The following is a 115,343-nucleotide window of genomic DNA, read 5'->3' on the forward strand; positions in this document are numbered from 1 at the left end:
CAGTTGATGAATGCCCTGGAACAGGCCGCCCGCCAGCACAAGCGCGGGCTGCTGTACCTGGACACCGAGGCCGGCTCCGCGGCGGAAGAGTTCTACCGCGCCCTGGGCTATACCCGGGTCGGCGAACTGCCCAACTACTGCCAGAGCCCGGACGGCACCTATACCGCCACCGCCATCTACTTCAAGACCCTGGGACAACCCCTATGATTCCTGGCCAATACCAGATCCAGCCCGGCGAGATCGAACTCAACGCCGGGCGCCGCACCCTGCGCCTGAACGTATCCAACAGCGGCGACCGGCCAATCCAGGTCGGCTCCCACTACCACTTCTTCGAAACCAACGACGCCTTGACCTTCGACCGAGCCGCCAGCCGCGGCATGCGCCTGAACATCGCCGCCGGCACCGCGGTGCGCTTCGAACCGGGCCAGACCCGGGAAGTGGAACTGGTGGAACTGGCCGGCAAGCGCCGGGTATTCGGCTTCGCCGGGCGGATCATGGGCGACCTCTGATCCCTCGACCCTACGCACGTAGGAGCCAACTTGCCGGCGAATGCAGTCTTTCGGGCCCCTTCGCCGGCAAGCCGGCTCCTGCAAGACCTGTTTTTGTAAGGAGCTGCGATGAAGATTTCCCGTGAAGCCTACGCCGACATGTTCGGCCCCACCGTGGGCGACAAGGTGCGGCTGGCCGACACCGAGCTGTGGATCGAAGTGGAGAAGGATTTCACCACCTACGGTGAAGAAGTGAAGTTCGGCGGCGGCAAGGTGATCCGTGACGGTATGGGCCAGAGCCAGTTGCTGGCCGCCGAGGTGGTGGACACCCTGATCACCAACGCCCTGATCATCGACCACTGGGGCATCGTCAAGGCCGACGTCGGCCTCAAGGACGGGCGCATCGCCGCCATCGGCAAGGCCGGCAATCCGGACATCCAGCCCGACGTGAACATCGCCATCGGCGCCAGCACCGAGGTCATCGCCGGTGAGGGCATGATCCTCACCGCCGGCGGCATCGACACCCATATCCACTTCATCTGCCCGCAGCAGATCGAAGAGGCGCTGATGAGCGGCGTCACCACCATGATCGGTGGCGGCACGGGACCTGCCACCGGGACCAACGCCACCACCTGCACCTCCGGGCCCTGGCACATGGCGCGCATGCTCCAGGCGGCGGACGCCTTCGCCATGAACATCGGCTTTACCGGCAAGGGCAACGCCAGCCTGCCCGAGCCGCTGATCGAACAGGTCAAGGCTGGGGCCATCGGCCTCAAGCTGCACGAGGACTGGGGCAGCACTCCGGCCAGCATCGACAACTGCCTGAGCGTGGCCGATGAATACGACGTGCAGGTGGCAATCCACACCGACACCCTGAACGAGTCCGGCTTCGTCGAAACCACCCTCGGCGCCTTCAAGGGACGGACCATCCATACCTACCACACCGAAGGTGCCGGCGGCGGCCATGCCCCGGACATCATCAAGGCCTGCGGCCTGGCCAACGTGCTGCCCAGCTCCACCAACCCGACCCGGCCCTTCACCCGCAACACCATCGACGAACACCTGGACATGCTGATGGTCTGCCATCACCTGGACCCGAGCATCGCCGAGGACGTGGCCTTCGCCGAAAGCCGCATCCGCCGGGAGACCATTGCCGCCGAGGACATCCTCCACGACCTCGGGGCCTTCTCCATGATCAGCTCCGACAGCCAGGCCATGGGCCGGGTCGGCGAAGTGGTGACCCGCACCTGGCAGACCGCCGACAAGATGCACAAGCAGCGCGGCCCGCTGCCGGGGGATGGCCCGGGCAACAGCAACTTCCGGGTCAAGCGCTACATCGCCAAGTACACCATCAACCCGGCGATCACCCACGGTATCAGCCATGAGGTGGGCTCCGTCGAAGTGGGCAAGTGGGCCGACCTGGTGCTCTGGCGCCCGGCGTTCTTCGGGGTCAAGCCGACCCTGATCCTCAAGGGCGGGGCCATTGCCGCCAGCCTGATGGGCGACGCCAACGCCTCGATCCCGACCCCGCAGCCGGTGCACTACCGGCCGATGTTCGCCAGCTTCGGCGGCAGCCGTCATGCCACCAGCCTGACCTTCATCAGCCAGGCCGCACTGGAGGCCGGGGTGCCGGAGCAGTTGGGGCTGAAAAAGCGCATCGCCGTGGTCAAGGGCTGTCGCAACGTGCAGAAAACCGACCTGATCCACAACGACTACCTGCCGGATATCGAAGTCGACCCGCAGACCTATCAGGTCAAGGCTGATGGCGTCCTGCTGTGGTGCGAACCGGCGGACGTGCTGCCCATGGCCCAGCGCTACTTCCTGTTCTAGGGCCGGCCCACCACTGGGCAGAGTGGCTGCTGAAATGTTCGATTAGGCGCTAAGATGCGTCTCGGTTTTCCACTCACTGCCCAGTAAGGTGCCCGGCTATGCGCCTGTCCGATTTTATCGTGCAGCACGTTGATCGAATCGTTGATGAATGGGAACAATTTGCCAGGAGCCTCGCCCAGGACTCCCTGACCCGCACGGACCTGCGTGACCACGCGCGCTCCATCCTGCTGGCCGCCGCCCGGGATATGTGCACCGCCCAGAGCCCCGGGGAACAACGGGCCAAGGCCAAGGGCGAAGGCCCGGAAAAAACCCCCAGCCTGGATGCCGCGGCCGCCAGCCATGGCGAGCTGCGCCATCACGTGGGGTTCGACCTGGTGCAGATGACCTCGGAATTCCGCCACCTGCGAGCCTGCGTGATCCGCCTGTGGGTGGCCAGCCTGCAGACACCGGACCTGGCCTACCTGCAGGACATGATCCGTTTCAACGAAGCCATTGATGAAGCCCTGGCCGAGTCCACCGCGGCCTATGCCGAACAGGTCAGCCGCTCGCGGGATATCTTCCTGGCAATTCTTGGCCACGACCTGCGGGCGCCGTTGCAGGCAGTGAGCATGTCCACTGAAATGCTGGCACGCAAAGTCGCCCTGGACGGCGACGCCCAGGCCTTCGTTTCACGTATCAAGAGCGGCACCCGGCACATGGGCGCCATGGTCAGCGACCTGCTGGAGTTCGTGCGCAGCCGCCTGGGCAGCAGCCTGCCTATCGAACCCGCGCCCATGGACCTGGCCAGCGCGGCCAAGGCGGCCATGGACGAAGCCTGCGCCGGGCAGCCCGATTGCACCCCGCTGATGAGCTTCGAGGGCGACAGCCATGGCATCTGGGACCGCGGGCGCATCGAGCAGATGCTGCAGAACCTGATCGGCAACGCCCTGCAGCACGGCAACAACCGCCGCACCGTGACCGTGACCATCACCGGTGGCGCGGAACAGGTGCTGTTGACCGTGCACAACTACGGCACGCCGATCCCCCCGGAGGCCCTGGGCACCCTGTTCGACCCGTTGGTGCGCAGCGTCGACGAAGAACTGGGCAACCCCAGCACCAGCCTTGGCCTGGGGTTGTTCATCGTCAAGGAAGTGGTGGTTGCCCACCAGGGCAGCATCGAAGTCAGCTCCAACGCCAGCGATGGCACCACCTTCACCGTGGTCCTGCCGCGCGTCTCCCGCGCCAGTGCCTGAGGCGCTTTGTAACCGCTGGTGCGTTTGTATCGTTTTGTAGCCGCTGCTGAGCGCCAGCGAAGCTGCGAACGAGGACGCAGTCCTCGCAACGCGCTTTTTCCTGACACACCGCAGTCGCCTGTTTATACGGGCGCTGCGCGCCCGGTCGCAGCCTCGCTAGCGCTCGGCAGCGGCTACAGGCCTACACACCCTCAGTCCACCAGCAGGCGGCCCAGACGCTGTTTGAGCATCTGGTTCTCGGCGCGCAGTTGCCGCACTTCGTCCAGCAGGTCCAGGGCCAGGGCCACGCCTTCCCATTCCAAGTCCAGGTCGCGGCGCAACTTCGCCGCGCGCTTGGCCAGGGACAGCTCATAGTCGTTGAAGCGCCAGTCCTTGGGCGCCCGGCCCTGAGGTTCGAGGATGCCGTGCTCGACGATTTCGATCACGTAGGCCGCCGACAGGTCGGCCACTTCACAGAACTCTTCCATGTCCAGCTGAACGATCAGGGTGCTCATGATCAGCGCCTCCTAGTGTCGAATCAGAAATTTTCCCGGGGGTCGAACGCTGCCTTCTTCGCCAGCTCCTGCCACAAGGCCTTGACGTCGTCGCCCGCCTGCTTGGGCATGACCGCCTTGAGTTGCACGAACAGGTAGCCGCGCTGGCCGGCCTTGTTCAGCAGGCCATGGCCCTTGGCGCGCATGCGCTGGCCATTCTGGCTGCCGGCCGGAACCTTGAGGTTGATCTTGCCGGTCAGGGTCGGTACCGCGACCTCGGTCCCCAGCGCCAGCTCCCAGGGGGCCAGTGGCAGGGTGATGATCAGGTTCTCGCCTTCGACATCGAACTTGGGATGCGGCGCGAAGCGAATGGTCAGGTACAGGTCGCCATTCGCGCCGCCGCCCACGCCCGGCGCGCCCTGGCCCTTGAGGCGGATGCGCTCGCCGTCGGTGACACCTGCCGGAATCTTCACGTTCAGGCTCTTGCTGGTGTTGCTGACGTGTTGGCCATTGGCGTTGTACTGCGGCACCTGGAAGCTGATCTTCTTCGACTCGGTGGACAGGGTTTCTTCAAGAAAGATCGGCAGTTCCATTTCCACATCCTGTCCACGACGACCGCTGCTGCGGCGCTGCTCCGGGCCGCCGAATCCTGGCCCCCGGTTACCAAAGATCGAACTGAAGAAGTCCGAGAAATCGCCACCGTCCTCGCCGCCGCCAAAACCGCCACGGCTCTGCCAGCCCGGCGGGCCCTGGAAGGGCTGGCCATGCTGGCCGTACTTGCGCAGGTCATCGTACTCGGCGCGCTTGTCGGCGCTTTTCAGCGCTTCATAGGCTTCCGAGGCGTCCTTGAACTTGGCCTCGGCATCCTTTTCCTTACTGACGTCGGGGTGGTACTTGCGCGCCAGCTTGCGATAGGCGGCCTTGATCGCCTTGTCGTCCGCTGTCGGCTCCACGCCGAGAATCTTGTAATAGTCTTTGAAGTCCATCGAGGGAATCACCATCCGTTATCAAAGTCGCGCGGCGTGCAGCACAGCATGCTCGGTCTGGCAGCATGAGAATTGATCAATCTCAATTCTCTGACTGAACGGCGCATCAGAAGTTTATCGGCAGCCTCGGGCGGATCTTGTGATCCCGGGTGGCTGCGCGGCCCATGCCTGCAAGTTTGGGGGTAAAGGATAGTCTTTCAAGGCACGACAGGGGGTGATTTAGCAGATAGTCGGCCTTTGCAAGGCGCGAGGACTGGCGTACGCTGCGCGGCCGTTTTTTTCACCGGATCCAAAGACATGAACAACGCCACCCCGGCCCGTGCCTGCGGCATTGACTTCGGTACCTCCAACTCCACCGTCGGCTGGCTGCGCCCCGGCGAGGAGACGCTGATCACCCTGGAGGACGACAAGATCACCCTGCCTTCGGTGGTGTTCTTCAATATCGAGGAACGCCGTCCGGTGTACGGCCGCCTGGCGCTGCACGAATACCTGGAAGGCTACGAAGGCCGGCTGATGCGCTCGCTGAAAAGCCTGCTGGGTTCCAAGCTGATCAAGCACGACACCAGCGTGCTGGGCACTGCGATGCCGTTCAAGGACCTGTTGGGGCTGTTCATCGGCCAACTGAAAAGCCGCGCCGAAGCCGCCGCCGGTCGGGAATTCGAAGAAGTGGTGCTGGGGCGCCCGGTGTTCTTCGTCGATGACGACGCCGCCGCCGACCAGGAAGCCGAAGACACCCTGGTGGAAGTGGCCCGCAAGATCGGCTTCAAGCACGTGTCCTTCCAGTACGAACCCATCGCCGCGGCCTTCGACTACGAATCCACCATCGAGCGCGAAGAGCTGGTGCTGATTGTCGACATCGGCGGTGGTACCTCTGACTTCTCCCTGGTGCGCCTGTCCCCCGAGCGCCGTGGCGTCGATAACCGCCACGACGACATCCTCGCCACCGGCGGTGTGCACGTGGGCGGTACCGACTTCGACAAGCAACTGAGCCTCCAGGGCGTGATGCCGCTGTTCGGCTACGGCAGCCGGATGAAGAGCGGCGCCTACATGCCCACCAGCCACCACATGAACCTGGCGACCTGGCACACCATCAACTCGGTGTACTCGCAGAAATCCCAACTGGCCCTGGGCAGCATGCGCTACGACATCGAGGACACCGGCGGCATCGACCGTCTGTTCAAGCTGATCGAACAGCGCGCCGGGCACTGGCTGGCCATGGAAGTGGAAGAGACCAAGATCCAGCTGACCCACGCAGAGAACCGCCTGGTGGCCCTGGACCGGATCGAGCGCGACCTCAGCGTGGACCTGAGCCGGGCCCTGTTCGAATCCTCCATCGACGGTTTGCTGGAGCGCATCCGCACCAGCGTCACCCAGTTGCTGAGCGACGCCAATGTCGGTGTGGGCCAGGTCGATACGGTGTTCTTCACCGGTGGTTCCAGCGGCATTCCGGCGCTGCGCCAGAGCGTGGCGGCGATGCTGCCCAATGCCCGGCATGTGGAAGGCAATATCTTCGGCAGCATCGGCAGCGGCCTGGCCATCGAGGCCAAGAAGCGTTACGGCTGAAACAGCTTCGCCGGCCCGCCGGCTCCTACAAGGTTCTGTAGGAGCCGGCGGGCCGGCGAACAAGGTTCACACCAATCCCGCCAGCTTCAACTCGCTCTTCAGGTACGCGTAATAGATCGGCCCCGCCACCACCCCGGGCAGGCCGAAGGCGGCCTCGAACACCAGCATCGCCAGCAGCAGCTCCCAGGACTTGGCACTGATCTGCCCGCCAACGATCCGCGCGTTGAGGAAGTATTCCAGCTTGTGGATAAAGATCAGGTAGCCCAGCGCCGCCACCGCCACCCAGATCGACAGCGACAGGCCGACGATGGTGATCAGTGTGTTGGAAATCAGGTTGCCGATCACCGGCAGCAGGCCCAGCAGGAAGGTCAGCACGATCAGGGTCTTGGTCAGCGGCAGCTTGACCCCGAACAGCGGCAGGATCAGCGCCAGGAAGATCCCGGTGAAGAAGGTGTTGAGCAGGGAGATCTTGATCTGGGCGAAGACGATGTTGCGAAACGCCTGGACTAGCAGGTGCAGACGGTCGAACAGCGCCGCCGCCAGAGGCTTGCGCTTGGTCAGGTCGGGGACCCGCTGCAGGGCAATGATCGCCCCCAGGACCATGCCGATCAGCAGGGTCACGAACATGTGCGCCGCGTCCTTGCCTACCAGTTGCAACTCGCTCAGGTGCTTGCTGGCCCAGGCACCGATGGCAGCCTGGAACTCGGCGGCGCTGGCCGGCAGGTAGGAATCGAGGAACGGCGGCAACTGGCCCCGGGCCTTGTCCACCACCACCATGAACTTGCCCAGCGAGGCACCCGGGTTCTCCGCCTCATGCAACAGGAAGCTGATGGCCCCGGCGAACAGTAGGGTCAGCAGGCTGACCACCAGGGTGCCCAGCAGGGCCACCGCCAGCCAGCGCGCACGCCGGCCTTCGATCAGCCGCTGCAGTTGCGGGGTGAGCATGTTGACCAGCTCGAACACCAGCAGACCGGCCAGCAGGCTGGGCAGCAGACGCAGGGGCAAGGCCAGCAACAGGCCACCGAAGATGATGATCCAACTGATGAACAACAGATGACGCTGTGAAAACGCTGGCATATAGCCTCAAGACAGACAGCGGGGAAAAGACCGGCAGTCTGCCAGCCTTCACCCCTGAGGAATAGTGGCAGGCGCCGTGAGGACGCGGGCTTACAGGGTACTGGAGTGTTGTGACAGGCGAAGGTTCAGTCGGCTTTGGCCTGAGGCACCTGGGCCGAAGGGGCCGGCAGCGGTACGTCGTAGCCGCAGTAGTGCAGGCGAGAGTCCAGGCGCTGGTTTTCGTAAACCAGAGAGGGCGCCATGCAGCCGCTGATCCCCCAGACAACCACAGACCAGGGCAATCCCCATGGCACCGCGGATACTCACAGACACCTTCACTTTTTGTATTTGCTGATAAACGAATACCTGATGCCCGCTGCTTCGACGATGCTGCGCATTTCCTGCTCTTGCCCAGGTTCGCCGACAAAGAACAGCCAGACCCGAGGAAAGCGCTGACCACTCAGTGCGCCGCCGACAATCGCCTTGTCCAGTGCCGGGTTGGCCCCGAACATCAGGAACCTGCCGTTGGGGCTTTCGGAAACCTTGGCGAACATGTCACGCACATTGAAGCGCTCAACACCCCCGCCTGCCACAATCACCAGGCGATCTGGAAGCAGCCCATGGCTGTTGATCTGCGTGACAAGCAGTTGCAGATCCTGACGCTCACCTGAGCCACCGCTGTCCCTCTGCACCACATCAGCGACCTCAGACAGGACCTGGTCATGGTCCTTGGATACCGGCTGCGCAGCACAACCAGCCAGGGCCAGCAGCATCGCAATCCATGTCCAGCTTTTCATCTCCATCTCCTTATGCACTGTTGGCTGATGGGCTTGGCAGCGAACGCCTCCCCTTGGAACAGGCCCGAAGGTTCAAGGTGAAGGCGCCTTGAGATCGGGCAGCGGCACGTCGTAGCCGCAGTAGTGCAATTGTGTCCGGATCAGTCGCTGGTCGGGGTAGTCACTGCCCCAGGGCAGCTTGCGGTCGTAGCGCGATTTGACATGGGCACAGACCCCTTGGATATCAGCCCGTGCCTTGGCCAGCACCGGCGCCGGCAAGGGGTTGATCTTCAGGCTCTGGAAGAACGGCACGATGAACACCTGATCCAGGTCGTAACCCTTGCTCCCCAAGGGCAAGCGCTGGCCTGCATGCACATAGAACGGCTGTTGCAGGCCGCTCTCCTGCTCCCAGCACCAGTACTTGACCTTGTCTTCGAGAATGCCCACTGCGGTCCCTTCCCAACGCTCGTAGGAGCGCAGGCATTGATAGCCCTGCATGTTCACCCAGTCGAGACTGCTGGGCTTGACACCGGTATGGGATGGCCGTGCCTGCCTGGCCAGCAGATCCTCAAGAAAGGCCTGCTTCGGATAGAGCAGACCATCCCCCCAGCCATCGAGAAAGCTGTTGACCCGCATATAGAGCCCGGACGCCGTCACCTGAATGTCCCCATAGAAGAAAGATCCTGAGGTGCCGACCGACAGCGCGTCACGGCCCTTTTCATAGGTGAACCCGCCAGTGATGGTTCCGCACTGCGCATGCCGATAAGGCCCGGGCAGGTCGAAGGAGTAACGCTGCATCAGGGTGACCCGCTTCGCCCCCTCCTGGCACAGCATGCGGGAATCCAGACGAGCATTTTCATAGACCAGGGGTGGGCCGCCGCACGCCGGCAGCAACCCACAGGTCAGAACGATCAGCGCTATCTGTGCAGCCTTCATTGCGAGCCCAGTAATTTGTCGTTGCCGTGCTGATCGATCAAGGTCGGGACGATGTACTTGTTGCTGTTCTTGAAGGTCTCTTGCAACCCGCTGCTGGCTCCGCCACAAATGTCCTTGGCCACACACAAGTAGTTGGAGTGAGGACTGTCCGCTGCCAACAGCTTGCCTGACGTAGCCGCGGCCCCGAAGAATCGGGCGACCGTATCGGAAGAGCGCCATGCATTGAGCCCCAACAAGTCGGACACCGTATCGGTCACCGGCAACGTATTGAAGAACATGCTCGAGGTCGGCCGGTTGACCTGGAAGAACGCTCCTTCACTGATGTCGAACCCGGCATTCTTGGCCGCCTGGAAGAAGTCCGTCGAAGCGACGGGCGCGCCCGACAGCTGGATGCTACCCGCATTGCCGTTGGCATTGAAGTTGAGTCCGGCAATGGCCCGGTACGTCAGCAAGCCGCCCTGGCTGTGGCCGAATACATCCAGCTTGTTGCCCTGGTCGAGCCCGGCCCCGAGGAAATCGCTGAGTTGCCGTGCGTTGCCCGAACGAACAGCCCCGCCCAGTACGACATCCCACAGGGACTCCACCAAGTCGCCCAGGAAACCATGCTCCGGGTTATAGGCCTGGATAAAACTGTCCTTCCCGGTTTGCATGCCGCCGTTGACCAGGGCTGCATCCAACGAGTTCTGGATTCCATTGGTGAACACCGCAGCGTCGTCGTCAGGTGTCAGCAAACTCTGCAAGCTGTTGCGTGTGGCGTCCACATCCAGGACTGGCTTGCCCGATAGCGGGTCGATAAAGACCTTTCCATTGGCATCCTTTTTGTACTCCATCTGCACACGATAAAAGCTCATGTCCCCCGTGAGCAGCGCCGGGACCTGGGTGACCACGCCGCCATGACTGATGACACCTGGCATCACGCCACCGGTGTAGAAGGCCGACTCATCCATGACTTTCTGCAGAAACCCCGGTATCCACGCCAAAGGTGCCAACGCCGGGTTGTCTGCCAGGGCCTTGTCCGCCGCCTGGGTCAGATCGCCGTACTGGGTGAACGCCGCGGACGCATTCTTGCCATAGTCCTTGAGCCCCTGGGCCCATTGGTTGAGGGTCTGCAACGGATGGCCCACCGCATCCAGGGACGACTGGGACACATACAGGTCGGTACGCTTTTCCTTGTCCTTGGTGATTTCATAGGCCAGGGCCACATCGCGGTTCAGGCCCGCAGTGGAGTCGGCGCCAGTCTTGGCGTCGTTGCGCACGGTGATGGTGCCCGCGCCCACTGTGGCGCGCACTTCCTGCTCACGCTCCTTGCGGTAGTCATAGCCGCTGACGCTCCAGCCGGACGCCCCGGTCTTGCCCTTGCCTTCCTGGCTCTTGTCCGTGGTGAAGGCCACGTCCTTGCCGCCGGTGGCCTTGGCGCCATCGCCGCCGCCCCAGCCAAAGGTGCCGCCCGCATTGACGTAGTAGCTGTGCTCCTTGTCCTGGCCGGAGATATCGCGGAAGCCCAGGGTGCCGGTGTCCAGCTTGAGGTTGCCGTTGTCGGCGGCGACCAGCGCGCCGTCGAGCTGGGTGTGCTTCTCGGTGCGGATGTCCACCCCGTTCTTGCCGGTGATGCTGGTCTGCTCCTGGACCCAGTTGGTCTTGCCGGTGGTCTTGCCCATGCCCAGGGAACCGCTGACGCTGCCACCGCCGCCCAGGCCGATGCTCACGGTGACACTGGCATCCATTTCCTTGCCGCTGACCTTGCCGGTGTCCGGCACCGAGGACACGGTCAGGTCACCGCCAACCCGGCCGATGACCTCACCACCGCGCAGGGTGGCGCCGGCGATGGTGGTGTCCTTGCCACTGCTGAAGCGCAGCTGGTCGCCGGCTACCAGATTGGCGTTCTGCTGCCGCTGGTTGTCCCGGTCCAGCTGGCCCTTGCCCATGTCGACGCTGGCGTAGACCGAGATGAAGTCCTTGCCGCCCACGGCCAGGCCCACTTCACCACCGCCGCTGTGGCGGCTGGACTCGCTGCTGGAATCGTTCTGCGCGGCGCGGATGGTCAGGTCGTTACCGGCGCCCAGGTCGATATCGCGCCCGGCCTGGACCTGGGTTCCGATCAGGGTCAGGTTGTTGCGCGCCTCAAGGCTGACATCACGCCCGGCGAGGAATACCGACGGGGTGTTGGTGCCCTGGTTCATCTGCTCGCTGGACACACCGTTGCTGCCGCCGATACCGGCACGGGCGCTACCGCCGCCGCTCTGGCCATTGATGCCGCCCTGGCTGCGGGCGGTCTTGCTCTCTTCGGAAACCGAACCGCGGGCCACATCCACATTGATGTCACGGCCCACCAGGGTGATGTCGCGCCCGGCGTCGAACTGACCACCGCGAATGTTGATGTCATTGCCGGCCACGGCGCTGATATCCCGCCCGGCCCCCAGGCTGGCAGGGCTGTTGCTGTGCACTTCCTGGCGCGAGCTGCTGGACTGGCTGGCCGTACCGAAATGGGTCGCGGTGGTCGGGCCCGAGGTGAACTGGTTGATCGCATCCACGGTGCTCAGCACGCTGGAGGCCTTGCTGGTGTTGTCCTCGCCTTTGCCGGTGCCCTTGAGGGCGTCCATGGTGTTGCCGTAGTTGTGGCTGACATTGACCGTCAGGCCATTGCGGTCACGGCTTTTGCTACGTTCCTCGATCGAGGTTTCCTTGCCCGCGTCGATGCTGATATCGCGCCCGGCCTGCAGGTTGATATCACGCCCGGCATCCACTCGCGAGCCTTCCAGGGTCAGGTCACGTCCGGCCTTGATGGTTGCATCCTGCCCGGCCAGCAACTGGCTCGGCGCCACGGTCTGCTCGGCATTGCGCGATTTCTGCTTGAGGCCTTCGCTGCCCAGGAACGCGGTGACGCCATTGCGATCGCTCTCCAGGGACAGCCCCACATGCTTCTCGGATTTCCAGTTGCTCTGGTCCGAGCTGTTGCTGCCGGCCAGGACGTTGATGTCGCGTCCCGCCCCCACATTCAGGTTGCGCTCGGCTGCCGCCGTGCTGCCGATCATGTTGACGTCACGGGATGCCTGCAGGGTGGTGTCACGCCCGCCACTGACCACGCTGCCGACACTCTGGGATTGAATGTTTTCCTGGCCGGATTTCTTCGAGGAGGCAATCGAAGTGAAACTGCCGGAACTGGAGAACCCCACCTTGCTCTTGTACTTGTCGCTCTGGCTGCTGGAGGTGTTGGCCGCGTCCATCAGGTTGATGTCGCCGTTCTTGTCGATCAGCCCGGCGCGCACTTCGGCATCGCGCTTGGCTTCGATGGAACTGGCCGAAAGGTTGACGTTGGTCCCGGATATCACCACCGCGTCATTGCCGGCACTCAGCTCGCTGCCCACCTGGGTGGTGCTGCTGGAGGTGCGGCTGTTGCCGCTCTTGCTCAGGCCGAAGCTGCCTTTCTTCTTCTGGCTGTAGGCGCTGTCCTGCTGCTCCTGGGCCGAGACCAGGCTGACGTCCCGGGTAGCGCCCACCAGCAGGTCGTTGCCGGCCTTGAGCTGGCTGCCGACCACGGTGACGTCGCGTCCGCCGTTGAGGCTGATACGGCCGTCCTTGTCCTGGCTGACGTTGACCATCAGGTCGTGCCCGGCGCTGATCTCGGAGGCCACGTTGGTGGTGGAGGAATCGGCGCTGCGGGTGGTCTTGCTCTTGCCCCAGGAACCTTTCTTCTTCTGGTAGAAGGTCGAGGACTGCTCGTCCTGGGCCGAAGCGATGACGATGTCGCGCTTGGCATTGAGGGACAGGTCGTTGCCGGCGCTGACCTGGCTCGCTACCACCGCCAGGTCGCGCCCGGCATTGAGTTCCAGGTTGCCGCCGGTGGTCACGCTGGAGCCAAGGGTCTGCACCGTGTCGTTGGTCACCAGGCCGCGACGGATCGCGCTCTGGGTGAAGGTGTGGTCCTGCACCGCCAGCAGGTCGATGTCGCGACCGGCGCTGAGCTTGGCATCGCCGGCACTGGCGAGCTGGCCGAGGTTGGTCAGGTCGCGACCGGCGCTGAGGTCCAGCTGCTGGCGCGCGGTGATCTGGCTGCCCTGGTCGAGGATGGTGCGATTGCCCGAGCCGTAGCCGACGGCCACTGCGGTGCGGTCGTTGATGATGTCGCCCTTGATCGAGGTGACGCTGACCTGGTTGCCGCGGATTTCCCCGGCCAGGGCGTTGCGCACGCTGTCCTGGGCCATCAGGCTGACCCGCTCGTTGGCCTCGATCAGACCGCCCTGGTAGAGGCTGCCGCCAGCATTCACGCTCAGGTCGTTGCTGGCCCGCAGGGTACCGACGTTGGTCAGGTCGCCGCCGGCGATCAGGGTCATGTCGCGCCCCTGTATCAGGCTGCCACCGCGCAGGTTGCGGGTTTCCGCCTGGGCCAGGTAGAGCACCGGCACCAGCACTTTCTCACCCTGCACTTCGCGGGTTTCCATCCACACGATGTCATGGGTCAGCGAGGCCACCTGGGCCGGGGTCAGGGACACGCCGATGCTCAGGTTCAACTGGTCCTTGGAAGCGATGGCGTTGTCCATCAGGTAGCGGTACTGGTCGTAGTCGCTGGTCAGCCCGGCCGCCAGGAAGCGCTGGCCGGTCTGGGCCAGCACTGCGTCGCGAATCAGCCGGGTCTCGTACAGGCCGTCGCCCAGGCGGCGCCAGGTCTGGTCGGTGTTGTAGTTGAGGTTGCCGAGCATGTAATCCGAGCTCATGAAGCGCGACAGGTCGGTGAAGGTCGGATTGGTCTCGATCAGGTAGCGGCCCTGGGGGTTCTGGCTCTTGACGAACAGGCCGTACTCGCCCTGAGGCACGCGGAAGCTCGACAGCGAGGTCGGGTCCACGGCGGCGAACGGCACGCCGGAGAAATCCACCGGGACGAAGCTGACCTGGGTGGTGCCGTCGGCGCCGACCTTCTCGATGCGTTGCACATCCTTGGCCACCTGGTTGGCCGCCGCGGAGCTCTGGGCATTGACCGTGATCACCTGGCCGCCCACCTGGGCCAGGTTGTTCTGCAGCGTCTGCCCGGTGAGCTGGGCGCGGCTCTGTTCGCTCTGCACGCCGTTTTCAAGGGTGCCGCTGACCTGCAGGTGCAGGCGCTGGCCGGCCTGCAGGGTGGAGGCGTAGGCGCTCTGGGAACCCGGGGTGATCACCGTGTGGCTGGCGGGTTCGTAGATCGGGTACTGGGTCACCACGGTCGGCAGCGGGTCCTGCTGGCCCGGCGCGCGATTGGCGTTGGCGGCGTTCCAGGCGATGGTGGCGCGCTCGGCGGCGCGGAACGCGCCCTTGGAAACCCCGTGCAGGAAATAGCTGATGCTCTCGACCCGCTTGTTCAGGGTCAGGCCCCGGTTGTACAGGTTGTTGGCGGTGATGGAGACATCGCGGTTGGCGGCGATCAGGCTCTGGTCGTTTTCTACCGTATCGGCATTGATGGTCAGGTCACGGTTGGACACCAGGCGGGCGCCAGCGGAGTGCTCGCCCATGGTGCCTTCGTAGGTGGTGTTAACGATGTAAGTGGCGGTGTGGTAATCGCCGGAACAGTCGGTGCAGTTGATCACGATATTGCGCTGGGTGATGGTTTCGCCGACCTGGTACTGGTCCATGGCGTTTTGCAGCAACGCCACGTTGAGGTTCATGTCGCCCTCGCTTTCGATGGTTCCGGAGCGGTTGCTCAGCAGGGCCGCGCGGCCCCCGTCGAGGGCGGCGAAGCTGAGGTTGCCGGCGCTGTAGATGTCGCCGTAGTTGTTGGCCAGGCCGTTGCCCCGCAGGAGCATGTCGCCGCCGCTGTAGATCAGGGTGTCGGCCGAGGTGGTGATGCCGTTGCTGGAGCGCAGCTGCATCTGCCCCAGGGCGCCCAGGGTGCCGCGGTTGTTGATCTGCCCCGCCGACACGTAGAGGTTCTGGCTGGCGATCAGCCGGCCCAGGTTGTCCAGGGTGCCGCGCAGGTTCAGCTCGGTGTCGCCGCCGCTGGCGATACGACCGCCGTTCTGGTTGAGGTCGCTGGCGCCCACCGTGAGCTTGCCCCGGGACGACAGCAGGCCGCTGTTGTTCAGGTTGCCCCCCAGGTCCAGGGTCAGGTAGCCGTCACTGGCCAGTTCCCCGGCGTTGTTCAGGGTGGCGGCGCCCACCCGCAGGCCGCTGGCGCTGGCGATACGGTCGCCGGCACTGAGGTTGAGATCGCCACCGGTGCTCAGGTCCAGGGCGCCGTTGAGCTGCATCAGCCCGCTGCGGTCCACCCAGCCGATGTCCCAGTCGCCCCGGCCCAGGCCCGTGATGCGCCCCTGGAGGCCCGAGAGCCCGCCCAGGTCGAGTTTGAACAGGCCGTTGCCAGCGTGCTCGATGCTGCCGCCGACGTTGTTCAGGTTGCCCGCATTCAGGCTGAAGGCGTTGGAGCCCAGGGCCAGGCTACCGCCCTGGTTGTACAGGCTGCCGCCCAGGCTGATCCGGCTTTGCTCCCCGCCTACGGCGCGGATTCGCCCGCCGGCGCTGTTGTCCAGGTTGCCGCCCACCAGCAGCAGCGAGCCGGCCGACTCCACCAGGCCGCCCTGGTTGTAGAGGTTGGCCGCGGTGGTCAGGTCCAACTGCTGGGCGCTGATTTCGCCGCCCCAGCGGTTGTCCAGGGTCTGTCCGGAAGCGCTGAGCAGGCCGTTGGCGTAGAGCTTGCCTGCCTGGTTGGTGAGGCGGTCCACCACCAGCTTCAGGTTGCCGGCCTGGCTGCTGATCAAGCCGGCCTTGCCGTTCAGGGCACTGTTATCCACAGCCCCGGCCGTCACCGCGAGGGTCGCGCCCTGCAGGGTGCCGCCACGGTTGTCCAGGCTGCCCTGGCCCAGGGTGACTTCACCATGGCCGCCCTGGGCCAGGATCATCCCTTCGGCGTTGTTCAGGCCCCCGGCCACCAGGTTCAGGCCGTCGCTGCCAGCGAGCAGTTGCCCCTGGCGGTTGTCCAGCGCGCCGCCATCGACCTCCAGGCGCTTGCCCTTGAGGGTGCCGCCCTGGTTGTCGAGACGGGCCAGCTGGGTGACCTTGAGTGCCTGGTCACCGGCGTCGATGACCCCGGCGCTGTTGTTCAATACGCCATTGTTGAGGGCCACATGCAGCCCCCCGGCCTTGGCCACCACTGCGCCCCTGGCGCTGTTGTCCAGGCCCGCGGCGTTGATCCCGACGCTCTCGCCGAGGATCACCCCGCCACTGTTGTTCAGTTGGCCGCCGTTGACTTGCAGATGCCCGTCGCTTTGCAGGCGCCCCTGGCTGTTGAGCAACTGCCCCGGGGTGGCGCCGTCGGCAGTCAAGGTCAGCAGCAAGCCGTCGCTGCCCGCCGCCAGCAGGCCTGCGCCCTGGTTGTCCAGGCGCTGGGTGCTCAGGCTCAGGCGGTCGCCCACCAGTTGCCCGCCACGGTTGTCCAAAAGGCCGTTGTTGGTCAGCAGCAATTGATTGCCCACCACCACGCCGCCCTGGTTGTTCAGGCTGCCGGAGCCGATCTGCACATCGCCGTTCTTGGCCTGCAAATGGCCCAGGGCGTTGTTCAGATGCTGCTTGACCGTCAGGGTCAGCTGGCCGGCTTCGGCGCTGAGTACCCCGCCCTGGTTCTGGCTGAGGCTGTCGAGGTTGGCAGTCAGTACGTTGCCGATCACCTGGCCCTGGTTGTTGGCCAGGTCCCGGGCTTCCAGCAGCAGGTTGTCCTTGCCTTGCAGCAGGCCGCCCTGGTTGTCGATGTCCGCGGTGTGCAGCTCAAGCCCGGTGGCATCCACCGTGCCGCCCTGATTATCGAGCTTGCCATTGCTGGTGAGGGTCAGTTGCGGAGCAACCAGGGTGCCAGCGCGGTTATCCACGCTGGCGGACTTGAGGCTGAGCAGCGATGTGGCCTGGAGCTTGCCACCCGCATTGATCAGGTCCTGGGCGAGGCTCACCTGCAACTCGCCCTTCTCGGCGCTGACCAGGCCCTTCTGGCTGTTGTCCAGGCGCGTGCCAGTGATCTTGATCTGGTCGGCCAGCAGCTTGCCGCCCTGGTTGAGCAACTCTGCGCCCTGGGTTTCCAGCAGGGTCTGGGCCTGGAGCTGGCCACCGTTGTTGTTCAACTGCTCGTTGACCTTGAAGGTGGCGCTGCCCTGGCTGGCCCCGATCAGGCCCTGCTGGTTGTCCAGCCGCCCGGCGCTGATCTCTACCCGGTCGGCAATCATCGAGCCTTTCTGGTTGCTCACTTCGCGGGCCTTGAGGGTCAGGTCGGCGCCCGCCACTTCCAGGCGCCCGCCGTTGTTGTTCAGGCTATCCAGAGTGAGCGTCGCGGCCTGCTGCTCGCCAAAGCGGATCAGGCCGCCCAGGTTGGCGATGGCCGGGGTGGTCAGCACCAGCTCGTGCTGTGCCAGCACCCGGGCCTGTGCGCCCTGGTTGACCAGGCGCGCGGTCTTGACCTCGACCTTGGGCCCCTGAATCACCCCGTTCTGGTTGTTCAGGGCCTGGCGCGCGGTCAGCTCCAGGTTGCGGCTGGCCAGTACGTTGCCGCGGTTCTCCAGGGTGCCGGCGGTCAGCTTGACCTCGCCGTGATCGTTGCGGCTGTTGTCGGTGTTGACTCCGGCTTCGATGATGCCGTGGTTGACCACCTGCGCGGCGTCCACCACCTGGACCCGGTCCCGGGCCGCCAGGCTGGTCTGCACCTGGATCTGCTCGGCGGCCTGCAGGGTCGCCTCGGTGCCGGCGTAGGCCTTGCCCTTGAGCTCGATGCTCTGGGCCTTGATGGCGATGGCCTGGTTGGCGCCCATGCCGGCGACCGTGACCTTGCCGTTGGCGTCGATCTGGATATCACCGGTGCTGGCCGCCATTTCCCCGGACATGTTCACCCCAACGCCCTTTTCCGTGCCCACCAGGCGGATCGCCCCGGCGTACATGCCGCCCAGGGCCGAGCTGTCGATGGCCAGTTCCGGCTTGGCGCTGGCGTCGGCATCCCGGGCCGTGACGCTCAGGTCATCGGCCTTGACGTCGTTGCGCCCGGTGATGACGTTGAGCTTCTTGGCGTACAGGTCGGCATTGAGCTTGGTACTGCGGGTGATCAGGTCGAACTGGTCGATGTTGCTGGCGTTGAGGCCGGCGCCTTCGATGCTGATGTCGCCGCCATCGACCTGGAAGCGATCGAGTTTCTGCCCTTCGATCACCGGCTTGCCGGTGGTCAGGGTGGCCCGTGGGGTGTTGATGAAGCCGCAGCCGTTGCAGGTGATGCCATGGGGGTTGGCGACGATCACCCGGGCCGACTGCCCGGCCACTTCGGTATAGCCCGCCAGCTTGCTGCGATTGCTGCCGGTGACTTCGTTGAGAATGACCTGGGCCGCCTGCCCCTTGAGGTTGGGGTTGCCCATGATGTAGCCGCCCAACTGCGTGTTCTGGGTCGAGCCGGTACCGTTATTGAGGATCAGGCCGTTGCTGCCGACGTTGTATTCGCTGAACTTGTTGTGGGACAAGCCGGCGCCGTTGGCGGCGTTGATGTTGACGATGGGTACGCCATTGCCGGCCGCGCCGATGGTGGCGTTGCCCCCCGCGGCCGGGTCCAGGGCCAGGCCTGCGGCCACGCTGACGATCGGGTTGAGAAACAGGATCCCCGACAACGACAGGGCAATGCATTGGGCAAAAGGCTTGCGTACGTCCATGTGCGAATCATCCATTCAATAACGTTGCGGGCGAGTCAGAAGAACAGGTCTACCCGGAAGTACACCGGGTGCTCTCGCCTCTCGATAATTGCCGGTCGCTCCAGGGAGCGTGCGAAGCTGACGGATGCAGCCAGGTACTGGCCGCGGGCATTGAGTTCCAGGGCATTGCCGCTCATGCGGCCGCGGGCATCGTGGTTGTAGCGATCGCCCTTGATCACCCCCACGTCATACGCAAAGGCCATGCCGTATTCCTGGACAAAAGGCTGCAACGCCGGCCAGGTCACCGCACGGCGCCAGCGCAGTTGGTTGCGCCAGTAGCCGCCGCTGTTGCCGGACAGGGTCTGGTCCTGGAAGCCACGCACCGAGTTGAGGCCGCCGAGGCTGATGCGCTGGGGGCTGAAGAGCACGTCCTCGCTGCGCTGCCCGGTGGCCAGGCTGTCGAAGCTGAAGTTTTCGTTCCACAGGCGAAAGGGCTGCAGGTAGCTCAGGGTCAGGCTGTATTTGTTGTAACGGGCCACCGGCTCGCTGCCATGGGGATTGCCGCTGCCCTGGGCATCCAGGGCGCCGATGCCCTGCTGCCAGCCAATGTCGGCGTTGACCAGGGCATTGCCGATGCGCCGCCCATGGTTGAAGCCCAGCTGGCTTTCGGTGATGCGGTTGCTGGACACGTCGATCAGGTTGTCATCGAGGTAGTTGCGCGTGCGCAACTGGCTCAGGCCCAGGCTCATGCCGGTCTTGCTCAGGTTGTCGCGGTGCAGCACCCGTTCGGCGCGCAACTGCTGGTTCTTGCTTTCGCCGTCCATGGTGAAGTCGAAGCCGGTGCTGTCATTGCGGGTGCGGTAGTAGCTCTGGCTGTAGGAATAACTGAGGGTCCACCAGCCCCAGGGCAGGCTGTAGAACAGGCTCTGGTTGTCGGAGTGGCGCCAGCGGTCACTGACCGTGTCCTGGTTGGCCCGCAGGCTGAGCTGGTCTGCCAGGCCCAGGGGGCTGTCCCAGTCCAGGCCGAGGCCGGCCTGCTGCTCGCCGGTGCTCTTGTCGCCGCTGTTGTTGCGGGTGGCCGATACCCGCCAGGGCTTCAGACGCTGGCCCTTGAGCCCGACACGGCTGTCGCCCAGTTTCTCTCCCGGGGCCAGTTCCAGTTCCACCTGGCGCGAAGGCAGGCGAGTCAGCTGGTCCACCAGTTGCTCCAGCTCCCGCAGGTTGAGCACCTCGCCGGTGGTGCCGGGAAAGGCCATGGCCAGTTCCCGCGAGCTGGCCAGGGCGGAACTGTCCAGGCTCTCCAGGCGGCCTTCGACCACCACGATGGTCAGTTGCCCCGAGGCCAGCTCCTGGGCCGGCAGGTAGGCCCGGGTGGTGACATAGCCCTGCTGCAGGTAGTGATGGGTGATGGCCTTGAGCAGGGTGTTGATCTGCGTCACCGACAGGCACTGGTCGCGATAGGGCGCCACCAGGCGCTCGCGATCGGCGGCGGAAAGATGATCGGCCCCCTTGAGAATCACGGTCTTGATGGTGAAGCAGCGCTGCTCGCCCGGTTGCGGGGCAGGCTCGGGGGGCAAGGTCTTGCCGGGGAGTTGCTGGAGTTCGTCGAGGCGCTTCTGCTGCTCTTGCAGCAACTGCTGCTGGCGATCCCGAATCAGGTCGCGATCACCCGGCGTCTGCAGCGGCGCGGCACTGAGCGCGAGCGAAGCAGACAAAGCACAAAACGCTACTACAGGCCTGAACAAGCCAAAACGCGACATGCTTTCCATTCCCTAGAATCACGGATTTTGGCTGGCCAAACGTCCGCGTGGTGCGTCCCGGCACCTGTTTTCGAAGGGAACAAAGTGTAAATGTAAAAAAATTTACATAACAAAAAAGCGACGAGCGGTAGCTGCCAGACCTATCTCATTGAAAGCTAATGGTTTATGTGCTGCGAAACTCTGAAAAACCGATGCAGGCCAAGGTCCTGTAGCGCGCGCGATACCTCGGCCCCATCGATTCAGGCTCATTTCTTCTTCAGGCAATCACTCATGAACGCCTTGCGCGCATCGCCCTTGAGCGCCTGGGTGGTGGCCGTGGCGTTGCAGGTCTTCATTCTTTCCTGAGGCGTGGACGGGGTAGCCGCAGCTGCCGGGGCCGCCTTGAGGCAAGTGCTCATGAAGGCTTTGCGCTCATCGCCCTTTAGGGTCTTGGCGGTGGCCTCGGCATTGCAGGTGGTCATCTTGTTCTGCTGGGCGGTGGCGGCAAAACCCTGGGAGCACAGCAGCAGGCCCACCATCAACAACGGAATACGCAACATCTTCATGGAGTTTTCTCCTTGTCACCGCGCCGACGGGCACGGCCTCCAGCGCAGTGTAGACAAAGCCTGTTACACCTTCACCTGTTCTGCAGGCCGGCCCGGCGATACTGCTCCGGCGTGCTGCCAGCCTGGCGCTGGAACATCGCGATAAACGCCGAGGCGCTGCTGTAGCCCATGTCGAAGGCGATTTCCTGGATGCTGCGCGAGCTCTCCAGGGCCTCGATGGAGGCCAGGAAACGCTGGCGCTGGCGCCATTCGCCAAAACTCATGCCCAATTCGCGCACGAACTGCCGGGCCAGGGTCCGCTCGCTGACATGGGCCAGCCCCGCCCAGTGGGCCAAAGGCTGGTTGTTGCCCGGTTCGGCCTGCAGGGCCTGGAGCACCCGCAGCAGGTCGAGGCTGCTGGCGTAGGGCAGGTAACAGGTATGCACCGGCGCCTGGCGCAACTGGTCCAGCAGCACCTGGGCCAGGCGCTGGTCGTCCTCGCCCTCGGGGATCTGCACGTCACGGGCGGCGAAGTCCTTGAGGATCGCCTTGAGGATCTCGCTGATGGCCAGGGTACTGCCCCCGGCCGGCAACTCGGCACACAGCTCCGGGGCCAGCAGTACGGCGCGGTAGTTGATCGGCTGCGCGGTGTAGAAACTGTGGGGCGTCTGTGGCGGCACCCACACCGCATATTGCGGAGGCGACATGAAACGCTGGCCGGCAATCTCCATGTGCATCACGCCGTGGGCCGAATACTCCAGGCAGCCCCAGGGGTGGCGATGCTCCAGGGCATGGCTGTGGGCGGCGAAGTCGGCATAGCGGAAGTACACCGGCGCGGGCAGCCCGTGGAAATCCAGGAGATCGATGTGTTTTTTGCTCATGCTGTCCGGATGTCGGGGCGGGTTGTCCGGTTCGCAGTATAGGCATTGATCCGGACAAGAGGATAATCAGCCTTCATCAACTGTCTGGTTGTCTCCATGCAATACGCTTATCCACTGCTGGCCATCTTTATCTGGGCCGGCAATACCGTGATCAACAAACTCGCCGTGGGCGCGATCTTTCCCGCGGAGATCGGCTTCTATCGCTGGTTGCTGGCGGGCCTGCTGTTCACCCCCTTCATGCTCAAGCCGGTGATCAAGCACTGGCCGGAGGTCCGCCCCAACCTCTGGCGCATCGCCATTCTCGGCGTGCTGGGCATGGCGGTGTACCAGAGCCTGGCCTACTTCGCCGCCAGCCTGACCTCGGCCACCAACATGGGCATCATCCTTTCGCTGATGCCGCTGATGTCCCTGGCCATGGCCATCGCGGCCCTGGGCCAGCGCCTGACTGCCGGGGCCCTGGTGGGCGCCGTGCTGTCCTTCGCCGGGGTGCTCGTGGTGGTGTCCTCCGGCAGCCTGGCCGCGCTGCTGCAACACGGGGTCAACCTGGGGGACGCGATGATGCTGGTGGCCACCCTGGCCTACGCCATCTACAGCACCCTGCTGAAGAAATGGCAGCTGCGCCTGCCGCCGCTGGTGCTGTTGTATCTGCAGGTGCTGGTGGCGGTCGTGGTGCTGCTACCGTTGTTCCTGGCTTCGCCGAAGGTAGGCCCGACTCTGCAGAACATTCCGCTGGTGCTCTATGCCTGCCTGCTGGCTTCGATGCTCGCGCCCTTGGCCTGGATGCAGGCGGTGGTGCGCCTGGGGCCAAGCCGGACCACGCTGTTTTTCAATCTGCTGCCGTTGATCACGGCGCTGATTGCGGCAGTGGTGCTGCATGAGCAGTTGGCCTGGTTCCATTTGGTGGGTGGCTTGCTGACCTTGGGCGGGGTGATTCTCTCGGAACGCTGGACCACCGTGCTGGGACCGCTCGCCGGCAAGCCGGCTTCTGCCGGGCAACGCTGAGATCAGAGGCCGGCGGCCTTGAGGCGCCGGGCATGTTCGACGAACAGGCGGATCGGCTCCGCGCCCTTGCCCACCAGCCCCAGGGACTGATTGACGATATCGAAATGGTCCAGCGGGTAATCATCGCCAATGACCTGCCCCAGGTGCGAGCTGTAGCGCCCCACCATGCCGTCGCACTGGCCGGCTTCACGGACGAAGGTGCGGGCGAACAGCCGGCAACTGCGGTTGGTGCCGTCGAACAGGTTACGCCCGCGGTTGGTCTTGCCCGGCTGCAAAATGCCGGACCAGGAGTAGTAGTGCACACCGTCGACCTGCGCCGGCCCTTGCCCGCCCCATTCCTGCGGCAACCCCTGGGGGTACTGGCGGTTGAACAGGGCCACGCCCTCGGTGGTCAGGGACTGGTGCGAAGCATGGATATCCACCGGCTGCTTCGGTCCGCGATAGCCGGTTTCCAGCAACCGCATCAGGCTTGAAATCCCCCTCAGCAGCAGGCTCAGCACTCGCCCCCGCAGGCTATGGGCGGGTGAATGCCGTTGCAGATAATCCGCCAGCTCGGAGCCATGGTTGGGCCCCGCCACCGACGTCACCGAGGCCACCCAGTCCGGGCGCCTGGCGGCGGCGTAGCGCGCGGTGAGCGCGCCCTGGCTGTGGCCGATCAGGTTGACTCGGGCTGCGCCGGTCTCGGCCATGATCCGCTGGATCTGCGCCAGCAACTGCTCACCGCGCACCTCGCTGGAATTGAGCGGCGAGACCTGCACCGCGATCACCTGCGCCCCGCCCCGGCGCAAGGCCGGAATGATCCCGTACCAGTAGGGGTACAGCAGCAGGCGGACAAAGCCGAGCATGCCGGGCACCAGGACCAGGGGGTAACGGGTGGCAAGCTCTTGGGACATGCGGCGACATCCTTGTGCGAAGGCAGCGGGGCTGGCTGAAAGCTAGACCATAACCGGGGCCGTCGTCAGCCCCCATGACGCTTTGGCGACAAACCGGTGACAGCCCGTTTCTCCCGACAGCTACTTCAGCCCGGCCACCCCCGCCACGATCAGCCCCACCGACACCAGCTTGACCGCCGTCAGGCTTTCTCCCAGCAGCAGGCAGCCCAGCAGCACCGTGCCCAGGGAACCGATGGCGGTCCAGATCGGGTAGGCCACGCTCACCGGCAACTCGCGCATGGCCAGGGTCAGGAAATAGATCCCGCCCACCGCCGCGACCACCGTCAGCAGCGACGGCCAGGGCCGGGTAAAGCCCTCGGCGTACTTCATGCCCATGGCGAACGTGACCTCGAAGGCCGCCGCCAGCAGCAGGAACATCCAGGCCATGGCGCCGCCCCCTCAGAAACTCTGCGCCAGGACCAGCAGGCGCTGCTGGGCTTCGCCACAGGACTGCGCGAATCGCTCGGGCGCCGACTCCTCGCCTTCCGCCGCAACCACGGTGACGTCTTCGATCCCGATAAAACCCAGGGCCGTGCGCAACCAGCGGTCCGCGTGGTTCATCGCTTCATGCTCGCCCCCCGGGCCAAAGCCGCCCCCGCCGCGGCTGGTAACGATCAACACCTTCTTGCCCTGCACCAGGGGCTGGTACTGGGCCACGCCGTTGTCCTGCTGGGTGTTGAAGGTCAGCCCCAGGCGCACGATGTGATCGACCCAGGCCTTGATCCCGCTGGGCACGCTGAAGTTGTGCATTGGCGCCGAGATCACCAGGCGCTGATGGCCAAGCAACTCCGCCACCAGTTCGTCGCTCAGGGCCAGGTCGGCCTGCATCGACAGAGGCCGCGCCTCGGGCTGTGGATAAAACGCGGCGGCGATAAAGGCTTCGCTGACGTGGGGCAAGGCACCCCGGCCAACCTCGCGCCGGGTCAACTGCCCCTGGGGATTGGCCGCTTGCCAGGCCTGGAGGAAGGCGTCGGCCAGGCGCCGGCTGTGGGAACGCTCGCCCCGTGGGCTACCGTGGATCGCAAGAACTGTACTCATCTCATCTGCCTCAGACGGGTTGCTGATGGCGGCCTTGAAACCAAGGCCGGTCCGCGCTAAAGCTAAGAGGACAGCCGCACTGCAACAAATGAACAGAATTTCTTCCAGATGAATTTACCTCAGCCATGGAGCACTCGATGTTCGCCCACCTGCCCCTCACCGCCCTGCGCACTTTCGAGTCCGCCGCGCGCCTGCTGAGTTTCAAGGCCGCCGCCGAGGACCTGTCGGTGACGCCCACCGCGGTGTCGCACCAGATCCGCAGCCTGGAGCACTGGCTGGGGGTGGCGCTGTTCGAACGACTGCCGCGCCAGGTGCGCCTGACCGAGCCCGGCCAGCGCTTGTTTCACAGCTTGCACGGTGCTCTTTTGGAAGTGACCCAGAGTGTCGATACGCTGCGGCCCACACCCAGCAATGCCCAACTGACCGTTTCCACCACCGCGGCCTTTGCCGCCCTGTGGCTGGTACCGCGGCTGGGGCGCTTCTATGCCCGGCACCCCGGCATCAGCCTGCGCCTGGATACCCAGTGCGAGGTGGTGGACCTGCAACAGGACGCCAGCATCGACGTGGCGATCCGCTACAGCCAGGAGGGCTACCTGGACCTGCACGGCCTGTGCCTGTTCGACGAACGTTTCGCAGTCTACGGCTCGCCCCAGCAGGTGGCCCTGGCCCGCCAGCAGGCGCCGACCCTGATCAGCGTGCACTGGCGCAACTCCAGGCTGTATGCCGACGGTTGGCAGGCCTGGTGCGCCCAGGCCGGGGAAAGCTGGTTCGATGACGCGCCGCTGATCCGCTCCTACGACGAGGAACAGTACGCCCTGCAAGCGGCCATCGCCGGCCAGGGCCTGGTCCTGGCCAGCGACATACTGGTGTCCCAGAGCGTGGCCAGCGGCCTGCTGCAGCCCTACCGACCCGAAGTCCAGGTGGACGGCGCCGGCTACAGCGCCCTGTGCGTGCCCGGCCGCGAGCGCCATCCGCCGGTGCGTGCCTTTCTTCAATGGCTGCAGCAGGAATCATTGCTGGCCGGGCACCCGCCACTGGCACGCAGTTGACCGCCGGGCACATCCGATAAAACTTTTTGCCGCCGCCGCGACTCACAACCAAGGTAGCGATCAGGCCAACAGAGCCTGGCGTAAATCGGATTAGCCTCCAGGAGATCGAGATGAGCGACATGCATTTGTCTGATGTGAACACCCTGCGCGAACGGGCCCGCCAACACGTGGAAAACGGAGCCGTGACCGAGGGCTACAACGCCGATCGCGAGGAGATACTGCGCCTGCTCAACGAGTCGCTGGCCACCGAACTGGTCTGTGTGTTGCGCTACAAGCGCCACTACTTCATGGCCAACGGGATCAAGGCCAGCGTCGCCGCCAGCGAGTTCCTAGAGCACGCCACCCAGGAAGCCGAGCACGCCGACAAACTGGCCGAGCGCATCGTCCAGCTCGGTGGCGAACCGGAGTTCAACCCCGACCTGCTGTCCAAGCACTCCCATGCCCAGTACGTGGCCGGCAACACCTTGAAGGAAATGGTCTACGAGGACCTGGTGGCGGAGCGCATCGCGGTCGACAGCTACCGCGAGATCATCCAGTACATCGGTGACAAGGACCCCACCACCCGCCGCCTGTTCGAAGAGATCCTGGCCCAGGAAGAAGAACACGCCGACGACATGGCAGACATCCTCAACGACCTGTAACGCCCTATCCCCCAAGCCCGCCCTGCCTGCAGCGGCGGGCTTTTTCTGGCCGCGCGCCCAGGCCCTTAATGAGTCGGTTTCACCGTCACCGGTGCCTTGCCCGAGCGCATCTGCTGCAACAGCGGCGCGCACTGGTTGGGCTCATCGCCGCTGGGCGCCACCAGCGCCAGCAGCCCCGCCGCCGGCCCGGCGATCACCCCCAGGGCCACCATGCCGGCACCGCGCAGTACCAGGGGCACGGCCTTGACCCCGGCACTGGGCTGGATGAACTTGCCCTGTACATAAAGCGGCGAGCGCAGGGAGAACAGGCGCAGGCCCTTGGATTCCGGAGTGATGGTCAGGTCCAGTTGCTCGCTGGCCATATTGGCGGTGCCATCGATGTAGATGATGGCGTTCTCGGTGTCGAAGACGAACAGCCTGGAAGTCGCCAGGCCGCTCTTGATGCCGAAGTCGGCCGCTGCGCAATTGATCTTCACTTCCTTGTCGCCAAACATCTTGCCGACCACATAGTTGCCGACGTTGAGCCCGGCGATTTCCATCAGGCTGCGGCTGATGGCGCCATCGTTGATCAGCATCTTCAGGTCACCGTTGGCGCTGCCCAACAGGGCCGCCACCGAGTTGCCGCGACCGGCGATGTCGGCATCGCCATTGAGCTCGCCAAAGCTGGTCTTCATCGGTTCGAAGGTGGGGAACAGTTGCTTGAGCTTGAAATTGCGCGCCGTCAGCCTGGCCCGGCCCTCCAGCGGCGTGGTGTGGCCGTTGAGGCGGATCTGGGCGTCGAGCTTGCCGCCGGCCACGCCGAAGCGCAGGGGCTCCAGGCTGAGCTGGCCGTCGTTGAGCACCAGGTGGGTGTACAGATCGGTGAACGGCAGCTCGGCGCTGTGGACGATGCGCTTGCCGGTGAATTCCACATCGGCGTCCATGTCCCGCCAGCGCTCGGTGCGGAACTCTTCCACCGGCAGCACCTTGTCCGCCGGCTGCTTGCTCTCGCCGCCCCGGGCCTTCTGCTTGGCGTTGGAGTCGGCGCCGATCAGCGGCGCCAGGTCGCTCATCAGCAACTGGTTGGACACCAGCGCGCCACTGAGCTTGGGCCGTGGCTGGCTGGCCACGTAGGTCAGGTTGCCGTGGATGTCGCTGTCGCCGATCTTGCCGTTGAAGTCCTGGTAACTGAAGGTCGCGCCCGCCGGATCGTGCAGCTTGGCGGTCAGGTGGCCGTCGGTGGAATAGGGCGGCGAATCCGGCAGGGTCACCCCGGTCAGCGGGTAGAGGTTGCCCAGGCTGGTGCCCGCCAGCTTCAGGCGCAGGTCCAGGGCGCCGAGGTTCAGCGGGTCGGTCAGGCTGCCGCGCAGCTCCACCTTGGTGTCGCCGATCTGCGCCTGGGCCTGCAGCGGAAACGGCTTGCGGGAATCCTGCAAGGCCAGCAGGCCGCCGATCTTGCCGGTGCCGGCGAGCTTCTGCCCGTGATACTGGCCCTTGACCTTGAGGGCGAAGGCATAGGCCTGGGCCTCGGCGCCTTTCTCGGCCACCTTCTTCGCTTCACTTTCACCGACGATATCGCTGAACGGGATCGGCTTGCCGAGCAATTCCACCTGCAGGTCCAGCTGGGTCTTCAGGCTCTGGTCATCGAGGGTCACGTGGCCCTTGTCGAAACCGATGGCACCGATGTCCACCGTCCAGTTGGACGGTTCGGCGTTCGGGTCCTTGGGGTCGAACTTGAAAGTCCAGTTGGCGCGCCCGTCGGCCAGGCGCTGCAACGCGGCGTCGGGCTCGGTGAGGTCGATGCGCGGAATGCTCACTCGTTGCGCCAGCAGGGCCAGAGGCGAAATGCGCAGCTCAACCCGCTTGAGGCTGACCATCTGCGGCGCCTTGGACCAGTCCGGGTTGCCCAGGGTCAGGTCCTGGGCCACCACGTGAGGCCAGGGCACCCAGGCCCGCCAGCCACCTTCGTCAGGTTCGCGTTGCCAGACCACCGACAAATCGCCATTGATCGCGAAGGGCCGGTGCAACTCCTCGGAGACCTTGGCATTGAGCGTGGGTTTGATCCGGTTCCAATCGAAGAACGCGATCACCAGTACCAGCACCGCCAGTAGCAGTATCAGGCCAGTGATGGACCAGGCGAGAATTTTACGAGTGCGCGTCATTGCACGAGGCTCCTGAAGACAACTGAGCGCCCAACCACGACGCATCGATGAACTGCCGATGGAAAAATCACCGGCCATGAAAACTACGACTGACAAAGCCCCCGCAGGTTTAATCCGGCTACCCGATCCGCTGAAAAAACCTGCTTTCCTGATCACTCGGACAGCTTTGTGTTACCTCGAGCCGCCCCTCCCTGAAGCGGCAGTGAGTCGAAAATACCCACCCTGGTGCAAAAGCAATCGGCGTTAACGCCCGAGCTAGAGCCTTCGCGGCAAACAATCAATTCCGTTGATTATTACCATTGTGTTTATGAACTTTTATATCGATTTAGCGGCGGTAACATTAGCTCCGTACCCAATTTATCGCCCTACCAAGGAGCAACCCATCATGAAACGCCAACTTTTACTGAGCCTCGCCTTATCTGTTCTGGCTGCCAACGCCTTCGCCCTGCCAGCCGCTGAACAAGCCACTCCACAGGTCAAGGCCAGCCACAGCGTGTTCACCCAGACCCTGGCCGAAGGCGGTTCGGATCGCCTGATCGAACGCAACAAAGTCGCTGCCGACGGTTATGACCGTACTCCACAAGGCCAGAGCGTTGCCGAAGACGGCTATGATCGCACCCCTCAAGGCCAGAACGTTGCCGAAGATGGCTACGACCGTACACCTCAAGGCCAGAACGTCGCCGAAGATGGCTACGACCGCACCCCACAAGGTCAAAACGTAGCTGAAGGCGGCCGTGATCGCCTGGAAGAGAAAGGCCTGGTGGAAGATGGCTACAGCCGTACACCTCAAGGTCAGACCGTTGCCGAAGGCGGTGCTGATCGCCTGGCCGAACGTCATCAAGCTGCGAGCTGAGGCCATGCTGGCCCTGGAAAAAAGCCCGATCCCTGGATCGGGCTTTGACTTTTATAGCAGTTGCATTTTTCCCCCTGCCTCTCCCTCCTGTCTCTGACAGCAGTTCGACTCCGGCAAAGTTGATTTGCTAGAGTGCGCCGCTCCCATTGAGCAAAGAACGCCCCGCCGATGCTGCCCCGCGCCGAACAGAAGCAACAGACTCGCAACGCCCTGATGGATGCCGCCCGGCACCTGATGGAGTGTGGCCGTGGGTTTGGCAGCCTGAGCCTGCGGGAAGTGGCGAAAGCCGCGGGTATCGTGCCCACCGGTTTCTACCGGCACTTCAGCGACATGGACCAACTGGGCCTGGAACTGGTCAGCGAAGTCGGCCAGACCTTTCGCGAAACCATCCGCCTGGTGCGCCACAATGAATTCGTCATGGGCGGCATCATCGATGCCTCGGTACGCATCTTCCTCGATGTAGTGGAAGCCAAGCGCTCGCAGTTCCTGTTTCTGGCCCGAGAGCAGTACGGCGGCTCACTGCCGGTTCGCCAGGCCATCGCCACCTTGCGCGAGAACATCAGTTCGGACCTCGCCGCCGACCTCACCCTGATGCCCAAGCTCCAGCACCTGGACGCCGCCGATCTCAGCGTCATGGCCGACCTGATCGTCAAAAGCGTGTTCGCCACCCTGCCCGACATCATCGATCCCCCGGCCCAGGCCCTGCCCGAACACCTCACGCCCCAGGCCAAGATCACCCAGCAACTGCGCTTCATCTTCATCGGCCTCAAGCACTGGCAAGGCCTGGGCAGCACCGAGTAACTCGCCCGCACCGCTCCCCCTTCACACTATGCGCCCCGCTCTGGGCTGCGCGTTTGCGCCTGCCTGCCCGCCGGGCACCGGATTGCAGCAAAAACATTTCCCGCGCACCAACTCAGTGCTATAAATCAGCTCAGCGCATCAATTTGTAACAAGATGAAACAAGGTTTTGCCCCTTTTTCAGGCGCAGTTCCGGCATCGAGAAAGGGTTTTTCCTCTCCACCGAGTGATTGGCAAGGCCCTTGCTCTGGCTTGTGCATCGCTCATAGCTGGAAGCTTTCCGATGCTGGTGATCCACCGCAGAACCGCCCCCCAAGCCACCTGGTCCGCCGAACTGCACCTGACTTACGAGGCCCGCAGCAAAAGCCGCCTGCGCTGTTTCAGTGCCGCCGGTGAAGACGTCGGCCTGTTTCTGGAGCGGGGCCAGCCACCGCTGCACGATGGTGAGTTCCTGGAGGCCGAGGACGGGCGCATCGTCAAGGTCTGCGCCCGCCCGGAAGCCCTGCTGCACGTCACCTGCCGCAACGCCTTCGAACTGACCCGCGCCGCCTATCACCTGGGCAACCGCCACGTGGCCCTGCAGGTGGGTGACGGCTGGCTGCGCCTGCTGGACGACTATGTGCTCAAGGCCATGCTCGAACAGCTGGGGGCCAGCACCGCGCCCCTTGAGGCACCGTTCCAGCCCGAGCATGGCGCCTATGGCGGCGGCCACCATCATTCGCGCCACGGCGATGAAGACTTCAACTATCCGCCGCGCCTGCACCAGTTCGGCATCCGCCCATGAACCCGGCCTGGGCCCTGCTGCGCCTGGCCAGCCCGCAGTTGCCGATTGGCGGCTACAGCTATTCCCAGGGCCTGGAAATGGCCGTGGAGCAGCAGCGGGTAAATGATCAGGCCAGCGCCCGCCGCTGGATCAGCGATCAACTGCTGCTGAACCTGGCACGCTTCGAAGCACCGCTGCTGCTCGCCCACTGCCAGGCCGCAGCCGACCAGGACTGGGCCCGCTTGCAGCAGTTGAGCGAGGAACATCGGGCCAGCCGCGAAACCCGCGAGCTTTACCAGGAAAGCCGGCAGATGGGTTATTCCCTCAAGCAACTGCTGGAGGGTTTGCCGGAACTGGACAGCGATGCCAGAGAACTGCTGACACACCAGGACGAACCACACCTGGCCCTGGGCTGGGCCCTGGCGGCACGGGCCTGGAGCATAAGCCCGGCGGACGCCCTGGCCGCCTGGCTGTGGAGCTGGCTGGAGAACCAGCTGGCGGTGCTGATGAAGACCCTGCCCCTGGGCCAGCAGGCCGCCCAGCGCCTGACCAGCGAGCTGCTGCCACTGTTGCAGCAAGCCCAGCACAACGCCGCGAACCTTGACCCCAACCATCATGGCAGCGCCGCTTTCGGCCTGTCCCTGGCGAGCATGGCCCACGAGCGCCAGTACAGCCGCCTGTTCCGTTCCTAGGAGAAACTCATGAACGCACAACCTCTGCGCGTCGGCATCGGCGGCCCGGTGGGCTCCGGTAAAACCGCCCTGACCCTGGCCCTGTGCCTGGCCCTGCGCGAGCGCTACAACCTGGCGGTGGTGACCAACGATATCTACACCCGCGAAGACGCCGACTTCCTGGTACGCAATGAGGCCCTGGCGCCGGAACGGATCATCGGCGTGGAAACCGGCGGCTGCCCGCACACCGCGATCCGCGAAGACGCCTCGATCAATCTGGAAGCGGTGGACCAGTTGAACCGGCGCTTTCCTGGGCTCGACCTGATCCTGGTGGAGTCCGGCGGCGACAACCTCTCGGCCACCTTCAGCCCCGAACTCTCCGATCTGACCATCTATGTGATCGACGTTTCCGCCGGTGACAAGCTGCCGCGCAAGGGCGGTCCGGGCATCTGCAAATCCGACCTGCTGGTGATCAACAAGATCGACCTGGCGCCGCTGGTGGGGGCCTCCCTGGAGATGATGAACAGCGATACCCAGCGCATGCGCGGCGGCAAGCCGTTCGTCTTCAGCAACCAGAAAACCGGCCAGGGCCTGGCGGACATCATCGCCTTCATCGAACGCCAGGGCCTGCTCACCGCTGCCTGATCCCCGAACCCAATCCGCTCAACAAGGAAAACCACTCCATGACCCTAAAACGCATCCTCGGGGCCCTGGCCCTGCTGCTGACCCCGGCCCTGGCCTTCGCCCACCCGGGCCATGGCGACAACGGCCTGATGGCCGGTATCAGCCACCCCATCAGCGGCCTCGACCACCTGCTGGCCATGCTCGCTGTCGGCCTGTGGGCCGCCCAGCAGCAAGGCGCCGCGCGCTGGGCGCTGCCTTGCACCTTCGTCGGCACCATGCTGATCGGTGGTGTGCTGGGCTTCGAGGGCCTGGAGTTGCCGGCCCTGGAAAGCGGCATCGCCGCTTCGGTATTGGCCCTGGGCCTGGCCGTGGCCCTGGCCGTGCGCCCGCCCCTGAGCCTGGCGATTGCCGCCACCGCGCTGTTTGCCCTGTTCCATGGCGTGGCCCACGGCCTGGAACTGCCGGACATGTCCAGCCCTTGGGCCTATGCCGCCGGTTTTGTAGCGGCCACTGCGGCCCTGCATGCCGCCGGCTATGCCGTGGTACGGGTACTGCCTCAGGCGGCAGCGCCGCTGGTGCGCCTGGCCGGTGCGGCCTCGGCCGCTACGGGCGTCTGGTTGCTGGCAGGCTGATCCCTGCTTCATCTGCAGGAGCCGGCGTGCCGGCGAAGGCGGTCCTGCGGGCCGCCTTCGCTGGCAAGCCAGCTCCTGCCAGTATGTCGTGCTCGGCGGGCAAGCCGCCTTGTGGGGCTTCTCTGGTAACATGTCGCGCATTCAAAACTGCCGTGACGACGCCAGCCAATGCCAGATGTATCCCGTTCCGCCGCCTCGCCTGAACCGAGCGCTCTGTTCAACGCCATGCAGCAGCATTTCCACAAGGTGATAGTGCCGCTATGGCAGGGCCCGGGCTGGAACCCGCAGTTGGCGTTGCCCTATGAGGCGCTGGACGCCGAGCATCGGCCGCTGCCACCGCAGCGCTATCGGGCCATGGCTTGCGCCCGGCAGTTGTATCTGTTTTCCCAATTGATCGGCGATGCCGCCGCGCCCTTTGCCCAGGAGCGCGCCGCCGCGCTGTTCCGCTCGCTGCAACGGCACTTCCACGACGCCGAGCACGGTGGCTGGTTCTACAGCATCGACCCTGAAGGCGCGCCGCTGGATCGCCGCAAGGACCTCTATACCCACGCCTTTATCCTCTTCGCCTGCGCTCATTACTGGGCCAAGGTCCGCGAGCCGCTGGTGGAGTCGGTGCTCAACGCCGCCCTGGAAGTGGTAGCCCAGCGCTTCGCCCGCGGCGACGGGCTCTACGAAGCCAGCCTCGCCGAGGACTGGTCCATATTGGGTTCGGGGCCGCTGCAGAATCCACTGATGCACCTGGCCGAAGCCTTTCTCGCGATCCTGGCCGTACGCGAGGACGCTGCGGTCCAAGCCGCGTTGCTGGAACTGTGCCAGGCCATGCAGCAGCAGTTCATCGCCCCCCAGCACGGGGTGATGATGGAGAAGCCCCTGGGAGCTGTGGATAACTGGTTCGAGCCGGGGCACCAGTTCGAGTGGTACTTCCTGCTGGCCTCGTCACAGTTACTGCGCGGCAGCGCCCTGCACGCTTGCGTGGAACGAGCCTTCGCCTTTACCGAGCAACTGGGAGTCGAGCCCGAGAGCGGCGCCGTGTGCGCCATGCTCGAACTGCCGCCCCGAGCCGGCGTCAAGGACGCCACCCAGCGCATCTGGGCCCAGGCCGAATACCTGCGTGCCCTGACCTTGCGCCCGGCTGGCCAGGCGCCCTTGCTGCGTCAGCTAAAAGCGCTGCAAGCGCATTTCCTGCATGCAGGGGGCTGGAATGAATGCCTGGATGCCAACGGCGCGGTCAGCCGGCGGGATATGCCGTCGACCACGCCTTATCACCTGGCGACCTGCTATCGCGGGCTGGCGGAATATTTTGCCTGAGGCCCTTGGCCGGCAAGCCGGCTCCTACGCGGTGTTGTAGGAGCCGGCTTGCCGGCGAAACAGGCGCCGCCCCTCAAGCGATCCACTTGCGATCCCCGGTAAAGCTGATGGTCAGCCAGCGCGCTGCGTCGGCCTCTCCCAACTGGCTGGAAATCTCCTCGCGCAAGCGGTCCAGAGTCGCCACATCCTGCAGCGGATAGTGCGCCGGCAGGACGATATGGATCTCGATGAACCGCGCCCGACCGTGCTTCTGCACGTAGCTGATGTAGTCGTCGAAACCATGGGCGGCCTTGGCCTGCTCCATCACGTTGCGGACCTTTTCGTCCAACTGGTCCGGGGCGATCCCCAGCACATCACGCAGGGCCGGGCGCAGGATCTTCAGCGCCAGCGGCAACATGCTCAGGGCCAGCAGGATCAGGATCGCCGGGTCGACATACACCGCCCACTGGCCGTGCCCGTACTGCTTGAGCAGCAAGGCGATGATGAAGCTCACCAGCAGCCCCACCGAGAGCATCGCGTCCACCAGCCAGCTGATGTTGTCGAACTGGATCAGCGACGACTTGAGCTTGCGGTTACGCCGGCGCACGTAGAAGAAGTAGGCGAACTCCGCCACGGCGAAAAACGCCGCATAGAAAATCACCAGCCCCAGCTCGACCTCGCGGCCACCGTTGATGATGCCGAACACCCCATTGAGGAAGGCGTAGATGGCGATGAGCATCAGGAAGCTGCCTTCGATCAGCAGCACCATGGGTTCCAGGTGCCAGAAGCCGAACTGGAAACGGTGGTTGCTTTCCTTGGCGATCAGCTTGGCGGTGATCAGCATCAGGACCTTGATGAAGGTGGCGATCAGCGAAAAAAATCCATCGAACAGGATGGATTGGGCGCCAGAAACAAAACCCGTGACGATACCGGCGATCGCCACGGCGAACATCAGTACGGTCGATTGTTTGAGCAGAGCCTGCTCACCTCGGTTACTCACGATTCCTCCTATCGAACTTCAAAAACGCCGCCTTGTGTGAGGCAGCGGCGAAATTTCTGGCGGGAATTCTAACCTGTCAGGGCTGACCACAAGCTGAAACGAATCAGCTTATGTGTATCCGAGTACAACTGTAGCCGCTGCCGAGCGATGGCGAGGCTGCGACCGCCTCCGCAGGAGGCGCAAGATCTTGCGGGCGCCGGAGGGCCCTGCGGCCCTGTCGCAGCCTGCGACAGCGGCTACAGGAGGCTCATGACTTGGCGTTGCGTTCGATGGCGAAACCGGCCCAGGTCTGGCTCACAGGCATCAGCTCCAGGCTGTTGATGTTGACGTGTGCCGGGGTATTGAGCACCCAGAAAATGGTGTCGGCGATGTCCTCGGGCTGGATCGGCTCGGCCCCGGCGTAGGTGGCGTCGTAGCGTGCCTGGTCACCGGCGAAGCGCACCAGGGAGAACTCGCTTTCGCACAGCCCCGGCTCGATGTTGGTGACGCGCACGCCGGTGCCCTGCAGGTCGCAGCGCAGGTTCAGGGAGAACTGTTTGACGAAGGCCTTGCTCGCGCCATAGACGTGGCTGCCCGGGTACGGGTAGTTGCCGGCGATGGAGCCCAGGTTGACGATGCCTGCGCCGCGACCGTGGGCGATCAACCGTGGTAGCAGCAGGCGGGTGCTGTACATCAGGCCCTTGATGTTGGTGTCGACCATGGTGTCCCAGTCATCCAGGTCGCACTTGGGCGCCGGGTCCACGCCCAGGGCCAGGCCGGCGTTGTTGATCAGCCCGCGCAGCTTGCTGAACGAAGGCGGCAACTGGGCGATGGCCTCTTCCATGGCCTTGCGGTCGCGCACATCGAGCACCAGGCCATGCACCTCGGTCTGTTTGGACAGCTCCGCGCACAGGGCGCTGAGGCGCTCCTCGCGGCGGCCGGTCAGTACCAGGGACCAGCCGGCTGCGGCAAAGCGCCGGGCGCAGGCTTCGCCAAAACCGGAAGTCGCGCCCGTAATGAACAGTGTGGAAGTCATGGTGTTCTCCTTGCTGGGTGGCGAGCCGCCGTTTCGATAAAAAACGCTTCGCAGCATGCCCGGGCCGGCTCCTACCGGCAACCGCGCCGTTGGCCGTAAAGAGCCGCAAGCGGTGAGCGCGCCCGATGTTCGCTGTACAAAAAACACTCACCAGGCGCCAAGCCACGGGTTACATGGCCTGCAGCCATGTGCACGCACCTTATCCACAGGCCGGTCCACAGTCTTTGGGGGCAAGTGCAAAGGGCTGAAAGCCGCTATCCACAGGGCCTGCGCGGGTTCAGCAGAAGTTTTTTGCTTGACCCGGACCGCGGGTCCATGCAGCCGGCCCGGGCAAAGATGACCGCACGGTCAAGGTTGACAAGGCCAGAGGCCAGTAACTACGCCGCTCAGAGCCGTCTTTCCAGAGTTTAATCACAGACTTATCCACAGGCTTATCCCAACCCTTTTCCAGGTACAGCTGCGACAATAAAAAGGTTGACAAGCGCACCTTCAGCTCCCACAAAAAGCACCGATCAAAAAACAACCAATCGCCTGCAAGCCACGTGGTTAAAGGCTTGCAGCCAGCTACACCCACGTTACCCACAGCCCGCTCCACAGCAAACGGGGACAAGTCAAAACAGTGGAAAAACAACTGTTTGCAGCGTCTTTATGCCGCGTTAAAGCAGCTTGCCAGGAATGTTTTCCACAATTACCGGACACAGGCTTGGTGCAGGCGCAAAGCGCCAGTCGGCGCTCGGTGAAATCAGAAAGGCGGTCAGGCGGCCCCCTTCGCTGGCAAGCCAGCGCCTACAGGGGAGGACGGGATGGGGTGGGCATAACAATGCCCCGGCGGCGCGGGCCGGCGGGGCATGCTTTATCCACAGAGCGGACGGTCAGTGGCCGCCCAGGTAAGCGTTGCGCACCTCCTCGTTGACCAGCAGTTCCTTGCCGGTGCCGCTCAGGCGGATCTCGCCGTTGACCATCACGTAGGCGCGGTCCGAGAGCTTCAGCGCGTGGTTGGCGTTCTGCTCCACCAGGAAGATGGTCATGCCGGTGGCCGCCAACTCCCTCAAGGTGGCGAAGATCTGCTTCACCACGATCGGCGCCAGGCCCAGGCTCGGCTCATCCAGCAGCAGCAACTTGGGCCGGCTCATCAATGCCCGGGCAATGGCCAGCATCTGCTGCTCGCCGCCAGACATGGTCATGGCCCGCTGGGTACGCCGCTCCTTGAGGCGGGGAAACAGCTCGAACATGCGCTGCATGTCCTCATTGGCGTACTTGTCGCCAATGGGGATGGTGCCCATCAGCAGGTTTTCCTCCACGGTCATGTCGGGGAACACCCGACGCCCTTCCGGGGACTGGGCGATACCGTTGGAGGCGATGTAGTGGGACGACTTGTGGGTGATGTCCACACCGCGATAGAGAATCTGCCCGGACTCCGCCCGGGGCTGGCCGAAGATCGACATCAGCAGGGTCGACTTGCCGGCACCGTTGGAGCCGATCAGGCTCACGGTTTCCCCTTCGTTGATGTGCAGCGAGACTTTCTTCAGGGCCTGGATCGGGCCGTAGTACACGTCCAGGTCCTTGAGTTCGAGGATAGGTTGAGTCATGCCAGTTCCTCTTCGTCGGCACCCAGGTAGGCGGCAATCACTTTCGGATCATTGCGGATCGCCTCCGGGCCGCCCTCGGCGATCACGTTGCCGTGGTCGAGCACCACGATGTGGTCGGAAATACTCATCACCATGCCCATGTCGTGTTCGATCAGCACCACGGTCAGGTCGTGCTCGTCGCGCAGCAGCCGGATCATTGCGCTCAGCGCTTCGGTTTCCTGGGGGTTGAGGCCGGCGGCCGGCTCGTCGAGGCAGATGATCTGCGGCCGGGTACACATGGCCCGGGCGATCTCCAGGCGCCGTTGCTGGCCGTAGGACAGCTCGCCGGCCAGGCGGTTGGCGCAGTCCACCAGGTCCACCACCTCCAGCCAGTAGAAGGCATGGTCCAGGGCGGCGCTTTCCGCCTTGCGGTAGCCCTTGGTGTTGAGGATGCCCGCCAGCAGGTTGCGGTTGACCCACATGTGCTGGGCCACCAGCAGGTTTTCCACCACGGACATTTCCTTGAACAGGCGAATGTTCTGGAAGGTCCGCGCCAGCCCGGCGCGGTTCACCAGGTGGGTGCCGCCGAACATCTTGTAGTACAAGCGGCTGGCGAAGCTTTTCGGCGAGACGAAGTCGGTGGCGCGAAAGGGCTCGCCCAGGAGCTTGATGACGTTGGTCTGCCGGCCCCGGGTATTGAGCTCGATGCGCCCGCCGGAGGCCTTGTAGAAGCCGGTCAGGCAGTTGAACACCGTGGTCTTGCCGGCGCCGTTGGGGCCGATCAGGGCGAAGATCGAGTTGCGCTTGACCTTCAGGCTGACGTCGCTGAGGGCCTTGATGCCACCGAAGTGCATCATCAGGTTTTCGACCGAAAGAATGTATTCGCTCATGGCGCGTTCCCCTCAGTCAGAGCACCTTTGCGTGGAGTGACGCCGGTGCGGCTGATGCGGATCAGCCCTCGCGGTCGCCAGATCATCATCAACACCATGAGAATGCCGAACAGCAGCACCCGGTACTCGGAGAAGCTGCGCAGCAACTCCGGCGCCACAGTCAGCACGAAGGCCGCGATCACCACGCCCACCGTCGAGCCCATGCCCCCCAGCACCACGATGGCCAGGATCAGCGCCGATTCGAAGAAGGTGAACGACGACGGGTTGACGAAGCCCTGGTAGCTGGCGAAGAACACCCCGGCCAGGCCGGCGGTGGAAGCACCGATGGTGAAGGCCGAGAGTTTGACCAACACATGGTTCAGGCCCATGGCGCGGCAGGCGATCTCGTCTTCACGCAGGGCTTCCCAGGCCCGCCCCACGGGCATGCGGGTCAGCCGGTGCTTGATGTAGAGCACCAGCAGCACCACCAGGAACAGCACGATGTAGATGAACAGGAATTTCAGGTTGGGGTTGTATTCCAGGCCGAAGAACTCATGAAACGGCACCCCGCCGTCCTTGGCCTTGCGGCCGAACTCCAGGCCCAGGAAAGTCGGCGACGGCACCGGCATGCCGTTGGGGCCACCGGTGAAGGACAGCCAGTTATTGAGCACCAGGCGGATGATCTCGCCGAAGCCCAGGGTCACGATGGCCAGGTAGTCGCCGTGCATCCTCAGCACCGGGAAGCCCAATATGCACCCCGCCAGGGCCGCGGCAATCGCCGCCAGGGGCAGCACGGTCCAGAAGCCCAGGCCCAGGTACTGGTAGCCCAGGGCCAGGCCGTAGGCGCCGATGGCGTAGAACGCCACGTAACCCAGGTCCAGCAGGCCCGCCAGCCCCACCACGATGTTCAGCCCCAGGCCCAGCAGTACGTAGATCAACCCGAGAATGACCACGGTCAGCAGGTACTTGTTGGCGAAGAACGGAAACACGATGGCGATCACGATCAGGGCCGGGATGATCCAGCGCAGCCGCGACTTGTAGTCCGGCGCCAGCACATGCACGCCGGAGCCGGTGCTTTCAAAGCCCTGGAGAATCTTCAGGCCCTTGGGGGTTTGCAGGAACAGGCTCAGGGCCAGCCGGCCGGCCATGACAATGGCTACCAGCCAGGCCACGCGAGTCGGCTGCAGGTTGAAACTGTAGCCATCGAGCACCACACCCACGATGGGGCCAAACACGATCAGCGAGATCAGCCCGGCCAGCACGGCGTCGATGACGCTCTTTTTGATATCAATCGGTTTATTGGCAGCAGACATACTTACACCTTCGCCACGAGTGGGCGACCCAGCAGGCCTTGGGGACGGAAGATCAGGATCAGCACCAGCAGCGAGAAACTGAACACGTCTTTGTAGTCGGAGTTGATCAAGCCGGAGAACAGCGACTCGGAGATGCCGAGGATGATCCCGCCGAGCATCGCCCCAGGCAGCGAGCCGATGCCGCCGAGTACCGCAGCGGTGAACGCCTTGATGCCGATGACGAAGCCGGCATAGAAGTCGAACGTGCCGTAGTTCATGGTGATCAGCACCCCGGCCAGGGCCGCCATGGCCGCGCCGATGACGAACACGTAGGAGATCACCCGGTCGGTGTTGATGCCGAGGATCGAGGCCATCTTGCGGTCTTGCTGGGTGGCCCGGCACATACGCCCGAGCTTGGTGTACTTGATGATGTAGGTGAGCAGCGCCATGCCGGCGAACGCCGCCACCAGGATGAAGATCTTGGTGTAGGTGAGCTGCACGAAGCCTGTGCCGATATCGACTTTCCAGGCCCCGGCCAGCAGGGTCGGAACCCCTTGCTGCTTGGCGCCCTGGCTGATCTGCGCGTAGTTCTGCAGGATCAGCGAAATGCCGATGGCGCTGATCAGCGGCGCCAGGCGGGTGGAGTTGCGCAGGGGTTTGTAGGCCACGCGCTCGATGACCCAGCCATAGATCCCCGTCACCACGACGGTGAAGATCAGCGTGCCGAGAATGAGTAGCGGGAAGGATTCAATGCCGAAATAGGCCAGCAGAGCCAGACTGATTGCCGCGAGGTAGGCGGAAATCATGTAAACCTCGCCGTGGGCGAAGTTGATCATGCCGATGATGCCATAGACCATTGTGTAGCCGATGGCGATCAGACCGTAGACGGACCCGAGGGTCAGCCCATTGATCAGTTGCTGCAGGAAAATACCATCCATAACGCAATCTCACGGACTTGAGAGACTGCACAGGCCGTCGACGCCGGACAGGGATCACCCGTCTGCGCAACACGTCCGTTGTGCAGCTCTACGAGAAAAGGCAAGTACTGCACGAGCAGGGACCGGTACCAGGGGGTGGTACCGGCCCGTTCGGACTCATGTCACTTCTGTTTTTCCAGCTGGTGGTACTTGCCGTCCTTGTCCCACTGATAGACCACGTAGTCGGAAACCTTGAGGTCACCCTTGGCGTCCCAGGACTTCTCGCCCATCACGGTTTTCACCGGATTGGCCTTGAGCCATTTGGCCGCATCTTCGCCCTTGTTGGACTTGGCGCCGCCGAAGCCGGCCGCCAGGGCCTGGATCGAGGCATAAGCGTACAGGGTATAGCCCTCGGGCTCGGTGCCGGCCTTGCGGAAGGCATCCACCACGGCCTTGCTGTCTGGCAGCAGGCGCGGGTCGGCGCCGAAGGTCATGTACACGCCGTCAACGTATTGCGGGCCACCGGCGGTGGTCACCAATTCGTCGGTAACGATGCCGTCGTCGGACATGAACTTGACGTCCTTCAGGCCCTGCTCGCGCAGTTGGCGTACCAGCGGACCGGCTTCCGGATGCAGGCCGCCGAAGTACACCACGTCGGCGCCGGCGGCGCGGATCTTGGTCACCACGGCGCTGAAGTCTTTCTCGCCACGGGTCAGGCCCTCGTACAGCACCGGGGTCACGCCGCGCTTGGTCAACTGTGCCTTGGTGGCATCCGCCAGGCCCTGGCCGTAGGTGTCCTTGTCGTGCAGCACCACGACTTTCTTGCCCTTGAGCACATCGATGATGTAGTCACCGGCGACGATGCCCTGCTGGTCGTCACGCCCGCACATGCGGAACATCGCGGAGAGGCCACGCTCGGTGACCTGGGGGTTGGTGGAGCCCGGGGTGATGGCAATCACACCGGCGTCGCTGTACACCTCGGAAGCCGGAATGGTCGACGAGGAGCAGAAGTGCCCGACCACGCCGGCCACCTTGTCCTGGTCCACCAGGCGGTTGGCCACTGCCACCGCCTGCTTGGGTTCACAGGCGTCATCGCCCTTGACCAGGACGATCTTCTCGCCGTTGACCCCGCCCTTGGCGTTGATCTCGTCAGCCGCTGCCTGTGCACCCTTCATGTACTGCTCGCCAAATGCCGCGTTGGCGCCTGTCATGGGACCCGCTACACCGATCTTCAGGTCGGCTTGAGCAAACGCAGAAACACCCAGCGCAGTTGCCACTGCGAGGGCCAGAAAGCCTTTCTTGTAAAACGTCTGGGACATGAGGTGGTGCTCCAAGGTTTTTTTAGTTGGCACTGCGACTTCACTAAGGTTGCTCAGAGCAAGCGCCGTGCCAGTGGTTTTTTATTCTGAAAAAAGTCGCTGTCTTATTGTTATTTCGACTGTTTCGAGCCCTTTTTTATTGGGCGTGCAACCGTCTAAACCGCGGAAGGTAAAACCCTGCTTTTTAATGGGCGCAACCCATGCGTGCCATCATTGCAACCGCGACACAATTCAACGTGCAACCCTGCTGTAACAGCTCGCGTCACCGAACTGCACACTGCTGGTGCGAGACTGCTACGAGCCGCACCATTACAGGCTAGTCGCTGCATCGAAAAGCGTCGTCGGCCGCCCACTATTTCCTTGTTCAGATCACAATTCGCAGGCACTGGCCCGCGTGGTAGAGGGAGAAGCCGGCTTCGTACAGGCAACTGCGCAAGCCCACGCCGGCCAGGGGCTGCATGGCTGCGAAGGGGATCGGCAGGGCCTGGGGGTCGCCGTTGCACAGGTAGTCGGCGAAGGCCTTGCCCACCACGGTTCCGGTGGTCACGCCCCGGCCGTTGTAACCGGTGACAGCCACCAGGCCCGGGGCCGGCTCGAACAGGCGCATCAGGTGGTCGGGGGTGAAGGCGATGCAGCCGGTCCAGGTGCATTCCCACTCCACCGGCTTGAGGTACGGGAAGTAATGCTGCTGTACGCGGTCGGCCCAGGCCTTGAGGAACCACAAGGGCTTCTGGCTGCCATTGCCCAGGCTGCCCAGCAACAGGCGGCCCTCGGCATCCCGGCGGATGCTGCTGAGCACCTGTCGGGTATCCCAGGAGCCCTGGCCCCCGGGCAGGATCTGCCGGGCCGCTTCTTCGGTCAGGGGCGCGGAAGCCACCTGGTAGTAGTAGCCGGGGAAGAAGTTGCGCCGCAGCTCGGTCCAGTCGCCTTCGGTGTAGGCGTTGGAGGCGATCACCACCTGCTCGGCCAGCACCGAGCCCTGCTCGGTCTGCACCGACCAGCGCTGGCCCTGGCGCTCCAGGCGGGTGACCGCGGAATGGTCGAACAGACGCCCGCCCAATTCCGTCGCCGCCCTGGCCAGGCCGCTGACGTAAGCCATGGGGTTGAGGGTTCCCGCCCGCCGGTCGAGCAGGGCCGCGGCAATCTTGCGAGTGCCGGTGGCCGCTTCGCACGCCGCGCCGGTCAGCAACTCCACGGGGGCCCCGCGACGTTTCCACTGTTCTTCACGGCTGCGCAGATCGGCCTCGCCCCGGGCGTTGTGGGCCATGTGCAAAGTGCCTTCGCGGCGCAGCTGGCAATCGATGTGGTACTTGTCCACCAGGCTGAACACCAATGACGGCGCCGCGCCGAGCATGCGGTTGAGCTGGCTGCCCACCTGCTCGCCGAAACCGGCCTCGATCTCGTCCGGCGGGATCCACATGCCGGCGTTCACCAGCCCGACGTTGCGCCCTGAACCGCCGTGCCCCGCGCGGTGGGCTTCGACCACACAGACCCGCTTGCCCTGCTCCAGCAAATGCACGGCGGCCGACAGCCCGGTGAAGCCGGCGCCGATGATGCACACATCCGCCGTCAGCTCGCCCTTGAGCGGCGCCCTGTCAGGCCGTTGCGGGGTGAGTGTTTCCCACAGACATTGTTCTTGTAGCGCCATTGCCAGACTCCGAAATCAACGAACCACAGACGCTGAAACGCACTTGCCGCTGTTCGCCAGCAAGCTGGCTCCTACAAACCTCCCCGCAGGAGCGAGCGTGCTCGCGAAAAGACTCAATCGAAGGTGATGCCCTGGGCCAGCGGCAGCTCCCGGGAGTAGTTGACGGTGTTGGTCTGGCGCCGCATGTAGCCGCGCCAGGCATCGGAGCCGGATTCGCGACCGCCGCCGGTTTCCTTCTCGCCGCCGAAGGCGCCGCCGATCTCTGCGCCGCTGGGGCCGATGTTGACGTTGGCGATGCCGCAGTCGCTGCCCACCGCCGACATGAACTGCTCGGCCTCACGCACGTCGGTGGTGAAGATGCAGGACGACAGGCCCTGAGGCACGGCGTTGTTCAGGCGCAGCGCTTCTTCGAAGTCGTTGTAGCCGATCACATAGAGGATCGGCGCGAAGGTTTCGCTGCACACCACCTCGCTCTGCTCGGGCATTTCGACGATGGCCGGCGACACGTAGTAGGCGTTGGGGAACTGGTCCTGCAACTGGCGCTGGCCGCCGAAGACCCGGCCGCCCTCGCTCAGGGCCTGCTCCAGGGCATCCTGCATCGCCTCGAAACTGTGCTTGTCGATCAGCGGGCCGATCAGGTTGCCTTCCAGCGGGTGGCCGATGCGCACCTTGGAATAGGCCGTCTTGAGGCGGCTGATGATTTCCTCTTTCACCGACTCGTGGGCAATCAGGCGACGCAGGGTGGTGCAACGCTGGCCGGCGGTACCCACGGCGCTGAACAGGATGGCGCGCACCGCCATGTCCAGATCGGCGCTGGGGCCGAGGATCATGGCATTGTTGCCGCCCAGTTCGAGGATGCTGCGGGCAAAACGCGCGGCCACTTTCGGCGCCACTTCGCGGCCCATGCGGGTGCTGCCGGTGGCACTGATCAGGGCCACCCGCGGATCGTCCACCAGGGCGGCGCCGGCATCACGGCCGCCGATGATCACCTGGCTCAGGTATTCGGGCGCATCCTGGAAGTTCTTCAACACGCGCTCCAGCAGCGCCTGGCAGGCCAGGGCGGTGAGCGGGGTCTTTTCCGAGGGTTTCCAGATCACCGGGTTGCCGCAGACCAGCGCCAGGGTGGTGTTCCAGGCCCAGACCGCTACCGGGAAGTTGAAGGCGCTGATCACCCCGACAACCCCCAGGGGATGCCAGGTTTCACGCATGTGATGGCCCGAGCGCTCGGAGGCGATGGTCAGGCCGTAGAGCTGGCGCGACAGGCCGACGGCGAAGTCGCAGATGTCGATCATTTCCTGCACTTCCCCCAGGCCTTCCTGGGTGATCTTGCCGGCTTCCCAGGACACCAGCTCCCCCAGGTCGGCCTTGTACTCGCGCAGCACCTCGCCGAATTGCCGCACCAGCTCGCCGCGACGGGGTGCCGGCACCTTGCGCCACAGGGCGAATGCATGCTCTGCGCGACTGACCTGCTGCTCCACCTCGGCGGCGCCCTGCCAGTTCACCGCGGCGATCCGGCTGCCGTCGATGGGCGAGTGCACAGGCTGGGTGCCCGACTGGTACAGGGCCGGGTTGACACCCAGACGATCAAGCAATGCGGCAACCATGGGGTTACTCCTTACAGATGAAAGCGAAAGAACCAGGCCGCTGCGACGGCCATCAAGGCTAGTAGTTGTAGCTGGCCCGAGACTTGCCAACAAACGACCTTTAAGCGAGATATCATTCCGTTTATTCATGCTGAGCCGCTCGCTGGCACCCATAAGAACAAGGACCACCCATGCTCAACAAACGCTACTTGCCGTCGATCACCGCCCTGCAGTGCTTCGAGGCCGTGACCCGGCACCTGAGCTTCACCCGTGCGGCCGAAGAGCTCAACCTGACCCAGAGCGCGGTGAGCAAGCAAGTGGCGCAACTGGAAGAGCTGCTGCAACACCTGCTGTTTCGTCGGGTACGGCGGCGCCTGCAACTGACTCCGGCCGGCGACCTGTACCTGGTGGAGGTGCGCAAGATCCTCACCCAGGTGGAGATGTCTACCCATTACCTGCGTTCCTACGGCGGCGAGACCGAAGTCCTACGAGTCTCCACGCCCTACACTTTTGGCGCCCGCTGGCTGGTGCCGCGCCTCAAGGGCTGGCGACTGCGCCACCCGCACATCCACCTGGACCTGTGCAATGAGCAAGAGCCTGACGAACTGCTCCAGGGCCATGCCGACCTGGCCTTCTACTTTGGCCAGGGTTCACGCCCCGGCACCGAGAGCCTGAAGCTGTTCAGCGAAGAGCTGGTGGCGGTCTGCGCCCCTGACAGCCTGCCCGCCGAGCCCTTGACCGACCCCAGGCAACTCACTGAACTGGTGCTGTTGCAGAACGCTTCACGGCCCCAGGGCTGGCACGAATGGTTCGATCAACAGGGCTACCAGACCGAGCACAGCTACCACGGCCCACGCTTCGAAACCTTCTATATGTGCATCCGTGCGGCCCAGGTCGGCTGCGGGGTCGCCCTGCTGCCACGTTTTCTGGTGGAAGAAGAACTGGCTGAAGGCAAGCTGGTGATCGCCTGGGAATACGCCATGCCCAGCCAGGACGCCTATTACCTGGCCTACCCCGAACACTCGGCGGAAGTGCCCAAGGTCCGGGACTTCGTGCGCTGGATGCTCGAACACAACGACTCGCCCCTCCCGTAGGAGCCGGCTTGCCGGCGATGGGGCCCTTGAGCCCTGCTCAAGACTGAAGATCCGTTCGCTGGCAAGCCAGCTCCTACGGCCGGAGAATGGCCCGCCACAAAAAACACTGGCAAAGCGCTGCGCGTCTATGCGCCACTAGCGCCTTCATTGAAAGAGCTGAATGCCGCACTTGTCCGTCGCGGCCAGCATGGAGATTCCCGTTATGAGCGAGAGTGTGTTTGCCGATCGCATCGTGCAGAACCTGCTCGACACCGACTTCTACAAACTGACCATGATGCAGGCGGTGCTGCACAACTACCCCAACGTCGAGGTGGAATGGGAGTTTCGTTGCCGTAACAGCGAGGACCTGCGGCCCTATCTGGCAGAGATCCGCTACCAGTTCGAGCGCCTGGCGGAACTGAGCCTGAGCGCCGACCAGTTGGGCTTTCTCGAACGGATCAGCTTCCTCAAGCCGGATTTCCTGCGCTTTCTCGGGCTGTTTCGCTTCAACCTGCGCTACGTGCATACCGGCATCGAGGACGGCGAGCTGTTTATCCGCCTGCGCGGCCCCTGGCTGCACGTGATCCTGTTCGAAGTGCCGATGCTGGCCATCATCAGCGAGGTGCGCAACCGCTACCGCTATCGCGAGATCCAGCTGGTCCAGGCCCGCGAGCAGCTGTACCGCAAGTTCGACTGGCTGACCGCCAACGCCAGCAGCGAAGAACTTTCCGAGCTGCAAGTGGCGGATTTCGGCACCCGCCGACGCTTTTCCTACCGGGTCCAGGAAGAAGTAGTGAACGTGCTCAAGCACGATTTCCCCGGACGTTTTGTCGGCACCAGCAACGTGCACCTGTCCCGGGAACTGAACATGAAACCCCTGGGCACCATGGCCCACGAATGGATCATGGCCCACCAGCAACTGGGGCCGCGGCTGATCGACAGCCAGATCGCCGCCCTCGACTGCTGGGTCCGCGAATACCGTGGCTTGCTGGGCATCGCCCTGACGGATTGCATCACCACCGATGCTTTCCTCGGCGATTTCGACCTGTTCTTCGCCAAGCTGTTCGACGGCCTGCGCCACGACTCCGGCGACCCGATCCTTTGGGCGGAAAAGGCCATCGCCCACTACCACAAGCTGGGCATCGATCCGATGAGCAAGACCCTGGTGTTCTCCGACAGCCTGAGCCTGCCGCGCGCCCTGGAAATATTCCGTGCGCTGCGGGGGCGGATCAATGTCAGCTTCGGCATCGGCACCAACCTGACCTGTGACATTCCCGGTGTCGAGCCGATGAGCATCGTGCTTAAAATGGCTGCCTGCAATGGCCAGCCCGTCGCCAAGATCTCCGATGAAGCGGGCAAGACCCATTGCAAGGATCCGAACTTCGTCGCTTACTTGCGCCACGTTTTCCAAGTACCTGCCCAACCTGGCAAGGAGTGAATCATGCAAGCCGTACAGCGTGAGATTGCGCAGCAGCTCAAGGTCCAAGCACCTTTTCCCGACCACGCCGCCCTTGAGGCAGAAATCGCCCGGCGCATCCGCTTCATCCAGGACTGCCTGGTCAATTCCGGGCTCAAGTCCCTGGTGCTGGGTATCAGCGGCGGCGTCGACTCCCTGACCGCCGGCCTGCTGGCCCAACGGGCGATGCGTGAATTGCGCGAACGCAGCGGGGACGATGGCTACCGCTTCATTGCCGTGCGCCTGCCCTATGAGACCCAGTTCGACGAGCACGATGCCCAGGCCTCGGTGGACTTCATCAACCCTGACGAACGCCACACCGTGAACATCGGCCCGGCGGTCAGGGCCCTGGCCAACGAAGTGGCGGCCTTCGAGGGGCAGCACGCGGTGTCCCGGGATTTCGTCCTCGGCAACACCAAGGCGCGGATGCGCATGGTGGCCCAGTACACCATCGCCGGCGCCGCCCATGGCCTGGTGATAGGTACCGACCACGCCGCCGAAGCGGTGATGGGTTTCTTTACCAAGTTCGGTGACGGCGCCTGCGACCTGGCGCCCCTGAGCGGCCTGGTGAAAAACCAGGTGCGCTCCATTGCCCGCCACTTCGGTGCCCCGGAATCGCTGGTGGAAAAGGTCCCTACCGCCGACCTCGAAGACCTGTCGCCGGGCAAGCCGGACGAAGCGTCCCACGGCGTCACCTACGCCGAGATCGACGCCTTCCTGCATGGCCAGCCGGTACGTGAGGAAGCCTTCAAGATCATCTGCGACACCTACCGCAAGACCCGTCACAAACGCGTCATGCCCTTCGCCCCATGACCCGCCTCGCTCTGTAGGTGCCGGCTTGCCGGCGAAAGGGCCGCTTGTGCTGCACAAGGCTCGAGGGCCTCTTCGCGGGCAAGCCCGCTCCTACGGATGCACACAAAAAAAGCGCCCCTGGGGGCGCTTTCTTGTTGCAGCCGGGCCTGATGCTTACTTCAGGACCACAGCGCCTTTCATCATCGAGTTGTGGCCTGGGAACGAGCAGAAGAACTGGTAGCTTTCGCCAGCGGTCAGCTTCGATACGTCGAAGGTCACCGAATCTTTCTCGCCGGCACCGATGATCTTGGTGTGGGCGATGACGCGGGTGTCGCCTTCCTTCAGGTAGCTCTTGTCGATGCCGGCGGCCATGCCGTCGGTGGCGATGCCAGCCATGTCTGCGGTCTTGCTCAGTACCCAGTTGTGGCCCATGACGTTCTTCGGCAGGCTGCCGGAGTGGGTCAGGTTCACGGTGAAGGTCTTGCAGCTCTTGTCGATGGTGATTTCCTTAGTGTTGAAGGACATCTGGTCGGTAGAGTCGACATCGACCTTGCATTCGGCGGCCATCAGTTGGCTGCTGGCCAGTGTCAACAGGGATACCGCAACGAGTTTGGCAAACATGGTGAATCTCCAAGGCAGGGTTAACAAAATCCATCTGAATCCATGGGACGGAAGACTGCCTGAATTTCTCGCAAGTTCCTATGATTTGCATCAAAAAATTGTATACAACTCTCTGCTATCGACCTGATCAAGACAATCAACCGGCCAGCGGCATGGCACGCTTCTAGAATCACGCCATCGTCCCTGATCGGAGTCACCCTCATGCCGTTGAACAGCCTGTTTCGCAGCTTGCTCGCCGCCTACGCCTGTGGCGCCAGCGGTACCCATGAAACCCCGCAACGGGAGGTTTAATACTTGGAGCGAGGCCGGCGAGCCTTTACTCTGAGGCCATCAATGACCTCGGAGTAAGGCATGTCGTTAACTTCTGTCTGTGTATTCTGTGGCGCCAGCACCGGCGCCAACCCTCTCTATCGTGAAGCCGCCCAGGCCCTGGGCCGGGCCATCGCCGAGCGCAAGCTGACCCTGGTGTATGGCGGCGGCGCGGTAGGGCTGATGGGCATCGTCGCCGACGCGGCCCTGGCGGCCGGGGGCGAAGTCATCGGGATCATTCCGCAAAGCCTGAAGGACAAGGAAATCGGCCATCGCGGCCTGACCCGCCTGGAAGTGGTGGACGGCATGCACGCCCGCAAGGCGCGCATGGCCGAGCTCAGCGACGCCTTCATCGCCCTGCCCGGCGGCCTGGGAACCCTGGAAGAACTGTTCGAAGTCTGGACCTGGGGCCAGTTGGGCTACCACCACAAGCCGCTCGGCCTGCTGGAAGTGAATGGCTTCTACGAAAAACTCAGCGGTTTTCTCGATCATATCGTCGGCGAAGGCTTCGTCCGTGCCCCGCACCGTGACATGCTGCAAATGAGCGAGTCGCCGGCCGGCCTGCTGGATGCGCTGGACGCCTGGCAACCGACGGTCCCGGACAAATGGGCCGAAGGCAAACCCAGCTAACCACCCGGCCCCGATAACAGGCAGAATACGCGCCGCTCAACCTCACCTTCGACCCCAGAGGATCGCCCATGGCCAAACCCAACTACTCCTTCGCCAAACGTCAACGTGACTTGGCCAAGGAACAGAAGAAAGAGGAAAAGCTGCAACGCAAGAAAGCCGCCGCTGAAGAAACCAGCGCACTGAACCCGGATGCAGAAGGTGAAGTGAGCGTCGACGACGCCGAGCCCGAGGCCCCCCAGGCCTGACCTGCCCCGTAGGAGCTGGCTGGCCAGCGAAAGCGCTCTCCAGCCCTACGCAATATCCGCAGGCCCCATCGCTGGCAAGCCGGCTCCTGCAAGGTCGGAGATGGCAGTGTCATGCCAGGGGCATGACGGTGACCCGAACATCCGGGTCATGGCTGCCCCCTCCCAGAATCACCCCACGCAACGGCGACACATCGGAAAAATCCCGGCCCCAGGCCAGGGTGATGTGCTCCAGCGCCGGCTGCACGTTGTTGGTCGGGTCGAAATCCACCCAGCCCAGCACCGGGCAAAACACTGAAACCCAGGCATGGGAAGCATCGGCGCCGATCAGCCGCGGCTGCCCCGGCGGTGGCTGGGTCAGCAGGTAGCCACTGACATAGCGCGCCGCCAGCCCTCGCGAGCGCAGGCAGGCCAGCATCAGGTGGGCGAAGTCCTGGCACACCCCGCGCCGACGTTCCAGCACCTCCACCAGCGGCGTCGCCACCTGGGTGGCTTCGGCGTCGAAAGTGAACTCACTGAAGATCTTCTCCATCAACGCCTGGGCGCCCTGCAACAGCGGCCGCCCCGGTACGAAGCAACTGGCGCAGAACTCGACAAAACTCTGCTTCAGATGCACATAAGGCGATTCGAAACGGTAGCGACAGGCTTCCAGCAACGCCTCGGACAAGGGCTGGCCGCTGTAGGTCAGGGCGCCGCGGGCGGCATCCCAGGGCAGTGACGCGGCAAAATCCAGCGCCGGCCGCTCCAGCACCTCGACACTGAGCTGGGCATTGACCAGCAATTCGTCATGGGGCCGCTCGAAGGCCAGGCGGGTCAGCGGATTGCCGAATACATCCTGCTCGTCACGACGGCTGGTAGGGTCGGGGCTGATCAGCAATTGCCGCTCGCTGCACAGTTGCCAGGCACAGGCCCGGGGCCACAGGTGCGCCAGTTGCTGGGCCAGGGACACCGGGCTGTCGTAGCGGTAGTGGGTGTCGTGGAACACCTGGTAGCGCGCGCTCATCAGACCGACACCGTTTGCTGGCTGACATCATCCACATGGGCGAAATGCCGCAGCGCCAGGCGGTCCGAAACCTGCCCGCTGACCTCGGCGATCTCCTGCAGCAGGTCCGCCAGGCCCTCCACTGCGGCGCGCACACTGGCCTCGCCGAACAGCGAGTTCTCCAGGCAGCCCAGGTCGAAATGCGCCAGGCGCTCCACCAGCCGCGGCAGCGCCAGCTCGCGGGGCACGCCGAAATCATCGTTGAGGCGCTTGAGGGTGCGGGTCACCAGCTTGAGCTGGAACAACACGGCGTGGGGGTTCTGTTCATCCAGCAGCAACAGGTCGAGGACCGGAATCAACTGCGCCACCGCCAGGTAGCGCGACCGGTAGGTGATGCTGCTGTTACCCAGCTCCAGCAGCCAGTCCAGGCCGGCCTGGTCGAAGGCCGCGGTGCCCCGCAGGAAGGCCGCGAGGCTGCTGCTGAGGAACTGCAGGCGCTCGATGCGCCGGCCAATCATCAGGAAGCGCCAGCCTTCGTCGCGGGTCATGTCGTCCAGGGCGAACCCGGAGAGCGCCGCCAGGGACATCACCAGGCGGTTGAGAAAATCCAGCAGTTCGGCGAAATCCGGCTCCGGAGTGTCCAGCTCCTGGGCCTCGCGCTGCAGCTCCACCAGGGCCTGCCAGTTTTCCCGGGACAGCTTGCCGCGTACCTGGGAAGCCGCCCACTGCAAGCGTTGCAGGTTGGAGCGCAGGCTGAAGGACCAGTCCTCACCCAACAGGGCCGCCAGCAGGCGCTCGGGCAGCTCGCCCTCATCCGGCAGCAGCATCAGGCTTTCTCCCAGGTCCACCGCGGCCAGCAAGGCTTGCGGGTCATCGCCATCGACATAGCGCGCCAGCATGATCCGCAGCAGCCGCGCACTGTCGTCACAGCGCTCGCAATAACGGCCGAACCAGAACAGGTTTTCCACCACCCGCGACGGCAGGTAGGGATCGCGGCGCACCAGGTCATACACGCCGATGGTGCGCTGGGCCTTCCACTGCTCGCCGCTGGGCGCCCGCTCCCCCAGCACCCAGGTGTCCTTGCTGGCGCCACCGCGCTGCATCGACACCACTTCGGCACCGGCCTGGGCAGCGACCCGGGTCAGGCCTCCGGGCAGCACCCGGTAGCCGTCCTCGCTGGCCACCGCATACACCCGCATGCCGATGGCACGGGGCTGCAGCTGCCCGTTCTCGGCCTGCCAGACCGGCGCCTGGGACAGTTGCGGCAATTCCTGGGCGACATAGGCATAGGGCCGCGCCCGAATGCGCTCAGCCATTTGCAGGCGTTGCTCGGGGTCCAGGTCGCGGCCCAGCACCGGGGTGAAGCTCTGGGAAGCGAAGGCCGGCTTGACCAGCAGATCCGGGAGTTTTTCCAGGGCCTGCTGCAGCACCGGGGCCTCGCCGCACCACCAGGTAGCGATGGACGGCAGAAGCAGTTCCTCGCCCAGCAGAAACTGGCTGATCTTCGGCAGGAAGCCCAGCAGGCCGGGGGACTCCAGCACCCCGCTGCCCAGGGCGTTGGCCACCAGCACCCGGCCCTGGCGCACCGCGTCCAGCAGCCCGGGAACCCCCAGGGCCGAGTCAGTGCGCAACTCCAGCGGATCGCAGAAATCGTCGTCCAGGCGACGCATGATGGCGTGCACCCGGCGCAGGCCGCTGAGAGTCTTGAGGTACACCGTGGCATCACGCACGGTCAGGTCGCCGCCCTCCACCAGCGGGTAGCCAAGCTGTCGCGCCAGGTACAGGTGCTCGAAATAGCTCTCGTTGAACCGCCCTGGCGTCAGCAGCACCACCAGCGGCGCTTCGCTGTCCCGGGGTGCCTGGCGGGCCAGGGTTTCCTGCAGGGTGCGGAAGAACCCGGCCAGGTGCTGCACTTGCAGGTCGCGGTACAGGTCGGGGAACGCCCGGGACACGCTCATGCGGTTCTCCAGGGCATAGCCGGCCCCGGAGGGCGCCTGGGTACGGTCGGCGGTGACCCACCAGCGCCCGTCCGGGCTGCGTGCCAGGTCCACGGCATACAGGTGCAGGAAGGTCTGTTCCGGCGGGCAGATGCCCTGGCACGGCCAGAGGAAATTGTTGTGGCCGAACACCAGTTCCGCCGGCAGCAGCCCTTCACGGATCAACCGCTGCGGGCCATACAGGTCCGCCAGCACGGCATTGAGCAGGCGAGCGCGCTGGGCGATTCCGGTGGACAGCAACTGCCATTCATCCGCCGCGATCACATGGGGCAACAGGTCCAGTTCCCAGGGCCGGTCGGCGCCCTTGGGGTCGGCATAGACGTTGTAGGTGACGCCGTTCTCGTGGATCTGCCGGGTCAGCAGCGCCTGGCGCTGGGCCAGTTGACCGGGGCTGCTGCGCTGCAACTGTTCCAGCAGCCGCTGCCAGTGCGCCCGGACCTGGCCCTGGTCATCCAGCAACTCGTGGTAGGTACCCGCCGTCAGCGGGTAACGGTCTAGCAAGTCAGGCATGGAACACTCGGCAGACGGCAGGGAAAGTCAGATTAACGCACCGCCATGACGCCCGGATATGGCTATCTCACAGGCGTCGCAGGTGGATTAGAAGCGTCGCAAATCCAGGGTCAGCGGCAACTCGGCATTGATCACCACTGGCGGCACCTCCAGGCTTCCCGGGCTATGGCCAAGGCGGAAGAAGCGCGCCATGCGCCGGCTTTCCGCCTCGTTGGCATTCACCGGCAGGCTGTCGTAATTACGCCCGCCGGGGTGGGCCACATGGTATTGGCAGCCGCCCAGGGAGCGCTGCATCCAGGTATCGAGCAGGTCGAACACCAGCGGTGCATGCACCGGGATAGTGGGTTGCAGGCAATTGGCCGGCTGCCAGGCGCGGTAACGTACCCCGGCGACAAACTCGCCGACCCGCCCAGTGGGATGCAGGGGCAGCGCCACGCCATTGCAGGTCAGCACGTGGCGCTCGGGTACCAGGCCGCCGACCTTGACCTGCAGGCGCTCCAGGGAAGAGTCGACATAACGCACCGTGCCGCCCGCCGCGCCCTCCTCCCCCAGCACATGCCAGGGCTCCAGGGCCTGGCGCAGTTCCAGCTCGATGCCACTGACGGCGTAATCGCCGACCTTGGGAAAGCGGAACTCCAGGTGCGCGGCAAACCATTCGGCCCGCAGCGGGTAGCCGGCGGCATTCAGCTCTACCAACACATCAGCGAAATCCTGTTCGATAAAGTGCGGCAACAGAAAACGATCGTGCAGTTCGATGCCCCAGCGCGCCAATCGGGCCGGTGCGTAAGGCTCGCGCCAGAAGCGCGCCACCAGCGCCCGCAGCAGCAACTGCTGGGCCAGGCTCATGCGCGCATGGGGCGGCATTTCAAAGGCCCGCAGCTCCAGCAGGCCAAGGCGCCCAGTGGCGCCATCCGGCGAATACAGCTTATCGATGCAGAACTCGGCGCGATGGGTGTTGCCGGTGACATCGATCAACAGGTTGCGCAGCAGGCGGTCCACCAACCAGGGCGCGCACTCCTGGCCGGGAGCCGGCATCTGCGCGAAGGCAATCTCCAGCTCGTACAGCGCGTCATTGCGTGCCTCGTCGACCCTCGGTGCCTGGGACGTGGGGCCGATGAACAACCCGGAAAACAGGTAGGACAGCGACGGGTGGTTGTGCCAGTAACTGATCAGGCTGCGCAGCAGGTCGGGGCGCCGCAGGAACGGCGAGTCGGCCGGGGTGGCTCCGCCAAGGACAAAATGGTTGCCGCCACCGGTGCCGGTGTGGCGCCCATCGATCATGAACTTCTCGCTGGTCAGGCGCGTCTGCCGGGCCTGCTCATAGAGAAACTCGGTGCGCTCCACCAACTCGTCCCAACTGACCGAGGGCTGCACGTTGACTTCAATCACCCCCGGGTCCGGGGTCACCCGGAAGTTGCACAAGCGAGGGTCCGCCGGCGGCTCGTAGCCCTCCAGCAAGACCGGGCAGCGCAGCTCCTCGGCCGTGGCCTCGATCACGCTGACCAGTTGCAGGTAATCCTCCAGACGCTCCAGGGGCGGCATGAACAGGTACAACCGCCCCTCGCGCGCCTCGGCGCAGAGCGCGGTACGGGTCAGCCAGTCGGCGGACTCGTCCACCTGGGGCACCCGCTCGTCCGCCACTGCCGGCTCATCAATCGCTGCCAGCTGAGCCGCGCCCGCCAGTTCGGGAAAATCCTGGTTCGGATCGGTGGCGTGAATGAACGGATACTCCGCCGCCGTCACCCAGGGCTGGGACGCCAGGGGCAAGCGATAGCCCAGGGGCGAATCACCCGGTACCAGCCGGCAATGGTTATCGCGCAGGTACCAGCGCCCGCTCTGCCACTGGTCGCCCTTGGCGGTACGGGCCAAGGGCAGGACCTGGCCGATGACCTTGTCCAGCCCCTGGCTGAAAACCTTGCGCAGGCGCTGCCGCTCCAGGGCATCCTCCAGCCGCGAATCCTCGGCGCTGACATTCAGCGGCAGGCTGCCTTCGCGCCACAGGTAGTAGAAATTGTCCTCGTAGGCGGGAAACACAAAACGCGCAGGCAGCTTCAGACGCTCGGCGACACTGGCCAGAAAACGTCCGGCCAACAGCGCATCGGCGGCGTAATCTTCATGCTCGTCGGCAATCAGCGCGTTGTTGCGCCACACCGGTACACCGTCGCGACGCCAGTGGCAATTCAGCGACCAGCGCGGCAGTTGCTCTCCCGGGTACCACTTGCCCTGGCCGAAGTGCACCAGGCCCTGGGGCGCATAGTGCTGGCGCAGGCGCTGGAACAGCTCGCCGGCCAGGCGGCGCTTGTTCGCCCCCAGGGCTGCCGTATTCCACTCCGGGCCATCGGGATCGTCGATGGCGACGAAAGTCGGTTCGCCACCCATGGTCAGGCGCACATCCGCCTCCAGCAGGTCGACATCGATCTGCCGGCCCAGGGCCTGGATCGCCAGCCATTGCTCGTCGGTGTAGGGCTTGGTCACCCGGGGCGCTTCCCAGATGCGCTCCACACTCATCTCATGGCTGAATTCGCATTCGCAGGGCTCCACCAGCCCGGTGATGGGCGCTGCTGAAGAGGGGTCGGGGCTGCAGGCCAGGGGAATATGCCCTTCCCCGGCGAACAGCCCGGACGTGGCATCCAGGCCGATCCAGCCGGCGCCCGGCAGGTACACCTCGCACCAGGCATGCAGGTCGGTGAAGTCCACCTCGGTGCCGGAGGGGCCATCCAGGGATTTGACGTCCGCCGTCAGCTGGATCAGGTAGCCGGAGACAAAGCGCGCCGCCAACCCCAGGTTGCGCAGCAATTGCACCAGCAGCCAGGCCGAGTCCCGGCAGGAGCCGGAGGCGTTGAGCAGGGTCTGCTCCGGAGTCTGCACCCCGGGCTCCATGCGGATCAGGTAGGCGATGTCGGCACTCAACCGCTGGTTCAGGCCCACCAGGAAATCCACCGCCGGCAGCGGTGAGCGCGAAATGGCGTCCAGGTAAGCCTGGAACCTCGGCGTCAGGGGCAGGGTTTCCAGGTAGGGCGCCAGCTCGCGCTGTTCATCGGCGGCATAAGCGAAGGGAATCTGCTCGGCGTAGGGCTCGAGGAAGAAATCGAACGGGTTGAACACCGCCATTTCCGCCAGCAGGTCGACTTCGATCCGCAGCTCGCTGGTTTTTTCCGGGAACACCAGACGCGCCAGGTAATTGCCCTGCGGGTCCTGCTGCCAATTGATGAAATGCTGCTCGGGCTGGACCTTCAGCGCATAGGAGAGAATTCGCGTGCGGCTGTGGGCCGCCGGGCGCAGGCGAACGATCTGCGGGCCCAGTTCGACGGCGCGGTCGTAGCGATAGTGCGTGACATGGTGCAATGCGACATGAATCGACACGGCGTGCCTCCTGCGAGCCTGAACGGTGGGAGAACCTGCGCAAGACTTATGCCAGCGCGCAAGTCCATGGGGTTGTTCAGCGACCCTGGGCAGTACAGCACCAAAACCGCGCAATCGATGCATCCCGGTGCAGGCAATTGCACATAAATGCGCCAGAAGGCAGGCGACGAATCAGCCGCGCTTGCGCTGCTGCTTGAAGCGCTGGCGCTGCTGGCGGATCTGCAGCAGCCGTTCGCGCATTTCCCGGTGCCGCTTGCTGTTGAGCAGCAACAGCCCGAGCAGCGGCAGCAACACGCCGAACAGGTACACCCCCTGGTGCGGGTGATACTGAAACATCGGCACCACCCCAAGCAGGCAGGCGACAAAGTAGCCGGCCACCAACCATACCGCGCGGGAAATGCCACGCACTATCAGCAGGTTGCCCAGCACCAGCAGCGGGATCAGTACCAACAGGCCAAACAGCAGGTATTCGTCGCGCTGGGGCGGTGCCATGGCGCGCCAATAAGTGGTGCCGGCCAGGGACAGCAGGAGCGAGGCACTGAAGCAGCCCAGCAGCACGGTGAGCATGAAGGTCGGGAAATAACGTACCAGGAAGTCTCTCATGCGGCCGCCATCTATCACTCGTCGAACTCCTCGTAGAGCCCCACCGCAAGGGTTTTCACCTGGCCAAGATTGCCGGAGCTGATACTCCCGCTGGTACTCAGGGCAGCGCCCAGAGCATCCTGCATCTGGGTCAGGGTGGCGTGGCGGATCTGCGTCGACGAATAGCGCCTGGGCAACGCACCGGCACGCTGTTGCAGCTTCAGCAGCTTGGAGGTCAGGCTCGGGTCCCGCAGGGTCAACAGTTCCTTGGTCAGCTTGGCCCGTTCCTGGCGGTTGAGGCCCTTGAGCAACTGCATCCAGCTTTTGCCGGTGTTCGCCGCCTTGCTGGCCTTGAGCAGCCTGAGCGTGGTCAGCGCCGAACCGCCGACACCCACCAGGGAAATGCCATCGAGAATCGGCGTGACTATGTTGTACCACTCGGCATCGTCCATGCGGTCGTTGGCCGCCGGGTCCTGGATCTCGTTGATCACCCGCGCGCCGCCAATCACGCACTGAGCGGTGCCGGCCATCGCCGCCGAGGCCCCAAGCGCTACCACCCAGACACTGGCACCGGCGGTGAAGGGCACGGCGATGCTGCCGCTGAACACCACCAGCCAGCCGATCACTGCGGCCGTGCAGGCCAGGGTGGTGTTGATGGATTCAGTGGCCAGCCGCGATTCGCGCGGGTTGTTCTTCACCTGGTCGACGAACTGCTGGGGCGCGATGTAGCGCTTGGCCTCGCGCAAGATCACCCGCTTGGGCACGATGCTGCAGATCGGCCTGAATTCGCGCAGGGTCACGACATTGAAGTCGGCATCGATGTACACCACCCCGGCACCGGCAATCGAGGGATCGGTGTCGATGGCGGCAAACAGACGCGGCAGGTTGATCTGGCTTTCGATCCGTTGGCGGGCAAGAACCTGGGTCAGGCTGAGGTCCCTGATCACTCCGTCTAGTGGGCTGGTCACGCGGTTCATCCTTGGTCTGACGATGTGAATCTGCCTGATAGCCATGAGCCAGCCAGGCATCGCGGCAATGCAAGCCCGGCAACCTTAACAAAGCCCTGACCGTTTGTTGCTCGCCCGCCGGTAAAAAAATCGATCTCCATAAAAGCAAAACGCCAGCTCGGTGGCTGGCGTTTTGTGGGGTTTAGCGCGGCACTACCGGCTTGCGGGTCGGCTTCTTGCCTTTGCCCTTGGCCGCATCGGCGCGCTCCTTGGCCGCCTGCTTGTTGCGGGCAAACGCCGCAGCCTTGGCCTGTTCGCGCTTGTCCCAGGCATTGCCGCCGTCGCTGCCGCGAGGAGGTAGCCCGGTGTGCTGGGTAAGGATCTTGGTTTCCTTGGCCACCTTGTGGCTGCCGGCCGGTGTCGAATTCTTGCGACGGGCACTCTGGTAGCTGTCGGTAGCCGGCTGGTGGGTCGGAATCAGCTGGTTCTTGCCCGGACCGATCAGGTCGCCACGGCCCATGCGCAGCAGAGCCTCGCGCAGCATCGGCCAGCCCTTCGGATCGTGGTAGCGCAGGAACGCCTTGTGCAGGCGGCGCTGCTCCTCGCTCTTGACGATGGTCACGCCGTCGCTCTTGTAGGTGACCTTGCGCAGCGGGTTCTTGCCCGAGTGGTACATGGCCGTGGCGGTGGCCATCGGCGACGGGTAGAACGCCTGTACCTGGTCCGCGCGAAAGCCATTGCCCTTGAGCCACAGGGCCAGGTTCATCATGTCTTCATCGGTGGTGCCCGGGTGGGCGGCGATGAAGTACGGAATCAGGTACTGCTCCTTGCCCGCTTCCTTGGAGTATTTCTCGAACATCCGCTTGAAGCGGTCGTAGGTACCAATGCCCGGCTTCATCATCTGATTGAGCGGACCTTCCTCGGTGTGTTCCGGGGCGATCTTCAAGTAGCCGCCCACGTGGTGGGTCACCAGCTCCTTGACGTACTCCGGCGACTCGACCGCCAGGTCGTAGCGCAGGCCGGAGGCGATGAGGATCTTCTTCACCCCGGGCAAGGCACGGGCGCTGCGATACAGCTGGATCAGCGACGAATGGTCGGTGTTCAGGTTCGGACAGATGCCCGGGAACACGCAGGACGGCTTGCGGCACGCGGATTCGATTTCCGGGCTCTTGCAGGCGATGCGGTACATGTTCGCGGTCGGGCCGCCGAGGTCGGAAATGACCCCGGTAAAACCTGGAACCTTGTCGCGAATTTCTTCGATCTCGCGAATGATCGACTCTTCGGAACGGTTCTGGATGATCCGCCCTTCGTGCTCGGTGATGGAGCAGAAAGTACAACCGCCGAAGCAGCCGCGCATGATGTTCACCGAGAAACGGATCATGTCGTAGGCCGGGATCTTTTCCTTGCCATAGGCCGGGTGCGGAATGCGCTGATAAGGCATGCCGAACACGTAGTCCATTTCCTCGGTGGTCATGGGAATGGGCGGCGGGTTGAACCACACGTCCACTTCGCCATGCTTCTGCACCAGGGCGCGGGCGTTGCCCGGGTTGGTTTCCAGGTGCAGCACACGGTTGGCGTGGGCATACAGGACCGGGTCGTTGCGCACCTTCTCCATGGACGGCAGGCGGATCACGGTCTTGTCCCGGGTCATGCGCGGGCTGGCAAGGATCTGCACCACCTTGGCTTCCTGGGGATCGTCCACCGGGCCCTTTTCCTGCTCGATGGCGCAGGCCTGGGTGTCCTGGGTATTGACGTAGGGGTTGATGATCTTGTCGATCTTGCCCGGGCGGTCGATACGGGTGGAGTCCACTTCGTACCAGTCCTTGGGCGTGTCGCGGCGGATGAAAGCGGTGCCGCGCACGTCGGTGATGTCTTCGATCTTGTGGCCGTAGGACAGGCGCTGGGCCACTTCGACAATGGCTCGCTCGGCGTTGCCGTAGAGCAGGATATCGGCGCTGGCGTCGATCAGGATCGAGTTGCGCACCCGGTCCTGCCAGTAGTCGTAGTGGGCGATGCGGCGCAGGGACGCTTCAATGCCGCCGAGAACGATGGGCACGTGCTTGTAGGCTTCCTTGCAGCGCTGGCTGTAGACCAGGCTCGCACGATCCGGGCGTTTGCCCGCCAGGCCACCGGGGGTGTAGGCGTCGTCGGAGCGGATTTTCTTGTCGGCGGTGTAGCGATTGATCATCGAGTCCATGTTGCCGGCAGCGACACCGAAGAACAGGTTCGGCTCGCCGAGCTTCATGAAGTCGTCTTTGGACTGCCAGTTGGGCTGGGCGATGATCCCGACGCGAAAGCCCTGGGACTCCAGCAGCCGGCCGATGATCGCCATGCCGAACGACGGGTGATCGACGTAGGCATCACCGGTGACGATGATGATGTCGCAGGAATCCCAGCCGAGCTGATCCATCTCCTCCCTGCTCATGGGCAGGAATGGTGCTGGCCCGAAACATTCGGCCCAGTACTTGGGATAGTCAAATAACGGCTTGGCTGCTTGCATGTCGATGACCGGTGTTGGCTTGGATAGGGACGCGTTGATTCACAGGGAAATTCGCGGGCGCGGAATATAGCACAAAAAATAACCAATTCCGACCGTTATGGTCGGAATTCGGTGCAGCCGATTCGCCGGCGAGCCGGCTCCTACAGGCGCCGGCAGGCGGATGGCCGGCGAACGGGCGGGTTATTCGTCGTCGTCGAAGTTGTAGCTGCCCGGGGCGAGGTTCTCGAAGCGGGTGTACTTGCCGATGAACGCCAGGCGGATAAAGCCGATGGGGCCGTTCCGCTGCTTGCCGATGATGATCTCGGCAATGCCCTTGTGCTCGGTTTCCGGGTGATACACCTCGTCCCGGTAGACGAACATGATCACGTCGGCGTCCTGCTCGATCGCTCCGGATTCCCGCAAGTCGGAGTTCACCGGGCGCTTGTTGGGACGTTGTTCCAGGGAGCGGTTGAGCTGGGACAGGGCCACTACCGGGCAGTTGAACTCCTTGGCCAGGGCCTTCAGGGACCGGGAAATCTCGGAAATCTCGTTAGTCCGGTTGTCGCCGCTGGAGCCTGGAATCTGCATGAGCTGCAGGTAGTCGATCATGATCATGGCGATATCGCCGTGCTCACGCACCAGGCGCCGGGTCCGCGCACGCATCTCCGAGGGGCTGATGCCCGCGGTGTCGTCGATGAACAGCTTGCGGTCGTTGAGCAGGTTGACCGCCGAGGTCAGGCGTGGCCAGTCGTCGTCTTCCAGCTGGCCGGAACGGACCTTGGTCTGGTCGATGCGGCCCAGGGAGGAGAGCATACGCATGATCAGCGATTCACCTGGCATCTCCAGGGAGTACACCAGCACCGCCTTGTCGCTGCGCAGTACCGCGTTCTCCACCAGGTTCATGGCGAAGGTGGTCTTACCCATGGACGGACGGCCGGCGACGATGATCAAGTCGGCCGGCTGCAGGCCGCTGGTCTTCTCGTCGAGATCGGTATAGCCGGTGGACAGGCCGGTGATGGCGTTGTCCGTGTTGAACAGGGTATCGATGCGGTCGATGGCCTTGGTCAGCAGTTCGTTGACCCCCACCGGGCCGCCGGTCTTGGGCCGCGCTTCGGCGATCTGGAAGATCTGCCGCTCGGCCTCGTCGAGAATCTCTTCGGCGGTGCGCCCTTCCGGGTTGAAGGCACTGTCGGCGATCTCGGTGCTGATGCCGATCAGCTGGCGCAGGGTTGCCCGCTGGCGAACGATCTGCGCATAGGCCTTGATGTTGGCCACCGACGGAGTGTTCTTCGCCAGTTCACCCAGGTAGCCCAGGCCGCCAACCTGCGAAGTCTGGCCTTCCTTGTCCAGTTGCTCGGACAGGGTAACCACGTCGATGGGCATGTTCTGGTCGGCCAGCTTGGCGATGGCGCGGAAGATCAAACGGTGGTCATGCCGGTAGAAATCGCCGTCGGACACTTGATCCAACACGCGTTCCCAGGCGTTGTTGTCCAGCATCAGACCACCGAGCACGGCCTGTTCGGCCTCGATGGAGTGCGGCGGCACCTTCAGGGCAGCGGTTTGCAGATCGTATTGCTCGGGAGCGGAGATATCGTTCATGGCCACTTGGAATTCGGGGGATGAAAATCAGGATCAGCAGAAAGACAAAGGGCACGACCTGTAAACAGGATCGTGCCCGATGTTAACCGTCAGCCACACAAGGTGCCAGACGATTTGGTACTGCTTAAGCAGCCACCACGACAACGCGTACGGTTGCTTCAACTTCAGCGTGCAGGTGCACGGCTACGTCGAATTCACCTACGTTGCGGATGGTGCCGTTCGGCAGACGAACTTCGCTTTTTGCCACTTCAACGCCCGAGGCGGTCAGTGCATCAGCGATGTCGTGGGTGCCGATCGAACCGAACAGCTTGCCTTCGTCACCGGCGGTGGCAGTGATGGTCACTTCCAGCTCAGCCAGTTGCGCAGCGCGAGTTTCGGCAGAAGCCTTCTTCTCTGCAGCCAGTTTTTCCAGCTCGGCACGACGCGCTTCGAACGCAGCCAGGTTGGCAGCGGTAGCAGCGGTGGCTTTGCCGAAAGGCAGCAGGTAGTTACGGCCGTAACCAGCCTTAACGTTTACCTTATCGCCCAGGTTGCCCAGGTTGGCGATTTTTTCCAGCAGGATCAGTTCCATTTGGTAATAACCTCTTAACTTTTAACCTTCACCGTTCGCAGAGCCGTTATCAGCGTCTTTCGGCGCCAAACGACCGCGAAAATCAACCAGACTGTCGACAATGGCCAGGACCACGAGCAACGGATAGATCAGTTGCATGAACGGCAACAGCGTGACGTACAGCCCCACCAGCCAGAACCTGGCCAGTCGCCCTTGTGCCACCAGCCCGTGAATCAGGGCCAGCCCGGCAAAAGCCAGCGGGACACTGCACATCGGCGTCAGCATGGCCAGTTGAGGTCCGAAGTTCGGCCCCACCAGCATGCACGCCAGCAGCAACATCGCTGGCCCAAGAGGGATTCTGATGGCGCGAAACTCGCGACCAAAACCACCCGGGTTATACAACACAGCCTGCCAGTAACGCCCAAGAATCAGGCTCAGCACGCTGATGGCTTGCAACAGGGCCGCTATCAGGCCGGTCAGGATCGGTGCAATCAGCGTGGCAAGACGAGCTCGCTCTTCAACCGATAGCTGCTGGTAGACCTCACCCAAGGCCATCGGCAGGATTTTTATCAATTCCTGTGACAGCGCTTCGATCTGAGGGCGGAAAGCCGCACCCAGGACTCCAGCAAACACCAACCCCATCGCTATGCTGACCAGCAGCACGCGGCTCCAGGACTCGCTTGCGCGCAAAACCAACGCAAGACTCGAAGAACCCAGCAGCACCAGAAGTGCCCGCGGGTCATCGAACGTCAGCCACCAGAGCAAAGCTGGCAGCACTCCCAGAGCGAGGACGCCAAGGGCATCCTTCAATCCGCGCCGCAGAAGCACCAGGCTCCCGGCGGCAGCACCCAACCAATACAACAACGGCAATGCCGAACAGCCAGCCACTACCAGAGTGGCCTGCATACGACCGCGCATGATGAACTCAGCTAAGGCGCGCATGCATTCAATCCCTTACTACTTGTCGACTGCCCGATCTCAGCGGCCGTGGCTGTCGGTGTAGGCCAGCAGGGCCAGGAAGCGGGCGCGCTTGATAGCGGTGGCCAGCTGACGCTGATAACGAGCTTTGGTACCGGTGATGCGGCTTGGAACGATTTTGCCGGTCTCGGATACGTAGGCTTTCAGAGTGTTGAGATCTTTGTAATCGATCTCTTTCACGTCTTCAGCGGTGAAGCGGCAGAATTTACGACGACGGAAGAAACGTGCCATGTAATTGGCTCCTCAAAAGGTCCGTGGATTACTCGTCAGCGTTATCGCTGGCGTCGCTGTTGTCGCTGTCATCGCCATCGGCGCTGTCAGCATGCTCAGGACGGTCACGACGCTCACGGCGCTCACTGCGGTTTTCTTCAGCCTTGAGCATCTCGGATTGGCCAGTGATGGCTTCTTCGCGACGGATGACCAGGTTACGGATCACAGCATCGTTGTAACGGAAGTTGTCTTCCAGCTCAGCCAGGGCTTTACCGGTGCACTCAACGTTCAGCATCACGTAGTGAGCCTTGTGAACATTGTTGATTGCGTAGGCCAGTTGACGACGGCCCCAGTCTTCCAGACGGTGGATTTTGCCGCCGTCTTCTTCGATCAGCTTGGTGTAACGCTCAACCATGCCGCCGACTTGCTCGCTTTGATCCGGGTGGACCAAAAAGATGATTTCGTAATGACGCATGAATGCTCCTTACGGGTTGTAGCCTGCCGCCTATAAGCGGTCAGACAAGGAGTGAATGACACTGGTGTGTCTTGCCTGGTAGTAGGCACATATGCGCCTGCCGTCACGGCAAGGGGCGCAATTGTAGAGAAGGGGGAACAGCGGCGCAAGGCAATTGGTGATTATTTGAACAACCACCTGCGGGAGCCGGCGTGCCGACGATGGACGGCAGCACGCGCCTCGCCGGCAAGCCGGCTCCTGCAACTGCGGGTCAGGCTTTCTTGGCGCCGGCCTTGGCCTTGGCACCGCGCTGGCGCATGGCTTCGAACAGGCACACGCCAGTGGCCACGGAGACGTTGAGGCTGCTGACGCTGCCGGCCATCGGCAGGCGTACCAGGTAGTCGCAGTGCTCGCGGGTCAGGCGACGCATGCCCTTGCCTTCGGCCCCCATGATGATGATGGTCGGGCCGGTCAGGTCCTGGTCGTACAGTTCCTGTTCGGCCTCGCCGGCGGTGCCGACGATCCACAGCCCACGCTGCTGGAGCTTCTCCAGGGTGCGGGCCAGGTTGGTCACGGCTACCAGCGGAATCACTTCGGCGGCGCCGCAGGCCACTTTGCGCACGGTCGGAGTCAGGGTCGCCGACTTGTCCTTGGGCACCAGCACTGCCAGGGCACCGGCCGCATCGGCAGTACGCAGGCAGGCCCCGAGGTTATGCGGGTCGGTCACACCGTCCAGCACCAGCAGCAACGGCGCGCCTTCGGTACGGTCCAGCAGCTCGTCGAGCATGGCCTCGCCCCACACCTGGCTCGGACTGACTTCCGCCACTACGCCCTGGTGCACGCCTTCAACCCATGCGTCCATCTCACGACGCTCGGCCTGGCCAACCGAAACACGGTTCTGCGCAGCCAGGTCCACCAGAACCTGAACCCGTGGATCACTGCGCCCTTCAGCCAACCAGATCTGCTTGACCCGCTTGGGATGGTGACGCAGCAACGCTTCTACGGCATGCACGCCGTAGATCTTTTCCAACTGACTCATGACTTGGCCTTAGGTTTGCGCGCCCCGCCGCTTTTAGCGCCGGAAGCGGAGCCCGCCTTGGGCGGACCTTTACGATGTTTGCTCGGCTTGGCGGGCTTTTCGCCAGCGCGCGAAGGCGCCGGCTTACCGGACTTTCCCGCAGACGTCGCTTTACCACCGCCCTTGGCTTCGGCCAGCAGCGCCCGCTTCATTTCGCGGCTTTTGCGCACTTCGGCGTTTTTCGCGGCAGCGTCGCTTGGACGATAAGCCTCGACCGCCTTTTCCTTGGCGGAGCTGCGACGCCCCGCCTTGGCTGGAGCCGGCTCTTCCACGACCTTGCTGGCAGGTACGTCCGCGGCGCCACGCTTCTTGCGGCCGATCGGTGCGTTGATGGTCTTCTCGGCCATTTCGAAATCGATCTTGCGCTCGTCCAGGTCGACGCGCATGACCCGCACTTCCACGGTATCGCCCAGGCGGAAGCTGCGACCGGTGCGTTCGCCCGCCAGGCGGTGATGCACAGGGTCGAAGTGGTAGTAGTCCCCCGGCAAGGCGGTGACGTGCACCAGGCCCTCGACGTAGATGTCGGTCAACTCGACGAACAGGCCGAAACCGGTCACCGCGGTGATCACACCCGGGAAGGACTCGCCCACACGATCCTTCATGAACTCGCACTTGAGCCAGTTCACTACGTCCCGCGTGGCCTCATCGGCACGACGCTCGCTCATCGAGCACTGCTCGCCGAGCTGCTCCAGGGTCGCTTCGTCGTACGGATAGATACGCGCCTTCGGAATGGTCATCGCCCCGGCGCGACGCACGTGCGGCGTGTCCTGCTTGGAGTGGATGACGCTGCGGATGGCCCGATGGGTCAACAGGTCCGGGTAGCGACGGATCGGCGAAGTGAAGTGGGTATAGGCTTCGTAATTCAGGCCGAAGTGGCCCTGGTTATCAGCGCTGTACACCGCCTGGCTCAGGGAGCGCAGCATCACGGTCTGGATCAGGTGGTAATCCGGACGGTCCTTGATGGTTTCCAGCAATGCCTGGTAGTCCTTCGGCGTCGGGCCATCCTTGCCCTTATGCAGGGACAGGCCCAGCTCGCCGAGGAAGGCGCGCAGTTTTTCCAGACGCTCCGGCGGCGGACCATCGTGCACCCGGTACAGGGCCGGAATCTCGTGCTTCTTGAGGAACTCGGCGGTGGCCACGTTGGCCGCCAGCATGCATTCCTCGATCAGCTTGTGCGCATCATTGCGGGTAGTCGGACGAATTTCGGCGATCTTGCGCTCGGAACCGAAGATGATCCGGGTTTCCTGGGTCTCGAAGTCGATGGCGCCCCGGGTATGACGAGCCCCCAGCAAGACCTTGTACAGCGCATACAGCTGCTTCAGGTGCGGCAGGACATCGCCGTATTCACCGCGCAACTGCTTGGCTTCGCTGGTTTTCGGCTGCTCGAGCATGGTGCTGACCTTGTTGTAGGTCAGACGCGCCTTGGAGTGGATCACCGCTTCGTAGAACTGGTAATCGGTCATCTCGCCGGACTTGGAGATGGTCATCTCGCAAACCATGGCCAGGCGATCGACTTTCGGGTTCAGCGAGCACAGGCCGTTGGACAGTTGCTCGGGCAGCATCGGGATCACCCGCTCGGGGAAGTACACCGAGTTGCCGCGCACCTGGGCTTCGGCATCCAGAGCCGAACCGATCTTCACGTAACTGGAGACGTCGGCAATCGCCACATACAGCTTCCAGCCACCACCGAACAGGCGCAGCTTGCCGGGCTTGGCTTCGCAGAAAACGGCGTCGTCGAAGTCGCGGGCGTCTTCGCCGTCGATGGTGACGAAAGGCAGATCACGCAGGTCGATGCGCTTCTCTTTGTCCTTCTCTTCCACTTCGGGCTTGAGCTTGCCGGCTTCCTTGAGCACCGCCTCTGGCCAGACATGAGGAATATCGTAGGTGCGCAGGGCAACGTCGATTTCCATGCCCGGTGCCATGTAGTTGCCCACCACCTCCACCACATCGCCTTGCGGCTGGAAGCGCGGCGTCGGCCAGTGAGTGATCTTCACTTCGACGAACTGACCGATCTTGGCATTGGCATTGCGCCCCGGCGTTACCAGCACTTCCTGCTGGATCTTCGGGTTGTCTGCCACCACGAAACCGATGCCACCTTCTTCGAAGTAGCGACCGACGATGCTTTCGTGGGCACGGGACACCACTTCGACGATCACGCCTTCGCGACGGCCGCGGCGATCCAGGCCGGAAACCCGGGCCAGGGCGCGGTCGCCATCGAATACCAGACGCATTTGCGCCGGGCTCATGAACAGGTCGTCGCTGCCGTCATCCGGCACCAGGAAGCCGAAGCCGTCGCGGTGACCGCTGATACGGCCGAGAATCAGGTCGAGCTTGTCCACCGGCGCATAGGTGCCGCGGCGGGTATAGATCAGTTGAGCGTCGCGCTCCATGGCGCGCAGGCGGCGGCGCAGGGCTTCCAGCTGGTCTTCCGTGGTCAGACCGAACTCTTCTACCAACTGCTCGCGACTAGCAGGCGAACCCCGGTCAGCAAGGTGCTGAAGGATGAGTTCGCGGCTAGGAATAGGGTTTTCGTATTTTTCCGCTTCACGAGCGGCCTCGGGATCGAGGGACTGCCAATCGGCCATTAGATAAATTTCACCTTGTCTATATGCGGGTTAGTTTGGCATACGCGTATTGAAACGGGAAATTTCAGGCTCAGACAACCTGGGAATAATCCTCGCCATCGCCTCAGAAACATCGTCACGCATACCGCCGGAGACTTTTTTCAAACTTTTTTGAAATCTGGGGTTTACAGCTCAAAAGAGCCTCCGTATAGTGCGCGCCATCGACGACGGAGACGTCAGCGATACTGCCCAGATGGTGAAATTGGTAGACACGCCAGCTTCAGGTGCTGGTGGCCGCAAGGCCGTGGAAGTTCGAGTCTTCTTCTGGGCACCAATTCAAGAGCTTGAGATTAGATCAGTTTCAAGGCTCGAACAAAAACCCGCGAAAGCGGGTTTTTGCATTCTAAGTGTTTGATTTAATAAAACCAAAACAGGGGTTTACAGATCAAAACGCTGTCCGTATAGTGCGCTCCATCGACACGGCGACGACGTCGATACTGCCCAGATGGTGAAATTGGTAGACACGCCAGCTTCAGGTGCTGGTGACCGCAAGGTCGTGGAAGTTCGAGTCTTCTTCTGGGCACCAATTCAAAACTTGAGAGCATCGCTTTCAAGTCTCACAAAAACCCGCGAAAGCGGGTTTTTGCGTTTCTGCCCCCTGATATTTCCCCGCGCCATCGCCTTCCTCCGCATCCGCAAAGCGCACATGAGAAACGATATCGTTTATGATTGTTACAAGTTTTTGCGGCACTACAGTGAGGAAACCTGCGAATGATGTTCAGAAATACCCTCCTTCCAACATCCCTTCTGCGCGGCTTGACCATCACTTTGCTGGGGCTGACCCTGGCATCCCCCTTCACCCAGGCAGCCGATCCGGTTTCCCTGACCCTGTACAACGGTCAGCACAAGGAAGTCGGCGACGCGGTAGCCAAGGCTTTCGAAGCCAAGACCGGCATCCATGTGAATGTCCGCAAGGGCAGCAGCAATCAACTGGCCAGCCAGGTTGTCGAAGAAGGCGACCGCTCCCCCGCTGATGTGATCTACACCGAAGAATCCCCTCCCCTGAACAAACTCGGCGAGCAGGGCCTGCTGGCCCAGACCGACGCCACGACCCTGGCCGTGCTGCCCAAGGAATATGTTGCGGGCAACGGCACCTGGATCGGTGTCACCGCGCGCGTACGAGTCGTCGCCTTCAACCCGAAACTGATCGACGAAAAAGACCTGCCCAAGTCGGTGATGGAATTCTCCCAGCCGCAGTGGCAAGGCAAGGTTGGCTTCGTGCCCACCAGTGGCGCCTTCCAGGAACAGGCCGTGGCCATCATCAAGATGCACGGCAGGGATGCTGCCGAAGAATGGCTGACCGGCCTGCGGGCTTTCGGCAAGGTCTACAGCAACAACATGGTGGCCCTCAAAGCCGTGGAAAACGGCGAAGTGGCCACGGTCCTGGTGAACAACTACTACTGGTTTGCCCTGCAACGGGAAAAAGGCCAGCTCGACTCGAAACTGCACTACTTCACGGGCGGCGACGTCGGCGGCCTGATCACCGTGTCCAGCGCAGCCGTACTCAAGTCCAGCAAGCATCCGAAAGAGGCCCAGCAGCTTCTGGCCTACATGGCCAGCGAAGAAGGCCAGCGGGTGATTACCCAGACCACGGCCGAGTACCCGCTGCATAAAGGCATGCAGTCCGATCGCGGACTCAAGCCCTTCAATGAACTGGAAGCCCCGAAGGTGACCCCAGCCGATCTCGGCAATGCCGAGGAAGCCCTGGACCTGGAACGTGACGTCGGCCTGAACTGATGAATCCAACGCCATCCGCTTCCGCCTTGCGCACCACCTTCGTGCCGAGGCGCAAGCGGCCTTCGATCTGGCTACTGCTGCCAGTCCTGCTACTGGTCTGCCTGAGCCTGTTGCCACTGTTATATGTCGGCCTCAAGGCCTGGCAGGCCGGCTGGGCTGAAGCCCTGCACCTGCTGTGGCGCCCCTATGTGTTGCGCCTGCTGAGCAATACCCTGCTGCTGATGCTCGGTGTGACCCTTGCCTGCGCCGTGCTCGGCCTGTCCCTGGCCTGGCTGCTGGAACGCAGCGATTTGCCGGGAAGGCGGATCTGGGGCGTGGTGCTGTGCTTGCCCTTCGCCGTACCGGCCTTTGTCAGCAGCTTCACTTGGGTATCCCTGAGCGCCGGGTTCGAAGGACTGGGCGGCGCGATCCTGGTGATGACCCTGTCCAAATACCCGCTGGTGTTCCTGCCGGTGGCGGCCACCCTGCGCAATCTCGACCCCTCCCTGGAGGAGTCGGCGCGGACCCTGGGGCAAAATCGCTGGGGCGTGTTCTTCAAGATAACCCTGCCCTTGCTCTGGCCTTCATTGCTGGCCGGCTCGCTGCTGATTGCCCTGCATATGCTGGTGGAATTCGGTGCCCTGTCGATCATCGGCCTGCAGACCTTCACCACCGCCATCTACCAGCAATTCGAGCTGGAGTTCAGCAATGCCAACGCCGCCATGCTGTCGGCCGTGTTGTTGGCGCTGTGCCTGCTGCTGCTGGGGCTGGAACTGCGCGTCCGCGGCAAGGGCCGCCATGTACGCACCGGCCAGGGCGCAGCCAGGCACGCCGAACAGGTACGCCTGGGGCGCTGGAGCATCGGCGGACAGCTTTACTGCCTGATGCTGGCGCTGATCGGCAGCGGTGTCCCCCTAGGCATGCTTGCCTACTGGCTGACCGTCGGTTCATCGGCAGCCTTCCCCGTCGCGGCAATCAGCGAAGCATTGCTGTCTTCACTGGCCCTGTCCCTGGGCGGCGCCGGCCTGTGCCTGGTGCTGGCAGTGCCGGTGGGCCTGCTGGTGGTGCGCTACAAGGGGCGCCTGGCCATCTGGGCAGAGCGCCTGCCCTATCTGCTGCATGCCCTGCCAGGGCTGGTGATCGCCCTGACCCTGGTGTATTTCGCGCTGCACTATGTGCCGGTGCTGTACCAGACCTCGGCGCTGCTGCTGATTGCCTATGCCCTACTATTCCTGCCCCTGGCCCAGGCGCCGATCCGCACCGCGCTGAACAAGGCCGCGCCACAGCTGGAAGAAGCAGCAAGAACCCTCGGCGCATCGTCGTTCAGCGCCTTTTGCCGAGTGACCCTGCCGATCATCTTCCCGGCGCTGGGCGCGGCTTTCGCCCTGGTCTTTCTGGATGCGATGAAGGAATTGACAGCGACCCTGCTGCTCAGCCCAACCGGGCTCAACACCCTAGCCACAGAAGTGTGGGCGCATACGGCGAATGTGGAGTTTGCAGCGGCGGCGCCTTATGCGGCGCTGTTGATACTGGTGTCAGGGCTACCGGTCTATCTGCTGACAACGCGGATGTATTTGAGTCGCTGAGAGGTGGCAAGCCGGCTCCTGCAGTAAGGTGGCAGGAGCCAGCTTGCCGGCCAGGCATCAGGCGCGGAACTGACCGAGGCTGGCCTTGAGCTGCGCCGCCAGGCTGTCCAGTACCTTGCCGCTGGCGGTGGTTTCTACCACGGCCTGAGCCGCCCGCTCGGCCTGGGCATGGATGGTTTCCACCCGCCCACGCACCGCCTGCGCGCCCTGCGCCTGATGGGCCGCAGCCTGGGTGGCCAGGCCAATCGCGGCGTGCACCTGCTCTACCGAAGACTGCACCGATTGTTGTAGGCGAGCACTGTCGCGCAGCACCAGCAAGCCCTCGCTGGCCTGACGCCCGGCCTGACCGATAGCCGCTACGGCCTCCCGCGCCCCCTGCTGCAGGGCACCGATATGAGCCTGGATATCGCCAGTGGAGCTTTGCGTCTTGCTGGCCAGGGCCCGCACCTCATCCGCCACCACGGCAAATCCGCGCCCGGTCTCGCCGGCGCGCGCGGCCTCGATCGCAGCGTTCAATGCCAGCAGGTTGGTTTGCTCGGCAATGCCATGGATCACCGTCAGCACCACCTCGATCTGCTCGCTCTGCTGGGCCAGGCGCTCGATCACCTTGGCCCCGGTATCCACTTGCCCCGCCAGCGCCTCGATCAGGCTGCCGACCTGCTCGGAGGTGCGGGTAGTCTCGTCCGTCGCCTGACGAATCTCCACCACCTGCTGCAGTGCGGCCTGCATCGCCTGGCTTTCCGCCTGGGCTTCATCGGCCATCTGCGACAACGCCCGCAGGCTCTCTGCCACCTCATCACGCTGCGCTTCGGCTGCGGCATCAGCCCCGGCATTACGCTGGCTCATGGCGCCGATCTCGACGCCTGTGCGCTGGGCCACATCCCCCGCTTCCCGCACGATGGGCTGCAACTTATCCACAAAGCGATTCACCGCCGAGGCCATATCGCCAATCTCATCATTGCTGTTGAGCGGCACACGCTTGGTCAGGTCACCTTCGCCCGCTGCCAGGTCATTGAGCGCAGCGATCAGCAAATGCAGCTTGCTCACCACGCGACGCCCCAGCACCACTGCCAGCAACAGCAGCAGGGCCAGGCCAACCAGCGCCAGGCCGACGCCGATCTGCCAGCGCAAGGTGGCCGCCGCCTCCTGCACCGTGCTCGCGGTATTGGCCTGCATCTGTGCCGCCGTACCCTGGGCCGACTGCAAGCGCGAGCGCATGGCCGCCGAGCTGTCGGCAGAAGCTCCCTTGAGGCTGTCGCCAACCAACTGATCGCTGCTGGCAATCAAGGCACTGAAGCGCTGATCCAGGGCGGCGATATCGGCCTCCACCGACGCGGTGGAGACTCCCATCAGCACCTTGCCGATTTCCACGCCATTGGGATTGATCGAGGCTTCAAGGTAGTACACCGAAGGATCGTTCTTCGCTGCATCTAGGACCTTGTCCAGCGCCCGGTCGCCCTTGCCCTTTTCCAGCAGCGCCTTGTTGATCGGGTTTTCACGATTCAGGTAGCGGGTCAAGTGCTCTCCCGCCGCATCGTCATAAACCACGAACAACACATTGGGGTTGCGCTGAGCCCGTCGGGCGAACTCGGACAAGGTCGGCACATCACTGTCCCACATGGCGCGAGGCGCCACGGAGGCCAGCAATTGAGCCATGTCATTGGCAGAGTCCTTCAGGTCCTTCTCCAGCGCCGCACGCAGCTGTACCTGTTCTTCCTTGAGACGCGAAGACAGGCCGGCCGTGAGGCGTTGGCGGGTACTGCTGGAAAGACTCTCCAGACTGGAGGTGACTTCTTTGCCCGCCTGCTCGAGCTCGCCAGCCAATTTCTGGCTGTCGCCGCCCAGGCGCGAAGCCAGATCCGCCTCGAGGGCAGTCACTGTGCTCCGAGTCAGGGCAACCGCTACCAGCACTTGCACCAAAAGGGCGATACCGAGAGTAACGAACACAGGCCGTAGTAAACGGCTTTGTAACAGTGAGAGAACGGCCGACACAGGAAATCCCTCTACTTTTGACGCCATTATTCTGATGGCACTCTAGAAGTGGATTTCACAGCAAGGGTCGTGCCGCGTGGCAAGCAGAAACGACAAAGGGCCCGATTAAGGGCCCTTTGTTTTTTACATCAACGACTTATCAAGCGAACGGATGACGCAGAACGATGGTCTCGTTGCGGTCCGGGCCTGTCGAAATAATGTCGATCGGCGCGCCGACCAACTCTTCGATGCGCTTGATGTAGGCCTGGGCGGCGGCAGGCAGCTCTTCCAGGGTCTTGGCACCCAGGGTCGACTCGCTCCAGCCCGGCATCTGCTCGTACACCGGCTCCAGGCCGATGTAGCTGTCGGCGTCGGTTGGCGCGTCGATGACTGCACCATCCTGGTTCTTGTAGCCGACACAGATATTGATGGTTTCCAGGCCGTCCAGAACGTCCAGCTTGGTCAGGCACAGGCCCGAGATGCTGTTGACGTCGATGGCGCGACGCAGGATCACGGCATCGAACCAGCCGCAGCGACGAGCGCGGCCGGTGGTGGCGCCGAACTCATGACCACGCTTGGCCAGGAAAGCGCCGATGTCGTCGAACAGCTCGGTCGGGAACGGGCCCGAGCCCACGCGAGTGGTATAGGCCTTGGTGATGCCCAGGATGTAGTCCAGGTACATCGGACCCACGCCCGAACCGGTGGCGATACCACCAGCAGTGGTGTTGGAGCTGGTGACGTACGGGTAGGTGCCGTGGTCGATGTCCAGCAACGAACCCTGGGCGCCTTCGAACATGATGTCCTTGCCGGCGCGGCGCAACTGGTGCAGCTCGGCAGTCACGTCGAGCATCATCGGCTTGAGCAGTTCGGCGTACTCCATGCACTCGTCCAGGGTCTTCTGGAAGTCGATGGCCGGCTCTTTGTAGTAATTCACCAGAACGAAGTTGTGGTAGTCCAGCAGCTCGCCCAGCTTGGCGGCGAAACGCTCGCGGTGGAACAGATCGCCGATGCGCAGGCCACGACGTGCAACCTTGTCTTCGTAAGCCGGGCCGATGCCGCGGCCGGTGGTACCGATCTTCTGCTCGCCACGGGCTTTCTCGCGGGCCTGGTCCAGGGCCACGTGATAGGACAGGATCAGCGGGCAGGACGGGCTGATACGCAGGCGCTCGCGCACCGGCACACCCTTCTCTTCCAGCTTGACGATTTCACGCATCAAGGCATCCGGAGCTACCACCACACCGTTACCGATCAGGCACTGCACGCCTTCGCGCAGCACACCGGACGGAATCAGGTGCAGGACGGTCTTCTCACCGTCGATCACCAGGGTGTGACCAGCGTTGTGGCCACCCTGGTAGCGCACTACGGCGGCGGCATGTTCGGTCAGCAGATCAACGATCTTGCCTTTGCCCTCATCACCCCATTGGGTGCCCAGGACTACGACATTCTTACCCATAACACTTGTCCTCATTCGCGCAAACTTGGTGCCGGCAGCCGCCGGCAGGAAAACTCAAGAAGCCAGCGGCAATACTTGCCAAAGCCCATTCTGCTGAATCAATTGCCGGTCGCAGTCCGCTTCACGGGCGGCGGCCAAAGGCTGCCCAGGCAAGGCCTGAACCACACGTTGACCCTCACTGCGCAAGCGGCAGACGGTCTGCCAGAGTGCCGCGTCAGTGTTGTCTGGCATCCAGATACCGCCAGACGGTAGCTCGACTTCAGCACGCCCCAGGGTCACCAGGGTTTTCAAATCGGTGGAGAAACCAGTCGCGGGACGGGCACGCCCGAAATCCGCGCCGATGTCATCGTAGCGCCCGCCCTGGGCGATGGATTGGCCCACGCCTGGAACAAATACCGCGAACACCACACCGGTGTGGTAGTGATAGCCGCGCAACTCGCCAAGGTCGAAATACAGCGGCAAGTCCGGGAACCGCACGGACAGGCGCTCGGCAATGGTCAGCAATTCATCCAGCGCCAGCAGCACAGACGTCGGCGCACCGGCCAGGCGACGGCGGGCATCGCCCAGCACTTCGCGGCTGCCGCACAGGTCCACCAGGGAGCGCAGCATGTCCGCCAGATCGGCCGGCAGGCCTTCCGTCAGGCTGATGACCTCGTCGATCGCCTTGCGTTGCAGGGCATCGAACAGTTGCTGTTCAACAGCACCGGACAAGCCGGCGGCCTGTGCCAGGCCACGGTAGATGCCAACATGTCCCAGATCCATGTGCACATCGGGCACGTCGGCCAGTTGCAGCATGGCCAGCATCAGGCTGATGACTTCAACGTCGCTGCTCGGGCTGGCATCGCCATACAACTCGGCCCCCAGCTGGATCGGGCTGCGCGAGGACGACAAGGCACGCGGCTGCGCATGCAGCACACTGCCGGCGTAGCACAGGCGGCTCGGCCCTTCGCGGCGCAGGGTGTGGGCATCAATACGCGCCACCTGCGGCGTGATGTCGGCCCGAAACCCCATCTGCCGGCCCGACTGCGGGTCGATGACCTTGAAGGTACGCAGATCCAGATCCTGGCCTGCACCTGTCAACAGGGATTCCAGGTATTCGATATGGGGAGTGACGACGAACTCGTAACCCCAACTCTGAAACAGATCCAACACCTGACGACGCGCCACTTCGATGCGCGCCGCTTCCGGCGGCAATACTTCTTCGATGCCATCTGGCAGCAGCCAGCGGTCTACCGTTGCCATTACGCCATTCCCCTATGGTCCGGGCGGCAAGCCTGGGGCCAGCCTTAGAGTGAAGCAGAAAACAGTCGCATCCGACGCGAGCTCAGCCGGACAGGCAGCCAGAAATCAGCTGTACAGACCATTTTCCTCGAAAAATCTTGCCGGACTCTTGAACGAGCCACGGCCAATCAAAGATGCAGACGCAAAAAAGCCGGGAATTTCCCGGCTGCCGCATCATACACCCGTTTTCCCAAAGGATCACCCCGCGAGGCGTTTTAGCCGCCCGGCGGGGTGCTCCAGGGTCAGGGCCTGATCAAGGCTTGGACTTTTCCAGGTAGTGGAAGAAGTCGCTGCTTGGGTCCAGAACCATGACGTCGGATTTGTTCGCGAAGCTTTCACGGTAGGCACGCAGGCTACGGTAGAACGCGTAGAACTCCTGGTCCTGGCCGTAGGCCTTGGCGTAGATCGCCGCTGCCTGGGCATCACCGTCACCGCGAGCCTCTTCAGACTCCCGATAGGCTTCAGCCAACAGCACGCGACGCTGACGATCGGCATCGGCACGGATGCCTTCCGCCAGTTCGTTACCCTTGGCCCGGTGCTCGCGAGCCTCACGCTCACGCTCGGTGCTCATGCGCTCGAACACGCTGCGGTTCACTTCCTTGGGCAGGTCGATGGCCTTGACCCGGACATCGACCACTTCGATACCCAGCTCCTTTTCCGCCATCTTGTTCAGCGACGCCGTGATATCCGCCATCAGCGCGTCACGCTCACCGGAAACCACTTCGTGCAGGGTGCGCTTACCGAACTGGTCACGCAGGCCCGACTCCAGGCGACGGGAAAGACGCTCGTCGGCAATCTGCTTGAGGCCGGAAGTCGCGGTGTAGAAACGCTCGGCATCCTTCACCCGCCACTTGGCGTAGGCATCCACCATCACGGCTTTCTTTTCCAGGGTCAGGAAGCGCTGCGTCGGTGCATCCAGGGTCATCAGGCGTGCGTCGAACTTACGCACCTGGTTCACGTAGGGCACTTTCACATGTAGGCCAGGCTGGACATCCGCCTGAACCACACGACCGAACTGCAGCAACACCGCACGCTCGGTCTGAGCGACGATGTAGAAGCTGTTCCAGGCAACCACCGCCACGACAACGCCCACGATCAGGGCGATCAGCGATTTATTGCTCATCAGCGAGTCTCCCTAGAACGCGTCTGCTGCTGTTGCTGCATATGGTCAGCCGCGGCGCGCGCATTCGCTTCATTGCTGGCCGCCGACGCTGCGCCCGTTACCGGAGCACTGCCGCTACGACCACTGTCGATCATCTTGTCCAGCGGCAGATAGAGCAGATTGTTCTGCCCGCCCTTGCTGCCAGTCACCAACACCTTGCTGGTGTTGCTGAAGACTTCCTGCATGGTGTCCAGGTACAGGCGCTGACGGGTGACTTCAGGAGCCTTGCGGTACTCGGCAACCAGTTTGGTGAAGCGATCTGCCTCACCCTTGGCCCGGGATACCACTTCGTCACGGTAACCGTTGGCATCCTCGAGGATGCGCTGGGCCTGACCACGGGCTTCCGGCACGACGCCGTTGGCATAGGTTTCAGCCTGGTTGCGCGAACGCTGTTCATCTTCACGGGCACGGATCACGTCATCGAAGGCTTCCTGTACTTCACGCGGTGCCGCTGCGCTCTGTACGTTCACCTGGGTCACGGTGATACCGGTGCGATAGTTGTCCAGGAAGCGTTGCAGACGCTCCTTGATCTCACTGGCCATCAATTCACGACCTTCGGTCAGCACCTGGTCCATGGCGGTGGAACCCACCACGTGGCGCAGGGCGCTGTCGGTCGCATGCTGCAGGCTGATTTCCGGCTGATCGACGTTCAGCACGAAATCCTGCAGGTTGCTGATCTTGTACTGCACGGTCAGCGGCACTTCGACGATGTTCTCGTCCTCGGTGAGCATCTGGCCCTGCTTGGTGTAGGCACGCTCGCGCGTGACGTTTTCCATGTACTTGCGATCGATCGGCGGGAAGTAGATGTTCAGACCCGGGCCGACGGTTTCGTAGTATTTGCCGAAGCGCAGCACTACGGCCTGCTCCTGCTCGTCTACTACATACACCGCGCTGTACAGCCACACGGCAGCCAGCACGACAAGACCGATACCCAGCAGGCCGAAACCACCGCCCTTGCCGGAACTACCGCCGTCATCACCACGTTTCTTACCACCACCGAACAACCCATTCAGGCTTTCCTGCAGCTTACGGAAGGCCTCGTCGAGATCTGGTGGCCCCTTGCGATCGCCATTATTGCGGCGCTTACCACCCCAAGGGTCCTGATTATTCGAGTTGCCACCCGGCTCATTCCAAGCCATAGCGCTCTCCATCTGATAAAGCAAAGACGCACCCACGGCGCGCCGACCAATGCTACAGAATGCCTGCTACAGCGGCACAACCGCTTGCCCAGGCTTTTATTGCAAAGTGTGTTGCTCGATGAATTCCGACGGCTGCATGCCTTCGCGACTGACCAGCCGGTTCAACTCGGCCCGTGGCAGGCGAACAGCAAGCAAGCTGACACCTTCGTCGTCGTGATCTTCTTTCTGCACAGCGTTCAACTGGAAAAACTGTGCTCGCAGTCGAGCAAAACGCTGAGGCAAGCGCAAGGTGCCTACAAACAAATCTTCACCCAGCAGCTCGGCGATGGCCTGCTTGAGCAGATCCAGCCCCTGGCCATCACGGGCCGACAGCCAGACCCGCTGCGGCTTGCCGTCGGGGTCGCGCTGGATCTGCGGCTCCACACCCTCGAGCAAATCGAGTTTGTTATAGACCTCCAGGATCGGCAAGTCTTGAGCCCCGATCTCCCCCAGCACCACCATCACCTGCTCGATCTGCGCCATGCGCTCGGGCTCATGGGCATCGATCACATGCAGCAGCAAATCGGAGTTGCTCGATTCTTCGAGGGTAGCCCGAAACGCCTCCACCAACTTGTGCGGCAAGTGGCGAATGAACCCCACGGTATCGGCCAGCACAATCGGCCCCAGGTCATCCAGCTCAAGCCGGCGCAGGGTGGGGTCGAGGGTGGCGAACAATTGGTCGGCAGCGAAAACATCGGACGCAGTGACCGCATTGAACAGCGTGGACTTGCCGGCGTTGGTGTAGCCCACCAGGGACACTGAAGGGATATCCGCACGCTTGCGGCCACGACGGGCCTGCTCACGCTGGCTGCGAACCTTCTCCAGGCGCGCCTTGATCTGCCGCAGACGCACTCGCAACAGGCGCCGGTCGGTTTCCAGCTGGGTTTCACCGGGCCCGCGCAGACCGATACCGCCTTTCTGCCGTTCAAGGTGAGTCCAGCCACGAACCAGACGGGTGCTCATGTGCTCAAGCTGGGCCAGTTCAACCTGGAGCTTGCCTTCATGGGTGCGCGCGCGCTGAGCGAAGATATCGAGAATCAGACCCGTGCGGTCGATCACGCGACACTCGAATACACGTTCGAGGTTACGTTCCTGACTGGGTGTGAGGATGTGATTGAAAATCACCAAGTCTACCTGTTCGGCTTTGACCAAGTCGCGTAACTCCTCGACCTTGCCGCTGCCAACCAGGTATTTGGCGGTTGGCCGATGACGCGGCACGCTAACAAACGCGACGGTCTCGGCGCCGGCCGATAATGCCAGCTCCTGAAACTCCTGCGGATCTTCGCGCGCCTCAGGGTCCTGACCATCCAAGTGAACGAGAATGGCCCGTTCACCACCACCGTGGCGCTCAAAGAACAAAGGAGACTCCTATCAGGCGTTACCTGGCTCAGCGTCACCCTGTTCGGATTCGGAAGCGCTAGGCAGGCGAATCGGGCGAACTGGAACCACTGTCGAGATAGCGTGCTTGTAAACCATTTGGCTGACGGTGTTCTTCAGCAGGATGACGAACTGGTCGAAAGACTCGATCGTACCTTGCAGCTTGATCCCGTTGACCAGATAGATGGAAACCCCAACCTTCTCTTTACGCAATGTATTCAAGTAAGGGTCTTGTAGCGAATGCCCTTTTGACATGTGCCGCACTCCTTTAAGGATCAATAATAAAAATCAGAAAACAGATGGCCAAAGCCGTCACACCCCCAAGGATAGACGGCAATTGCAAGGACTCAGCTCAATATGGAGATCGTCCCCAAGTATTTCAAGGCGCGTGGCAGATTGTCGCAATCCAGGCTGTCCAACCATTGCAGGTCAGCCCAACTACGTAACCAGGTGAACTGGCGTTTCGCCAATTGGCGCGTGGCAATGATGCCCCGCTCCTGCATTTCGGCTGACGTCAGCTTGCCATCCAGATGATCCCAGACTTGGCGGTAGCCCACTGCACGTATAGACGGCAACCCGGCATGCAGGTCACTTCTGGAACGCAGAGCTACGACCTCGTCAATGAATCCCTGTTCCAACATTTGTGTGAATCTTTGTGCAATACGCTGGTGCAGTACCTGGCGATTCGCCGGAGCGATGGCCAGATTGGCGACAGTATAGGGCAATTGACTGCGTCCCGATGCGCCTGCTTCAGTACTTTGCGCCAATTGACGCTGGCGATGGGCGGTCATTGTCAGGCCACTGACCCGATAGACCTCAAGCGCCCGGGTCAGACGCTGGGGGTCGTTGGGGTGGATCCGCGCCGCCGACTCGGGGTCCACCGCCGCCAGCTGGTCGTGCAGGGCCTGCCAGCCAAGGCGTGCAGCCTCGTCCTCCAGCTCGGCACGTACCTGCGGATCCGCCGCGGGCATGTCCGCCAGGCCTTCAAGCAGCGCCTTGTAATACAGCATGGTGCCGCCCACCAACAGCGGGATCTTGCCCCGGGCGGTGATATCGGCCATGGCCGCCAGCGCATCGGTACGGAAATCCGCCGCCGAGTAGCTCTCGGCAGGGTCGAGAATATCGATCAGGCGATGGGGAAACTGCGCCAGCAGTTCCCTGGAAGGCTTCGCAGTGCCAATGTCCATGCCGCGGTAGACCAGCGCCGAGTCGACACTGATCAGCTCGCAAGGCAGCACCTTGGTCAGCTCGATGGCCAGATCGGTCTTGCCCGCAGCGGTCGGGCCCATCAGGAAAATCGCTGGAGGAAGCTGGGTCATCAACGGCCGCGCAGAAAGAGTTTGTCCAGATCGTCCAGGCCCATTTGGGTCCAGGTCGGTCGACCGTGGTTGCATTGGCCACTGCGCTCGGTGTTTTCCATGTCCCGCAGCAAGGCGTTCATTTCCGGCAGGGCCAGGCGTCGATTGGCGCGGATCGCGCCGTGGCAGGCCATGGTGCCGAGCAGCTCATTGAGGTGAGCCTGGATCCGGTCACTGGTGCCGTACTCCATCAGGTCCGCCAGTACGTCGTGCACCAGGCGATTGGCTTCCGCCTGCTTCAACAATGCCGGGATCTGGCGGATCGCCAGGGATTCCGGGCCCAGGCGCTGCAGCTCGAAGCCCAGGCGCTGGAACCAGCCCATGTGCTCTTCAGCACAATCGGCCTCACGCTGGCTGACGGCAATCGACTCCGGCACCAGCAGCGGCTGGCCGCTCAGGCCTTCGCTGGCCATGGCCACCTTCAAGCGCTCGTACATGATCCGCTCGTGAGCCGCGTGCATGTCCACCAGCACCAGACCCAGGGCGTTTTCCGCCAGGATGTAGATCCCCTTGAGCTGGGCCAGGGCATAGCCCAGGGGCGGAATGTCCTCCTGGCCGTCCGGCAAGGCCGCCGCCGGCAACGGGGCAAAGAACTCGCGGTACACGCCCTGGCTCTCGGCGGCCGGCAACACTGGCTGTGGCCGCGGCGTGTACTGATATTGATAGCCACTGCCGGCTCCCGCGCCCGGCGCATTGAAGCTCGGCTGGGATTGGGGCTGCTCCAGAGCCAGGTTCGCGGCCAGGCGCATCTCACCCTGAGGCCCGAACTCACCGGCCTCGATACCTGTCGGGCGCACGATGCCGGCGACCGCCGCCGGCGCCGCCAACTGGTCCTCGGGCCGCACATCACCCAGGGCCCGGTGCAAGGTGCCATAAAGGAAGTCGTGCACCATGCGCCCGTCACGGAAACGCACTTCGTGCTTGGTCGGGTGCACGTTGACGTCGACCACCGACGGGTCGACTTCGAAAAACAGAACAAAGGTCGGGTGTCGACCGTTGAACAGAACATCGCGATAAGCCTGGCGTACCGCGTGAGCCACCAGCTTGTCCCGTACTGCGCGACCGTTGACGTAGAAGTACTGCAGGTCCGCCTGGCTGCGGGAGAAGGTCGGCAAGCCCACCCAGCCCCACAGATGCAAGCCGTTGCGCTCGACCTCGATGGGCAACGCCTGCTCCAGGAAGCCCGAACCGCACACCGCCGCCACACGACGGGCACGAGCGGCGTCGTCCTTGGCTTCGTGCAGGCTGAGGATGCTCTTGCCGTTGTGCCGCAAGTGGAAGGCCACGTCGAAACGCGCCAGGGCCAGGCGCTTGATCACTTCCTGCAGGTGATCGAACTCGGTCTTTTCCGCCTTGAGGAACTTGCGTCGTGCCGGCGTATTGAAGAACAGGTCGCGGACTTCCACCGAAGTGCCTACCGGGTGCGCCGCCGGCTGCACCCTTGGTGCCATGTCCCGGCCTTCGGTTTCCACCTGCCAGGCCTGCTCGGCATCCCTGGTACGGGACGTGAGGGTCAGGCGCGCCACGGAGCTGATGGAAGCCAGGGCCTCGCCGCGAAACCCCAGGCTCATCACCCGCTCCAGGTCCTCCAGGTCGCGGATCTTGCTGGTGGCGTGCCGGGCCAGGGCCAGCGGCAAGTCGTCGGAGGAAATACCGCTACCGTCGTCACGTACCCGCAGCAGCTTGACCCCGGCCTGCTCCACATCCACATCGATGCGCTTGGCGCCGGAGTCCAGGCTGTTTTCCAACAACTCCTTGATCACCGAAGCCGGGCGCTCGACCACCTCGCCCGCGGCAATCTGGTTGGCCAGGCGCGGGCTGAGCAGCTCGATGCGCGCGCTACTGATTACCGATTCACTCATTCCTTGGCCGCCAGTTCTGTACCGGGGATGGTCAACACCTGCCCCACTTTCAATTCATCGCTTTTCAGGTTGTTGGCACTGCGTAGCGTGGCCGCGGAGACCTGATAGCGCACGGCGATCATGGCCAGGGTTTCCCCCGGATTGACCCGGTGATCACGCGGCCCCTGGGCGATCTTCCCGGAATCGCGCAGCCAGGCAATATAGGTGCCCGGTGGCGGGTTCTGCTGGAAGAACTGCCGCACGCCGCTGCTGATGGAACGCGCCAGGGCCTGCTGATGGCTGGCGGTGGCCAGCTTCGAGGCCTCGTTGGAGTTGGAGATAAAGCCGGTTTCCACCAGGATCGACGGAATATCCGGAGATTTGAGCACCATGAACCCGGCCTGCTCCACCCGCTGTTTATGCAACGGAGTCACCCGGCCGATGTTGTTCAGGACTTTCTGCCCGACATTCAGACTGGAGGTCAGGGACGCTGTCATCGACAGGTCCAGCAGCACCCCGGCCAGCATCCGGTCCTTGTCATCCAGGCTGACGTTGCCAGCCCCGCCGATCAGGTCGGAACGGTTCTCGCTGTCCGCCAGCCAGCGCGCGGTTTCCGACGTGGCACCACGTTCAGACAAGGCAAACACCGATGCGCCAAAGGCCGCGGCCGAAGGCGCAGCGTCGGCGTGGATCGAGACGAACAGGTCGGCGCCCTTCTTGCGGGCGATCTCGGTACGACCGCGCAATGGAATGAAGTAGTCGCCGGTACGGGTCAATTCGGCGCGGAAACCCTTGAGGCCATTGACCTGACGCTGCAATTCGCGAGCAATGGCCAGCACCACGTCTTTTTCATGCTGCCCGCGGGAGCCGGAGGCACCCGGGTCTTCGCCGCCGTGGCCGGCATCGATCACCACAATGATGTCGCGCTTGCCCGCCGGGGCTGGCGGCAGCTTGATCGCCGGCTCCGCCGGAGTGACGGGCACTGCTGGGACAGTGGCCACAGTAGGTGGCGGCGCAGCAGGTGGCGCGGCGTCAGCCGGGTTGTCGAACAGATCGACCACCAGGCGATTGCCGTACTGAGCGTTGGGCGCCAGGGTGAAACTCTTCGGCGTAACGGCCTTTTTCAGGTCGATGACCACCCGCAGGTCACTGGGCGTGCGCTGTGCCGAGCGCATGGCGGTAATCGGTGTATTGGCCGTGGCGACGTTCAGCGGACCGCCAAGGGTCGCGCCATTGATATCGATCACCAGACGATCCGGGGCCGTCAGGGTAAAGACGCTGTGCTGAACCGGGCCGGACAGGTCGAATACCAGTCGCGTGTTATCCGGTGCCCGCCACAGGCGGACGCTGCGAACCTGTGTAGCGGCCACAGCATCGACGGCCAATGCCGTAAGCAACAGTCCTACGACAGCAACCAACGCGCGAATGCGCATACCTAACCCCATCAATTATTTGAATTCCAACGCCAAAGCGGCACACCAGGACTCGCCACGCGAGCCTTGAGACAACAGATGCACAGAACGCCCATTGTTATGCGGGGTAATGGTAATGGTCAGGTCAGGCTTTGGCAAAAAGCCTGCACCACGCTGGGGCCACTCCAGCAGGCACAGAGCATCGCCCTCGAAGTAGTCGCGAATCCCCAGGAACTCCAGCTCCTCAGGATCCACCAGGCGGTACAGGTCGAAGTGGAAAGCCCGCACCGAGCCGATCTCGTACGGTTCGACCAGGGTAAAGGTCGGACTCTTCACTGCCCCCGCGTGCCCCAGGCCACGGATGATCCCTCGCGACAAGGTGGTTTTGCCCGCTCCCAGGTCGCCCTCGAGGAAGATCACCCCCACGCCTTGGGTCACCTGGGCAATACGTGCACCAAATTCCACCATGGCCTGTTCGTCGGCCAGAAAAAGGGTTAACTCAGACACGGTGATTGTTCCTCCAACAACTGACGAATGGCTGGAATCAGATCACTGGCCGCCAGCCCTCGGCCCAATTTGCCTTGCTGCTCGCCCGCGCTGGCATGCAGCCAGACCGCCAGGCAGGCGGCATCGAATGCCGACAAGCCTTGCGCCAGCAAGGCGCCGATCAGGCCAGCCAGCACATCACCCAAGCCTGCCGTGGCCATCGCCGGATGCCCTACGTCACAGCGGGCCAGCCGCCCATCGGCAGTGGCGATCAGGCTACCGGCCCCCTTGAGTACCGCAACCGCTGCGTATTTTTTGCTCAACGCCAGGGCCGCTGCAGGGCGATCCGCCTGCACCTCGGCGCTGGAGATACCCAGCAGCCGCGCCGCCTCTCCCGGATGGGGAGTGATGACACTCGCGGCAGGCAGTTGCAGCCCGCCCTCGGCCAGCAGGTTCAAGGCATCGGCATCCCACACCTGGGGCAACGGCGCATTGGCCGCCGCCGACAGCAGACTGCGCCCCCAGGCGCCCTGCCCCAACCCCGGCCCGACCACCAGCACCGTGGCCCGAGCCAGCAACCCCATCAACTGGTTGGCCGAATGAGTGCCCTGGGTCATGACCTCAGGCAAGCGCGCCGCAGCGGCAGCCACATGCTCACTGCGGGTCGCCAGGGACACCAGCCCCGCGCCACTGCGCAAGGCACTTTCCGCACTCAGCAAGGCGGCGCCGGCAAAACCTCGATCGCCCCCAATCAGCAACAGGTGCCCGAACTGGCCCTTGTGGGCATCGCGAAGTCGTCCATTCAGATGTGGCAAATGGCCAGAAGTCAGCAACTGAACGTCAGGTAGAGGGTGTTTTGTCTGCGGCATGCGTCTTCGAGCTCCGATGTCTGGCAGAATTATACGCACCTCAGCCCCGGTTTCTCTCGCCTCATGCCCGCTATTACCCAGGATCTTCCCGCTCTCGCCCAATCGATCAAGGACTGGGGCCGCGAACTGGGCTTTCAACAAGTCGGCATCAGCGGCCTGGACCTGGCCGAGCATGAGCAGCACCTGGAACGCTGGCTCGCCGCCGGCTACCACGGCGAGATGGAATACATGGGCGCCCACGGCAGCAAACGCTCCCATCCCGACCAGTTGGTGCCTGGCACCCTGCGGGTGGTTTCGCTGCGCATGGACTACCTGCCCGGCGACACCCAGATGGCCCAGCGCCTGGCCCAGCCTTCCAAGGCCTATGTTTCGCGCTATGCCCTGGGGCGCGATTATCACAAGCTGATCCGCAAGCGCGTACAGCAACTGGCCGAGCGCATCCAGCAAGCCATCGGCCCCTTTGGCTACCGCGCCTTCGTCGATAGCGCTCCGGTGCTGGAAAAAGCCATCGCCGAACAGGCCGGGCTCGGCTGGATCGGCAAGAACACCCTGGTGCTGAATCGCAAAGCCGGCAGCTACTTCTTCCTCAGTGAACTGTTCGTCGACCTGCCCCTGCCGGTGGACGCGCCCCACGCCACGGAGCATTGCGGCCGCTGCACCGCCTGCCTGGACATCTGCCCGACCAACGCCTTCGTCGGCCCCTATGTGCTGGATGCCCGACGCTGCATTTCCTACCTGACCATCGAGCTCAAAAGCGCCATCCCCGAAGACCTGCGCCCGCTGATCGGCAACCGGGTATTCGGCTGCGATGACTGCCAGATCGTCTGCCCCTGGAATCGCTTCGCCCGCTCAACGGCCGAGGGCGACTTCAAGCCCCGGCACAACCTGGACAATGCCGAACTGGCAGAGCTGTTCATGTGGGACGAGGACAAATTCCTCAGCAATACCGAAGGTTCACCCTTGCGCCGCGCCGGCTACGAGCGCTGGCTACGCAACCTGGCGGTGGGCCTGGGCAACGCACCCTCTAGCATTCCGGTGCTGGAAGCCCTCAAGGCCCGCCAGGACTACCCCTCGGAACTGGTTCGCGAACATGTGCAATGGGCCCTGGACCAGCACGCCAACCGTCAGTGTTCGTCGTTGTAGACGAACTTGGGCATTTCCCAGTGAAAACGGATCGCCAGCAGGCGCAATAGAAAGCCGCCGAACAGGGTGACCAGGATCGACTGCTCGCTGGGCAGTTGCAGGTAGATGCACAGCATGTAGCACCAGGCCGCGGCGAAGGACACGCTGGCGTACAGCTCGCGGCGAAAGATCAGCGGGATATCGTTGCAGAAGATGTCCCTGAGGATGCCGCCAAAGACCCCGGTGATCACCCCACTGACTGAAGCCACCAGCATGCCGTGGCCCATTTCCAGGGCAGTCATGCAGCCGATCAGGGTAAAGGCCACCAGGCCCACGGCGTCGAGCACCAGAAACAGCGAGCGCAGGTGACGCATCAAGGGCGCGATGAAGATCGTCACCAACGCCGCCACCGACGTCAGCACCAGGTATTCCGGGTGCTTGACCCAGGTCAGCGGGTAGTGGCCCAGCAGCACATCACGCACCGAACCGCCGCCGAGTGCGGTGACGCAGGCAATCAGCACCACACCGAACCAGTCCATGCCGCGCCGGCCGGCAGACAGGGCGCCGGTCATGGCTTCGGCGGTAATGGCAATCAGATAAAGCATCAACAGCATGATGGCGGTCCTTGCAGGAAGGCGCGCAGTCTACTCAGTTGAAGCGGGCACCAAAAGGGGGCGGGTACGGGCGCCGAGTCGCAGCGGGCGCCCGTTCGCCGGCAAGCCGGCGCCTGCGGGTCAGAACTTGATGAAGTGCTTGCGGTAGTGCTGGAGCTCGGCAATGGACTCGCGAATATCGTCCAGGGCCAGGTGGGTGCTGCCTTTCTTGAAGCTGTCGCGCACGTCCGGCGCCCAGCGGGCGGCCAGTTCCTTGAGGGTCGAGACGTCCAGGTTGCGGTAGTGGAAGTAGCTTTCCAGAGCCTTCATGTGGCGGTACAGGAAGCGCCGGTCCTGGCAGATGCTGTTGCCGCAGATCGGCGATTTGCCCTTGGGTACCCACTGCTCCAGGAAGGCAATGGTCTGGGCTTCGGCTTCGGCCATGCTGATGCGGCTTTCGCGAACCCGCTGGGTCAGACCGGAACCGCCGTGCTGTCGGGTGTTCCATTCATCCATGCCGGCGAGGATCTCGTCGCTCTGGTGGATGGCGATGACCGGTCCTTCAGCCAAGGTGTTGAGGTTGCTGTCAGTGACAATGGTGGCCATCTCGATGATGACGTCGGTGTCAGGGTTCAGACCGGTCATTTCCAGGTCGATCCAAATCAGGTTCTGCGGGTTTTGCATGGGTGGGCTCCTCGGCGTAGTTGCGCAGTTTAGCCTAGAGGGCCTGCCCGGCGTGCTAAACTCGCCGCCGTTTTACCTATCCGCCGTAATTATCGACACGGAACACCAATGGCCAAACGCCAGCTCAATCGCCGCCAAAACTGGCGCATCGAAAAGATCCAGGGTGAGCGCGCCGCCCGCGCCGCCAAACGCGAGTCCTCTGCCGTCGAGGCGCTGGAAGGTGGCGACCTGGGCCCGGAACAGACCGGCCTGGTCATCGCCCACTTCGGCGTCCAGGTCGAAGTCGAGGCTCGCGAAGGCGAAACGGCCGGCCAGGTGTTCCGCTGCTACCTGCGGGCCAACCTGCCGGCCCTGGTGACCGGCGACCAGGTGGTCTGGCGCGCCGGCAACCAGGGCATCGGGGTGATCGTCGCGCAACTGCCGCGCAGCACCGAGCTGTGCCGCCCGGACAGCCGCGGCCAACTCAAGCCGGTGGCCGCCAACGTCGACATGATCGTGATCGTGTTTGCGCCCATGCCCGAGCCCCACGCCAACCTGATCGACCGCTACCTGGTAGCCGCCGAGCATGCTGGAATCCGGCCGTTGCTGCTGCTGAACAAGGCCGACCTGATCGATGAGCAGAACGCCCCTGCGCTCAACGCCCTGCTCGCGGTCTACCGCCAGCTGGGCTACCCGCTGCTGGAGGTCTCGGCTCATCACGGCGACGGCATGGAGCAGTTGCAAGCCCTGCTGGACGGGCGCATCAGTGTATTCGTCGGCCAGTCGGGGGTGGGCAAGTCGTCCCTGGTCAACAGCCTGCTGCCGGAAGTCGAAACCCGCGTCGGCCCGCTGTCGGAGTTCTCCGGCCAGGGCACTCACACCACCACGACCGCGCGCCTGTTCCACTTCCCCGGTGGCGGTGAGCTGATCGACTCCCCCGGTATCCGTGAGTTCGGCCTCGGCCATGTCAGCCGCGCCGATGTCGAGGCCGGGTTCATCGAGTTCAATGACTTGCTGGGCACCTGCCGCTTCCGCGATTGCAAGCACGATCGCGAGCCGGGCTGTGCCTTGCTCAAGGCCCTGGAAGACGGGCGCATCCAGCAGCAACGGATGAACAGCTACCGCTCGATCCTCGCCAGCCTGCCAGACAACAGTTACTGATTGACCTGACCCAGATACGACAAGGCCGCGATCTTCGCGGCCTTGTCGTTTGTCACTTCGCCGTGCCCGGCGTAGCGGGCGGCGTCACCGGAGCAGTGGGAGCCGGAGCCGGAGCGGAAGACTGGCCCGCCGCACCCTGCTCGTCCATCTTCAGCACACCGTCCTCGAAGATATTCATACGTTGACGCACCTCGTGCGCCGGCAGCGGTTCGCTACCGGGCGGCAAGGCATTCGGGTCGGCTGCCGCCCCCGGTACTTCACCGGGAGCACCGCTACCCTGGGTCGGTACCGGAGCATTGGGATCGGTCTGCTCACCCTCGATGGCACGCTGGGCCTTCTTGGTCAGCACGACGATATCGATGCGCCGGTTGACCGGGTTGAACGGGTCCTTACGATCGAATAGCGCCGACGAAGCAAAGCCCACCACACGCGCAACTTGCGGATCAGGATAACCACCCGCCACCAGCGCCCGACGCGCAGCGTTGGCCCGGTTGGCCGACAGTTCCCAGTTGCCGAAGTCGCCAGTGCCCGAATAGGGTTTGGCGTCGGTGTGACCGCTGATGCTGATCTTGTTCGGCACGGTCTTGATGGTGTCGGCCATGGCCAGCAGGATGTCTTCGAAATACGGCTTCAGACGTGCACTGCCAGAGTCGAACATCGGCCGGTTCTCGGCGTCCATGATCTGGATCCGCAAGCCGTCCGGGGTGATCTCGAAGAGGATCTGGTCCTTGAACTTCTGCAGTTGCGGGTTCTCTTCAACCTTGTTCTGCAACTCTTGCAACAGCAACTCGAGACGCTCGCGCTCGACCTGCTCGGCCATGCCCTCTACCTGGTCGGCATCCACCGTGACCTTGTCCGGTTGTGGCTGGGACTTGATCTCGGGGTTGAGGGTGTTGTCCGGCGCCAGCTCAGGGGAGCCGCCCAGGTCGATGATGTAGGGCGTACCGCTTTCCGAGAAGCCGATCGGATCCTTGAAGTAACCGGCGATGGCGATCTTCTGTTCCGGGGTGGCCGTGGACAGCAGCCACAACACCAGGAAGAACGCCATCATCGCCGTGGCGAAGTCGGCGAAGGCGATTTTCCAGGCGCCCCCGTGATGTCCGCCAGCGAAGCGCTTGACGCGCTTGATGATAATCGGCTGATTATTTTCCATGACTTAGCGACCGCGAACCGCTTGTTCCAGCTCGGCGAAGCTAGGACGGTGCGCCGGGTACAGAACCTTGCGCCCGAACTCCACGGCCAGGGACGGCGGCATGCCGGAAGCCGAGGCCACCAGCGACGCCTTGATGGCTTCGTAGACGTTCAGTTCTTCCTTGGCGTCGTGGGCCAGGGAGTGGGCCAGCGGGCCGAAGAAACCATAGGCCGCGAGAATACCGAAGAAGGTCCCCACCAGCGCCGCACCTACGTGCAGGCCGATGGACTTCTGGTCGCCATCGCCCAGGGAGGCCATGGTCACCACGATCCCCAAGACCGCCGCGACGATACCGAAACCGGGCATGCCGTCGGCAATCCCGTTGACCGCATGGGATGGATGTTCGAGGTCTTCCTTGAGGCTGAACAGCTCCATGTCGAACAGGCCTTCCAGCTCGTGGGGAGCCATGTTGCCGGAGGACATGATGCGCAGGTAGTCACAGACGAAGGCGGTCATGCGTTCATCTTTGAGCACCGCCGGGTACTTGGCGAAAATCGGGCTGGCCGCGGCGTCCTCGATATCGCCTTCGATGGCCATCATGCCTTCGCGACGACTCTTGTTGAGGATCTCGTAGATCAGGCCCAGCACTTCCAGGTAGAAGGTGTGGGTGAAGCGCGAACTGAACATGCCCAGGGATTTCTTGACGACGTGCATCGTCATATAGCCCGGGTTGGCCTGGAGGAATGCGCCAAAGGCTGCGCCACCGATGATCAGCACTTCGAAAGGCTGGATCAACGCCGCGATTTTGCCGTGGGAAAGCACGTATCCGCCGAGCACGCTCGCGAATACGACGATGATGCCGATAATTTTAGCCATAGGTAGGGGAGTACTTATTGAGTCGGGTTCAAGGTCATATTCGGAAGTTCTTAAAACTCTTCTTCTACTTATCGGCAAAACTGCGCCAGACTATAGCCAGTTAAGGCGAAAAGCCAGTTTGGCCCGCTCTGGGCGTGTTCACAGCAGACGATGATTGCGCCCGACCATGTCTAATGAAACCAGCGTCCCACATTCTCCGCCCGCCTCTCTCGACGCCTGGGTAAAGCTCCTCAATGGCGTGCGCCTGCCGGTGCCCCAGGCCAGCCATGACCGGGTCTGCCGCGCCATCGCCAACAACCGCAGCTCGCTGCGGGAGATTGTCGATCTGATGCAAAACAGCCCGGCACTGGCCTTGAGCGTGATCCGCGAAGCCAACCGGCATTCCCACGGCAGCATGAGCGAACCGGCGGAAAACCTGGAGATCGCGGTCAATCGACTGGGCCTCAAGCGTACCGAGGAGTTGCTCGAGCAACTGCCGACGCTGCCTGAAGAGCAGATCCCCCAGGCATTGCGCCAGTTCCAGCTGATCAGCCAGCACGCCAGCCAGCAAGCCAATGGCTTCTTTGCCGGACGCCTGGCGCGACTCTGGCAGGACATCCACTGGGGCAGCCTGCTGTTTCTCTCGCCGCTGTGGGCCATGGCCCTGGTCTATCCCAAGCTGCTGGAAGAGTGGGAACTGCGGGTCATCTACAAGCACGAATCCGCACACGACGTTGAACTGCAACTGTTCGGAGTGCGACTGATGGAAATGTGCCAGGCCCTGGTCCTGGCCTGGCACCTGCCGATCTGGGTCCAGCAGGGCTATCGCCTGCTGACCCAGGAGCAGCACCTGCTGGCCAAGGTCATGCTGATTGCCCGCGACAGCGACAACCCGCTGCGCCAGCAACAACGCCTGGACGCTGAACCGGACCTGCGGCGCTGGCTGAACCAGCCGGCCAACACTGTGTTGCTGGCCAACGGCCTGGCGCTGGCGGCGCAACAGTCCTGGAACAGCCCCCATGGCCGGCGCTGGCAGAACCTTACCGCTCTTTATCTGCAGATCCCCCTGGACCAGGTCCAGCAACAGTTGCACCAACAGGCAGCACAAAGCGCCCGCAACGACACCCAGCCCGATCTCTGGCACCCGGCCCAGGCCCTGCTCTGGCCTTGGGATGCCCGACGCCTGCATCACGGCGAGCAACCAGCCCCGGCGCCCACCGCACTGGAACTGGCCAAGTGGCGCAAGCTCTGCGGCGAACTGTTGCTGGACCCCAGCCCCTTTACCAACGCCGTGCACCTTACCGGCTTTGCCCGGGATGCCTTGGCGGCATGCGGCATGCATCGGGTCATGCTGCTGATGGTCGATCGCAGCCTGAGCCACCTGCGAGTGCAACAGCTTTACGGCCTGCCCAGGGAAGCGGCCAGCCTGACCCTGCAGGCCAAGCAGAGCCCGCTGTTGCAACGCCTGCTGGAAAAATCCGCGCAGATCCGCCTGACCCCGGCCAACCGGGCCCAGTTCGCCCCTCACCTGCCAAGCTCGCTGCGCCAGCTGTTTCGCGGCGAACACCTGCTGATCCGCTCACTGTCGTGCAATGGCCGGGTACTGATGCTGGCGATCGCCGACCAGGGCGGCGTGCCGTTCTCGGAAATCAGCGTCCAGGCCTTCTGCAAGACCGCCCAGTGCATCGAAAAAGCCTTGCACAGCTTTACCAACCGCAGCCAATGACGCTTGCGCTACAATCCTTCCCTTTGCGCCCTGGGGACCTGACATGTCTGACTTCTCTGGCTTGCCGCTGGTCATTGAACCGAGCGACCTGCTCGCCCGCCTGAACGCCCGCGAACTGATCCTGGTCGACCTGACCAGCGCTGCCCGCTATGCCACCGGGCATATTCCCGGGGCGCGCTTCGTCGACCCCAAGCGCACTCAGCTGGGCCAGGCGCCGGCTCCCGGGCTGCTGCCGCCGCAAGCGGCGCTTGAAACGCTGTTCGGCGAACTCGGGCACAACCCGGACGCGGTCTATGTGGTCTACGACGATGAAGGCGGTGGCTGGGCCGGGCGCTTCATCTGGCTGCTGGACGTGATCGGCCACCACCGCTACCACTACCTCGACGGCGGCTTGCCGGCCTGGCTGGCGGAAGGCCTGTCCGTGTCTACCGAAGTCCCGGCCGCGGTCGGCGGCCCCGTGGCACTGGCCCTGCATGATGAGCCCACCGCCACCCGCGAATACCTGCAAAGCCGTCTCGGCGCGGCGGACCTGGTGATCTGGGACGCCCGCGGACCGCTGGAGTACTCCGGCGAAAAAGTCCTGGCAGCCAAGGGCGGGCATATCCCCGGCGCGGTGAATTTCGAATGGACCGCCGGCATGGATCAGGCACGCCACCTGCGCATCCGCCGCGACATGCCACAGATCCTTGCGGACCTGGGCATCAGCAAAGACAAAGAAGTGATCACCCACTGCCAGACCCACCATCGCTCCGGCTTCACTTATCTGGTGGCCAAGGCGCTGGGCTACCCACGGGTCAAGGGCTACGCCGGCTCCTGGGGCGAATGGGGCAATCATCCCGATACGCCCGTAGAGATTTAAGGTTTTTAAGGACACCCAATGAAAAAGCGTTTATTCATCATCAGCCAGTACCTGCTGCCTCATCACCTGCTGTCGCGCCTGGCCGGCTGCATTGCCGAGTGCCGCGTGCGCTGGTTCAAGAATGCCTTCACCCGCTGGTTCGCCAAGCAGTATCAAGTGGATATGTCCGAGGCCCAGGTCGAGGACGTGACCGCCTACGAGCATTTCAACGCCTTCTTCACCCGCGCCCTCAAAGACGGCGCGCGGCCGCTGGACCCGACCCCGGGCGCGGTGCTCAGCCCTGCCGACGGCGCGGTCAGCCAACTGGGCCCGATCGAACACGGCCGAGTGTTCCAGGCCAAGGGCCACAGCTACAGCGTGCTGGAACTGCTGGGCGGTGACCCGGCCCTGGCACAGCCGTTCATGGGCGGCGACTTTGCCACCATCTACCTCTCCCCCAAGGACTACCACCGGGTGCACATGCCCCTGGCCGGCACCCTGCGGGAAATGGTCTATGTGCCGGGCCGGATCTTCTCGGTCAACCAGACTACCGCTGAAAACGTACCCGAGCTGTTCGCCCGCAACGAGCGCGTGGTGTGCATCTTCGATACCGAGCGCGGCCCGATGGCGCTGGTGCTGGTGGGCGCGATGATCGTCGCTTCGATCGAAACCGTCTGGGCCGGCCTGGTAACGCCGCCCAAGCGCGAACTCAAGACCGTGCGCTACGACGAAGCCGCCCGCGCTCCGATCCACCTGGAGAAAGGCGCCGAAATGGGCCGCTTCAAGCTGGGCTCCACGGCCATCGTGCTGTTTGGCCCGGACCAGGTGCAGTGGGCCCAAGAGCTGGCTGCCGGCTCGCCCGTGCGGATGGGCCAGGGCCTGGGCCTGCCCAAGGCTTGAGGCCTGAATGCCGGACATAAAAAACGCCGCTGATCAGCGGCGTTTTTTATGGGCGGGGATTTTCCGGCGGCTCAGAGTTGCCCGTCGCGGTCACGGAACCCCAGCAGGTACAGCACGCCATCCAGGCCCAGGGTCGAGATCGCCTGCTTGGCCGACTGCTTGACCAGCGGCTTGGCGCGGAATGCCACGCCCAGGCCGGCAATGCCGAGCATCGGCAGATCGTTGGCGCCATCGCCGACAGCGATGGTCTGCTCCAGGCGCAGGCCTTCCTTGTGCGCCAGCTCACGCAGCAGATCGGCCTTGCGCTGGGCGTCGACAATCGGCTCCACCGCCACGCCAGTGACCTTGCCGTCCACCACTTCCAGCTCGTTGGCGAACACGTAGTCGATACCCAGCTTGGCTTGCAGCTGCTTGGCAAAGTAGGTGAAGCCGCCGGAGAGGATCGCGGTCTTGTAGCCCAGGCGCTTGAGCTCGGCGAACAGGGTTTCGGCGCCCTCGGTCAGGCGCAGGGAGGCGCCGATGGCGTCCAGCACATTGACGTCCAGGCCCTTGAGCAGCGCCAGGCGCTCCTTGAAACTGGCGCGGAAGTCCAGCTCGCCGGCCATCGCCCGCTCGGTGATTTCCGCGACCCGATCGCCGACACCGGCCGCCTTGGCCAGCTCGTCGATGACTTCGGCTTCGATCAGCGTCGAATCCATGTCGAACACCGCCAGGCGCCGGTTACGGCGGAACAGCGAGTCTTCCTGGAACGCGATATCGACGTTCAGCTCCTGGGCCACGCTGAGGAACTCGGCCCGCAGGGCTTGCGGATCGGCGGCTTCGCCACGTACCGAAAACTCGATGCAGCCCTTGCCCTGGTCGGCAGGCATATCCAGGGGCATGCGCCCGGACAGGCGATCGATATGGTCGATGTTCAGGCCGTACTTGGCGGTGATGGAACTCACGCGCTGCAACTGTTCGGCGGTAACCTTGCGCGTCAGCAGGGTCACGATATGGCGCTTCTTGCCCTGCCCGGCGACCCACTGCTGGTAATCCTCCTCGGACACCGGCGTGAAGCGCACCTGCTGGTCGAGCTTGTAGGCGGTGAACAGGATGTCCTTGAGCACCGACGAGCTCTGCTCGTTGCTGGGAATTTCAACCAGGATGCCGAACGACAAGGTGTCGTGGATCACCGCCTGACCGATGTCGAGAATGTTCACACCACCCTGGGCCAGAACGCCGGTAATGGCCGCAGTCAGACCGGGACGATCTTCGCCGGTGATGTTTATCAGGACAATTTCGCGCAAGGCGCACCCCCGAGGTGGAAAAAAAGCGCATTCTACCCACTTTCGGTGACCATCGGGCACAGCCAGCGCTTTGCCGGTCTAGGGCCTGTCGCTATACTGCGCGTCAACTTCACGGACAAAAGAGCCGAGCTCAGTGAACCGGCCCACGCCAGTTAAAACCGATAACTTCTTCCTGCTGATCTTCCGTGCACTGCGCCACCGCCGTGTGCCGATTGCATTGCGCATTGCCAGCCATAACGTGATCCTGGTCGCCCTGGCCCTGGTGATCTATGCCGGCGTGATGGGCCTGCAGTTCAAGCAAGCCATGCACGAACAAGCCGACGCCCTGGGTCAGAGCCTGACCACCCAGACCGCCACCTCGGCCACCGAGCTGCTGGTGTCCAACGACATCCTCAGCCTTAATGTCCTGCTCAACAATCTGACCAAGAACCCGCTGGTGGCCCACGCGGCCATCTACAGCGTGGACAACCGCATCCTCGCCGAGGCCGGCCAGCGCCCCAAGAGCAGCCTGCTGGGTGAAACCGAGGGCGTGTACCAGACCAAGATCACCTTCCAGGACGTGACCGCGGGCAACCTGCGAATCAGCCTGGACATGGCGCAATTCCAGCAGCCGATGACCATCAGCCTGCAAAGCATGGGCATCCTCAGCGCCATCCTGCTGGCCCTGGCCCTGGCCTTGAGCCTGCGCCTGGGGCGGCACATCTCGACTCCGCTGCTGCAACTGCGAGTCTGGCTGCGTGACCTGGACGAACACACTCCCGCCACCCAGCGCCAGGACGAAATCGGCGATCTGGCGCGTCAGCTGCATGCCCGCCTGGTGCCGGAGAAGCCCGAACCGGCACCGCAGCCCGAGGCTGAAGTGCAAGACGACGAGGACGATGAGCCGGCATTCGAAGTGCGCAACCTGCGGGACCCGAGCTTCGACGAAAGCGCTCCGGTAGCAGGCCTGAAGCCTGCACCCCGGCACCTGGTTCACGCCGAAGAAGATGAACTGGACGAGGAAGACCCCTTCGCCGACCTGCGGGACAGCTCATCGACGCCTGCTGCCAAGCCACAACCGCAACCACAGGTTCCGGCCCAGCCCCAGCACAGTGCGGTACTGGCGGTGCAACTCGGTGCCCAGGAGCAACTGCGACGCCTGCCCCGCGCCCGCCTGATGGAACTGCTGGAACGCTACCGCGATTGCCTCGACCAGGCCGCCTCGCTGTACCAGAGCGAACTGCATACCCTGAACGATGGCAGCACGCTGATGCTGTTCCACAGCGAAGACAGCGGTGACGACTACCTGACCAACGCCATCTGCTGCGGCGAGTTGCTGCGCGCCCTGGGCCATGCCCTGCAGATCGAAGTGGCGGACAGCGGCATCACCCTGCAACTGCAACTGGGCCTGACCCTGGGCGACGAACTGTTCGGCCTGAGCCAGATCGACCTGCTGCTCACCGAAACCGCTCAGGATGCCCTGGCCCTGTCCCAGCACAGCCGCAACCTGCTGCTGGTGGAGCGCAAGGTCAATGACGACCCGCTGCTGCGCCAGCGGGCACGTATTCGCCCGATCGCCAGCCCGGAAGGTGCCTGCTGCGTGGAACGCCTGATGGAGCCCTACCCGTCGATGCTGGAGCGGCAACTGGCACGCATGCATGAAACACGGGCCAAGCTGTAAGGCTGACCCGCAAAAAGAAGCCCGCCCAGTGCGGGCTTTTTCATGAGCTTTATGTAGCCGCTGGCACAGCCTGCGACAAGCCCCGCAGGGGCTTCAACGCTGGTGATATCGCTGCGTGCCTGCGGCCCGCTCGCAGCCTTCGGCAACGGCTACAGGAGATTGCGTTGGCCAGAGCCAGAAACGACAAGGCCCGCTGTTGGGCGGGCCTTGTCTCGCGGCGTGTCAACTCAGAACCTGAACACTTCCATATCCGTGCGGATCGGCGTGGCCATCGGGATCTTCGGTTGCTTTTCCTGCTCGGCAGGCTTGGGCGCAGGAGCCGGGGCCGCCTTGCGTGGCACCTCCGCCACCGCCGGCTGATTGGCCAGAGGCTTGAGGGCACCCGACAACTGTTCCGCCAGACGCTGCAACAGCACGCCCTGGGCCTGGACCTGGGACGCCGTGGTTCCCGCGTGCTGCTCCTGCAGATGAACGATGCGGTTGTCCCGCACCTGGCCACGACGGTCGATCAGGCGCCATTGCGCATCCAGCACCGCCGGCTGCGACTTGCCTGAATCCAGGCGAGTGATCGACAGCAGCACCTGGACATCCGGAGTGAAGCCGCTGGTGGCCGGAGCCAATACAACCCGCTGGCTGTCGAGATGACCGGCCACCTGGCGCAACAGCAACTGATCAATGTCCGAAGACAGGCTGCCGGCCCAGCGACCATCAGTGGAGGCCTGCAGGCTGCCATCATCCTGACGCTGCAGGAGGGTTTCACGTTGCAGGTAATCGGCGATCAGCACCGGCCCCAGCAATACCGACATGCCGGCACTGGCCGGCTGAGCTGGACTTCCGCTGTCCAGCTGATACAGCGACACCGGCTGGTGTACGCTGCAACCCGCCAGGCCAAGAACGCCGGCGAGCAAGAAAACAAGAGGAAGGCGCAGAGCAGTCATCATCCCATCCAGGTGGCGGCCACAAGGCTAGCCACAGTGTAAATACTCAAAAAAACCTGAATAACGCCCGGCCACGCCAGCGTTTGAAAGCGCATATCATCCGTGAATATGCGCCCTGACTCCAGTGTTGTAGCGTCGATCCTGCGCTTAAATCGCAGATCGAACGCTCTAGCCCGCCCTTAACTGAGAGGCTCTACCAACAACGCATCCACCCGCTGGAAGCCGCGAGGCAGTTTGTTGCCACGGCGCCCGCGCTCGCCTTTGTAGTGCTCCAGATCGTCAGCCTTCAGCGACAAGGTGCGCTTGCCAGCCTGCAGCACCAGGGTCGCGCCGTCCGGCAGCACCGCGATATCGGTGACGTACTCTTCGCGGCTGGCCACGCGCTCACCGGGAATGCCGATGATCTTGTTGCCCTTGCCCTTGCCCAGCTGCGGCAGGTCGCTGATCTTGAACACCAGCAGGCGCCCTTCGGTGGTCACCGAAGCCAGCCAGTTCTGTTCGCGATCGGCCACTGGCCGCGGCGCCAGCACCTTGGCATTGTTCGGCAGGCTCAACAGCGCCTTGCCCGCCTTGTTCTTGGCCTGCAGGTCCTCGCCCTTGACCACGAAGCCGTAGCCGGCGTCAGAAGCGATCACATACAAGGCATCGTCATCCGGCAGCAGCACGCATTCGAACGTCGCACCCGGCGGCGGCGTCAGACGGCCGGTCAGCGGCTCGCCCTGACCCCGGGCCGATGGCAGCGTATGGGCCGCCACCGAGTAACTGCGCCCGGTGGAGTCGATGAACACCGCGAACTGGTTGGAACGCCCGGGCGCGGCGGTCTTGTAGCCATCGCCGGCCTTGTAGGACAGACCAGTGGCGTCAATATCATGCCCCTTGGCGCAACGCACCCAGCCTTTTTCCGACAGAACGATAGTCACCGGCTCGGTAGGCATCAGCTCGTTTTCCGACAGCGCCTTGGCCTCGGCCCGGGCGACGATCGGCGAACGGCGGTCATCGCCGTAGGTTTCTGCGTCTTGCAGCAACTCAGTGCGCACCAGCTTCTTCAGTTTGGCTTCGCTGTTGAGCAAGGCTTGCAGCTTGGCCTGCTCCTTGAGCAACTCATCCTGTTCGGCCCGCAGCTTCATCTCTTCCAGACGCGCCAATTGGCGCAGGCGCGTGTCGAGGATGTAGTCGGCCTGGATTTCGCTCAGGGCGAAACGCTCGATCAGCTTGGCCCGTGGATGCTCCTCGGTACGGATGATGTGGATCACTTCATCCAGGTTGAGGTAGGCAATCAGCAAACCGTCCAACAGATGCAGGCGACGCTCGACCTTGTCCAGGCGGAACTGCAGCCGGCGACGCACGGTGGTGACCCGGAACTCCAGCCACTCCACCAGCAGGGCCCGCAGGTTCTTCAACTGCGGCTTGCCGTCCAGGCCAATGATGTTGATGTTGACCCGGTAGGTGGATTCCAGCTCGGTAGTGGCGAACAGGTGCTGCATCAACTCATCGGCGTCGACCCGGTTGGAGCGCGGGATGATCACGATGCGGCACGGGTTCTCATGGTCCGACTCGTCACGCAGGTCGGCCACCATTGGCAGCTTCTTGGCCTGCATCTGGCCGGCGATCTGTTCCAGCACCTTGGCCCCGGAGACCTGGTGCGGCAGCGCGGTGACGATGATGTCGCCGTCCTCGACCCGGTACACGGCGCGCATGCGCACCGAGCCACGGCCGGTTTCGTAGATCTTCAGCAGGTCGGCACGCGGGGTGATGATCTCGGCTTCGGTGGGGTAGTCCGGGCCCTGGATATGCTCGCAGAGCTGCTCGACCGTGGCCTTGGGCTCATCCAGGAGGCGCACGCAGGCCGAAGCCACTTCCCGCAGGTTGTGCGGCGGCACGTCGGTGGCCATGCCCACGGCGATGCCGGTGGTGCCGTTAAGCAGGATGTTCGGCAGGCGTGCCGGCAGTACCAGCGGCTCCTGCAGCGTGCCGTCGAAGTTCGGCCCCCAGTCCGCAGTGCCCTGGCCCAGTTCGCTGAGCAGCACTTCGGAATAGCGCGACAGGCGCGCCTCGGTGTAACGCATGGCAGCGAAGGACTTGGGATCATCCGGCGCCCCCCAGTTGCCCTGGCCGTCCACCAGCGTGTAGCGGTAGCTGAACGGCTGGGCCATCAGCACCATGGCCTCATAGCAGGCCGAATCGCCGTGCGGGTGGAACTTGCCGAGCACGTCACCCACGGTACGCGCGGATTTCTTGTGCTTGGAATCGGCATCCAGCCCCAGCTCACTCATGGCGTAGACGATACGCCGCTGTACCGGTTTCAGGCCGTCGCCGATATGCGGCAGAGCACGGTCCATGATCACGTACATGGAGTAATTGAGGTAGGCATTTTCGGTGAAGTCAGCCAGTGACCGGCGTTCTACGCCATCCAGGCTGAGATCAAGGGAGTCGCTCATGCGGGCCTCATTGGTTCGTAGTCTGGCGCAGCAGCATGCTGCCGCCGCGCTGAGTAAATTCAAGTTTTTTCAAAGCGCTCATGCCCAGCAGAACCTGGTCGCCGTCGAGCCCCGGCGCCACCAGCGCGGCCACGTCCCGCAGCACGATATCCCCCAGCTGCAGGAGTTCGATACGGGTCCGATAACCTTCGCTGCGCCCATTGGCCGTGCTCAGGGTGACCGGCGCACCGCGCTCCAGGCCCAGACGTTCAGCGAGATCCGCAGGTACCGAGACATCGGTCGCCCCGGTGTCGAGCATGAATTGCACCGGCCGCCCGTTGATATGGCCGCTGGCGACGAAATGCCCCTGGCGATTGCCCGCCAGTTGCACTTCGATGTAACCCTCATGTTGTTGCGAACTGACGACAGTGTTGGGGTTCTCCTGGTGCGCTTCCCAGTCGGCAAAGAACCGCGTGGCCAGGAACAGCGCCGCCGCCCAGGCCATGATCAGCATCACCCGCCCGGCACTCTTGCCCGGTTGCTGGCTCACGGCTTGGCACTCCAGCCGCCTTCGGGAGCTGCAAAACGCCAGACGATCGGTCGGGCCTCGCCGTCGGCGCGAGCACCGTTGTTGTTGTCCAGGCCAATCCAGGCGCCCTTGGCGTCCACCACCAGGGCTTCCGCCAACCCGTAGGGCTGTGGATAACGCCGATGCTCCACCAGTGCTTCGCCAGCATACGACCAGCACTGCTCGACCTTGGCGCTCAGCGCGTCCCGGCGACAGATCTGATAGGCGTTGCGCTCCAGGGTGAACAGCTTGCCGTCGAACAGCGACAGGTCGGCAAAGTCACGGGATACGGCCTTGGCGTTGGGCACCTGCTCAGGCTGCATTAGCGCCCCTGCTTCACTGAGCAGCACGCAACCGCCATCGCAGTCCCAGGTGGTCTGGCCACGCTTGATCAACAGCAGCCCGCGCCGCTCGCGTTCCGCCGCCAGCCAGATCCGATCCCCGGCAGGGTTGACCGCCAGCCCTTCGAACAGGGCATTGAAGTGCAGCAGCATGCCGCTCGCACGGGCTTCGCGCACCATGATCGGGGAAATCTTCAACCAGGCCGGCGCGCCTTGCGCCGGAACCTGCAGCACCGCGGCATGGGCTTCGCTGACCACATATTTGTTGCCGGCGGCATCACAGGTGATGCCCTCGAAATCCAGGTCGCCGCCACGCACGAAGGACGCCGCCCAGGTCCGCACCTTCAAGCCCCAGGGCAAGCCGGAATCCGGCACCGCAGGCACCTCGATCCCGACGGTCTCGGCCTGCCAGACAGTGTTCCGGGTATCGAGCCTGTAGATCTGCTCGTCGTCGCGATCGGAGACGGTCCAAAGCTCCTGACCACACAGCGCCAGCCCGGACAGATTGCCGCCGCGCATGCCTTGCACAGGATGCTCGGACAGCAGTTTCAGTTCGGGCGCCGGCGCGGCCACCACCGAGGTTGCCAATAGCGCCAGGGCCAGGGCAAAACCTCTGTGCATCAGGCCAGCACCTCGGCCAGGTTGCCCTTGGACTCCAGCCAGGACTTGCGATCACCGGCGCGCTTCTTGGCCAGCAGCATGTCCATGATTTCCGCGGTGGCCTCGACGTCGTCCAGGGTCAACTGCACCAGGCGCCGCGTGTTCGGATCCATGGTGGTCTCGCGCAGTTGCGGCGGGTTCATTTCACCCAGCCCCTTGAATCGGGTGACCTGTGGCTTGCCGCGCTTCTTCTCGGCCACCAGGCGGTCGAGAATGCCGTCGCGCTCGGCTTCATCCAGGGCGTAGTAGATCTCCTTGCCCAGGTCGATGCGGTACAGCGGCGGCATGGCCACGTAGACGTGACCGGCATCCACCAGCGGACGGAAATGCTGGACGAACAAGGCACACAGCAAGGTAGCGATGTGCAAGCCGTCGGAGTCGGCGTCGGCGAGGATGCAGATCTTGCCGTAGCGCAGCTGGCTCATGTCCTCGGCGCCCGGATCGACCCCGATGGCCACGGCGATGTTGTGCACTTCCTGGCTGGCCAGGACCTCGCTGCCGTCCACTTCCCAGGTATTGAGGATCTTGCCGCGCAACGGCAGGATCGCCTGGAACTCCTTGTCCCGCGCCTGCTTGGCCGAACCGCCGGCGGAGTCACCCTCCACCAGGAACAGCTCGGAGCGCATCGGGTCCTGGCCGGCACAGTCCGCCAGCTTTCCTGGCAGCGCCGGGCCCTGGGTAATGCGCTTGCGCTCGACCTTCTTGCTGGCCTTCAAGCGGCGCCCGGCGTTGCTGATGGCCAGCTCCGCCAGTTGCATGCCCAGCTCGGGGTTGGCGTTGAGCCACAGGCTGAAGGCGTCCTTGACCACACCGGAAACGAACGCCGCCGCCTCGCGGGATGACAGGCGCTCCTTGGTCTGGCCGGAGAACTGCGCGTCCTGCATTTTCATCGACAGGACAAAGGCAATGCGCTCCCAGACGTCTTCCGGGGCCAGCTTCAGGCCGCGGGGCAGCAGGTTGCGGAACTCGCAGAACTCGCGCATGGCATCCAGCAGGCCCTGGCGCAGGCCGTTGACATGGGTGCCGCCCTGGGCCGTGGGGATCAGGTTGACGTAGCTTTCCTGGACGCTGTCGCCGCCTTCGGGCAGCCACAACAGGGCCCAGTCCACCGCTTCCTTGTTCCCTGCCAGGCTGCCGCAGAACGGCTCGGCCGGCAGGCGTTCGAATTCACTGACCGCATCCACCAGGTAGGAGCGCAGGCCATCTTCGTAGTGCCACTCGACCTTCTCGCCGCTGGACTTGTCCTCGAAGCTCACCAGCAGCCCCGGGCAGAGTACGGCCTTGGCCTTGAGCACGTGCTTGAGACGGCTGACGGAGAATTTCGGCGAGTCGAAGTATTTTGGGTCCGGAGCGAAGTACACGCTGGTGCCGGTGTTGCGCTTGCCCACGGTGCCGACCACTTCCAGCTCGGTGGCCTTGTAGCCGTCGGCGAAAGTCATCTGGTATTCGTTGCCGTCGCGCTTGACCCGCACCCGCACCTGGTTCGACAAGGCGTTGACCACGGAGATGCCCACCCCGTGCAGACCGCCGGAGAACTGGTAGTTCTTGTTGGAGAACTTGCCGCCGGCGTGGAGCTTGGTGAGGATCAGCTCGATCCCGGACACGCCTTCTTCCGGGTGGATGTCCACGGGCATGCCGCGGCCGTCGTCGGACACTTCCAGGGAATGGTCGGCGTGCAGGATGACCTGTATCGACTTCGCATGGCCGGCCAGGGCTTCGTCGACGCTGTTGTCGATGACTTCCTGGGCCAAATGGTTGGGCCGCGTGGTGTCGGTGTACATGCCCGGGCGTTTGCGCACCGGGTCGAGTCCCGAGAGGACTTCGATGGCGTCTGCGTTATAAGAGCTAGCGCTGGGAGTGGCCATGGGTTCTCGTCGTTAGTCGTTCAATGAATATGGGGCGAAGGCTCACAGTGCAGTGAAGTCGATCGCCTGGTACTGATCGGCAGTGATGCCGGCAAAATTCAACATCGCCGGCAATTGTCCGGCAAAACCTTGGAAACTATGATCGCCGCCGGCCTGTATGCGCAAGGCACAGGCGCGGTAGTAGCGCTCGGCGCTGCGATAGTCCAGCGTCTCGTCCCCGGTCTGCAACCACACCTGATAACGCTCAGGGTCCTGGGGTGGCGCCACTTCCAGCGCTGCCAGGGCCGCGACATGGTCGTGGGTCAGCTCCCAGGTCTCGTCGGTGTACAGGTTCTTCTGCGTGCCCAGATAACCGTCGAACATCCGGTGCGGGCTGACAGCAGGGTTGATCAGCAGGGCCTTCAGACCATAGCGCTCGGCAAGGTGAGTCGCATAGTAGCCGCCGAGCGAGCTGCCGACCAGCAATGGACGACCGAGTTCGGCAATCGCCTGTTCCAGCTGGCCAATGGCCTGGCGCGGATGGTGATGCAGGGCCGGCACCCGCAGTTGCCCGGCCAGGCCGAGCTGCTCCATGACCTGGCGCAACTGGGAGGCCTTGGTCGATGCCGGAGCACTGTTGAAGCCGTGGATATAGAGGATCGAACCGGACATGCGAGCTCCCTGTGCACCTGGGCAAAAGCCGCAGTTTACAGGGATGGGGCCAGGTTACGCAGCCGCTTCAGTAGCCTTCGCTACCGTAGTCGATGGTGAATTCATAGCCTTCGACCCGCTGCACGCCGGTTTCCAGCCGTCCATCGGGCAGCAGCCGCAACCAACGGTAGCCCGGCACCTGCTCCTCGACCTTGAAGTCGTCGCTCAAGGGCTCGAACTGGATGCAGGTGGAAGGTGAGGCCAATAGCCGCACGTCGCCCCGCAGGCGATCGATCTCCTGGTGAACATGCCCCCAGAGCACGGCGCGCACCTGGGGGGAAGCGTCGATCACGGCAAACAGCGCCTGGGCATTGCGCAGGCCGATGGGCTCCATCCAGGCGCAATCGATGGACACCGGATGGTGATGCAGGCAGACCAGGTGGTGCCGCTCTGGTGCTTCGCTCAGGGAGCGGGTCAGCAGTTGCAACTGCTCATCCTGCAGATAACCCGGTACCGAACCCGGCACCGCCGAGTCCAGCAGGGTGATGCGCCAGTTGCCGATGTCCACCACCGGGTCCAGCAAGTCACTGCCGCTGGCGGCCTGCTCCATGACCTGCAGTTCGTCGTGGTTGCCCGGCAGCCAGCGGCCTGGGGCGGCAATCTGTCGGGTAAGCTGACGAAAGCGCTGATAGGACTCCAGCGTGCCGTCCTGGGACAGGTCGCCGGTGGCCAGCATCAGGTCGATCCGTGGCTGCTGCGCCAGCACCAGGTCGATGACCCGTTGCAGGCTGTCGGCGGTGTTCATGCCCAAGAGCGTGCCGTCCGTCTCGGCAAACAGATGGCTATCGGACAGCTGCACCAGCAACACGGGGTCGGCGGCAGTCAGTGCGGATACGCTTGGCACGGCGTTCTCCCGGAGCAAGATCACAAAGCGTGAAGAAGGGGGCAATTATGCTGGGGGAAGTGAAAAAGAGGAAACCTGGGAAGCGGACCCAGTTCACATCTAGCGCACGGCTTCGAACTCGTGACCGCAGGCCAGGCAGTGGCTCAGCCACTCGCCGAGGAACACGTTCAGCTGGGCCTTTTCATCAGGCTGGTGCATGAAGGCATTGGGATAGGGATAGATGCTGCGAAAACGCCGGGCATGTTCGGCACTGATGACTTCCGCCATGCGCGCGTCGTGATAGACCTGCACTTCCAGCTGCGGCACAGGCAGCCAGGGCAGGCTGTGTTCCTGGCGCACCTGCAAGGTGGTGGTATACGGGCAGGCCAGTACCACTTCCAGGGCCAGTACGCCGAGCATCTGGTCACCCTGGGTCACTGCGATGCGCCGCGCCACGGGCTGGTTGCGCATGTCGGGCAGCAGTCGCATCAGCCGGGCGTAGTTGGCCTCGCAGGAAGCTTGCAGCCCCGCGAGATCCACCCGATAGCGGTCGCGTACCTTGTTTACGACCATAACCCCCTCACTTCCGCGCGATTGAGCGCCAGCCACTGCAAGGCAATGATGCTGGCGGCATTGCAAATCCGCCCGTCGCGCATGGCCTGCAAGGCATCCTCGTAGGCCATCACGCACACCCGAATGTCTTCCGCCTCTTCCTCCAGCCCATGCAGCCCACCGGCGGCGCTGCTGTCGCAACGCCCCAGGTACAGATGGACGAATTCGGTGCTGCCACCGGGCGACGGGAAGTACTGGGTCATCGGCCACAGCGCCGAGATGTCCAGGCCAGCTTCCTCCTGCGCCTCGCGGCGGGCAACCTGTTCCGGCTGCTCGTCCTTGTCGATCAGCCCGGCCACCAGTTCCACCAGCCAGGGCGAAGCCGTCTTGCCCATGGCACCGACGCGGAACTGTTCGATCAGCACCACCTCATCGCGCTGCGGGTCGTACGGCAGTACGCAGACCGCATCGTGACGGACAAAGACTTCACGATTGATTTCACGCCCCATGCCACCGGCGAACAGCTCATGACGCAGTTGCAGGCGATCGAGCCGGTAGAAACCCTGGAAACAGTTTTCGCGCCGGATGATCTCGACGGCACTCGGCGTGGAGTTGGCAAAGTCAGTCATAACAATCCTCGTGTACAGCATGTTCAATCCGAGGATCCCCCTCGACTTCGCGCCATCCTAACGCGCTCGCAGCTGATCATGCAGCCCCTTTACCCTCAGCGGGATAGACGGCGAGGGGCTAAACCTACTCTAATTGCCTCTATTGAGCTTAGTGGCGAACCGACTGCCTCGCAGGCAGTCGAAGCCGGTAACTTTTGCCTCCCCCTGGTTTATGAAGGACGCCCATGTCGCTTGTCAAAATCGCCTCCGTGGCCTGTATCGCCCTGACCCTGGGTGCCTGCCAAAGCCTGTTTCAACCCAGCTACATGACCCCGCTGGAAACCACCCGGGACAAGTCCGAACAACTCAAGCCGGGCTGTAGCGGCGCCGACTGCCCGCTGGTCAACCTCGACACCGTGCACTTCCCCGCCGAACCGCAGCTGGATGCCATCGTCGAAAAGCGCCTGCTGCAAATGACCCGCACCAGCCCCGATGCTGCGCTGCCGGCCAGCCTTGCGGCCTATCGCGAGCAGTTCCTGCGCAGCGCGCCGGACCGCCACGGCATGTACCTGCAATCCAAGCTACGCGAGCAGCATGACGGCCTGGTGATCATCGAACTGGCCAGTTACCTGGACACCGGCGCCGCCAACGGCACCCCGGGCCGTGGCTTCGTCAACTATTCACGCCAGCAGCACAAGGCCCTGAACCTGGCGGACATGCTCCTGCCCGGCCAGGAAGAGATGTTCTGGAAGGCCGCGCGGGTCGCCCACAACAACTGGCTGATCAGCACTCACCTGGATCGCGAGGCCGAGTTCGTGAAGACCTGGCCCTTCCAGAAGACCCAGAACGTAGCGCTGACCCGCAACGCCGTGACCCTCAAGTACGACGTCACCACCATCGCGCCCTCGGTCCTGGGCCACATCGAACTACAGATCCCCTACGACCGCCTCAAGGGCGTGCTCAAGCCCGAGCTGTTTCCTGGCGGTAACTGAAAGCCCGGCCCAACAGCCATTGCAGCAGCCCTGCCAGTACCAGTGACGGCAGGGTTGCGCCGATATCCGGGTACAGATTGGCCAGCAGGTGATAGGTGCTCACCCCACCCAGCCAGGCCAGCAGCGCCGGCCAGCGCAAGGCTGACGCCGGGTTCTGCCCCGAGCGCCGACGCAGGATGAAGTGATCCACCAGCACCACGCCAAACAGCGGCGCGAATACCGAGCCGATCAGCAACAGGAAGTTCTGGTACTGGGCCAACGGCGCCAGGCAGGCGATCAGGGTGCAGAGCACGCCTATGGCCAGCGCCAGGTGCTCGACCTTGAGGCGCAGCAGGATGCCGCTGGAAACCGCCGCCGAATGGATATCGGCAAAGGCATTTTCCGATTCGTCCAGCAGAATCAGCAGCAACGGAATCCCCAGCCCGGCCCCGGCCAGCGCCAGCAGCAAGGCATTCACTTCACCACTGGGAGCGAAGGCCAGAGTGTAGGCGACGCCCAGGCTCATCAACCAGAAATTGCCGATGAAAAAGCCCAGGGCCGTGCCGCCGAACACGCTCTTGGCGCGCTTGCCGAACCGCGAGTAGTCGGCGATCAGCGGCAACCAGGACAGGGGCATGGCGATGGCGATATCGAAGCCCACGGCGAACGGCATCGAGCCGTCCCCGGCCTGGGCCCAGAGCGCCGCCAGGTCGGCTCGGGCGAAGAGGTTCCAGGTCAGCCACAGGCAGGCGGCCAACAACAACCAGATTCCCCATTTGCGCAGGATCTGCCGGACGAAGGTCAAGGGCCCGCTGACCGCCAGCAAGGTGGCCAGGGCACCGAAAAACAGGGTCCAGAGCAACGGGTTGGCCAGCAGGCTGCCTTCGCTGAAGGCCCGGCTGCCCAGGAGGCTCGCGGCATCGCGCATGACGATGATTTCAAACGAGCCCCAGCCCACCAGTTGCAACAGGTTCAACAGCGCCGGCAGGCTGGCGCCGCGCCGGCCCAGGCTGAGCTTGAGCGCAGCCATGGACGACAGGCCGGTGTCGCTGCCGATCACCCCCACCGCCGCCAGCAGCAGAACGCCGACCGCGGTGCCGAGCAGGATCGCCAGCAGCGAATGGGCCAGCCCCAGGCCTGGCGCCAGCAAGGCGCCGGTCTGCAGCACCATCAGGCCGATACCGAGGGAGAACCACAGGGAAAACAGATCGCGGGCGCCAAACACGCGCTTGTCGGCCGGTACCGCGAGATCGGGAGAGTAGGTACTGATTGGACTGCTCAAGGTTGATATCTCGAAGGAATAGGGTCTGCAGGAGCCGGATTGCCGGCGAAAGCGCCACCTTGTCGAGAGCGCGGCGCCCGGTTCGCGGGCAAGCCCGCTCCTACAGGAATGTTCACGGGGGCTATCTCGAACGCCCAGCCTCTGCAGGAGCCGGCTTGCCAGCGAAAGCGCCACCTTGGCGAGAGCGCAGCGCCTGGTTCGCGGGCAAGCCCGCTCCTGCAGAGAGGGGTCAGACTTTCTTGTACAACTGGCTGCCTTCCTGCTTGAAGCGCTCGGCCTGTTCCGCCAGGCCCTTGGCGACATCCACATCCACCGCTTCGATACGCTGGTTGGCTGCGTACTCACGCACTTCCTGGGTGATCTTCATCGAGCAGAACTTCGGCCCGCACATGGAGCAGAAATGCGCGACCTTGGCCGAATCCTTGGGCAGGGTCTCGTCGTGGTACGAGCGGGCGGTGTCCGGGTCCAGGCCGAGGTTGAACTGGTCTTCCCAGCGAAACTCGAAACGCGCCTTGGACAAGGCGTTGTCGCGGATCTGCGCGCCCGGATGACCTTTCGCCAGATCCGCAGCATGCGCGGCGATCTTGTAGGTGATGATCCCGGTCTTCACGTCATCCTTGTTCGGCAGGCCCAGGTGTTCCTTGGGCGTGACGTAGCAGAGCATGGCGCAGCCGAACCAGCCGATCATCGCCGCACCGATACCGGAGGTGATGTGGTCGTAGCCGGGGGCAATGTCGGTAGTCAGCGGGCCGAGGGTGTAGAACGGCGCCTCGTCGCAGCACTCCAGCTGCTTGTCCATGTTCTCCTTGATCAACTGCATCGGCACGTGGCCCGGGCCTTCGATCATGCACTGCACGTCATGCTTCCAGGCGATCTTGGTCAGCTCGCCGAGGGTTTCCAGTTCGCCGAACTGGGCTTCGTCGTTGGCGTCGGCAATCGACCCCGGGCGCAGGCCATCTCCCAGGGAGAAGCTGACGTCGTAGGCCTTCATGATTTCGCAGATTTCGTCGAAGTGGGTGTAGAGGAAGTTCTCCTTGTGGTGCGCCAGGCACCACTTGGCCATGATCGAGCCACCCCGGGACACGATGCCGGTGACCCGCTTGGCGGTCAGCGGCACGTAACGCAGCAAGACGCCTGCGTGGATGGTGAAGTAGTCCACGCCCTGCTCGGCCTGCTCGATCAGGGTGTCGCGGAACAGCTCCCAGGTCAGGTCCTCGGCCACGCCGTTGACCTTTTCCAGGGCCTGGTAGATCGGTACGGTACCGATCGGCACCGGCGAGTTGCGGATGATCCACTCGCGGGTTTCATGGATGTGCTTGCCGGTGGACAGGTCCATCACCGTGTCCGAACCCCAGCGGATGCCCCAGGTCAGTTTCGCCACTTCTTCCTCGATGGAGGAACCCAGGGCACTGTTGCCGATGTTGCCGTTGATCTTCACCAGGAAGTTGCGGCCGATGATCATCGGTTCCAGTTCGACGTGGTTGATGTTGGCCGGGATGATGGCGCGGCCACGGGCGATTTCCTCGCGGACGAACTCTGGGGTGATTTCCTTGGGGATGCTGGCGCCGAAGCTGTGGCCGGCGTGTTGCTGCTTCAGCAGGCCGGCGGCACGGGCCTCCTGCAGCTTCATGTTTTCGCGGATGGCGACGTATTCCATCTCGGCGGTGATGATGCCTTTGCGCGCGTAGTGCATCTGGCTGACGTTGGCCCCGGCCTTGGCCCGGCGCGGGTTGTTGACGTGGGCGAAGCGCAGCTTGGTCAGCTCCGGGTCGGCCAGGCGCTGCTGGCCGAAGTTGGAGCTCAGGCCGGCCAGACGCTCGGTGTCGCCACGGTCCTCGATCCACGCCGAACGCACATCGCCCAGGCCCTTGCGCACATCGATCACCACGTTCGGATCGGTGTAGGGGCCGGAGGTGTCGTACACGGTCACCGGGGCGTTGATCTCGCCGCCGAAGTCGGTGGGGGTCACGTCCAGGGTGATTTCGCGCATGGGCACGCGGATGTCCGGGCGCGAACCCTGGACATAGACTTTTTGCGAGCGGGTAAAGGGCTGAACCGATTGTTGGTCGACTTGGGCCGACTCACTGAGGTTGCTAGCGTTTTTTAATTTTGTAGTCATCACGGGCTCTCCAGACAGCATCCAGGCAGTGGATTTTTGTCGGAGCGAACCTGTAACGGACGGACGCACCCTGTCTAAGCAACTAGTGAGTGCAGTGCTTGGTACTCGAGGGGTGTTCGATTGTCGAACAACATCCCGGACGAAGCACAAGAGGACTCGCCGGGTGACGAGAAATCTTGTTCCCTACGCAGGCGCTAACCTGATCAGGTTCAACGGGATCCGGATTATCCGATCTCAGCCTCATAGCAAGGCACCCCGACAAGAACCGGGCCAGTCTAGACAAAGCCACAGCAGAACGCCAACCCCCCGTACGATCAGCATGATGAATGGCGTAATTGCAGGATTGTTGCCACCCCCCAGCGCATCTACACTCGTTGCCCTGTGTCGAACCTTGACGCTCTGTGGGTCGCGCCTTAGCCTTGGCGCCTGAATTATTGCCGTAATATCAACTCTAGGGATCGCCGAATGCTGCGCAAACTCTCACTGGCTGTTGCCGTGTCTTGTGCGTCCAATGGAATGGCCTGGGCAGCAGAAGCGCCTTTGACCACCAAGACCGATCTGGTCAGCGTCTACCAGGAAGCGGTGGACAACAACGCCGATCTGGCCGCTGCGCGCGCCCAGTACGGTGCCCAGAAGGAAGTGGTGCCCCAGGCTCGTGCCGGGTTGCTGCCTAACCTTTCGGCCGGCGCGGACATGAACAACACCCGCACCAAGTTCGACGAACCGTCGATGACCTCTACCCGCAGCGGCAACGTCTACCAGGCGACCCTGGCCCAGCCACTGTTCCGGGCCGACCGCTGGTTCCAGCTGCAGGCGGCCAAGGACATCAACGAACAGGCTTCCCTGCAACTCTCGGCCACCGAGCAGAACCTGATCCTGCAGAGCGCAGAGAACTACTTCGCGGTGTTGCGCGCCCAGGACAACCTGGCCTCGACCAAGGCCGAGGAAGCGGCCTTCAAGCGTCAGCTGGACCAATCCAACGAACGCTTCGACGTGGGCCTGTCGGACAAGACCGACGTCCTGCAATCCCAGGCCAGCTACGATACTGCCCGGGCCAACCGGATCCTTGCCCAGCGCCAGGTGGATGATGCCTTCGAGGCCCTGATCACCCTGACCAACCGCGAGTACAACTCGATCCAGGGCATCGTCCATACCCTGCCAGTGCTGGCGCCGACCCCCAACGACGCCAAGGCCTGGGTGGACACCGCCGCCAAGCAGAACCTCAACCTGCTGGCCAGCAACTACGCAGTCAGCGCCGCCGAGGAAACCCTCAAGCAGCGCAAGGCCGGGCATGCGCCGACCCTGGACGCAGTGGCGCAGTACAAGAAAGGCGACAACGATGCTTTGGGCTTCAGCAACCCCAACCCGCTGACGCGCTATGGCAGCGACGTCGAACAGCGCTCCATCGGCCTGCAACTGAACATTCCGATCTACAGCGGCGGCCTGACCAGCTCCCAGGTGCGTGAATCCTACTCGCGCCTGAGCCAGACCGAGCAACAGCGTGAATCCCTGCGCCGCCAGGTGGTGGAAAACACCCGCAACCTGCACCGCGCGGTGAACACCGATGTCGAGCAGGTCCAGGCCCGGCGCCAGTCGATCATTTCCAACCAGAGCGCAGTGGAGGCCACGGAGATCGGCTACCAGGTGGGCACGCGCAATATCGTCGATGTGCTCGACGCCCAGCGCCAGCTGTACACCTCGGTGCGCAACTACAACAACAGCCGCTACGACTACATCCTCGACAACCTGCGCCTGAAACAGGCGGCCGGCACCCTCAATCCGGGGGACCTGCAGGACCTGTCGCGCTATCTCAAGGCCGACTACAACCCGGATCGCGACTTCCTGCCGCCAGACCTGGCCAAGGCCGCCCAGGAGCAGCTCAGGGCCCGCCCCTGAAGGTCGCAGGCATGAAAAAGGCCACCTTTGCGGTGGCCTTTTTCATGGCGGTGTAACGGCCTTTTACGGCCATGCGACAGCGGCTACCGAAGGCGATGATCAGTGCCTGCCCAGGAGGCGGCCAAGGCCGTCGAGCAGCCGTTGCAAGGCGCCCTGGTTGGCCTTGAGCACCTTGAGCCCGGCATCGGCCATCTTGCGCGCATCCTGGGGTAGCTCGAACAGACGCTGCACCGCCACCGCGAGCCCCTCGGCATCGTCCACTTCCTGCAAGGCTCCGGCCTCACGCAGCATCGCGGCGATTTCCAGGAAATTGAACACATGCGGCCCGCTGATCACCGGCTTGGCCAGGGCTGCCGGCTCCAGCAGGTTGTGCCCACCGTTGGGCACCAGGCTGCCGCCGACAAAGGCGCTGTCGGCCAGGGCATAGAGGAACAGCAATTCGCCCATGGTGTCCCCCAGCAGCACCGAGGTGGTGGCAAGCACCGGCTCGGCTGCAGAACGGCGCACCGTGGCAAAACCCTGCTGCCGGCACAGCTCATGCACCGAGTCGAAGCGCTCCGGGTGCCGCGGCACCAGGATCAGCAAGGCATTGGGGTAATTGCCCAGCAGTTGCCGGTGGGCATCGAGCACCACCGCGTCTTCGCCCTCGTGGGTACTGGCGGCGATCCACACCGGGCGCTCCATGGCCTGCCATTGCTGGCGCAGATCAGTGGCCCGCTGCAGCAACTGCGGGTCGATGCTCAGGTCGAACTT

Annotated in this window: 95 protein-coding genes, 2 tRNA genes and 1 riboswitch (2 of these 98 only partly in view); of the genes, 32 read left to right on the plus strand and 65 right to left on the minus strand. The window is 63.5% G+C overall.

What is annotated here, in order from left to right; all coding sequences use genetic code 11:
- The 4 genes from ACUXVH_RS04455 to ACUXVH_RS04470 all read left to right on the plus strand — a co-directional run.
- On the plus strand, window positions 1-207 hold the 3' portion of the coding sequence (locus tag ACUXVH_RS04455; RefSeq protein WP_011059001.1) for a GNAT family N-acetyltransferase. The gene continues 327 nt to the left of window position 1, outside the view; 207 of the gene's 534 nt are visible here — the last part of the coding sequence; its start codon lies beyond the left edge, outside the window; its stop codon occupies window positions 205-207.
- Window positions 204-509, plus strand: a complete 306-nt coding sequence (locus ACUXVH_RS04460; protein ID WP_011059000.1) for an urease subunit beta — start codon at window positions 204-206, stop codon at window positions 507-509. The genes ACUXVH_RS04455 and ACUXVH_RS04460 overlap by 4 nt, the downstream gene beginning before the upstream one ends.
- A gap of 108 nt (window positions 510-617) precedes the next feature.
- Entirely contained in the window at window positions 618-2,318 is a 1,701-nt protein-coding gene (gene ureC, locus ACUXVH_RS04465) for an urease subunit alpha (RefSeq protein ID WP_011058999.1), read from the plus strand.
- Window positions 2,319-2,416: 98 nt separating this feature from the next.
- Window positions 2,417-3,550, plus strand: a complete 1,134-nt coding sequence (locus ACUXVH_RS04470) for a sensor histidine kinase (RefSeq protein ID WP_011058998.1) — start codon at window positions 2,417-2,419, stop codon at window positions 3,548-3,550.
- A 191-nt stretch (window positions 3,551-3,741) separates the two neighbouring features.
- Here the strand turns inward: ACUXVH_RS04470 and ACUXVH_RS04475 are convergent, their stop codons facing one another.
- Together ACUXVH_RS04475 and ACUXVH_RS04480 are read right to left on the minus strand one after the other, a co-directional pair.
- Complete coding sequence (locus ACUXVH_RS04475) at window positions 3,742-4,044, minus strand: chaperone modulator CbpM (RefSeq protein ID WP_011058997.1); 303 nt, start codon at window positions 4,042-4,044, stop codon at window positions 3,742-3,744.
- 23 nt (window positions 4,045-4,067) lie between these two features.
- A complete protein-coding gene (locus tag ACUXVH_RS04480; protein ID WP_011058996.1) occupies window positions 4,068-5,009 on the minus strand; it encodes a DnaJ C-terminal domain-containing protein in 942 nt (313 codons plus the stop codon).
- Between the two features lie 297 nt (window positions 5,010-5,306).
- Here ACUXVH_RS04480 and ACUXVH_RS04485 point away from each other — a divergent pair, with 297 nt between their 5' ends.
- Entirely contained in the window at window positions 5,307-6,572 is a 1,266-nt protein-coding gene (locus tag ACUXVH_RS04485; protein WP_011058995.1) for an Hsp70 family protein, read from the plus strand.
- A gap of 66 nt (window positions 6,573-6,638) precedes the next feature.
- Here ACUXVH_RS04485 and ACUXVH_RS04490 read toward each other — a convergent pair whose 3' ends face one another.
- From ACUXVH_RS04490 to ACUXVH_RS04520, 7 genes are all read right to left on the minus strand, one after another.
- A complete protein-coding gene (locus tag ACUXVH_RS04490; protein ID WP_011058994.1) occupies window positions 6,639-7,649 on the minus strand; it encodes an AI-2E family transporter in 1,011 nt (336 codons plus the stop codon).
- Window positions 7,650-7,963: 314 nt separating this feature from the next.
- Window positions 7,964-8,425: a hypothetical protein gene (locus ACUXVH_RS04495; RefSeq protein WP_065364897.1), complete on the minus strand. Its 462-nt coding sequence runs from the start codon at window positions 8,423-8,425 to the stop codon at window positions 7,964-7,966.
- A gap of 72 nt (window positions 8,426-8,497) precedes the next feature.
- Window positions 8,498-9,340 carry a hypothetical protein gene (locus tag ACUXVH_RS04500; protein ID WP_065364896.1) on the minus strand — a complete coding sequence of 281 codons (843 nt, stop codon included), beginning with the start codon at window positions 9,338-9,340 and terminating at the stop codon, window positions 8,498-8,500.
- Window positions 9,337-18,987, minus strand: coding sequence for a hemagglutinin repeat-containing protein (locus ACUXVH_RS04505; protein ID WP_255313377.1), 9,651 nt, complete (start codon window positions 18,985-18,987; stop codon window positions 9,337-9,339). The genes ACUXVH_RS04500 and ACUXVH_RS04505 overlap by 4 nt, the downstream gene beginning before the upstream one ends.
- Window positions 18,988-19,007: 20 nt before the next feature.
- Complete coding sequence (locus ACUXVH_RS04510) at window positions 19,008-20,711, minus strand: ShlB/FhaC/HecB family hemolysin secretion/activation protein (RefSeq protein WP_065364943.1); 1,704 nt, start codon at window positions 20,709-20,711, stop codon at window positions 19,008-19,010.
- 245 nt (window positions 20,712-20,956) lie between these two features.
- Window positions 20,957-21,256 carry a PsiF family protein gene (locus ACUXVH_RS04515; protein WP_011058988.1) on the minus strand — a complete coding sequence of 100 codons (300 nt, stop codon included), beginning with the start codon at window positions 21,254-21,256 and terminating at the stop codon, window positions 20,957-20,959.
- A gap of 71 nt (window positions 21,257-21,327) precedes the next feature.
- Complete coding sequence (locus ACUXVH_RS04520; protein ID WP_065364894.1) at window positions 21,328-22,116, minus strand: AraC family transcriptional regulator; 789 nt, start codon at window positions 22,114-22,116, stop codon at window positions 21,328-21,330.
- Window positions 22,117-22,212: 96 nt separating this feature from the next.
- Here ACUXVH_RS04520 and ACUXVH_RS04525 point away from each other — a divergent pair, with 96 nt between their 5' ends.
- On the plus strand, window positions 22,213-23,118 hold the full coding sequence (locus ACUXVH_RS04525; RefSeq protein WP_011058986.1) for a DMT family transporter: 906 nt from the start codon (window positions 22,213-22,215) through the stop codon (window positions 23,116-23,118).
- Between the two features lie 2 nt (window positions 23,119-23,120).
- Here ACUXVH_RS04525 and ACUXVH_RS04530 read toward each other — a convergent pair whose 3' ends face one another.
- From ACUXVH_RS04530 to ACUXVH_RS04540, 3 genes are all read right to left on the minus strand, one after another.
- A complete protein-coding gene (locus tag ACUXVH_RS04530) occupies window positions 23,121-24,011 on the minus strand; it encodes an esterase/lipase family protein (RefSeq protein WP_011058985.1) in 891 nt (296 codons plus the stop codon).
- Window positions 24,012-24,131: 120 nt separating this feature from the next.
- Window positions 24,132-24,437 (minus strand): DMT family transporter, encoded by a 306-nt coding sequence (locus ACUXVH_RS04535; RefSeq protein ID WP_011058984.1) that lies wholly within the window; start codon window positions 24,435-24,437, stop codon window positions 24,132-24,134.
- A 12-nt stretch (window positions 24,438-24,449) separates the two neighbouring features.
- Window positions 24,450-25,088, minus strand: coding sequence for an FMN-dependent NADH-azoreductase (locus ACUXVH_RS04540; protein ID WP_065364893.1), 639 nt, complete (start codon window positions 25,086-25,088; stop codon window positions 24,450-24,452).
- A 125-nt stretch (window positions 25,089-25,213) separates the two neighbouring features.
- Between ACUXVH_RS04540 and ACUXVH_RS04545 the strand changes: the two genes are divergently transcribed.
- On the plus strand, window positions 25,214-26,137 hold the full coding sequence (locus tag ACUXVH_RS04545) for a LysR substrate-binding domain-containing protein (protein ID WP_162470465.1): 924 nt from the start codon (window positions 25,214-25,216) through the stop codon (window positions 26,135-26,137).
- Window positions 26,138-26,247: 110 nt separating this feature from the next.
- Entirely contained in the window at window positions 26,248-26,778 is a 531-nt protein-coding gene (locus tag ACUXVH_RS04550; protein ID WP_015633957.1) for a ferritin-like domain-containing protein, read from the plus strand.
- A 65-nt stretch (window positions 26,779-26,843) separates the two neighbouring features.
- Here ACUXVH_RS04550 and ACUXVH_RS04555 read toward each other — a convergent pair whose 3' ends face one another.
- Window positions 26,844-28,919, minus strand: coding sequence for an AsmA family protein (locus tag ACUXVH_RS04555; protein WP_015633956.1), 2,076 nt, complete (start codon window positions 28,917-28,919; stop codon window positions 26,844-26,846).
- A gap of 385 nt (window positions 28,920-29,304) precedes the next feature.
- Between ACUXVH_RS04555 and ACUXVH_RS04560 the strand changes: the two genes are divergently transcribed.
- The 7 genes from ACUXVH_RS04560 to ACUXVH_RS04590 all read left to right on the plus strand — a co-directional run bounded on the left by ACUXVH_RS04560 (window position 29,305) and on the right by ACUXVH_RS04590 (window position 34,568).
- Window positions 29,305-29,772, plus strand: a complete 468-nt coding sequence (locus ACUXVH_RS04560) for a hypothetical protein (protein ID WP_011058979.1) — start codon at window positions 29,305-29,307, stop codon at window positions 29,770-29,772.
- A gap of 168 nt (window positions 29,773-29,940) precedes the next feature.
- Window positions 29,941-30,573, plus strand: a complete 633-nt coding sequence (locus ACUXVH_RS04565) for a TetR family transcriptional regulator (RefSeq protein ID WP_011058978.1) — start codon at window positions 29,941-29,943, stop codon at window positions 30,571-30,573.
- Between the two features lie 280 nt (window positions 30,574-30,853).
- Window positions 30,854-31,354, plus strand: coding sequence for an urease accessory protein UreE (gene ureE / locus ACUXVH_RS04570; RefSeq protein ID WP_236203989.1), 501 nt, complete (start codon window positions 30,854-30,856; stop codon window positions 31,352-31,354).
- Window positions 31,351-32,025, plus strand: a complete 675-nt coding sequence (locus ACUXVH_RS04575; protein ID WP_236203988.1) for an urease accessory protein UreF — start codon at window positions 31,351-31,353, stop codon at window positions 32,023-32,025. Before ureE ends, ACUXVH_RS04575 begins: the two co-directional genes overlap by 4 nt.
- A 9-nt stretch (window positions 32,026-32,034) precedes the next feature.
- On the plus strand, window positions 32,035-32,649 hold the full coding sequence (ureG, locus tag ACUXVH_RS04580; protein ID WP_011058975.1) for an urease accessory protein UreG: 615 nt from the start codon (window positions 32,035-32,037) through the stop codon (window positions 32,647-32,649).
- A gap of 38 nt (window positions 32,650-32,687) precedes the next feature.
- Window positions 32,688-33,260 (plus strand): HupE/UreJ family protein, encoded by a 573-nt coding sequence (locus ACUXVH_RS04585; RefSeq protein WP_015633953.1) that lies wholly within the window; start codon window positions 32,688-32,690, stop codon window positions 33,258-33,260.
- A 168-nt stretch (window positions 33,261-33,428) separates the two neighbouring features.
- Window positions 33,429-34,568 (plus strand): AGE family epimerase/isomerase, encoded by a 1,140-nt coding sequence (locus tag ACUXVH_RS04590; protein ID WP_445494066.1) that lies wholly within the window; start codon window positions 33,429-33,431, stop codon window positions 34,566-34,568.
- Between the two features lie 73 nt (window positions 34,569-34,641).
- On the opposite strand, the gene ACUXVH_RS04595 is transcribed toward ACUXVH_RS04590, so the two are convergent.
- From ACUXVH_RS04595 to amaB, 9 genes are all read right to left on the minus strand, one after another.
- The gene (locus tag ACUXVH_RS04595; protein WP_445494068.1) at window positions 34,642-35,547 is read right to left on the minus strand and encodes a cation diffusion facilitator family transporter; all 906 of its coding nucleotides are present in this window, start codon (window positions 35,545-35,547) and stop codon (window positions 34,642-34,644) included.
- 247 nt (window positions 35,548-35,794) lie between these two features.
- The gene (locus tag ACUXVH_RS04600; protein WP_041115482.1) at window positions 35,795-36,562 is read right to left on the minus strand and encodes an SDR family oxidoreductase; all 768 of its coding nucleotides are present in this window, start codon (window positions 36,560-36,562) and stop codon (window positions 35,795-35,797) included.
- Window positions 36,563-37,434: 872 nt separating this feature from the next.
- Complete coding sequence (locus ACUXVH_RS04605) at window positions 37,435-38,151, minus strand: ABC transporter ATP-binding protein (protein ID WP_011058970.1); 717 nt, start codon at window positions 38,149-38,151, stop codon at window positions 37,435-37,437.
- Window positions 38,148-39,020, minus strand: coding sequence for an ATP-binding cassette domain-containing protein (locus tag ACUXVH_RS04610; RefSeq protein WP_011058969.1), 873 nt, complete (start codon window positions 39,018-39,020; stop codon window positions 38,148-38,150). Before ACUXVH_RS04610 ends, ACUXVH_RS04605 begins: the two co-directional genes overlap by 4 nt.
- Window positions 39,017-40,312 carry a high-affinity branched-chain amino acid ABC transporter permease LivM gene (livM, locus tag ACUXVH_RS04615; protein ID WP_011058968.1) on the minus strand — a complete coding sequence of 432 codons (1,296 nt, stop codon included), beginning with the start codon at window positions 40,310-40,312 and terminating at the stop codon, window positions 39,017-39,019. The genes ACUXVH_RS04610 and livM overlap by 4 nt, the downstream gene beginning before the upstream one ends.
- A 2-nt stretch (window positions 40,313-40,314) precedes the next feature.
- A complete protein-coding gene (locus ACUXVH_RS04620) occupies window positions 40,315-41,229 on the minus strand; it encodes an ABC transporter permease subunit (protein WP_011058967.1) in 915 nt (304 codons plus the stop codon).
- A 161-nt stretch (window positions 41,230-41,390) separates the two neighbouring features.
- Complete coding sequence (locus ACUXVH_RS04625; RefSeq protein ID WP_011058966.1) at window positions 41,391-42,527, minus strand: branched-chain amino acid ABC transporter substrate-binding protein; 1,137 nt, start codon at window positions 42,525-42,527, stop codon at window positions 41,391-41,393.
- Between the two features lie 364 nt (window positions 42,528-42,891).
- A complete protein-coding gene (gene amaA, locus ACUXVH_RS04630; RefSeq protein ID WP_220223620.1) occupies window positions 42,892-44,175 on the minus strand; it encodes an L-pipecolate oxidase in 1,284 nt (427 codons plus the stop codon).
- Window positions 44,176-44,288: 113 nt separating this feature from the next.
- The gene (gene amaB / locus ACUXVH_RS04635) at window positions 44,289-45,779 is read right to left on the minus strand and encodes an L-piperidine-6-carboxylate dehydrogenase (RefSeq protein ID WP_282598878.1); all 1,491 of its coding nucleotides are present in this window, start codon (window positions 45,777-45,779) and stop codon (window positions 44,289-44,291) included.
- Between the two features lie 170 nt (window positions 45,780-45,949).
- Between amaB and ACUXVH_RS04640 the strand changes: the two genes are divergently transcribed.
- The 3 genes from ACUXVH_RS04640 (at window position 45,950) to nadE (ending at window position 49,100) form a co-directional block, all read left to right on the plus strand.
- Window positions 45,950-46,852, plus strand: a complete 903-nt coding sequence (locus ACUXVH_RS04640) for a LysR family transcriptional regulator (RefSeq protein ID WP_015633948.1) — start codon at window positions 45,950-45,952, stop codon at window positions 46,850-46,852.
- Window positions 46,853-47,054: 202 nt separating this feature from the next.
- Window positions 47,055-48,269 carry a nicotinate phosphoribosyltransferase gene (pncB, locus tag ACUXVH_RS04645; protein ID WP_015633947.1) on the plus strand — a complete coding sequence of 405 codons (1,215 nt, stop codon included), beginning with the start codon at window positions 47,055-47,057 and terminating at the stop codon, window positions 48,267-48,269.
- Window positions 48,270-48,272: 3 nt separating this feature from the next.
- Complete coding sequence (nadE, locus tag ACUXVH_RS04650; RefSeq protein WP_445494076.1) at window positions 48,273-49,100, plus strand: ammonia-dependent NAD(+) synthetase; 828 nt, start codon at window positions 48,273-48,275, stop codon at window positions 49,098-49,100.
- A 153-nt stretch (window positions 49,101-49,253) separates the two neighbouring features.
- On the opposite strand, the gene azu is transcribed toward nadE, so the two are convergent.
- Window positions 49,254-49,700, minus strand: a complete 447-nt coding sequence (azu, locus tag ACUXVH_RS04655; protein WP_011058960.1) for an azurin — start codon at window positions 49,698-49,700, stop codon at window positions 49,254-49,256.
- A gap of 351 nt (window positions 49,701-50,051) precedes the next feature.
- Between azu and ACUXVH_RS04660 the strand changes: the two genes are divergently transcribed.
- A complete protein-coding gene (locus ACUXVH_RS04660) occupies window positions 50,052-50,639 on the plus strand; it encodes an LOG family protein (RefSeq protein ID WP_019096143.1) in 588 nt (195 codons plus the stop codon).
- A gap of 68 nt (window positions 50,640-50,707) precedes the next feature.
- The gene (locus ACUXVH_RS04665) at window positions 50,708-50,884 is read left to right on the plus strand and encodes a hypothetical protein (RefSeq protein WP_011058958.1); all 177 of its coding nucleotides are present in this window, start codon (window positions 50,708-50,710) and stop codon (window positions 50,882-50,884) included.
- 109 nt (window positions 50,885-50,993) lie between these two features.
- On the opposite strand, the gene ACUXVH_RS04670 is transcribed toward ACUXVH_RS04665, so the two are convergent.
- The 13 genes from ACUXVH_RS04670 to rnr form a co-directional block, all read right to left on the minus strand.
- Window positions 50,994-51,884 carry a transglutaminase family protein gene (locus ACUXVH_RS04670; RefSeq protein WP_011058957.1) on the minus strand — a complete coding sequence of 297 codons (891 nt, stop codon included), beginning with the start codon at window positions 51,882-51,884 and terminating at the stop codon, window positions 50,994-50,996.
- Window positions 51,884-54,370, minus strand: a complete 2,487-nt coding sequence (locus ACUXVH_RS04675) for a circularly permuted type 2 ATP-grasp protein (RefSeq protein ID WP_445494079.1) — start codon at window positions 54,368-54,370, stop codon at window positions 51,884-51,886. The genes ACUXVH_RS04670 and ACUXVH_RS04675 overlap by 1 nt, the downstream gene beginning before the upstream one ends.
- A gap of 87 nt (window positions 54,371-54,457) precedes the next feature.
- On the minus strand, window positions 54,458-57,733 hold the full coding sequence (locus tag ACUXVH_RS04680; RefSeq protein ID WP_065364887.1) for a transglutaminase family protein: 3,276 nt from the start codon (window positions 57,731-57,733) through the stop codon (window positions 54,458-54,460).
- Between the two features lie 171 nt (window positions 57,734-57,904).
- Window positions 57,905-58,354, minus strand: coding sequence for a hypothetical protein (locus ACUXVH_RS04685; protein WP_011058954.1), 450 nt, complete (start codon window positions 58,352-58,354; stop codon window positions 57,905-57,907).
- Window positions 58,351-59,292 carry an NAD synthetase gene (locus ACUXVH_RS04690; RefSeq protein WP_445494082.1) on the minus strand — a complete coding sequence of 314 codons (942 nt, stop codon included), beginning with the start codon at window positions 59,290-59,292 and terminating at the stop codon, window positions 58,351-58,353. Before ACUXVH_RS04690 ends, ACUXVH_RS04685 begins: the two co-directional genes overlap by 4 nt.
- A 172-nt stretch (window positions 59,293-59,464) precedes the next feature.
- On the minus strand, window positions 59,465-61,762 hold the full coding sequence (locus ACUXVH_RS04695) for a YgiQ family radical SAM protein (protein WP_011058952.1): 2,298 nt from the start codon (window positions 61,760-61,762) through the stop codon (window positions 59,465-59,467).
- 180 nt (window positions 61,763-61,942) lie between these two features.
- Window positions 61,943-63,340 (minus strand): replicative DNA helicase, encoded by a 1,398-nt coding sequence (dnaB, locus tag ACUXVH_RS04700; protein ID WP_011058951.1) that lies wholly within the window; start codon window positions 63,338-63,340, stop codon window positions 61,943-61,945.
- Window positions 63,341-63,464: 124 nt separating this feature from the next.
- Complete coding sequence (rplI, locus tag ACUXVH_RS04705) at window positions 63,465-63,911, minus strand: 50S ribosomal protein L9 (RefSeq protein WP_007921484.1); 447 nt, start codon at window positions 63,909-63,911, stop codon at window positions 63,465-63,467.
- A 21-nt stretch (window positions 63,912-63,932) separates the two neighbouring features.
- The gene (locus ACUXVH_RS04710) at window positions 63,933-64,832 is read right to left on the minus strand and encodes a hypothetical protein (protein WP_011058950.1); all 900 of its coding nucleotides are present in this window, start codon (window positions 64,830-64,832) and stop codon (window positions 63,933-63,935) included.
- A gap of 36 nt (window positions 64,833-64,868) precedes the next feature.
- Window positions 64,869-65,099: a 30S ribosomal protein S18 gene (rpsR, locus tag ACUXVH_RS04715; RefSeq protein WP_002551829.1), complete on the minus strand. Its 231-nt coding sequence runs from the start codon at window positions 65,097-65,099 to the stop codon at window positions 64,869-64,871.
- 28 nt (window positions 65,100-65,127) lie between these two features.
- Window positions 65,128-65,553, minus strand: a complete 426-nt coding sequence (gene rpsF / locus ACUXVH_RS04720; RefSeq protein WP_011058949.1) for a 30S ribosomal protein S6 — start codon at window positions 65,551-65,553, stop codon at window positions 65,128-65,130.
- Between the two features lie 250 nt (window positions 65,554-65,803).
- Window positions 65,804-66,571 carry a 23S rRNA (guanosine(2251)-2'-O)-methyltransferase RlmB gene (gene rlmB / locus ACUXVH_RS04725; RefSeq protein ID WP_015633942.1) on the minus strand — a complete coding sequence of 256 codons (768 nt, stop codon included), beginning with the start codon at window positions 66,569-66,571 and terminating at the stop codon, window positions 65,804-65,806.
- Window positions 66,568-69,195: a ribonuclease R gene (gene rnr, locus ACUXVH_RS04730; protein ID WP_015633941.1), complete on the minus strand. Its 2,628-nt coding sequence runs from the start codon at window positions 69,193-69,195 to the stop codon at window positions 66,568-66,570. The genes rlmB and rnr overlap by 4 nt, the downstream gene beginning before the upstream one ends.
- Before the next feature lie 226 nt (window positions 69,196-69,421).
- Between rnr and ACUXVH_RS04735 the strand changes: the two genes are divergently transcribed.
- The 4 genes from ACUXVH_RS04735 to ACUXVH_RS04750 all read left to right on the plus strand — a co-directional run bounded on the left by ACUXVH_RS04735 (window position 69,422) and on the right by ACUXVH_RS04750 (window position 72,536).
- A tRNA-Leu gene (locus ACUXVH_RS04735) sits at window positions 69,422-69,508 on the plus strand.
- A gap of 165 nt (window positions 69,509-69,673) precedes the next feature.
- Window positions 69,674-69,760: transfer RNA gene (locus tag ACUXVH_RS04740), tRNA-Leu, on the plus strand.
- Between the two features lie 185 nt (window positions 69,761-69,945).
- Complete coding sequence (locus tag ACUXVH_RS04745) at window positions 69,946-70,971, plus strand: extracellular solute-binding protein (RefSeq protein ID WP_065364885.1); 1,026 nt, start codon at window positions 69,946-69,948, stop codon at window positions 70,969-70,971.
- A complete protein-coding gene (locus tag ACUXVH_RS04750; RefSeq protein WP_445494088.1) occupies window positions 70,971-72,536 on the plus strand; it encodes an ABC transporter permease in 1,566 nt (521 codons plus the stop codon). Before ACUXVH_RS04745 ends, ACUXVH_RS04750 begins: the two co-directional genes overlap by 1 nt.
- A 57-nt stretch (window positions 72,537-72,593) precedes the next feature.
- Here ACUXVH_RS04750 and ACUXVH_RS04755 read toward each other — a convergent pair whose 3' ends face one another.
- The 12 genes from ACUXVH_RS04755 to ACUXVH_RS04810 form a co-directional block, all read right to left on the minus strand.
- Window positions 72,594-74,528 (minus strand): methyl-accepting chemotaxis protein, encoded by a 1,935-nt coding sequence (locus ACUXVH_RS04755; RefSeq protein WP_011058944.1) that lies wholly within the window; start codon window positions 74,526-74,528, stop codon window positions 72,594-72,596.
- 139 nt (window positions 74,529-74,667) lie between these two features.
- Complete coding sequence (locus tag ACUXVH_RS04760; protein ID WP_011058943.1) at window positions 74,668-75,960, minus strand: adenylosuccinate synthase; 1,293 nt, start codon at window positions 75,958-75,960, stop codon at window positions 74,668-74,670.
- 54 nt (window positions 75,961-76,014) lie between these two features.
- The gene (locus ACUXVH_RS04765) at window positions 76,015-77,202 is read right to left on the minus strand and encodes an ATP phosphoribosyltransferase regulatory subunit (RefSeq protein WP_011058942.1); all 1,188 of its coding nucleotides are present in this window, start codon (window positions 77,200-77,202) and stop codon (window positions 76,015-76,017) included.
- Window positions 77,203-77,494: 292 nt separating this feature from the next.
- Entirely contained in the window at window positions 77,495-78,364 is an 870-nt protein-coding gene (gene hflC, locus ACUXVH_RS04770; protein WP_011058941.1) for a protease modulator HflC, read from the minus strand.
- Complete coding sequence (gene hflK, locus ACUXVH_RS04775; protein WP_011058940.1) at window positions 78,364-79,542, minus strand: FtsH protease activity modulator HflK; 1,179 nt, start codon at window positions 79,540-79,542, stop codon at window positions 78,364-78,366. Before hflK ends, hflC begins: the two co-directional genes overlap by 1 nt.
- A gap of 96 nt (window positions 79,543-79,638) precedes the next feature.
- Window positions 79,639-80,940 (minus strand): ribosome rescue GTPase HflX, encoded by a 1,302-nt coding sequence (hflX, locus tag ACUXVH_RS04780; protein ID WP_011058939.1) that lies wholly within the window; start codon window positions 80,938-80,940, stop codon window positions 79,639-79,641.
- A gap of 12 nt (window positions 80,941-80,952) precedes the next feature.
- Complete coding sequence (gene hfq / locus ACUXVH_RS04785; RefSeq protein ID WP_007921378.1) at window positions 80,953-81,213, minus strand: RNA chaperone Hfq; 261 nt, start codon at window positions 81,211-81,213, stop codon at window positions 80,953-80,955.
- A gap of 92 nt (window positions 81,214-81,305) precedes the next feature.
- On the minus strand, window positions 81,306-82,277 hold the full coding sequence (miaA, locus tag ACUXVH_RS04790) for a tRNA (adenosine(37)-N6)-dimethylallyltransferase MiaA (RefSeq protein WP_053148774.1): 972 nt from the start codon (window positions 82,275-82,277) through the stop codon (window positions 81,306-81,308).
- A complete protein-coding gene (mutL, locus tag ACUXVH_RS04795; protein WP_065364883.1) occupies window positions 82,277-84,178 on the minus strand; it encodes a DNA mismatch repair endonuclease MutL in 1,902 nt (633 codons plus the stop codon). Before mutL ends, miaA begins: the two co-directional genes overlap by 1 nt.
- Complete coding sequence (locus tag ACUXVH_RS04800; RefSeq protein ID WP_198409248.1) at window positions 84,175-85,602, minus strand: N-acetylmuramoyl-L-alanine amidase; 1,428 nt, start codon at window positions 85,600-85,602, stop codon at window positions 84,175-84,177. Before ACUXVH_RS04800 ends, mutL begins: the two co-directional genes overlap by 4 nt.
- Before the next feature lie 3 nt (window positions 85,603-85,605).
- Window positions 85,606-86,076, minus strand: a complete 471-nt coding sequence (gene tsaE, locus ACUXVH_RS04805) for a tRNA (adenosine(37)-N6)-threonylcarbamoyltransferase complex ATPase subunit type 1 TsaE (protein WP_015633937.1) — start codon at window positions 86,074-86,076, stop codon at window positions 85,606-85,608.
- Window positions 86,064-86,924, minus strand: a complete 861-nt coding sequence (locus ACUXVH_RS04810; protein ID WP_011058934.1) for an NAD(P)H-hydrate dehydratase — start codon at window positions 86,922-86,924, stop codon at window positions 86,064-86,066. Before ACUXVH_RS04810 ends, tsaE begins: the two co-directional genes overlap by 13 nt.
- Before the next feature lie 63 nt (window positions 86,925-86,987).
- Between ACUXVH_RS04810 and queG the strand changes: the two genes are divergently transcribed.
- A complete protein-coding gene (gene queG / locus ACUXVH_RS04815; RefSeq protein ID WP_011058933.1) occupies window positions 86,988-88,067 on the plus strand; it encodes a tRNA epoxyqueuosine(34) reductase QueG in 1,080 nt (359 codons plus the stop codon).
- On the opposite strand, the gene ACUXVH_RS04820 is transcribed toward queG, so the two are convergent.
- Entirely contained in the window at window positions 88,049-88,663 is a 615-nt protein-coding gene (locus ACUXVH_RS04820; protein ID WP_169893104.1) for a trimeric intracellular cation channel family protein, read from the minus strand. The two genes, queG and ACUXVH_RS04820, sit on opposite strands and share 19 nt — an antisense overlap.
- Window positions 88,664-88,780: 117 nt before the next feature.
- Window positions 88,781-89,323, minus strand: a complete 543-nt coding sequence (gene orn, locus ACUXVH_RS04825; RefSeq protein ID WP_011058931.1) for an oligoribonuclease — start codon at window positions 89,321-89,323, stop codon at window positions 88,781-88,783.
- Window positions 89,324-89,431: 108 nt separating this feature from the next.
- Here orn and rsgA point away from each other — a divergent pair, with 108 nt between their 5' ends.
- Window positions 89,432-90,463, plus strand: coding sequence for a small ribosomal subunit biogenesis GTPase RsgA (gene rsgA, locus ACUXVH_RS04830; RefSeq protein WP_011058930.1), 1,032 nt, complete (start codon window positions 89,432-89,434; stop codon window positions 90,461-90,463).
- A 52-nt stretch (window positions 90,464-90,515) separates the two neighbouring features.
- On the opposite strand, the gene motB is transcribed toward rsgA, so the two are convergent.
- Window positions 90,516-91,616 (minus strand): flagellar motor protein MotB, encoded by a 1,101-nt coding sequence (gene motB / locus ACUXVH_RS04835; protein ID WP_065364882.1) that lies wholly within the window; start codon window positions 91,614-91,616, stop codon window positions 90,516-90,518.
- Between the two features lie 3 nt (window positions 91,617-91,619).
- Window positions 91,620-92,471 (minus strand): flagellar motor stator protein MotA, encoded by an 852-nt coding sequence (motA, locus tag ACUXVH_RS04840; RefSeq protein ID WP_011058928.1) that lies wholly within the window; start codon window positions 92,469-92,471, stop codon window positions 91,620-91,622.
- 166 nt (window positions 92,472-92,637) lie between these two features.
- Between motA and ACUXVH_RS04845 the strand changes: the two genes are divergently transcribed.
- Genes ACUXVH_RS04845 through asd form a run of 3 tightly spaced genes read left to right on the plus strand, consistent with a single transcriptional unit; the run spans window position 92,638 to window position 95,914 of the window.
- On the plus strand, window positions 92,638-94,176 hold the full coding sequence (locus tag ACUXVH_RS04845; RefSeq protein ID WP_445494098.1) for an HDOD domain-containing protein: 1,539 nt from the start codon (window positions 92,638-92,640) through the stop codon (window positions 94,174-94,176).
- Between the two features lie 43 nt (window positions 94,177-94,219).
- Window positions 94,220-95,035 (plus strand): thiosulfate sulfurtransferase, encoded by an 816-nt coding sequence (rhdA, locus tag ACUXVH_RS04850; RefSeq protein WP_065364881.1) that lies wholly within the window; start codon window positions 94,220-94,222, stop codon window positions 95,033-95,035.
- An 18-nt stretch (window positions 95,036-95,053) separates the two neighbouring features.
- Window positions 95,054-95,914, plus strand: a complete 861-nt coding sequence (gene asd / locus ACUXVH_RS04855; protein WP_015633932.1) for an archaetidylserine decarboxylase — start codon at window positions 95,054-95,056, stop codon at window positions 95,912-95,914.
- 71 nt (window positions 95,915-95,985) lie between these two features.
- Here asd and serB read toward each other — a convergent pair whose 3' ends face one another.
- The gene (gene serB / locus ACUXVH_RS04860; protein ID WP_011058924.1) at window positions 95,986-97,200 is read right to left on the minus strand and encodes a phosphoserine phosphatase SerB; all 1,215 of its coding nucleotides are present in this window, start codon (window positions 97,198-97,200) and stop codon (window positions 95,986-95,988) included.
- A 133-nt stretch (window positions 97,201-97,333) separates the two neighbouring features.
- On the opposite strand from serB, the gene ACUXVH_RS04865 reads away from it, so the two are divergent.
- Window positions 97,334-98,860 carry an AhpA/YtjB family protein gene (locus ACUXVH_RS04865; protein WP_015633930.1) on the plus strand — a complete coding sequence of 509 codons (1,527 nt, stop codon included), beginning with the start codon at window positions 97,334-97,336 and terminating at the stop codon, window positions 98,858-98,860.
- Between the two features lie 227 nt (window positions 98,861-99,087).
- Here ACUXVH_RS04865 and ACUXVH_RS04870 read toward each other — a convergent pair whose 3' ends face one another.
- The 9 genes from ACUXVH_RS04870 to ACUXVH_RS04910 all read right to left on the minus strand — a co-directional run bounded on the left by ACUXVH_RS04870 (window position 99,088) and on the right by ACUXVH_RS04910 (window position 108,343).
- Window positions 99,088-99,798, minus strand: a complete 711-nt coding sequence (locus tag ACUXVH_RS04870) for a PqiC family protein (protein WP_026019966.1) — start codon at window positions 99,796-99,798, stop codon at window positions 99,088-99,090.
- Between the two features lie 179 nt (window positions 99,799-99,977).
- Window positions 99,978-102,236 (minus strand): DNA topoisomerase IV subunit A, encoded by a 2,259-nt coding sequence (gene parC / locus ACUXVH_RS04875; RefSeq protein ID WP_011058921.1) that lies wholly within the window; start codon window positions 102,234-102,236, stop codon window positions 99,978-99,980.
- 7 nt (window positions 102,237-102,243) lie between these two features.
- Complete coding sequence (locus ACUXVH_RS04880) at window positions 102,244-102,765, minus strand: retropepsin-like aspartic protease family protein (protein WP_011058920.1); 522 nt, start codon at window positions 102,763-102,765, stop codon at window positions 102,244-102,246.
- Entirely contained in the window at window positions 102,762-103,745 is a 984-nt protein-coding gene (locus ACUXVH_RS04885) for an esterase-like activity of phytase family protein (RefSeq protein WP_053148760.1), read from the minus strand. The genes ACUXVH_RS04880 and ACUXVH_RS04885 overlap by 4 nt, the downstream gene beginning before the upstream one ends.
- Window positions 103,745-105,649 carry a DNA topoisomerase IV subunit B gene (gene parE / locus ACUXVH_RS04890; RefSeq protein ID WP_011058918.1) on the minus strand — a complete coding sequence of 635 codons (1,905 nt, stop codon included), beginning with the start codon at window positions 105,647-105,649 and terminating at the stop codon, window positions 103,745-103,747. Before parE ends, ACUXVH_RS04885 begins: the two co-directional genes overlap by 1 nt.
- A 42-nt stretch (window positions 105,650-105,691) precedes the next feature.
- Window positions 105,692-106,300, minus strand: a complete 609-nt coding sequence (locus ACUXVH_RS04895; RefSeq protein ID WP_015633927.1) for a YqiA/YcfP family alpha/beta fold hydrolase — start codon at window positions 106,298-106,300, stop codon at window positions 105,692-105,694.
- Between the two features lie 67 nt (window positions 106,301-106,367).
- Window positions 106,368-107,183: a 3',5'-cyclic-AMP phosphodiesterase gene (cpdA, locus tag ACUXVH_RS04900; protein ID WP_065364880.1), complete on the minus strand. Its 816-nt coding sequence runs from the start codon at window positions 107,181-107,183 to the stop codon at window positions 106,368-106,370.
- A gap of 99 nt (window positions 107,184-107,282) precedes the next feature.
- Entirely contained in the window at window positions 107,283-107,735 is a 453-nt protein-coding gene (locus ACUXVH_RS04905) for a DUF1249 domain-containing protein (RefSeq protein ID WP_011058915.1), read from the minus strand.
- Window positions 107,726-108,343: an NUDIX domain-containing protein gene (locus ACUXVH_RS04910; protein WP_011058914.1), complete on the minus strand. Its 618-nt coding sequence runs from the start codon at window positions 108,341-108,343 to the stop codon at window positions 107,726-107,728. Before ACUXVH_RS04910 ends, ACUXVH_RS04905 begins: the two co-directional genes overlap by 10 nt.
- Window positions 108,344-108,567: 224 nt before the next feature.
- Between ACUXVH_RS04910 and ACUXVH_RS04915 the strand changes: the two genes are divergently transcribed.
- Window positions 108,568-109,314, plus strand: coding sequence for an RsiV family protein (locus ACUXVH_RS04915; protein ID WP_065364879.1), 747 nt, complete (start codon window positions 108,568-108,570; stop codon window positions 109,312-109,314).
- Here ACUXVH_RS04915 and cytX read toward each other — a convergent pair.
- Window positions 109,283-110,575 (minus strand): putative hydroxymethylpyrimidine transporter CytX, encoded by a 1,293-nt coding sequence (gene cytX / locus ACUXVH_RS04920; protein ID WP_019093041.1) that lies wholly within the window; start codon window positions 110,573-110,575, stop codon window positions 109,283-109,285. The two genes, ACUXVH_RS04915 and cytX, sit on opposite strands and share 32 nt — an antisense overlap.
- Before the next feature lie 229 nt (window positions 110,576-110,804).
- Entirely contained in the window at window positions 110,805-112,694 is a 1,890-nt protein-coding gene (thiC, locus tag ACUXVH_RS04925) for a phosphomethylpyrimidine synthase ThiC (RefSeq protein ID WP_011058911.1), read from the minus strand.
- A 163-nt stretch (window positions 112,695-112,857) separates the two neighbouring features.
- A riboswitch (TPP riboswitch) is annotated at window positions 112,858-112,962 on the minus strand.
- A gap of 197 nt (window positions 112,963-113,159) precedes the next feature.
- Here thiC and ACUXVH_RS04930 point away from each other — a divergent pair.
- Complete coding sequence (locus ACUXVH_RS04930) at window positions 113,160-114,590, plus strand: TolC family outer membrane protein (protein WP_011058910.1); 1,431 nt, start codon at window positions 113,160-113,162, stop codon at window positions 114,588-114,590.
- A gap of 99 nt (window positions 114,591-114,689) precedes the next feature.
- On the opposite strand, the gene waaA is transcribed toward ACUXVH_RS04930, so the two are convergent.
- Window positions 114,690-115,343: the 3' portion of a lipid IV(A) 3-deoxy-D-manno-octulosonic acid transferase gene (gene waaA, locus ACUXVH_RS04935; protein WP_065364878.1), read on the minus strand. The gene runs 627 nt beyond the window's last position; 654 of the gene's 1,281 nt are visible here — the last part of the coding sequence; its start codon lies off the right edge, out of view; the stop codon is at window positions 114,690-114,692.

This window comes from Pseudomonas sp. 8(2025) (genome assembly GCF_052665325.1).

Bases quoted from the DNA above. Each gene is read 5' to 3' on its own strand.
- ACUXVH_RS04505 (WP_255313377.1), bottom strand. From the start codon at position 18,987: ATGGATGATTCGCACATGGACGTACGCAAGCCTTTTGCCCAATGCATT.
- ACUXVH_RS04490 (WP_011058994.1), bottom strand. From the start codon at position 7,649: ATGCCAGCGTTTTCACAGCGTCATCTGTTGTTCATCAGTTGGATCATC.
- mutL (WP_065364883.1), bottom strand. From the start codon at position 84,178: ATGAGTGAATCGGTAATCAGTAGCGCGCGCATCGAGCTGCTCAGCCCG.
- ACUXVH_RS04540 (WP_065364893.1), bottom strand. From the start codon at position 25,088: ATGAGTACAGTTCTTGCGATCCACGGTAGCCCACGGGGCGAGCGTTCC.
- ACUXVH_RS04660 (WP_019096143.1), top strand. From the start codon at position 50,052: ATGTCGTTAACTTCTGTCTGTGTATTCTGTGGCGCCAGCACCGGCGCC.
- ACUXVH_RS04625 (WP_011058966.1), bottom strand. From the start codon at position 42,527: ATGTCCCAGACGTTTTACAAGAAAGGCTTTCTGGCCCTCGCAGTGGCA.
- ureC (WP_011058999.1), top strand. From the start codon at position 618: ATGAAGATTTCCCGTGAAGCCTACGCCGACATGTTCGGCCCCACCGTG.
- ACUXVH_RS04870 (WP_026019966.1), bottom strand. From the start codon at position 99,798: ATGACTGCTCTGCGCCTTCCTCTTGTTTTCTTGCTCGCCGGCGTTCTT.
- rpsR (WP_002551829.1), bottom strand. From the start codon at position 65,099: ATGGCACGTTTCTTCCGTCGTCGTAAATTCTGCCGCTTCACCGCTGAA.
- livM (WP_011058968.1), bottom strand. From the start codon at position 40,312: ATGTCTGCTGCCAATAAACCGATTGATATCAAAAAGAGCGTCATCGAC.
- hfq (WP_007921378.1), bottom strand. From the start codon at position 81,213: ATGTCAAAAGGGCATTCGCTACAAGACCCTTACTTGAATACATTGCGT.
- ureE (WP_236203989.1), top strand. From the start codon at position 30,854: ATGCTGGTGATCCACCGCAGAACCGCCCCCCAAGCCACCTGGTCCGCC.
- ACUXVH_RS04665 (WP_011058958.1), top strand. From the start codon at position 50,708: ATGGCCAAACCCAACTACTCCTTCGCCAAACGTCAACGTGACTTGGCC.
- ACUXVH_RS04810 (WP_011058934.1), bottom strand. From the start codon at position 86,924: ATGCCGCAGACAAAACACCCTCTACCTGACGTTCAGTTGCTGACTTCT.
- ACUXVH_RS04520 (WP_065364894.1), bottom strand. From the start codon at position 22,116: ATGAGCAAAAAACACATCGATCTCCTGGATTTCCACGGGCTGCCCGCG.
- dnaB (WP_011058951.1), bottom strand. From the start codon at position 63,340: ATGAACGATATCTCCGCTCCCGAGCAATACGATCTGCAAACCGCTGCC.
- ACUXVH_RS04800 (WP_198409248.1), bottom strand. From the start codon at position 85,602: ATGGGGTTAGGTATGCGCATTCGCGCGTTGGTTGCTGTCGTAGGACTG.
- hflC (WP_011058941.1), bottom strand. From the start codon at position 78,364: ATGAGCAATAAATCGCTGATCGCCCTGATCGTGGGCGTTGTCGTGGCG.
- ACUXVH_RS04530 (WP_011058985.1), bottom strand. From the start codon at position 24,011: ATGTCCCAAGAGCTTGCCACCCGTTACCCCCTGGTCCTGGTGCCCGGC.
- ACUXVH_RS04690 (WP_445494082.1), bottom strand. From the start codon at position 59,292: ATGAACCGCGTGACCAGCCCACTAGACGGAGTGATCAGGGACCTCAGC.
- ACUXVH_RS04640 (WP_015633948.1), top strand. From the start codon at position 45,950: ATGCTCAACAAACGCTACTTGCCGTCGATCACCGCCCTGCAGTGCTTC.
- orn (WP_011058931.1), bottom strand. From the start codon at position 89,323: ATGCAAAACCCGCAGAACCTGATTTGGATCGACCTGGAAATGACCGGT.
- ACUXVH_RS04760 (WP_011058943.1), bottom strand. From the start codon at position 75,960: ATGGGTAAGAATGTCGTAGTCCTGGGCACCCAATGGGGTGATGAGGGC.
- ACUXVH_RS04590 (WP_445494066.1), top strand. From the start codon at position 33,429: ATGCCAGATGTATCCCGTTCCGCCGCCTCGCCTGAACCGAGCGCTCTG.
- asd (WP_015633932.1), top strand. From the start codon at position 95,054: ATGAAAAAGCGTTTATTCATCATCAGCCAGTACCTGCTGCCTCATCAC.
- queG (WP_011058933.1), top strand. From the start codon at position 86,988: ATGCCCGCTATTACCCAGGATCTTCCCGCTCTCGCCCAATCGATCAAG.
- ACUXVH_RS04475 (WP_011058997.1), bottom strand. From the start codon at position 4,044: ATGAGCACCCTGATCGTTCAGCTGGACATGGAAGAGTTCTGTGAAGTG.
- ACUXVH_RS04515 (WP_011058988.1), bottom strand. From the start codon at position 21,256: ATGAAGATGTTGCGTATTCCGTTGTTGATGGTGGGCCTGCTGCTGTGC.
- rhdA (WP_065364881.1), top strand. From the start codon at position 94,220: ATGTCTGACTTCTCTGGCTTGCCGCTGGTCATTGAACCGAGCGACCTG.
- ACUXVH_RS04525 (WP_011058986.1), top strand. From the start codon at position 22,213: ATGCAATACGCTTATCCACTGCTGGCCATCTTTATCTGGGCCGGCAAT.
- ACUXVH_RS04845 (WP_445494098.1), top strand. From the start codon at position 92,638: ATGTCTAATGAAACCAGCGTCCCACATTCTCCGCCCGCCTCTCTCGAC.
- amaB (WP_282598878.1), bottom strand. From the start codon at position 45,779: ATGGTTGCCGCATTGCTTGATCGTCTGGGTGTCAACCCGGCCCTGTAC.
- ACUXVH_RS04555 (WP_015633956.1), bottom strand. From the start codon at position 28,919: ATGACGCGCACTCGTAAAATTCTCGCCTGGTCCATCACTGGCCTGATA.
- parC (WP_011058921.1), bottom strand. From the start codon at position 102,236: ATGAGCGACTCCCTTGATCTCAGCCTGGATGGCGTAGAACGCCGGTCA.
- rplI (WP_007921484.1), bottom strand. From the start codon at position 63,911: ATGGAACTGATCCTGCTGGAAAAAATCGCCAACCTGGGCAACCTGGGC.
- ACUXVH_RS04565 (WP_011058978.1), top strand. From the start codon at position 29,941: ATGCTGCCCCGCGCCGAACAGAAGCAACAGACTCGCAACGCCCTGATG.
- nadE (WP_445494076.1), top strand. From the start codon at position 48,273: ATGCAAGCCGTACAGCGTGAGATTGCGCAGCAGCTCAAGGTCCAAGCA.
- rlmB (WP_015633942.1), bottom strand. From the start codon at position 66,571: ATGAGTCAGTTGGAAAAGATCTACGGCGTGCATGCCGTAGAAGCGTTG.
- ACUXVH_RS04620 (WP_011058967.1), bottom strand. From the start codon at position 41,229: ATGGATGGTATTTTCCTGCAGCAACTGATCAATGGGCTGACCCTCGGG.
- ureG (WP_011058975.1), top strand. From the start codon at position 32,035: ATGAACGCACAACCTCTGCGCGTCGGCATCGGCGGCCCGGTGGGCTCC.
- ACUXVH_RS04585 (WP_015633953.1), top strand. From the start codon at position 32,688: ATGACCCTAAAACGCATCCTCGGGGCCCTGGCCCTGCTGCTGACCCCG.
- ACUXVH_RS04575 (WP_236203988.1), top strand. From the start codon at position 31,351: ATGAACCCGGCCTGGGCCCTGCTGCGCCTGGCCAGCCCGCAGTTGCCG.
- ACUXVH_RS04695 (WP_011058952.1), bottom strand. From the start codon at position 61,762: ATGCAAGCAGCCAAGCCGTTATTTGACTATCCCAAGTACTGGGCCGAA.
- ACUXVH_RS04710 (WP_011058950.1), bottom strand. From the start codon at position 64,832: ATGCGCGCCTTAGCTGAGTTCATCATGCGCGGTCGTATGCAGGCCACT.
- ACUXVH_RS04510 (WP_065364943.1), bottom strand. From the start codon at position 20,711: ATGTCGCGTTTTGGCTTGTTCAGGCCTGTAGTAGCGTTTTGTGCTTTG.
- pncB (WP_015633947.1), top strand. From the start codon at position 47,055: ATGAGCGAGAGTGTGTTTGCCGATCGCATCGTGCAGAACCTGCTCGAC.
- ACUXVH_RS04550 (WP_015633957.1), top strand. From the start codon at position 26,248: ATGAGCGACATGCATTTGTCTGATGTGAACACCCTGCGCGAACGGGCC.
- rpsF (WP_011058949.1), bottom strand. From the start codon at position 65,553: ATGCGTCATTACGAAATCATCTTTTTGGTCCACCCGGATCAAAGCGAG.
- ACUXVH_RS04495 (WP_065364897.1), bottom strand. From the start codon at position 8,425: ATGAAAAGCTGGACATGGATTGCGATGCTGCTGGCCCTGGCTGGTTGT.
- ACUXVH_RS04545 (WP_162470465.1), top strand. From the start codon at position 25,214: ATGGAGCACTCGATGTTCGCCCACCTGCCCCTCACCGCCCTGCGCACT.
- ACUXVH_RS04480 (WP_011058996.1), bottom strand. From the start codon at position 5,009: ATGGACTTCAAAGACTATTACAAGATTCTCGGCGTGGAGCCGACAGCG.
- ACUXVH_RS04750 (WP_445494088.1), top strand. From the start codon at position 70,971: ATGAATCCAACGCCATCCGCTTCCGCCTTGCGCACCACCTTCGTGCCG.
- azu (WP_011058960.1), bottom strand. From the start codon at position 49,700: ATGTTTGCCAAACTCGTTGCGGTATCCCTGTTGACACTGGCCAGCAGC.
- ACUXVH_RS04915 (WP_065364879.1), top strand. From the start codon at position 108,568: ATGTCGCTTGTCAAAATCGCCTCCGTGGCCTGTATCGCCCTGACCCTG.
- ACUXVH_RS04605 (WP_011058970.1), bottom strand. From the start codon at position 38,151: ATGACTCAACCTATCCTCGAACTCAAGGACCTGGACGTGTACTACGGC.
- ACUXVH_RS04895 (WP_015633927.1), bottom strand. From the start codon at position 106,300: ATGTCCGGTTCGATCCTCTATATCCACGGCTTCAACAGTGCTCCGGCA.
- ACUXVH_RS04745 (WP_065364885.1), top strand. From the start codon at position 69,946: ATGATGTTCAGAAATACCCTCCTTCCAACATCCCTTCTGCGCGGCTTG.
- ACUXVH_RS04930 (WP_011058910.1), top strand. From the start codon at position 113,160: ATGCTGCGCAAACTCTCACTGGCTGTTGCCGTGTCTTGTGCGTCCAAT.
- parE (WP_011058918.1), bottom strand. From the start codon at position 105,649: ATGGCCACTCCCAGCGCTAGCTCTTATAACGCAGACGCCATCGAAGTC.
- ACUXVH_RS04910 (WP_011058914.1), bottom strand. From the start codon at position 108,343: ATGACTGACTTTGCCAACTCCACGCCGAGTGCCGTCGAGATCATCCGG.
- ACUXVH_RS04470 (WP_011058998.1), top strand. From the start codon at position 2,417: ATGCGCCTGTCCGATTTTATCGTGCAGCACGTTGATCGAATCGTTGAT.
- amaA (WP_220223620.1), bottom strand. From the start codon at position 44,175: ATGGCGCTACAAGAACAATGTCTGTGGGAAACACTCACCCCGCAACGG.
- ACUXVH_RS04610 (WP_011058969.1), bottom strand. From the start codon at position 39,020: ATGAGCGAATACATTCTTTCGGTCGAAAACCTGATGATGCACTTCGGT.
- ACUXVH_RS04560 (WP_011058979.1), top strand. From the start codon at position 29,305: ATGAAACGCCAACTTTTACTGAGCCTCGCCTTATCTGTTCTGGCTGCC.
- miaA (WP_053148774.1), bottom strand. From the start codon at position 82,277: ATGACCCAGCTTCCTCCAGCGATTTTCCTGATGGGCCCGACCGCTGCG.
- ACUXVH_RS04460 (WP_011059000.1), top strand. From the start codon at position 204: ATGATTCCTGGCCAATACCAGATCCAGCCCGGCGAGATCGAACTCAAC.
- ACUXVH_RS04600 (WP_041115482.1), bottom strand. From the start codon at position 36,562: ATGACTTCCACACTGTTCATTACGGGCGCGACTTCCGGTTTTGGCGAA.
- hflK (WP_011058940.1), bottom strand. From the start codon at position 79,542: ATGGCTTGGAATGAGCCGGGTGGCAACTCGAATAATCAGGACCCTTGG.
- ACUXVH_RS04905 (WP_011058915.1), bottom strand. From the start codon at position 107,735: ATGGTCGTAAACAAGGTACGCGACCGCTATCGGGTGGATCTCGCGGGG.
- rsgA (WP_011058930.1), top strand. From the start codon at position 89,432: ATGGCCAAACGCCAGCTCAATCGCCGCCAAAACTGGCGCATCGAAAAG.
- rnr (WP_015633941.1), bottom strand. From the start codon at position 69,195: ATGGCCGATTGGCAGTCCCTCGATCCCGAGGCCGCTCGTGAAGCGGAA.
- ACUXVH_RS04500 (WP_065364896.1), bottom strand. From the start codon at position 9,340: ATGAAGGCTGCACAGATAGCGCTGATCGTTCTGACCTGTGGGTTGCTG.
- ACUXVH_RS04765 (WP_011058942.1), bottom strand. From the start codon at position 77,202: ATGGCAACGGTAGACCGCTGGCTGCTGCCAGATGGCATCGAAGAAGTA.
- ACUXVH_RS04675 (WP_445494079.1), bottom strand. From the start codon at position 54,370: ATGCCTGACTTGCTAGACCGTTACCCGCTGACGGCGGGTACCTACCAC.
- motB (WP_065364882.1), bottom strand. From the start codon at position 91,616: ATGGAAAATAATCAGCCGATTATCATCAAGCGCGTCAAGCGCTTCGCT.
- ACUXVH_RS04670 (WP_011058957.1), bottom strand. From the start codon at position 51,884: ATGAGCGCGCGCTACCAGGTGTTCCACGACACCCACTACCGCTACGAC.
- ACUXVH_RS04535 (WP_011058984.1), bottom strand. From the start codon at position 24,437: ATGGCCTGGATGTTCCTGCTGCTGGCGGCGGCCTTCGAGGTCACGTTC.
- motA (WP_011058928.1), bottom strand. From the start codon at position 92,471: ATGGCTAAAATTATCGGCATCATCGTCGTATTCGCGAGCGTGCTCGGC.
- ACUXVH_RS04485 (WP_011058995.1), top strand. From the start codon at position 5,307: ATGAACAACGCCACCCCGGCCCGTGCCTGCGGCATTGACTTCGGTACC.
- thiC (WP_011058911.1), bottom strand. From the start codon at position 112,694: ATGACTACAAAATTAAAAAACGCTAGCAACCTCAGTGAGTCGGCCCAA.
- ACUXVH_RS04885 (WP_053148760.1), bottom strand. From the start codon at position 103,745: ATGCACAGAGGTTTTGCCCTGGCCCTGGCGCTATTGGCAACCTCGGTG.